92 protein-coding genes and 1 pseudogene are annotated in these 97,180 nt (G+C 60.1%); 50 read left to right on the top strand and 43 right to left on the bottom strand.

The genetic code is table 11. The annotated features are described in order from the left end of the window. On the top strand, nt 1–645 hold a 645-nt coding region (locus tag J5M72_RS23120; protein WP_207867205.1), incomplete at its 5' end, for a polyphosphate kinase 2. 87 nt (nt 646–732) lie between these two features. Here J5M72_RS23120 and J5M72_RS23115 read toward each other — a convergent pair. Continuing rightward, nucleotides 733–924, bottom strand: coding sequence for a DUF1508 domain-containing protein (locus J5M72_RS23115; protein WP_064383113.1), 192 nt, complete (start codon nt 922–924; stop codon nt 733–735). 280 nt (nt 925–1,204) lie between these two features. Between J5M72_RS23115 and J5M72_RS23110 the strand changes: the two genes are divergently transcribed. The 6 genes from J5M72_RS23110 to J5M72_RS23085 all read left to right on the top strand — a co-directional run bounded on the left by J5M72_RS23110 (nt 1,205) and on the right by J5M72_RS23085 (nt 6,777). Beyond that, nucleotides 1,205–2,173 carry a glycosyltransferase family 2 protein gene (locus J5M72_RS23110; RefSeq protein ID WP_207867204.1) on the top strand — a complete coding sequence of 323 codons (969 nt, stop codon included), beginning with the start codon at nt 1,205–1,207 and terminating at the stop codon, nt 2,171–2,173. Nucleotides 2,174–2,176: 3 nt separating this feature from the next. Then, the gene (locus tag J5M72_RS23105) at nt 2,177–2,878 is read left to right on the top strand and encodes a methyltransferase domain-containing protein (RefSeq protein WP_207867203.1); all 702 of its coding nucleotides are present in this window, start codon (nt 2,177–2,179) and stop codon (nt 2,876–2,878) included. Continuing rightward, on the top strand, nt 2,875–3,261 hold the full coding sequence (locus J5M72_RS23100; protein ID WP_207867202.1) for a GtrA family protein: 387 nt from the start codon (nt 2,875–2,877) through the stop codon (nt 3,259–3,261). Before J5M72_RS23105 ends, J5M72_RS23100 begins: the two co-directional genes overlap by 4 nt. Further along, nucleotides 3,258–5,354, top strand: coding sequence for a DUF6311 domain-containing protein (locus J5M72_RS23095; RefSeq protein ID WP_207867201.1), 2,097 nt, complete (start codon nt 3,258–3,260; stop codon nt 5,352–5,354). The genes J5M72_RS23100 and J5M72_RS23095 overlap by 4 nt, the downstream gene beginning before the upstream one ends. A 73-nt stretch (nt 5,355–5,427) precedes the next feature. Further along, nucleotides 5,428–6,354 carry a LysR substrate-binding domain-containing protein gene (locus J5M72_RS23090; protein WP_207867200.1) on the top strand — a complete coding sequence of 309 codons (927 nt, stop codon included), beginning with the start codon at nt 5,428–5,430 and terminating at the stop codon, nt 6,352–6,354. A gap of 57 nt (nt 6,355–6,411) precedes the next feature. Next, on the top strand, nt 6,412–6,777 hold the full coding sequence (locus J5M72_RS23085; RefSeq protein ID WP_169429268.1) for a 5-carboxymethyl-2-hydroxymuconate Delta-isomerase: 366 nt from the start codon (nt 6,412–6,414) through the stop codon (nt 6,775–6,777). A 3-nt stretch (nt 6,778–6,780) separates the two neighbouring features. On the opposite strand, the gene J5M72_RS23080 is transcribed toward J5M72_RS23085, so the two are convergent. Beyond that, a complete protein-coding gene (locus tag J5M72_RS23080) occupies nt 6,781–7,716 on the bottom strand; it encodes a LysR family transcriptional regulator (RefSeq protein ID WP_207867199.1) in 936 nt (311 codons plus the stop codon). A 213-nt stretch (nt 7,717–7,929) separates the two neighbouring features. After that, nucleotides 7,930–9,114, bottom strand: coding sequence for a cyanate transporter (locus J5M72_RS23075; protein ID WP_207867198.1), 1,185 nt, complete (start codon nt 9,112–9,114; stop codon nt 7,930–7,932). Nucleotides 9,115–9,423: 309 nt separating this feature from the next. On the opposite strand from J5M72_RS23075, the gene J5M72_RS23070 reads away from it, so the two are divergent. The 4 genes from J5M72_RS23070 (at nt 9,424) to J5M72_RS23055 (ending at nt 13,667) form a co-directional block, all read left to right on the top strand. Continuing rightward, nucleotides 9,424–11,073, top strand: a complete 1,650-nt coding sequence (locus J5M72_RS23070; RefSeq protein WP_169429271.1) for a phosphoethanolamine--lipid A transferase — start codon at nt 9,424–9,426, stop codon at nt 11,071–11,073. 131 nt (nt 11,074–11,204) lie between these two features. Then, nucleotides 11,205–12,338: a ribonuclease D gene (rnd, locus tag J5M72_RS23065; protein WP_169429272.1), complete on the top strand. Its 1,134-nt coding sequence runs from the start codon at nt 11,205–11,207 to the stop codon at nt 12,336–12,338. Beyond that, nucleotides 12,335–12,628 (top strand): YcgL domain-containing protein, encoded by a 294-nt coding sequence (locus J5M72_RS23060; RefSeq protein ID WP_085703814.1) that lies wholly within the window; start codon nt 12,335–12,337, stop codon nt 12,626–12,628. The genes rnd and J5M72_RS23060 overlap by 4 nt, the downstream gene beginning before the upstream one ends. A gap of 106 nt (nt 12,629–12,734) precedes the next feature. Then, nucleotides 12,735–13,667 (top strand): D-2-hydroxyacid dehydrogenase, encoded by a 933-nt coding sequence (locus J5M72_RS23055; RefSeq protein ID WP_169429273.1) that lies wholly within the window; start codon nt 12,735–12,737, stop codon nt 13,665–13,667. Between the two features lie 126 nt (nt 13,668–13,793). Here J5M72_RS23055 and J5M72_RS23050 read toward each other — a convergent pair whose 3' ends face one another. Continuing rightward, nucleotides 13,794–14,387: a nitroreductase family protein gene (locus J5M72_RS23050; RefSeq protein WP_102717527.1), complete on the bottom strand. Its 594-nt coding sequence runs from the start codon at nt 14,385–14,387 to the stop codon at nt 13,794–13,796. Between the two features lie 282 nt (nt 14,388–14,669). Here J5M72_RS23050 and J5M72_RS23045 point away from each other — a divergent pair, with 282 nt between their 5' ends. Together J5M72_RS23045 and J5M72_RS23040 are read left to right on the top strand one after the other, a co-directional pair. Next, on the top strand, nt 14,670–15,119 hold the full coding sequence (locus J5M72_RS23045) for a YcgN family cysteine cluster protein (RefSeq protein WP_169429274.1): 450 nt from the start codon (nt 14,670–14,672) through the stop codon (nt 15,117–15,119). Nucleotides 15,120–15,139: 20 nt separating this feature from the next. Next, nucleotides 15,140–16,369, top strand: coding sequence for a hypothetical protein (locus J5M72_RS23040; RefSeq protein WP_207867197.1), 1,230 nt, complete (start codon nt 15,140–15,142; stop codon nt 16,367–16,369). A 134-nt stretch (nt 16,370–16,503) separates the two neighbouring features. On the opposite strand, the gene J5M72_RS23035 is transcribed toward J5M72_RS23040, so the two are convergent. The 4 genes from J5M72_RS23035 to J5M72_RS23020 form a co-directional block, all read right to left on the bottom strand. Next, the gene (locus J5M72_RS23035; RefSeq protein ID WP_169429276.1) at nt 16,504–16,881 is read right to left on the bottom strand and encodes a DUF2892 domain-containing protein; all 378 of its coding nucleotides are present in this window, start codon (nt 16,879–16,881) and stop codon (nt 16,504–16,506) included. Between the two features lie 81 nt (nt 16,882–16,962). After that, a complete protein-coding gene (locus J5M72_RS23030; RefSeq protein WP_007958066.1) occupies nt 16,963–17,433 on the bottom strand; it encodes an RNA methyltransferase in 471 nt (156 codons plus the stop codon). A 192-nt stretch (nt 17,434–17,625) separates the two neighbouring features. Next, nucleotides 17,626–17,997, bottom strand: coding sequence for a YajD family HNH nuclease (locus J5M72_RS23025; protein ID WP_007944009.1), 372 nt, complete (start codon nt 17,995–17,997; stop codon nt 17,626–17,628). Between the two features lie 49 nt (nt 17,998–18,046). Further along, nucleotides 18,047–18,733 carry a hypothetical protein gene (locus J5M72_RS23020; RefSeq protein ID WP_207867196.1) on the bottom strand — a complete coding sequence of 229 codons (687 nt, stop codon included), beginning with the start codon at nt 18,731–18,733 and terminating at the stop codon, nt 18,047–18,049. Nucleotides 18,734–18,812: 79 nt separating this feature from the next. On the opposite strand from J5M72_RS23020, the gene J5M72_RS23015 reads away from it, so the two are divergent. Continuing rightward, nucleotides 18,813–19,097 carry a hypothetical protein gene (locus J5M72_RS23015; RefSeq protein ID WP_039772629.1) on the top strand — a complete coding sequence of 95 codons (285 nt, stop codon included), beginning with the start codon at nt 18,813–18,815 and terminating at the stop codon, nt 19,095–19,097. Here the strand turns inward: J5M72_RS23015 and J5M72_RS23010 are convergent. Further along, a complete protein-coding gene (locus J5M72_RS23010) occupies nt 19,094–19,567 on the bottom strand; it encodes a cyclic nucleotide-binding domain-containing protein (RefSeq protein ID WP_169429279.1) in 474 nt (157 codons plus the stop codon). The genes J5M72_RS23015 and J5M72_RS23010 overlap by 4 nt on opposite strands. A 108-nt stretch (nt 19,568–19,675) precedes the next feature. Continuing rightward, nucleotides 19,676–21,730, bottom strand: coding sequence for a S9 family peptidase (locus J5M72_RS23005; RefSeq protein WP_207867195.1), 2,055 nt, complete (start codon nt 21,728–21,730; stop codon nt 19,676–19,678). Nucleotides 21,731–21,829: 99 nt separating this feature from the next. Here J5M72_RS23005 and J5M72_RS23000 point away from each other — a divergent pair, with 99 nt between their 5' ends. From J5M72_RS23000 to J5M72_RS22990, 3 genes are read left to right on the top strand one after another with little or no spacing between them, the layout of a single operon-like run. Beyond that, nucleotides 21,830–22,330: an MFS transporter gene (locus tag J5M72_RS23000; RefSeq protein ID WP_169429281.1), complete on the top strand. Its 501-nt coding sequence runs from the start codon at nt 21,830–21,832 to the stop codon at nt 22,328–22,330. Between the two features lie 16 nt (nt 22,331–22,346). Further along, complete coding sequence (locus tag J5M72_RS22995; RefSeq protein WP_207867194.1) at nt 22,347–23,123, top strand: class II glutamine amidotransferase; 777 nt, start codon at nt 22,347–22,349, stop codon at nt 23,121–23,123. 14 nt (nt 23,124–23,137) lie between these two features. Next, complete coding sequence (locus tag J5M72_RS22990; protein WP_207867193.1) at nt 23,138–23,680, top strand: DUF2937 family protein; 543 nt, start codon at nt 23,138–23,140, stop codon at nt 23,678–23,680. Nucleotides 23,681–23,714: 34 nt separating this feature from the next. On the opposite strand, the gene J5M72_RS22985 is transcribed toward J5M72_RS22990, so the two are convergent. Next, nucleotides 23,715–24,626 carry a LysR family transcriptional regulator gene (locus J5M72_RS22985; protein ID WP_169429282.1) on the bottom strand — a complete coding sequence of 304 codons (912 nt, stop codon included), beginning with the start codon at nt 24,624–24,626 and terminating at the stop codon, nt 23,715–23,717. 146 nt (nt 24,627–24,772) lie between these two features. On the opposite strand from J5M72_RS22985, the gene J5M72_RS22980 reads away from it, so the two are divergent. The 4 genes from J5M72_RS22980 to J5M72_RS22965 are packed head-to-tail and all read left to right on the top strand — an operon-like array spanning nt 24,773 to nt 28,484. Continuing rightward, entirely contained in the window at nt 24,773–26,059 is a 1,287-nt protein-coding gene (locus J5M72_RS22980) for an MFS transporter (protein ID WP_207867192.1), read from the top strand. A gap of 60 nt (nt 26,060–26,119) precedes the next feature. Beyond that, nucleotides 26,120–26,872 carry a 5-oxoprolinase subunit PxpA gene (locus tag J5M72_RS22975; protein ID WP_207867191.1) on the top strand — a complete coding sequence of 251 codons (753 nt, stop codon included), beginning with the start codon at nt 26,120–26,122 and terminating at the stop codon, nt 26,870–26,872. Further along, complete coding sequence (locus J5M72_RS22970; RefSeq protein WP_207867190.1) at nt 26,869–27,573, top strand: allophanate hydrolase subunit 1; 705 nt, start codon at nt 26,869–26,871, stop codon at nt 27,571–27,573. Before J5M72_RS22975 ends, J5M72_RS22970 begins: the two co-directional genes overlap by 4 nt. Beyond that, entirely contained in the window at nt 27,570–28,484 is a 915-nt protein-coding gene (locus J5M72_RS22965; RefSeq protein WP_207867189.1) for a biotin-dependent carboxyltransferase family protein, read from the top strand. Before J5M72_RS22970 ends, J5M72_RS22965 begins: the two co-directional genes overlap by 4 nt. Before the next feature lie 37 nt (nt 28,485–28,521). Here the strand turns inward: J5M72_RS22965 and J5M72_RS22960 are convergent, their stop codons facing one another. Continuing rightward, complete coding sequence (locus J5M72_RS22960; RefSeq protein ID WP_007956512.1) at nt 28,522–29,700, bottom strand: VWA domain-containing protein; 1,179 nt, start codon at nt 29,698–29,700, stop codon at nt 28,522–28,524. A gap of 12 nt (nt 29,701–29,712) precedes the next feature. Then, on the bottom strand, nt 29,713–30,558 hold the full coding sequence (locus tag J5M72_RS22955; RefSeq protein ID WP_007911294.1) for a MoxR family ATPase: 846 nt from the start codon (nt 30,556–30,558) through the stop codon (nt 29,713–29,715). A gap of 200 nt (nt 30,559–30,758) precedes the next feature. Here J5M72_RS22955 and J5M72_RS22950 point away from each other — a divergent pair, with 200 nt between their 5' ends. Next, entirely contained in the window at nt 30,759–30,989 is a 231-nt protein-coding gene (locus J5M72_RS22950; RefSeq protein WP_169429289.1) for a DUF4160 domain-containing protein, read from the top strand. Next, nucleotides 30,977–31,477 carry a helix-turn-helix domain-containing protein gene (locus J5M72_RS22945; protein WP_169429290.1) on the top strand — a complete coding sequence of 167 codons (501 nt, stop codon included), beginning with the start codon at nt 30,977–30,979 and terminating at the stop codon, nt 31,475–31,477. The genes J5M72_RS22950 and J5M72_RS22945 overlap by 13 nt, the downstream gene beginning before the upstream one ends. On the opposite strand, the gene J5M72_RS22940 is transcribed toward J5M72_RS22945, so the two are convergent. Next, nucleotides 31,474–32,550: a DUF748 domain-containing protein gene (locus J5M72_RS22940; RefSeq protein ID WP_207867188.1), complete on the bottom strand. Its 1,077-nt coding sequence runs from the start codon at nt 32,548–32,550 to the stop codon at nt 31,474–31,476. The genes J5M72_RS22945 and J5M72_RS22940 overlap by 4 nt on opposite strands. Nucleotides 32,551–32,678: 128 nt before the next feature. On the opposite strand from J5M72_RS22940, the gene cysK reads away from it, so the two are divergent. The 3 genes from cysK to J5M72_RS22925 all read left to right on the top strand — a co-directional run bounded on the left by cysK (nt 32,679) and on the right by J5M72_RS22925 (nt 36,278). After that, a complete protein-coding gene (gene cysK / locus J5M72_RS22935; RefSeq protein ID WP_207867187.1) occupies nt 32,679–33,653 on the top strand; it encodes a cysteine synthase A in 975 nt (324 codons plus the stop codon). A 187-nt stretch (nt 33,654–33,840) separates the two neighbouring features. Then, nucleotides 33,841–34,779 (top strand): aspartyl/asparaginyl beta-hydroxylase domain-containing protein, encoded by a 939-nt coding sequence (locus J5M72_RS22930; RefSeq protein WP_169429293.1) that lies wholly within the window; start codon nt 33,841–33,843, stop codon nt 34,777–34,779. A 635-nt stretch (nt 34,780–35,414) separates the two neighbouring features. Then, entirely contained in the window at nt 35,415–36,278 is an 864-nt protein-coding gene (locus J5M72_RS22925) for a DMT family transporter (RefSeq protein ID WP_207867186.1), read from the top strand. Between the two features lie 57 nt (nt 36,279–36,335). Here the strand turns inward: J5M72_RS22925 and J5M72_RS22920 are convergent, their stop codons facing one another. Together J5M72_RS22920 and J5M72_RS22915 are read right to left on the bottom strand one after the other, a co-directional pair. After that, on the bottom strand, nt 36,336–37,244 hold the full coding sequence (locus J5M72_RS22920; RefSeq protein WP_169429296.1) for a DMT family transporter: 909 nt from the start codon (nt 37,242–37,244) through the stop codon (nt 36,336–36,338). 84 nt (nt 37,245–37,328) lie between these two features. Next, complete coding sequence (locus tag J5M72_RS22915; RefSeq protein WP_207867185.1) at nt 37,329–38,954, bottom strand: methyl-accepting chemotaxis protein; 1,626 nt, start codon at nt 38,952–38,954, stop codon at nt 37,329–37,331. 420 nt (nt 38,955–39,374) lie between these two features. Here J5M72_RS22915 and aceK point away from each other — a divergent pair, with 420 nt between their 5' ends. From aceK to J5M72_RS22890, 5 genes are all read left to right on the top strand, one after another. After that, nucleotides 39,375–41,096 (top strand): bifunctional isocitrate dehydrogenase kinase/phosphatase, encoded by a 1,722-nt coding sequence (aceK, locus tag J5M72_RS22910; RefSeq protein ID WP_169429298.1) that lies wholly within the window; start codon nt 39,375–39,377, stop codon nt 41,094–41,096. A gap of 188 nt (nt 41,097–41,284) precedes the next feature. After that, a complete protein-coding gene (hrpA, locus tag J5M72_RS22905) occupies nt 41,285–45,196 on the top strand; it encodes an ATP-dependent RNA helicase HrpA (RefSeq protein WP_207867184.1) in 3,912 nt (1,303 codons plus the stop codon). A 213-nt stretch (nt 45,197–45,409) separates the two neighbouring features. Continuing rightward, nucleotides 45,410–46,531, top strand: coding sequence for a beta-ketoacyl-ACP synthase III (locus tag J5M72_RS22900; RefSeq protein ID WP_207867183.1), 1,122 nt, complete (start codon nt 45,410–45,412; stop codon nt 46,529–46,531). Between the two features lie 149 nt (nt 46,532–46,680). Next, complete coding sequence (locus J5M72_RS22895) at nt 46,681–47,292, top strand: sigma-70 family RNA polymerase sigma factor (protein ID WP_169429301.1); 612 nt, start codon at nt 46,681–46,683, stop codon at nt 47,290–47,292. Then, nucleotides 47,286–47,522, top strand: a complete 237-nt coding sequence (locus J5M72_RS22890) for a zf-HC2 domain-containing protein (RefSeq protein WP_169429302.1) — start codon at nt 47,286–47,288, stop codon at nt 47,520–47,522. The genes J5M72_RS22895 and J5M72_RS22890 overlap by 7 nt, the downstream gene beginning before the upstream one ends. A gap of 132 nt (nt 47,523–47,654) precedes the next feature. On the opposite strand, the gene J5M72_RS22885 is transcribed toward J5M72_RS22890, so the two are convergent. Then, on the bottom strand, nt 47,655–48,986 hold the full coding sequence (locus tag J5M72_RS22885; protein WP_207867182.1) for a putative porin: 1,332 nt from the start codon (nt 48,984–48,986) through the stop codon (nt 47,655–47,657). A 280-nt stretch (nt 48,987–49,266) separates the two neighbouring features. Between J5M72_RS22885 and J5M72_RS22880 the strand changes: the two genes are divergently transcribed. Beyond that, nucleotides 49,267–50,391, top strand: coding sequence for a GNAT family N-acetyltransferase (locus J5M72_RS22880; protein WP_207867181.1), 1,125 nt, complete (start codon nt 49,267–49,269; stop codon nt 50,389–50,391). Between the two features lie 15 nt (nt 50,392–50,406). On the opposite strand, the gene aqpZ is transcribed toward J5M72_RS22880, so the two are convergent. From aqpZ to J5M72_RS22855, 5 genes are all read right to left on the bottom strand, one after another. Continuing rightward, nucleotides 50,407–51,102 (bottom strand): aquaporin Z, encoded by a 696-nt coding sequence (gene aqpZ, locus J5M72_RS22875; RefSeq protein ID WP_207867180.1) that lies wholly within the window; start codon nt 51,100–51,102, stop codon nt 50,407–50,409. Nucleotides 51,103–51,287: 185 nt separating this feature from the next. Further along, a complete protein-coding gene (locus tag J5M72_RS22870) occupies nt 51,288–53,120 on the bottom strand; it encodes an ABC transporter ATP-binding protein (RefSeq protein WP_207867179.1) in 1,833 nt (610 codons plus the stop codon). A gap of 88 nt (nt 53,121–53,208) precedes the next feature. After that, nucleotides 53,209–53,772, bottom strand: coding sequence for a peptidylprolyl isomerase A (locus tag J5M72_RS22865; RefSeq protein ID WP_007956541.1), 564 nt, complete (start codon nt 53,770–53,772; stop codon nt 53,209–53,211). Between the two features lie 3 nt (nt 53,773–53,775). Then, nucleotides 53,776–54,579 carry an alpha/beta hydrolase gene (locus J5M72_RS22860; protein ID WP_207867178.1) on the bottom strand — a complete coding sequence of 268 codons (804 nt, stop codon included), beginning with the start codon at nt 54,577–54,579 and terminating at the stop codon, nt 53,776–53,778. Nucleotides 54,580–54,593: 14 nt separating this feature from the next. Further along, nucleotides 54,594–55,517, bottom strand: a complete 924-nt coding sequence (locus J5M72_RS22855) for a LysR family transcriptional regulator (protein ID WP_169429308.1) — start codon at nt 55,515–55,517, stop codon at nt 54,594–54,596. A gap of 49 nt (nt 55,518–55,566) precedes the next feature. On the opposite strand from J5M72_RS22855, the gene J5M72_RS22850 reads away from it, so the two are divergent. The 3 genes from J5M72_RS22850 (at nt 55,567) to J5M72_RS22840 (ending at nt 57,740) form a co-directional block, all read left to right on the top strand. Further along, a complete protein-coding gene (locus J5M72_RS22850; RefSeq protein WP_169429309.1) occupies nt 55,567–55,881 on the top strand; it encodes a 3-phosphoglycerate kinase in 315 nt (104 codons plus the stop codon). Nucleotides 55,882–56,046: 165 nt separating this feature from the next. Next, a complete protein-coding gene (locus tag J5M72_RS22845; RefSeq protein WP_169429310.1) occupies nt 56,047–56,646 on the top strand; it encodes an FMN-dependent NADH-azoreductase in 600 nt (199 codons plus the stop codon). A 212-nt stretch (nt 56,647–56,858) separates the two neighbouring features. Continuing rightward, complete coding sequence (locus J5M72_RS22840; RefSeq protein ID WP_207867177.1) at nt 56,859–57,740, top strand: carboxylate/amino acid/amine transporter; 882 nt, start codon at nt 56,859–56,861, stop codon at nt 57,738–57,740. Here J5M72_RS22840 and J5M72_RS22835 read toward each other — a convergent pair. Beyond that, entirely contained in the window at nt 57,685–58,590 is a 906-nt protein-coding gene (locus tag J5M72_RS22835; protein WP_207867176.1) for a LysR family transcriptional regulator, read from the bottom strand. The genes J5M72_RS22840 and J5M72_RS22835 overlap by 56 nt on opposite strands. Nucleotides 58,591–58,759: 169 nt before the next feature. Here J5M72_RS22835 and J5M72_RS22830 point away from each other — a divergent pair, with 169 nt between their 5' ends. Beyond that, nucleotides 58,760–59,404, top strand: a complete 645-nt coding sequence (locus J5M72_RS22830; protein ID WP_085648570.1) for a hydrolase — start codon at nt 58,760–58,762, stop codon at nt 59,402–59,404. Between the two features lie 125 nt (nt 59,405–59,529). Here J5M72_RS22830 and J5M72_RS22825 read toward each other — a convergent pair. Continuing rightward, a pseudogene (locus J5M72_RS22825) lies at nt 59,530–60,063 on the bottom strand (mechanosensitive ion channel family protein); the annotation flags it as partial. Nucleotides 60,064–60,258: 195 nt separating this feature from the next. Between J5M72_RS22825 and J5M72_RS22820 the strand changes: the two are divergent. Beyond that, complete coding sequence (locus J5M72_RS22820) at nt 60,259–61,689, top strand: hypothetical protein (protein WP_207867175.1); 1,431 nt, start codon at nt 60,259–60,261, stop codon at nt 61,687–61,689. Nucleotides 61,690–61,769: 80 nt separating this feature from the next. On the opposite strand, the gene J5M72_RS22815 is transcribed toward J5M72_RS22820, so the two are convergent. After that, nucleotides 61,770–62,759 carry a TauD/TfdA family dioxygenase gene (locus tag J5M72_RS22815; protein WP_207867174.1) on the bottom strand — a complete coding sequence of 330 codons (990 nt, stop codon included), beginning with the start codon at nt 62,757–62,759 and terminating at the stop codon, nt 61,770–61,772. 141 nt (nt 62,760–62,900) lie between these two features. Here J5M72_RS22815 and J5M72_RS22810 point away from each other — a divergent pair, with 141 nt between their 5' ends. The 3 genes from J5M72_RS22810 to J5M72_RS22800 all read left to right on the top strand — a co-directional run bounded on the left by J5M72_RS22810 (nt 62,901) and on the right by J5M72_RS22800 (nt 68,942). After that, entirely contained in the window at nt 62,901–64,121 is a 1,221-nt protein-coding gene (locus J5M72_RS22810; RefSeq protein ID WP_207867173.1) for a hypothetical protein, read from the top strand. A gap of 1 nt (nt 64,122) precedes the next feature. After that, complete coding sequence (locus tag J5M72_RS22805) at nt 64,123–67,437, top strand: UvrD-helicase domain-containing protein (RefSeq protein WP_207867172.1); 3,315 nt, start codon at nt 64,123–64,125, stop codon at nt 67,435–67,437. Nucleotides 67,438–68,108: 671 nt separating this feature from the next. Then, complete coding sequence (locus tag J5M72_RS22800; protein ID WP_207867171.1) at nt 68,109–68,942, top strand: hypothetical protein; 834 nt, start codon at nt 68,109–68,111, stop codon at nt 68,940–68,942. A gap of 91 nt (nt 68,943–69,033) precedes the next feature. Here J5M72_RS22800 and J5M72_RS22795 read toward each other — a convergent pair whose 3' ends face one another. Beyond that, complete coding sequence (locus tag J5M72_RS22795) at nt 69,034–70,332, bottom strand: mechanosensitive ion channel family protein (RefSeq protein WP_207867170.1); 1,299 nt, start codon at nt 70,330–70,332, stop codon at nt 69,034–69,036. A gap of 191 nt (nt 70,333–70,523) precedes the next feature. Between J5M72_RS22795 and J5M72_RS22790 the strand changes: the two genes are divergently transcribed. Then, nucleotides 70,524–71,864: a DEAD/DEAH box helicase gene (locus J5M72_RS22790; RefSeq protein ID WP_115076934.1), complete on the top strand. Its 1,341-nt coding sequence runs from the start codon at nt 70,524–70,526 to the stop codon at nt 71,862–71,864. Between the two features lie 114 nt (nt 71,865–71,978). Here J5M72_RS22790 and J5M72_RS22785 read toward each other — a convergent pair whose 3' ends face one another. The 4 genes from J5M72_RS22785 to J5M72_RS22770 form a co-directional block, all read right to left on the bottom strand. Beyond that, nucleotides 71,979–72,578, bottom strand: coding sequence for a hypothetical protein (locus tag J5M72_RS22785; protein ID WP_207867169.1), 600 nt, complete (start codon nt 72,576–72,578; stop codon nt 71,979–71,981). A gap of 12 nt (nt 72,579–72,590) precedes the next feature. After that, nucleotides 72,591–73,175: a papain-like cysteine protease family protein gene (locus tag J5M72_RS22780; protein WP_207867168.1), complete on the bottom strand. Its 585-nt coding sequence runs from the start codon at nt 73,173–73,175 to the stop codon at nt 72,591–72,593. Between the two features lie 233 nt (nt 73,176–73,408). Continuing rightward, the gene (locus J5M72_RS22775; RefSeq protein WP_207867167.1) at nt 73,409–73,684 is read right to left on the bottom strand and encodes a hypothetical protein; all 276 of its coding nucleotides are present in this window, start codon (nt 73,682–73,684) and stop codon (nt 73,409–73,411) included. A gap of 81 nt (nt 73,685–73,765) precedes the next feature. Then, nucleotides 73,766–74,500, bottom strand: a complete 735-nt coding sequence (locus J5M72_RS22770) for a thioredoxin family protein (RefSeq protein WP_207867166.1) — start codon at nt 74,498–74,500, stop codon at nt 73,766–73,768. A gap of 176 nt (nt 74,501–74,676) precedes the next feature. On the opposite strand from J5M72_RS22770, the gene J5M72_RS22765 reads away from it, so the two are divergent. Beyond that, nucleotides 74,677–75,069: a transcriptional regulator gene (locus J5M72_RS22765; protein ID WP_207867165.1), complete on the top strand. Its 393-nt coding sequence runs from the start codon at nt 74,677–74,679 to the stop codon at nt 75,067–75,069. Nucleotides 75,070–75,117: 48 nt separating this feature from the next. Here J5M72_RS22765 and J5M72_RS22760 read toward each other — a convergent pair whose 3' ends face one another. The 3 genes from J5M72_RS22760 to J5M72_RS22750 all read right to left on the bottom strand — a co-directional run bounded on the left by J5M72_RS22760 (nt 75,118) and on the right by J5M72_RS22750 (nt 77,181). Then, entirely contained in the window at nt 75,118–75,987 is an 870-nt protein-coding gene (locus J5M72_RS22760; RefSeq protein WP_169429319.1) for a DUF6279 family lipoprotein, read from the bottom strand. Nucleotides 75,988–76,058: 71 nt separating this feature from the next. Beyond that, nucleotides 76,059–76,775, bottom strand: a complete 717-nt coding sequence (locus J5M72_RS22755) for a TorF family putative porin (RefSeq protein WP_169429320.1) — start codon at nt 76,773–76,775, stop codon at nt 76,059–76,061. 217 nt (nt 76,776–76,992) lie between these two features. Next, a complete protein-coding gene (locus tag J5M72_RS22750; RefSeq protein WP_016985943.1) occupies nt 76,993–77,181 on the bottom strand; it encodes a hypothetical protein in 189 nt (62 codons plus the stop codon). 351 nt (nt 77,182–77,532) lie between these two features. Between J5M72_RS22750 and J5M72_RS22745 the strand changes: the two genes are divergently transcribed. The 3 genes from J5M72_RS22745 to J5M72_RS22735 all read left to right on the top strand — a co-directional run bounded on the left by J5M72_RS22745 (nt 77,533) and on the right by J5M72_RS22735 (nt 79,910). Next, entirely contained in the window at nt 77,533–78,369 is an 837-nt protein-coding gene (locus J5M72_RS22745) for a S1-like domain-containing RNA-binding protein (RefSeq protein WP_169429321.1), read from the top strand. 45 nt (nt 78,370–78,414) lie between these two features. Then, nucleotides 78,415–78,825, top strand: coding sequence for a DUF2177 family protein (locus J5M72_RS22740; RefSeq protein ID WP_207867164.1), 411 nt, complete (start codon nt 78,415–78,417; stop codon nt 78,823–78,825). Between the two features lie 152 nt (nt 78,826–78,977). Further along, nucleotides 78,978–79,910, top strand: a complete 933-nt coding sequence (locus tag J5M72_RS22735) for a DMT family transporter (RefSeq protein WP_207867163.1) — start codon at nt 78,978–78,980, stop codon at nt 79,908–79,910. Here J5M72_RS22735 and J5M72_RS22730 read toward each other — a convergent pair. After that, nucleotides 79,855–81,036, bottom strand: a complete 1,182-nt coding sequence (locus tag J5M72_RS22730; RefSeq protein ID WP_207867162.1) for an MFS transporter — start codon at nt 81,034–81,036, stop codon at nt 79,855–79,857. The genes J5M72_RS22735 and J5M72_RS22730 overlap by 56 nt on opposite strands. A gap of 104 nt (nt 81,037–81,140) precedes the next feature. On the opposite strand from J5M72_RS22730, the gene J5M72_RS22725 reads away from it, so the two are divergent. Further along, nucleotides 81,141–82,034, top strand: a complete 894-nt coding sequence (locus J5M72_RS22725) for a LysR family transcriptional regulator (RefSeq protein WP_207867161.1) — start codon at nt 81,141–81,143, stop codon at nt 82,032–82,034. 142 nt (nt 82,035–82,176) lie between these two features. After that, entirely contained in the window at nt 82,177–82,305 is a 129-nt protein-coding gene (locus J5M72_RS29190; RefSeq protein WP_007914492.1) for a PA1414 family protein, read from the top strand. A gap of 106 nt (nt 82,306–82,411) precedes the next feature. Here J5M72_RS29190 and J5M72_RS22720 read toward each other — a convergent pair whose 3' ends face one another. The 6 genes from J5M72_RS22720 to speB all read right to left on the bottom strand — a co-directional run bounded on the left by J5M72_RS22720 (nt 82,412) and on the right by speB (nt 88,000). Continuing rightward, nucleotides 82,412–82,660, bottom strand: a complete 249-nt coding sequence (locus J5M72_RS22720; RefSeq protein WP_207867160.1) for an acyl carrier protein — start codon at nt 82,658–82,660, stop codon at nt 82,412–82,414. Nucleotides 82,661–82,703: 43 nt separating this feature from the next. Next, nucleotides 82,704–83,429 carry an MBL fold metallo-hydrolase gene (locus tag J5M72_RS22715; protein ID WP_207867159.1) on the bottom strand — a complete coding sequence of 242 codons (726 nt, stop codon included), beginning with the start codon at nt 83,427–83,429 and terminating at the stop codon, nt 82,704–82,706. Between the two features lie 82 nt (nt 83,430–83,511). Continuing rightward, nucleotides 83,512–84,891 (bottom strand): sodium:solute symporter, encoded by a 1,380-nt coding sequence (locus J5M72_RS22710; protein ID WP_169429328.1) that lies wholly within the window; start codon nt 84,889–84,891, stop codon nt 83,512–83,514. A 158-nt stretch (nt 84,892–85,049) separates the two neighbouring features. Beyond that, entirely contained in the window at nt 85,050–86,561 is a 1,512-nt protein-coding gene (locus J5M72_RS22705) for a cytosine permease (protein ID WP_207867158.1), read from the bottom strand. A gap of 55 nt (nt 86,562–86,616) precedes the next feature. Continuing rightward, on the bottom strand, nt 86,617–87,039 hold the full coding sequence (locus J5M72_RS22700; protein ID WP_085683062.1) for a nuclear transport factor 2 family protein: 423 nt from the start codon (nt 87,037–87,039) through the stop codon (nt 86,617–86,619). Between the two features lie 10 nt (nt 87,040–87,049). After that, nucleotides 87,050–88,000 (bottom strand): agmatinase, encoded by a 951-nt coding sequence (gene speB / locus J5M72_RS22695; RefSeq protein WP_003222717.1) that lies wholly within the window; start codon nt 87,998–88,000, stop codon nt 87,050–87,052. Between the two features lie 428 nt (nt 88,001–88,428). On the opposite strand from speB, the gene J5M72_RS22690 reads away from it, so the two are divergent. Both J5M72_RS22690 and J5M72_RS22685 read left to right on the top strand, forming a co-directional pair. Continuing rightward, nucleotides 88,429–89,322, top strand: coding sequence for a LysR family transcriptional regulator (locus J5M72_RS22690; RefSeq protein WP_169429331.1), 894 nt, complete (start codon nt 88,429–88,431; stop codon nt 89,320–89,322). Nucleotides 89,323–89,326: 4 nt separating this feature from the next. Continuing rightward, a complete protein-coding gene (locus tag J5M72_RS22685) occupies nt 89,327–89,923 on the top strand; it encodes a DTW domain-containing protein (RefSeq protein ID WP_207867157.1) in 597 nt (198 codons plus the stop codon). Between the two features lie 120 nt (nt 89,924–90,043). Here J5M72_RS22685 and J5M72_RS22680 read toward each other — a convergent pair whose 3' ends face one another. Genes J5M72_RS22680 through J5M72_RS22670 form a run of 3 tightly spaced genes read right to left on the bottom strand, consistent with a single transcriptional unit; the run spans nt 90,044 to nt 94,963 of the window. Next, on the bottom strand, nt 90,044–91,405 hold the full coding sequence (locus tag J5M72_RS22680; RefSeq protein WP_207867156.1) for an HlyD family type I secretion periplasmic adaptor subunit: 1,362 nt from the start codon (nt 91,403–91,405) through the stop codon (nt 90,044–90,046). 9 nt (nt 91,406–91,414) lie between these two features. Further along, nucleotides 91,415–93,574: a type I secretion system permease/ATPase gene (locus J5M72_RS22675; protein ID WP_207867155.1), complete on the bottom strand. Its 2,160-nt coding sequence runs from the start codon at nt 93,572–93,574 to the stop codon at nt 91,415–91,417. A 30-nt stretch (nt 93,575–93,604) separates the two neighbouring features. Then, on the bottom strand, nt 93,605–94,963 hold the full coding sequence (locus J5M72_RS22670) for a TolC family outer membrane protein (RefSeq protein ID WP_169429335.1): 1,359 nt from the start codon (nt 94,961–94,963) through the stop codon (nt 93,605–93,607). A gap of 533 nt (nt 94,964–95,496) precedes the next feature. Between J5M72_RS22670 and J5M72_RS29020 the strand changes: the two genes are divergently transcribed. Then, a partial coding sequence (locus J5M72_RS29020; protein ID WP_243433449.1) for a retention module-containing protein occupies nt 95,497–97,180 on the top strand: 1,684 nt, incomplete at its 3' end.

The raw sequence follows: 97,180 nt of genomic DNA, 5'->3' as shown, positions 1-97,180 counted from the left end.
GGCAAGGGCGGGACGATCAAGGCACTTACCGATCGGGTCAGCCCGCGGGTCTTTCGGGTGGTTGCATTACCGGCCCCGAGCGAGCGAGAGAAGAGCCAGATGTATCTGCAGCGCTACCTACCTTATCTGCCGGCAGCCGGCGAGGTGGTGATCTTCGATCGCAGTTGGTACAACCGAGCCGGTGTCGAGCGGGTGATGGGGTTCTGTACCGAGAATCAGGTCGAAAAGTTCCTCAATACGGTGCCCCTGGTGGAGCATGCCATCGTCAATTCCGGAGTGATTCTGCTCAAGTACTGGTTGAACGTCAGTCAGGAAGAGCAGACGCGCCGGCTGGAAGAGCGCATCAAGGACGGTCGAAAGATCTGGAAACTGTCTCCCATGGATCTCAAGTCCTACAGTCGCTGGTATGACTATTCGCGGGCGCGTGACGACATGATCAGGGCGACCGATACCGAATATGCGCCCTGGCTGGTAGCCGACTCGAATGACAAGCGGCGAGCGCGCCTGAATATCATCTCAGATCTCCTCAGCCGCATTCCGTACAAGAGTGTTTCGCGCGAGAAGGTTGAGCTACCCAAGCGGCAGAAGCCTGGGGGCTACAAGGAATCGGATTATCCCTTCCGGCACATCCCCGAGAAATTCTGAAGACAGGTGTTTACGTCGGTCTCGGAAAAGCCCCGTTGATGAAAATCAGCGGGGCTTTTTCTTTTTTGCGGCCTTACCGGATGCCCCTCAAATCTCCTTGACCGGCGTATCCCCCTGCACACCCTTGATCAATTCGATCACGTGCAGACAATCCGCCTTGTTCACATACGACTCCCCGCTGGCAACCGTTTCATGGTTTCCCGCCCTTAACCGCCAGCGCCATTGGCCCTTGCCGGTGCTCGGGGTGCCCTTGGATTGCCTGTAAATCTCGAAATACATTCAGTTCGCTCCATGCGATGGGGATATTGCGACAACCTGTTTGACGCATGTTCGCAAGCCTAGCCGAGCCCTGTTATTTGGCTATCGGGGATTTGTTTCCAATCGTTCGATAATGTTTCCGCAATGGGCGGGGCAGAGCGTCTGGATCAGCCTTCGGATTGGCCGGTACGTCCTCGTGGCACACTTGCATGACCTTCAGTGGTGCTGCTTAATACGGTGCGGCTCATGGCGTCGAATCCGCTTCGGCGACCGATAGACACTATAAGAAAAGAGCACTCCATTGACCCAATCGCACGGAACGCCAAACGCGGGGCCGGTGAAATTGTCGCTGGTGGTTCCCGTCTTCAATGAAGAGGACAGCCTCGACGGCTTTCTCCTGCGCATCCATCAGGTATTCAAGTCTGAAGAGCTGATCCGCCTCGAACTGGTGTTCGTCAATGACGGCAGCAGCGATGCGACGCTGGAGCGTTTGCTGCACCGCCAACAACGTGATCCGCGGATCCGTATCGTCGATCTGAGCCGTAACTTTGGCAAGGAGGCGGCGCTTTCCGCCGGTTTGCAGATCTGTACCGGAGAGATCGTGGTGCCGATCGACGTCGATCTGCAGGACCCGCCCGAGGTGATTCTGCAGATGATCGAGCGCTGGCGCGAGGGTTATGAAGTGGTGCTGGGGCATCGCCTCAGTCGCTGCAATGATTCGTGGGCCAAGCAGATCTCGGCCAGCTGGTTTTATCGTTTGCACAACAAGATCGCCGATCAGGCACTGCCCGAGAATGTCGGCGATTTCCGTTTGATGGATCGTTGTGTGGTAGACGCTCTGCTGACACTGCCGGAGTCCCGGCGATTCATGAAGGGGTTGTTCGCCTGGGTCGGTTTTCGCACCACTCAGGTCGAATACGATCGCCCGGAGCGTGCGGTGGGCGAGAGCCGGTTCAATGGCTGGAGGCTGTGGAATTTCGCGCTGGAGGGCATTACCAGTTTCAGCACCGAGCCATTGCGGATCTGGACGTACCTGGGGGCGATGGTGTCTCTGGTGTCGTTTGCCTTTGCCATGTTCATCGTGGTGCGCACGCTGATCCACGGCGTCGACATGCCCGGTTACGCCTCGCTGATGGTCGCGGTGACCTTTCTCGGCGGCTTGCAACTGATCGGCATTGGCGTGCTTGGCGAGTATCTTGGCCGCACCTATATCGAAGCGAAACGCCGACCGGTTTTCCTGGTGCGCCGCATCTATGACCCCAAGGACTGAAGCATGGATCTCAAGGAAACCGACATCCTCGGCGACAGCATCGGCGAGCATTGGTATTACTGCTCGAAGGCGGCGGCGACGCGCCGCATGCTGGGGGAGGCACCGATCAAGCGCATTCTTGATGTCGGTGCCGGCTCAGGGTTCTTTTCTCATCATTTGCTGATGCGCACGGCTGCCCGCGAAGCCTGGTGCGTGGACATCAGCTACCCGGCCGATTTCAGCGCCACCACCGCCGGCAAACCGGTGCATTACCGCCGTGCGATCGACAGCGTGGACGCCGATCTGGTGTTGCTGATGGATGTGCTGGAGCACGTTGATGATGACCTCGGATTGCTCAAGTCCTACGTCGACAAAGTGCCGTCCGGCAGCCGGTTCCTGATGACGGTGCCGGCGTTCCGGTTCCTGTGGAGCGGGCACGATGATTTTCTTGAGCACAAACGTCGCTATACGCTCGGGCAGTTCGAAGCCTTGACCGAAAAGGCTGGGTTGACGGTCGAGCGGGGCGCCTACTACTTCGGCGCGGTGTTCCCGATGGCTGTTGCTTCGCGCCTGATTCCCGGCAGTTCGACACCCCGTTCGCAACTGAAAAAACATCACCCGCTGGTTAATGCGCTGCTGAAGACCCTGTGCCGCCTCGAGCTGCCCTTGATGAACCTGAACCGCGTGGCCGGTCTGAGTGTTTTTGTGCTGGCGCGCAAACCGTGATGCCCGCCGAGAAAGACGCGCTTGTCAGGCGCGGCCTGCGCTTTGCCGTGACGGGACTGTTCGTCACCGCGTTGCATGCGTTGGTGGCGATGTCGTTCATCAATTATGTGAGCCCTGATCCTCCACTGGCCAACGGTGTGGCGTTTGTCGTCGCGACCGTGGTGTCCTATGTGATCAACACGACCTGGAGCTTTTCAGCCCGCTTGCACGGCAAGACGCTGCTGCGATTCCTGCTGGTTTCGGCGGGAGGCTTTTTCCTGGCGATGTTTGTCGCCTGGGCCGCACAGATGGCAGGGCTGCATTACCTGCTGGGCATCGCGGCGGTCGCGCTGACCATTCCGGCATTCACGTTCGTGTTACACAATTTCTGGACCTATCGATGAAGGATTTGCGCAGGCACCCGGCACTCTCCTTACTGCCGTTGTTAATGGGGACGCTGGTGTTTTTCCTGGCGATCGGGCCGCAAGCGCTGAATCCGCAAAACATTGCCTGGCTGGAACAGGGTGATCCGGCGACGCATTATCTGGGCTGGGAATTCTTCCGGCGTTCGCCCTGGACATTTCCACTCGGCCTCAATCCGTTCTACGGTCTGGAACTGAGCAATTCGATCATCTTTTCCGACTCCAACCCCCTGTTGGCGCTGTTGTTCAAACCCTTCAGCGCGTGGTTGCCGGACACCTTCCAGTATTTCGGGTTGTGGCTACTGGTGTGTTGTGTCCTGCAGGCCTGGTTTGGCTGGAAACTGCTCGGGCTGATGACCGGCAATCCCTTGATTCGCCTGCTGGGGGCCGGGCTGCTGGTGTTCTCGCCGCCGATGTTTCTGCGTATGGGCGGGCACCTTTCCCTGGCCGGGCATTTCCTGATTCTGGCAGCGTTGTATCTGGCGCTGGTGCTGGACCTGCGTCGACGGCGCTGGGCCTGGGGGGCGTTGCTGGCGGTGACCTCATGGGTGCACGCCTACTTGCTGGCCATGGTGGCCCTGATCTGGCTGGCGGATCTGCTGGGCAAGACATTCAGCCGGCAATTGACCCGGCGTCAGGGGCTGGTCGAAGGCGGATTGCTGTTTGCGCTGGTGAGTGTGTGCTGCTGGCAGGCGGGTTATTTCAGCATTGCCGACGGTGCGGTCTCGGGCGGTTTCGGTTTGTACCGGATGAATGTGCTGTCTCCGGTCGATCCGGCGGGCTGGTCGTGGATCCTGCCCAATTTGCCAAAACGCGAGGGCGACTTTGAAGGTTTCAACTACATGGGGCTGGGCGTTCTCTTGCTGGTGCCGCTGGCGCTGATTGCCTGGCATGGCAATCGGCAACCCTTGAGGGAGGCGTTGCGCGCCGGTCCTTGGCTGTTGACGGCCCTGTTCGGCCTGTGGCTTTTCGCGCTGTCGAATCAGATCGGTATCGGCTCAATCACCGTCGGCTATCCACTGCCGGAGGTAATCCTCAGGCTGGCCAACGTCTTCCGTGCGTCGGGGCGGATGTTCTGGCCGGTGCTGTATGCTTTCATGTTGGGCCTGATTTTTCTGGTGGTGCGCGGTTATCGACCGCGCGTTGTCATTTTTCTGCTCGCTACCGCGCTGCTGGTCCAGGTTGCCGATACCTGCAGTGGCTGGCTTGGCGTGAGACAGGGGAAAATGGTCGCGCCATCGGCAACCTGGAACAGCCCGATGCGCGATCCTTTCTGGGCAAGCGCTGCCGGGCATTACACGAATGTTCGCAGTCTGATGCCGCAGAATCAGAACGATCGCTGGCAGATGATTGCCGAGTTTGCCGCGGTTCACGGCATGAACACCGATGCCGTCTACCTGGCGCGCGTGAGTTCTTCGGCGCTGGCGCTGGCACAGCAGAAAGCGCGGCGCATGCTCGACTCGGGTCAATACGAGGCAGATTCGTTGTACATCCTCAGCGACGATGTCCTGGCGGATGCCGCCAAAGGCATCAACAGTGAAACCGATCTGCTGACCCGGGTGGACGGTCTCATCGTGCTCGCTCCGGGGTGGAAGCGCTGTACCCGATGTCTGCCCATGAAGGATGAGGGACAGCAGATATCCGTGATTCCCCTCTCGGGGCCAGGGCAAACGCTGACGTTCAATTACCGAAACCGACAACTGGCCAACGGCTGGTCGACACCGGAAAGCTGGGGCACGTGGACGGAGGGGCAACAGGCGAAAATCGAAATGCGGGTGTTGCCGCAGGCGCGTTCAATCGTGCTCGACGCATTGGCCTTCGTTCAGCCACAGCATCCCGCCCAGCGAGTGATCGTGAAGCTCAATGGCGAGCAGGTGCTGACCACAAGTCTGACCCGGTTCCATGGCAATCACCTGGAAATTCCAATCAGCGCCGCGCTCAGTCGCAGCCTTGCGAGCGATGACCGACTCACTATCGAACTGCAATTGCCGGATGCAATCAGCCCTCGGCAATTGGGGATCAACGATGATTCGCGGGTCATGGGCCTGGGGCTGAAGTCCCTGACGGTGCAATGACGCACCGTTTTGATGGACGCTACCCCTGCTGCCTTTCTACACTGCCCGCAATCCGGGGACAGGGGGGCAATGGATGAACCGCAATGAACTTCGCAAGGCCGACATCAACCTGATGGTGGTGTTCGAGACCTTGATGCTCGAACGCAACGTGACACGAGCGGCGGAAAAGCTGTTTCTCGGCCAGCCGACCATCAGCTCGGCGCTCAATCGCTTGCGCACCATGCTCAACGATCCACTGTTCATTCGCGTCGGTCATCGCATGGAGCCGACGGCTCGCGCCGAAGACATCTATCGCCATCTCAAGCCTGCCCTGGACTCGCTGTCGGTGGCGCTGAGCCTGACCCGTGATTTCGACCCGGCCGTCAGCACCATGACGTTTCGCATCGGCCTGTCGGACGACGTCGAATTCGGTCTGTTGCCACCATTGCTGCGTGTCTTGCGCCAGGAAGCACCGAACGTGGCATTCGTGGTGCAGCATGTCGATTACTGGCGCATTCCCGATCTGCTGGCGGCTGGCGACATCACCGTCGGTATCAGCCAGACCCGTGGCCTGCCGGCCAACGCCAAGCGCAAACTGCTGCGGCATATCCAGCCGAGTATCCTGCGCGCCGACAAGTCCGACACCCCGCTGACCCTCGACGAATATTGCGCACGGCCCCATGTGCTGGTTTCCCACACGGCCAATGTCAGCGGTTACGCCGATGAGTGGCTGGCGGACCTCGGTCGAACCCGTCAGGTGGTGTTGTCGGTACCGCAATACAGCGCGCTGCCGGCGCTGCTTGCGGGCACCGACCTGATCGCCAGCCTGCCGGACTACACCGCCGAGGCGATGGCCGCCTCGGGGCTGCTGTTCAAGGAAGCGTTCCCGTTCAAGACCCCGACGCTCGACCTGTCGATGGTCTGGCTCAGCCATGTCGACAGCGATCCGGCCGAGCGCTGGCTGCGTTTGCGGCTGGAGCAGTTCATGAGCGAGCGGCCGGTGATGGCGTCGTTGGCGTGAGTCAGGCGTCGCTGTGTTATATGTACGACCTTTTTGCCGAACCTCTGGAGCACCGACATGCCACATCTGCACATGGAATACACCGCCAACCTGCCGCAACTGAACGCCGACGTGGCGTTGATCCGGCTCAACAACACCCTGGTGGGTTCCGGTCAGTTTGCGGCCGAGTTCGATATCAAGAGCCGTGCGCTCAAGGTGGAAACCTTCAAGGTCGGCACCGCCATGAGCGAGCGGGCCTTTGTTTCAGTGAGGCTGGCGCTGCTCAGCGGCCGATCCCCGGAGATCAAGAAACAACTCTCGCAAAACCTGTTGGCGGTGTTGCAGGACCTGTGCGAATGGCCGGCGGGTGTCGAAGTGCAATTGAGTGTGGAACTGCTTGATATCGACCGCGAGTCCTACAGTAAAGTCGCCATCGGCGTGTAAGACTCAGGCCGCCTCCAGCTCCGCGCAGGTCTTGATGACCTGCTCGCGCAGCCAGAGGTTGGCGCTGTCCTGATCGACGTTGTGGCTCCACTGCATGTCGAGGGTGAAACCCGGCAGGCCGTTGGGTGCCTCGCAGTGATTGAATATCGCGTCGTTGGTCAGCAAACGCTGGATCCGCCGGGGCAGGGTGAGGATGAAATCGGTGCCGGTGATCATCTTCAACGCTGCGCTGTAGCTGTTGGAACGCGCGACGATCTGGCGCTTCTGTGCCTGCCGCGCGAGCCAGCCATCGACCATGTTGGTGGTCGAGGTCCAGGGCGTGGGGAACACATGCCGACGCTCGGTGAAGGCTTGCAGGCTGAGGCGCGGTTCCAGCGGCGTCGCACGTTTATCGAAGACGCAGACCAGATCATCTTCCAGCAACATCCGGGATTTCAGGTCGGTATGGCTGCGGTGAAAGTGCGGGCCGAAACAGATCACCAGATCGAGGCTCCCGTCTCGCAGCTCCTGCGCCGGCACGTCCGTCTCGAACTTGTGCATGTTGACCATCACCGGCAGATCGTCGAAGTCGAAACGCTTCAGCATGCGCGGCAGGATCAGTTGCTCGAAGTATTCCGGGGCGCAGATGTTGAAGGTCACCGGCTGCGCCGTCGGGTCGAAGGTCGGGGCGCCGGCGTGGCACAGGTTGATGCTTTCGAGGATTTTCTGCACATGGCCATACATGCTGCTGGCCTTGTAGGTCGGGCGCATGCCCGTGCGGGTATTGACGAACAACTCGTCTTCAAAACTGGTGCGCAGTTTCTTCAGGCAGTAACTGACGGTGGACTGACTGACGAACAGCGCCTCCGACACATCGGTGACGCTGCTTTGCTCATACACGGCGACAAACACCATGAGATCCTGCATGTCGAGCTTTCTAAGCAAGTTACTGTTCAGCATCCGTTCTGTCTCGCTGTGCTCCTTGCGCCGAATCCGCGCAAACGTGTGCGCATGATCGTAACGGAACGATGGTGCCAGGAGAAACCCCTGTAGGATTTTTCACGGACAGTTGTGGGACAGAAAGTTTTAGTAATACGACGTGCCAAAACGATCCTGCAAAAGATGGCCAGAAGCCTTTATCCAGAGGGATGAAGCACCGTGCACAACGCCCGATCAGCGAACGTGTCGGGCGTATTGTCGAGGGTCGAAACGCAGCCCGATCAGCAGCATGACCACCATCACCGCGGTCAGCGACCACCAGGCCCATTCGAAGCTGCCCAGTCGATCGCGGATCACCCCGGCCAGCAGCGGCGAGAGGCCGGCAATCAGGTAACCGACCCCTTGCACGAAGGCCGTCAGCCCGCCGGCGCGCTGCGGGTTGTCGAGGTGATCGAGGGAGACGATCAGGCTCATCGGGAACAATCCGCCAATGCCCAGCCCCAAAAGGCCTGGCCACAGCAGGCTCAGATGTTGCGGGCTGAGGATCAAGCCGCAGAAGCCACCAATGATCAGCACCAACAGGGCGCTCAGTACCAGGCGCCGGTCACGGCTGCGGTTGGCGATCGCCGGAACCACCAGGCCGGAAATCACCTCCATGGCCGTCAGAAATCCCAACAGCAGACCGGCGTTCTGTTCGCTCCAGCCGTTTTCCACGTAGTACGGCGCCAGCCACGCGAGTACACAAGTGTAGGAAGCGGTCCCCAGACCAAAGAAGATTGCGAGCAGCCAGGCGCGGGAATGGGTGAAAAAGGCCTCCCTTTTCACGGCAGTGGTCGTGATGGGTGGTGCGTCATCGCGTTGTGCCAACCAGAACACCAAGGCGAGCAGCGCCAGTGCCGCCCAGATCGCCAGCCCTGCACGCCAGCTGCCCGTGTCGAGCATCACCCTTGGTGCGAACGAGGCCGCGAGCGCGGCACCGCCCATGATCGACGTGACATACAACCCCATGCACAGCGCCACGTTGTCGGGGAAGCGCGATTTGATCAGTGCCGGCATCAAGGCCTGAATCAACGCGATGCCGATCCCTGCCAGGACGGCGCTGACGATCAGTTGCGCCGCCGAATCGAGAAACAGCCGCGCCAGGGTCGCCCCACCAATGATCAACAACGACAGTACCACCGTGCGCCGCTCCCCCAGACGCTGGCTGATGCCGATCCCGAAGAACATCGCCAGTCCCATGGCCATTACCGGCAGCATGGTCAGCAGCGATGCCACGCTGAAGCTCAGCGGGATATCGCCGCGAATCGCCGACAGCAAAGGCCCGACGGCGGCCATCGATGGGCGCAGATTGAGGGCGACCAGAATGATACCGAGCATCAGCCAGACAGCGGGGCGGGTGGTGGCGCGGACGTTTTCCATGTTCAGACCTTTGAATCAGAGGCTGTCGATTAGGCGGGCGCGATACCGGTGCCGGCAAATCAGAAAATCCCGCGGGATATTTAAAAAATCGATACGCCTTCCGTGAGCTCTGCCTGAACGGGCTGTGATTTTTTACTGAATCAGGCCTGATGCACTTGCAGATTTCATGGTTATTTCATGAGCCAACTAATCGTTGGCTTCTTTTTCACAAAAAATTGATGAGGGGCTACGTAGAGTTTTCATCGCTCGGGTCAATGAATTTTTCACAATTGGCCACGGCGCTTCTTTTCAGGAAATAGCCCCCCGCCTATGTTGAAGTTAAAAGCCGTGCGCCCGGAATGGGTGACGTTGTTTGCCAGTGCCTTTTTTTTGGCCGGATTCAATTTCGTACTCTGGGAACACCTCTTCGAGATCACCGCTGCCGATGGCAAGGGTATCGCCATGCGCATTGCGTTCGGGGTGATGATCTTCGCGGCGTACAACATCGTGCTGACCTTTCTGGCGTTTCGCCCGGTATTGAAACCGGTGTTGACGGCGCTGTTTCTGATCAGTGCCGGTGTGGCTTATTTCATGAGCCAGTATGGGGTGATGATCGATGCGGGGATGTTTCGAAACTTCGCTGAAACCAATGCCACGGAAGTTCGCGATCTGCTGTCTTTGAAGTTGTTCGCTTATCTATTGTTTCTGGGCTTATTGCCTTCGTGGTTGGTGTGGAAGTTACCCGTCGCTTATCGTCGATGGCACCGAGAGTTATTAAGCAAAGTTGTGGTGTGTGCAGCATCGGTCGCGGTCATTGGCGGCGTCGCATTGGCCAACTATCAGGGCTTGTCTTCGCTGTTTCGCAACCACCACGAATTGCGCCTGATGCTGGTGCCGAGCAACTACATCGGCGCATCTGCCGGCTATCTGCGCGAACAGGTTGTTTCTGTGCAGCAACCGTTCGTCAAGATCGGTGAAGACGCCCAGCGTAACCCTGCACTGCAAAACCGTCCGCGCAAGTCGCTGACCGTGCTGGTGGTGGGTGAAAGTGCCCGGGCGGAGAACTTCGGCATCCTGGGCTACAACCGCGACACCACGCCGAAACTGGACAAGGAAGCCGGCCTGATCGCGTTCACCGATGTGCATTCCTGCGGTACGGAAACAGCCGTCTCGGTGCCGTGCATGTTCTCAAACATGGGCCGCAAGGATTACGACGCCAGCAAGGCGAAGAATGAAGAAGGGCTTTTGGATGTGCTCAAACGTGCCGGCATCGATGTGATCTGGCGCGACAACCAGTCGGGCTGCAAAGGCACCTGCGATCGCGTCACCCTGCAGGATGTCAGCAATCTGAAAGACCCGGCGCTGTGCGCCAACAGCGAGTGCCGCGACGAAATCCTCCTGCAAGGGTTGCAGAATTTCATCGAGCACCTGGACAAGGACACCGTGCTGGTACTGCACCAGATGGGCAGCCACGGCCCGGAATACTTCAAGCGTTATCCCAAGGAATACGAGCACTTCACACCGGTGTGTGAAAGCAACGCGCTGAACAATTGCAGCCGCGAAAGCATCGTCAACGGTTACGACAACACGCTGGTGTACACCGACCATGTGCTGTCGAGTCTGATCGATGTGCTGCGCAGCAATCAGGAAAAAGTCGATACCGCCATGCTGTACCTCTCCGATCACGGCGAGTCCCTGGGCGAGTACAACCTGTTTCTGCATGGCACGCCGTACATGCTCGCGCCGGAACAACAGAAACATGTGGCGATGCTGGCGTGGTTCTCCGACAGTTACCAGAAGTCGTACTCGGTCGACACCCATTGCCTGCAAATGAGCCGCGACAAACCGTTGAGCCAGGACAACCTGTTCCATTCGATGCTCGGTCTGCTGGAAGTGCAGAGCAAGGTCTATCAGCACGATCTGGACCTGTTCGCCGGTTGCCGCGGTGCCGTCATCGACGGCGTCCTGGCCAGGGACTGAACCCTCGGAATTGTTCTGTAAGACTATTCTTGCTGGCGGGCAGGAGATTTCATCAACGCTCTTGCCCTGCGAAGGCGCGTAAAGCGCCGGTGGCGATATATACTGCGCGCCATTCTTGAAGGGAGAGCCGTGTGGCCATCGATATTCACTGGATTCGCGACAACGATAGCCTCGCGCAGTTTTGCGCCGAGTGGCAGCAGCTGCCTTTCGTTGCCCTCGACACCGAATTCATGCGGGTCGACACCTTCTACCCGATTGCCGGCCTGCTGCAGGTCGGCGACGGCAAACGCGCCTATCTGATCGACCCGCTGACCATTGACGCCTGGCAACCGCTGGCGGCGTTGCTGGAAAACCCGGCGGTGCTCAAAGTCCTGCACGCGTGCAGCGAAGACCTCGAAGTCCTGCTGCGCCTGACCGGCAGCCTGCCAGCGCCGTTGTTCGACACGCAACTGGCTGCGGCCTACCTGAACCTCGGGTTCTCGATGGGCTATTCGCGTCTGGTGCAGGAGGTGCTCGGCATCGAACTGCCGAAGGGCGAAACCCGATCCGACTGGTTGCAGCGTCCGTTGTCCGACACGCAAATCAGCTATGCCGCCGAAGATGCCGTGCATCTGGCGGAGGTTTTCGTACAACTGCGTCCGAAACTGTCCGATGACAAATTCGCCTGGGTACTGGAGGACGGCGCCGAACTGGTCGCCAACCTGCGTCGCGAAACCGATCCGTACGAGGTGTATCGCGAGGCGAAGCTGGCGTGGAAACTGTCCCGCGCCCAACTCGCCGTTCTGCGCGAACTGTGCGCCTGGCGTGAGCGCGAAGCCCGTGCCCGCGACCTGCCGCGCAACCGTATTATCCGTGAGCATTCGTTGTGGCCGCTGGCCCGCACGCAACCGGACAACCTCAGCGCGCTGGGCAAGATTGAAGACATGCATCCGCGTACCGTGCGTCAGGACGGCGAGTTTCTGCTTGATCTGATCAAGCGCTCTGGCAGTGTGGGGCCTGATCAATGGCCGCCAGCCGTGCCGGAGCCGTTGCCGATCGAAGCTGCCGCGCTGATCAAACAGCTGCGGGCGCTCGGTCAGGCCGAAGCTGAGCGTCTGGGCATCGCGCCGGAATTGATGCTGCGCAAGAAAACCCTCGAAGCCCTGGTCAAAAGCGGCTTCCCCGAGGGCCCTTACCAATTGCCTGATTCGCTGCGTGGCTGGCGCCGCGAATTGATGGGCCAGAAGCTGCTCGACAGCCTGGCCACCGCCGGAGAACAGCCTTGAAACGTATTTGCTCCATTTATCAAAGTTCGAAGAAAAGCGGCATGTACCTCTACGTGCTCAAGAGCGATGCGCTGGAACGCGTGCCGGAAGGCCTGATGGCGGCGTTCGGCAAGGCGAAGCATTCCTTCGATCTGGTACTGACCCCCGAGCGCAAGCTCGCCAGCGAAGACATCGCCGTGGTCCTGGAGAACCTCGACAAGCAGGGCTACCACCTGCAGATGCCACCGGCCGAGGAAGAGTACATCGAGCACTTGCCCGAAGAGTTGCTGCGACGCAACGACCCGGTCTGATCCGCGAGGCCCTGTCCTGGGCCTCTTGTAACCCCTGGAACGGTTTTTACGGCGACGGCTGCCACGAAGTGGGCGGCCGCCTGCACGGTTTGCGAAAGGTTTGAACATGCGCGTTCTGATTGCTGAACACGACCACGCGATATACGCCCGGCTGCTGCGTCAGGCGGCCCCGGAGCTTGAAGTGCTGACCAGTGGCGACTCCGCCGAGCTGGCCCGCCAGGCTGCTGATTGCCCGGTGTGGCTGGGCCAGCCGGATCTGTTGGCGACCCTGTTGCGTCAGGGCCACCAGCCACAATGGCTGCAATCGACCTGGGCCGGCATCACGCCGCTGCTGGCCGACGGTTTGCGCCGCGATTACCGCCTGACCCGGGCGGTCGGCATTTTCGGCCAGGTGATGGCTGAATACGTGCTGACCTACATGCTCGGCCACGAGCGCGAAGTGCTGGCGCGACTGGTCAGCCAGGTCGAGCGCAAGTGGGACAGTCGCACCGGCCAGAGTCTGGTCGGGCGCAAGGTGCTGATCGTCGGCACCGGCGACATCGGCCAGAGCGTGGCGCAGTTCCTGCGGCCATTCGGCGTTGAGTTGTACGGCATCGCCAGCAGTGCCCGGGAGCAGGCGCCATTTGTCGAAGTCGGCTCGATGGCGGACCTGCCACGGCTGGTGGGGGAAGTGGATTACGTGGTCAATCTGCTGCCCAACACCGAGCACACCCACGACATCTACGACGCGGCGCTGTTCAAGCAATTCAAGCCGACCGGGTTGTTCATCAACGCCGGGCGCGGTGTGGCGGTGGTCGATGCGGATCTGGTCGAAGCGCTGAAGGAAGGCCATCTGGCCGGCGCGGTGATCGACGTCTGCCGTCAGGAACCGCTGCCGCAACGGCATCCGTTCTGGACCGCGTGGGGCTTGCTGTTGACCGGGCACAGCTCTGCGCCGACGTCGCCGCCGATGATGGTGCAGTTGTTTCTGGACAACTTGCGGGCGTATCAGGCGGGAGAGGCGTTGCGTGGGGAAGTGGATTTCGCACGCGGTTACTGATTCACCGCAGTGAAAAATGTGGGAGCGGGCTTGCTCGCGAAAGCGGTTTATCAGTCAGCCAAGTCGTCGACTGGTAAGCCCTCTTCGCGAGCAAGCCCGCTCCCACATTTCATTATGCGCCATGGCTTAGAGGGTGAAGTCGCCTTCAGCCGCCAGTTCGCTCAGCGGACGACGCGGGCTCGGCGTTTCCCGTGCTTGCAGATAATCCGCCAGGGTTGCCTTGTCACCCAGCTTGCCCACCGCCACGGCGGCGTGCAGTGCATAACCTTGCGGAATGTTCAGCTCCTTGCGAGTCAGCTCCTGATCGAAGCCGGCCATGCCGTGGGTGTGCCAGCCGCTCAGGCTCGCTTGCAGTGCCAAGTGGCCCCACGCGGAACCGGTGTCGAAGGTGTGCCACAGCGCCGGTGTTTCTTCAGTTGCGCCCGGTGCGGTGAAGGTGGTTTTCGAAATCACGATCACCAGCGCCGACGCGTGCTGCGCCCAGCTGCGGTTGAATTCGTTGAGCAGGCCCAGGTAACGCTCCCAGTTCGGCGTATCGCGACGGGCGTAGAGAAAACGCCACGGCTGCGAGTTGTACGCCGATGGCGCCCAGCGCGCGGCTTCGAAGAAGCTCAGCAAGGTTTCTTCCGGAATCGCTTCGCCGGTGAAGGCGCGGGGCGACCAGCGATCGGTGAACTGCGGGTGAATGGCATATTCGGCAACGCGAGGGTTGGCACTCATCGAGAGATTCCTTGCTACGTTTGAGGACAGGTTTGAAGCAAAACCCGGCGGGATCAGTTGGGCTGAACGATGGGGGCTGTATCTGAAGCCGTGCAGTTCACCGGAATGCAACGCGGTCGAGCGTTAATGGCACCCAGCCAGGGCTTCTTGAGACTGGCAAAACTACTTGGCCGCGCAAAAACTGACAAGCCCTGCACAACCGACAGTCGCCAGCGCTTGGCCCACGGGGCCTTGGGCACTAGACTGGCGGCCTTTTCACCACCTGATGTTGATGCTTGAGCCATGGCCGCCAAAGTCGAACCGTTCTGGAAACGCAAAACCCTCGATCAACTGGATCATGAGGAATGGGAATCGCTGTGCGACGGTTGCGGCCTGTGCTGCCTGCAGAAGCTCGAGGATGAAGAAGACAACAGCGTCTATTACACACGCATCGCCTGCAAACTGCTGGACCTGAAAAGCTGCCAGTGCAGCGATTACCCGAACCGCATCAAGTTTGTTCCGGACTGCATCCAGCTCACCCCGGGCCAGGCCGAAGCATTCAAATGGCTGCCGCCGACCTGCGGCTATCGGCTGGTCAGCGAAGGCAAGGATCTGCCGTTGTGGCATCACCTGGTCTGCGGGGATCGGGACGCCGTGCACCACGAACGGATTTCCCAGTCCGGGCGCATGCTCGCCGAAGGCAGCGTGCCGGAAGACGACTGGGAAGATCACCTGATTTTCCGCGCAGGTTAACGATTGACCAAGGAGCAGGTATGGCGACGGGATTGCGCCGGGCGCTGATCGTCACGCTGCTGGCGCTGAGTGCGCCGGTGTGGGCGGCGAAGAAGGTCGATCTGGATTTTCAGGTACGCCTGCTGCCGCAGAGCGATCAGGCCGAGGTGCGCCTGACCCTCGCCAAAGGCGAGGCCGTGCGCAGTCTGGATTTCGACCTCGGCGACGGCAGCCACTACAGCGACTTCAAGGCCGACGGCCAATGGCAATTGACGCCGGGCCAACAGGCACGCGGCGTATGGCGCCCGACGGCGGACAAGGCCAGCCTGACCTACCGCGTGCGTATCAGTCACGGCCGCAAGAACGGCAGCTTCGACACGCGCATGACCCCGACCTGGGCGCTGATGCGCGGCGATGAACTGGTGCCCCCTGCAAAGCTTGATCAGCAGGACGGCATCGAACTGGTCTCACGGCTGCAATTCGAACTGCCCGATGGCTGGAAAAGCGTCGAAACCGCCTGGCCGCGCATCGGCAAGAACAAATTCCGCATCGACAATCCGGCCCGTCTGTTCGACCGGCCTACGGGCTGGATGCTCGCCGGGCACCTCGGCAGCCGCCGCACACGATTGGGGGAGACCGAAGTCACCGTGGCGTCGCCACAGGGGCAGGGCATGCGCCGGATGGACGTTCTGACGCTGTTGACGTTCGTCTGGCCGCAGGTGCAAGCGGTGTTTCCCCGACATCCGAGCAAGCTGCTGATCGTCGGCGCCAACGACCCGATGTGGCGCGGCAGCCTGGCGGCGCGGGAGTCGATCTACCTCAACACGCGTTTGCCTCTGGTCAGCGAGAGCGGCAGCAGCCCCTTGGTCCGGGAGCTGGCGCAGGTGTTCGGGCGCATCAACGACGAGCAGCGCAGTGACTGGATCAAGGAAGGGTTCGCCGAGTATTACGCCGTCGAACTGGTGCGCCGTGCTGGCGGTATGAGCGATGAACGTTATCAGGCCTTGCAGGTGAAACTGGCCAAGGACAGCCAGAAGGTGATGACGTTGCGCGGCGAGCAGATCAGCCCGGCGCAGGTGTCCAAAGCGGTTTTACTGTTACAGGAACTGGATCGCGAGATCCGTCTGAAGACTCGCAACAAGCGCTCGCTGGATGATGTGCTGCGCGGGGCGATGCATTTGGGGACGGTGGACACCAAAGAGTTCGTGCAACTGGCCGAAAGCATTCTCGGCGAGTCGTCCAAAGTCCTCGATACCGCGTTATTGCAGTAATACCGCCTTCGCGAGCAAGCCCGCTCCCGCATGTGATCGCATTACAACTGACGTAGAGCGGTTCAATGTGGGAGCGGGCTTGCTCCGGGCGGCGATCCGACGAAGAGGCCAGAAGCCTCACCGCAAGTTCAGGCTCAACCCCCGGCTTTGGGCGACTTCACCGAATCATTGCCGGTCACGGTGGCGGTTTTGGTCGCCGCCTCGGCATTGGCTTTGAGCTTGCTCAGCTCTTCACCGGCGCGCTCGATCTTTGTGCGCACGTTGTTCATGTCCTGACGGCTTTTCTCCAGCAGGCTTTTCACCGAACTGTGGCCGGTGATGCCACGGGCCATGGCTACGCCGCCAATCGCCACCTGAATCAGCCCGAACACGCCGCCACGGCGCAGACCCTTGCCGACCATGATCACGCCGCCGGCCAGCGAGCCGATGCGCTCCCAGCCTTCGACGTTCTGCTCGGAGCGGGTCTGGAACGGGGTGGATTCGATACGCTCGACGCGTTTGAGCTCGGTCATGATCTTTCTCCAGGCAATGAGTAATGGATAAACAAGCTGACTGCACTGGCGGTCAGCTCGTTCCATCGGATGTGCGGCGTTTCAGCGGAATTTCGGCCCGGAACGGGTATTCAGACCTTTGGCCATGCGGTCGTAAAGCACGACGTTGACCGTGGCGGCGAGGTTCATGCAACCGGTGGTCGGGATGTACACGACGTCTTCGCACCAGTCGCGGATCTCTTGATCCAGCGAGCCGTCTTCGGGGCCGAAGATGTACAGGGCGCGATCCGGGTGAGTGTATTCGGGCAGCGGGCGGGCGCCGTCGACCAGTTCCACGGCGACCGGGACGCAGTTGAGCGGCAGGATTTTTTTCAGGTCGTCGATGCCGATCAGCGGGATGTCGTAGTGCACGCGCTTGGTGTCGGTGACGAAATCGGCAGCGCGCTCATAGCGTTTGCCGGTGTAGAACACGGTCGACACGCCATAGCAGCCTGCGGCGCGCATCACCGAACCGACGTTTTCCGGTGATTTGGGGTTATACAAACCAATGCAGCTGTACCGTTTGTCTGCCACGAGCGGGGTGCCTTCGGGAAAAAGAGGGCGATTATACGGGGATTGGGTGAGGGGTGTTCAGTTTGAGATTGGCGGTGCCCGCCAGGCCGCCTTCGCGAGCAGGCTCGCTCCCACAGTTGATCGGTGTCGTACACAAAACCAATGTGGGAGCGAGCCTGCTCGCGAATGGGCCGGGTCAGCCACTGAAGATCTTCAGTCTTCTTTCTTCATGAGGCCGGCCAGGGCAGCAAACGGATTGTGCGTGGCCTTGGCGATTTTCGGCGTGCTCAGCGAGCCTTCGCCGAAATACTGCTGGTCGGTGTAGCGCGAGTGTTCGTTGTCGTGGCAGTACAGGCACAGCAGTTCCCAGTTGGAACCGTCCTGCGGGTTGTTGTCGTGGTTGTGGTCGCGGTGGTGCACGGTCAGCTCGCTCAGGCGCTTGCCGGAAAACTCACGGGCGCAGCGGCCGCACACGTGCGGGTACATCTTCAGGGCCTTGTCGCGGTAGCCCATTTCCTTGTCGCGCTGGTTGTCGGCGAGGATGCGATCCAGCTTCGAAGTGTTGGTCGGGGTGGACGAACTCATGGGTTCACCTTTGCAGAAAGACTAATGACGGTTATGACGCCAGTTTAGCTCAGCCCTTGAGCTTCTCGGCAATCCAGATCGTGTGGCGCGTGCCCTTGTTGCCGTGGGCGAATACCTGGACTTCCTCGGCTTTGAAACCGGCCTTCTTCAATTTGTCGGAAAACTGCCGGTCGGCGCTGGCCGACCACACCGCCAGCACGCCTTTGGGCCGCATTGCCCTGGCGCACGCGGCAAGACCGGCGGTGGAATACAGCCAGCTGTTGGCCTTCTGGGTCAGGCCTTCGGGGCCGTTGTCGACATCGAGCATGATCGCGTCGAAGCCGTTGGGCTCGCTTTGCAGCACTTTGGCCACGTCTTCCTGACGGATCACCGTGCGCGGGTCGAGCAGCGGGCGCCCGGACTTTTCACCGAGCGGGCCACGGTTCCACTCGACCACGCCGGGTACCAGTTCGGCGACCACCACTTCGGCGCTCTTGCCCAGGTGCTTGAGCGCGGAGGCGAGGGTGAAGCCCATGCCCAGGCCGCCGATCAGCACTCGCGAATCCGGCCGGCCGGCGACCTTGCGGCAGGGGATTTCGGCCAGTGCATCTTCGGAGCCGTGCATGCGGGTGTTCATCAATTGCCCGCCGTCGCCGCCCTGGATCTTGATGACGAAATCCTCGCCATACTCGAACAGGCACAGGGCGCCGCCGTTGTCAGGGATCGGCGTGGTGTCGAGCAGAACGAAACGTTTCATGGAAATCTCTACAGGGGGGAAGGCAAGCCGGCGCGTTGGGAGTAGCCTGAAGGCAGACTTCAGGCCAACGGAGCCCTTGATGAAGCGCACCATTCTAACGGTCATTACCCTGGCCGCGCTCTCGATAACTGCCGTACAGGCGCAACAGACGATTCCCGTCAGCCCGACACCGCAACCGGGCTCGCCCGGCACGGCGACGCCAACCCCATATCCGCAGATCAGTCCGGTGCCGATTCCCAAGGCCGGCCCCGGCAGTGGCGGCCCACCGCTGGTGCCGATCGAAATGCCCAGCCCGCCGACCAAGGATCAGCCATTGCCGGGCCTGGAACAGAACGACAGTAAACCCAAATCCCCGGGGGGCTAGATCTGCTGGGCGGCGAGCTGGCCGTCGGCCATGCGCAGGCGTTTGGACAGGGAGACGGCGAGGGCGCGGATGATCTTGGCGGCGATCTTCGGCGCATCGTTGAGCATTTTTTCCAGCGAATCCTTGCCGAGGTTGAGCAACTGACAGTTGCTCGCCGCCACGCAAGTTGCCGAACGGCGTTCACCGTCGAGCACGGCCATTTCACCGAACGCCCGACCGCTGCGCAGGGTGGCCATGGTCACGATCTGGCCGTCGCCACCGGTTTTCTGCACGGCCACCTGGCCGGTGTGGATGATGCACATGAAACTGCCGGCATCGCCTTCGCGAAAGATCGCTTCGCCTTCAGCCACGGTGCTGATGCTGAAGTAGCCCGAAGCGGCGGCGAAATCCGCCAGTTGCAATTGATCGAACAGGCCGCAGTCCATCAGCCAGTCGCGGATTTCGTTGTTCAGTAGAGTGGGTTCTGACATGTCGTGCGGTCTTTTTGTTGTGTCGGGTGGCAGGCTCGCCACCGGGGGCCGATCTGCTTATCGGCTCCCGGTGCCCGGAATTAAGACCTGACTGACCGGCGGAGTTCCTCAGGCGATGCCCAGAACCTTGAAAACAAATGCATATTCGAGCGCTACGTCACGTAATCCCTGATAACGCCCGCTCATGCCGCCGTGGCCGGCGCCCAGTTCGGTCTTGAGCAGCAATGGATTGTCATCGGTCTTGGTCGCGCGCAATTTCGCCACCCACTTGGCCGCTTCCCAATACTGCACGCGGCTGTCGTTGTAGCCGGCGATTACCAGCGTCGCAGGATAGGCCTGCGCAGTGACGTTTTCGTACGGCGCGTAGGCCTTGATCCGCTCGTAGACCTCTGGCTCTTCAGGATTGCCCCACTCGTCGTATTCGGTGACGGTCAGCGGCAGATCCGGGTCGAGCATGGTGTTGAGCACATCGACGAACGGCACTTCGGCAATCGCCACACCGAACAGCTCCGGGCGCTGGTTGAGCACCGCGCCGATCAGCAGGCCACCGGCGCTGCCACCGCTGATCGCCAGTTGTGGCGCGGTGGTGATGCCGTTGAGGATCAGGAATTCGGCGCAGGCAATGAAGTCGCTGAAGGTGTTGTGCTTGTGCTCCTGCTTGCCGGCGCGATACCAGCCTTCCCCCAGTTCACCGCCGCCACGCACGTGGGCGATGGCGAATGCCATGCCGCGATCCAGCAGGCTCAGGCGGGCGTGGGAGAACCACGGATCGAGGCTCGAACCGTAGGCACCATAACCGTAGAGATACAGCGGCACTGGTTTACCGACCATTTCGCGTTTCATCACCAGACTGATCGGCACCAGCGTGCCGTCCGGGGCAGTGGCCCAAAGGCGCTGGCTGACGTAGGCGTCGGCATCGAACGGGCCGAGCACCGGGGTTTCCTTGAGGACAGTCTGCTCGCCAGTGGAGAGGATCAGTTGCCGGACCTGAGCCGGACGATTCAGCGCCTCATAGCGCAGGCGAATGCGGTCGCTTTCGAACTCCAGGCTGTTTTGCACGTAGAGGCTGTAAGCCGCGTCCGGCAATTGCACGCGATAAGGCGCCAGGCCGTGTGGGCGGACTTCGATGATCGGCAATCCGCCTTCGCGCAGGCTCAGGGTCAGGGCTTCGGCGTTGAGGGTCACGCCATCGAGCATCACCGAATCGCTATGGGGAATCAGGTTCTGCCAGTCGGCTTCGCTCGGTGCGATGCCGGTGTCCGGGGCCTGATAGAGGGCGAAATTGATGCCGTCGCGGTTGGTGCGGATGAACCAGGTCCATTCGCCATCAAGCTTGCCGTGGTCGACGTCGTACTCGTGATCCTCGACCCGTGGCGCCAGGCAGGTGAACGGCTGGTGCGGCTGATTGGCGTCCAGCGCCCAGACTTCGCTGGTGGTCTTGCTGCCCAGGGACAGCAGCAATTGCTGTTCGGAACTGGCGCGATAGCAATGCAGGAAGAAACGCCCGTCCGGCTCGTGGAACACCTCTTCGGCGGCAGTGCCGTCGAGGCGATAGCGGAACAGTTTGTGCGGGCGATGGGTGTCGTCAAGCACGCCGAAGAACAAGGTCAGGCTGTCGTTTGCCCAGGTCATGCTGCCGTCGCAGTCCTGGAATTCCAGTTCGCTGACACGTTCGCTGGATAATTCCTTCACGAACAGCGTGTAAATCTCGTCGCCCGAGGCATCGACGCTGTAGGCCAGGCGCTGGTGATCCGGGCTGATGCTGAACGCGCCGAGGGAGAAAAAGCCGCCATTGGCCAGAGCATTCGGGTCGAGCAGCAGCTGTTCGCGGCTTTCGTCGAGGGTCAGGCTGTCGTCGGCAGGGCGCGGGCAGCGATAGTGGCGGGGGTATTCGTCACCCGCGGTGGTGCGGGTGTAATACAGATACGGGCCCCACGGCGACGGCAGGGACAGGTCGGTTTCGAGGATCCGGCCCTTGATCTCCTCGAACAGGGTTTCGCGCAATTCGGCCTGATCGGCGGTCTGCGCCTGCTGGTAGTCGTTTTCGGCCTTGAGGTAGTCGAGCACCGCGTCGGTGTCGCGTTCCTGCAGCCAGGCATACGGGTCGTGACCGGCATCCTTGCGGGCAATCGGGGCGCTGGTGACGTTGGCGGATACGGGCATGGAAAGCTCTCGGACATGACAAATAAGGGCTGCACGGACGGCGGGGGAGCCTGACGTGCGAAAAGTCGTTACTATAAGCGCCTCTTTGCCTGCCTTGCCATGGACACCATGACCGAGAACGACTATCTGATCGCCTGGGGGCTTTACGCCTTTGCCGCTGTTGGCTGCCTGCTGGTGTGGATGCGCATGACCCGCTGGATGTGGCGCTGGCTGCGCGAACCGCTGCGTGTGCTGATGGCGGTGTTGCTGTTCAGTCCGACCATCATCGATCCGGTGAAGGAAAAATTCGCCCCGGCCGTCGCCATTACGGCGCTGGATCTGGCGTTCAAGGTGGGCAACAACGCCTGGCGCGCGATTTCCGAACTGCTCATGTACGCGATGATCGCGTTCGGCCTGTACCTGGTTTTCGTGCTGATCCGCTTCCCGATCGAACGCGCTTCGAAAGCTCGCAAGGAGCAGGCTGAAGCAGCCCGCGCAGCAGCCCGTGCCGATGACGAGCGCGACGGCGATCAACCGTTCGGCGGTGCCGGCGATGATCGTTACGGCCGTCCACCTCTGCCGAGCAATCCGCAGCGCGGGCGCGTCGAGCCGCGTCTGTAATCACGAGAGCCCGCACATGTGTGAACTACTGGGCATGAGCGCCAACGTGCCGACCGATATCGTGTTCAGCTTCACCGGGCTGATGCAGCGCGGTGGTCGAACCGGGCCGCACCGCGATGGCTGGGGCATTGCCTTCTACGAAGGGCGCGGCTTGCGTCTGTTCCAAGACCCGGCGGCCAGCAGCGAGTCGGAAGTGGCGAATCTGGTGCAGCGCTATCCGATCAAGAGCGAAGTGGTGATCGGTCATATCCGTCAGGCCAACGTCGGCAAAGTCTGTCTGTCCAACACCCACCCGTTCGTCCGCGAACTGTGGGGGCGCAACTGGTGCTTTGCGCACAATGGCCAACTTACCGATTTCACCCCGATCAAGAGTTTCTACCGCCCGGTCGGCGATACCGACAGCGAAGCGGCGTTCTGCGATTTGCTCAACCGCGTACGTGCAGCGTTTCCGGAACCGGTCGATATAGAGGTGCTGCTGCCGGATCTGGTCGCCGCGTGCGCCGAATACCGCAGCAAAGGCGTGTTCAACTGCCTGCTCAGCGACGGCGACTGGCTGTTCTGCTATTGCTCGACCAAACTGGCACAGATCACCCGTCGCGCACCGTTCGGCCCGGCGCGGCTCAAGGACGTCGATGTGATCGTCGATTTCCAGGCCGAAACCACGCCCAACGATGTGGTCACGGTGATTGCCACCGAACCTCTGACCGAAAATGAAACCTGGACCCGCTACGAACCGGGCCAATGGAGCCTGTGGCGACGCGGCGAATGCGTCAGCCAGGGCACGACCGAATAAAGGATCTCTCCTCGATGTTGCTCAGTTATCTACGGCTGGTGTTGTTTGCGGCGGGCCTGTTGATCGGTGTCCAGGTGCCTGGCTTCATCAACGATTACGCCAAGCGGGTCGAAGCGCACCTGATCGAGGCGCAGACCGGCCTGCGTGGCTTCCAGGGCACCGCCGAGCAGTTTTTCAAAGGTGATCTGCAGGCGCTGGTCGCTCACTATCGCGCCAGCGAAGACCCGGTGTTTCGCAGTGATGCCGACAGCCTGAGCACCTTGCTCAACCGTCAGCAGGCGCTGGACAAGCAATTCCAGGCGATGCAGGGCCCGTGGTACATCCGCTTCCTGCAAGTGGTGCTGGCCGCCGACCCGGACATCCGCAAGGAAACCTGGAACGGCTACAGCTACCAGATCCTGCTGACGCCGGAAGCGATGATCTGGGGCATGAGCGGCGCGCTGCTGCTGTCGTTCGGCCTTGAATGCCTGTTCCGTCTGATCGACTGGGTGGTGCTGGGCGGCAAGCGCCTGCGCCAGAGCCGGCCGATCGAAGACCGGGATGTGCGCGGGCTGTAAGCTTCGATGCATCGTTCCCACGCAGTGGGAACGATCAACTTAAAGCGATGTAATCCTTGCCCACCTTGCGCGCATACCCCTCCAGCACCTGCTGACACAACGTCACAATCTCTTCGACCCATTCCACACCGACCCGCCACGACACCACCACCTGCAGATTCGGCGGACGCTGTTCGATGTCGAGCAGGGTCAGTTCGCCCCGCGCCAGTTCCTCGGCCACCAGCACCGGCGGCAACGCGCCAATGCCGAATCCGTCGCGCAACAGCCGGGTGATCGCCGACACCGAATTCACACAGTTCAACCGTGGCGCCAGCACGCCCTGGGCCTGCATCAGCGCCAGAATGTCCTGATGCGGCCGGGAGTTTTTCGAGTAGGTGATGATCCGTTCCTGCGCCAGGTCGGCGAGGCTTTGATAGTCGCGGTTGTAAATCGAATGGCTGGCGACGATCCAGCCGATGGGGTGACTGGCCAGCTCCAGGCTGCGCACGCTTTCCTGGCGCACCAGATCGGTTTGCAGGATCAGATCGAGAAAGCCTTTTTGCAGCTGATCGCAGAGGTTCAGCGAGGTATCCGCCACCAGCTCGATTTCCACTCGCGGGTACAGATCGGTCATCTGCGCCACCAACGGGCTGAGCCAGGTGTGGATCACGGTATCCATCACCCCGATGCGCACCCGGCCGACCTTGCTCGATCGGGTCTCGATCGACTGTTTCAGCGCCTGCATCGTGTCGAGCATCTGCTCGGCATAGTCCAGCACTTTCAAACCTTCGGGCGTCAGGCTGACGCCGCGTGAATCGCGCAGAAACAGCTTCACCCCGAGCTCGCCTTCGAGCACCGCGATCCGGCTGGAAATCGAGGCCTGGGTGGTGAACAGCTTGTCGGCGGTCAGGCGAAAACTTTTCAGCCGGGCGACCCAGACGAAGGTTTCGAGAAACTTCAGGTTCATGGCAACAAATTTTTCTTATGTCTTGGGCGGGTTTTTATTCGTTGGACGCGACCGGGTGACGCACCCAAGAATCGACGCATCCGGTTCCCACGATAGGCGTCGTAGGAGCTTCGAACAAGACCAATAAAAGCCTGCGGAGACATGCCATGAGTGCGCCCGACACCCTCGACCTCCCCAAGACTGCGGCCCGTCCCGGCCCGTTCGACTGGTATCGCAACATCAATCAGCAGGAGCGCCGGACCTTCTGGAGCTGCAAGATCGGCTACGGTCTGGACGGCATGGACACCCAGATGCTCAGCTTCGTGGTGCCGACCCTGATCGCGATGTGGGGCATCACCACCGGCGAAGCCGGCCTGATCCACACCAGCACCCTGATCGCTTCGGCCATCGGCGGTTGGGTGGCGGGAATTCTCTCCGACCGCATCGGCCGCGTCCGCACCCTGCAGCTGACGGTGCTGTGGTTCGCCTTCTTCACTTTCCTTTGCGGCTTCGCCCAGAACTACGAACAGCTGTTGATCGCCCGCACTCTGATGGGCTTCGGTTTCGGCGGTGAATGGACTGCCGGCGCGGTGCTGATCGGCGAAGTGATCCGCGCCAAGGACCGCGGCAAGGCGGTGGGCATGGTGCAATCCGGCTGGGCCCTGGGCTGGGGGCTGACGGCGATTCTGTACGCGCTGCTGTTCTCGGTACTGCCGCCGGAAGATGCCTGGCGCGCACTGTTCATCCTCGGCATCGTGCCGGCGGTGTTCGTGATTTTCGTCCGCCGTCTGGTGAAAGATCCTGAGATCTACCGCGAAGCCAAGGCCAAACAAACCCCGCAAAGCCCGTCGAAGTTTTACGAGATCTTCGCCCCCGGCATGCTCTTCACCACGTTCCGCGCCTCGCTGCTCACCACGGGCGCCCTCGGCGGTTACTACGCGATCACCTCCTGGCTGCCGACTTTTCTGAAGAACGAGCGCGGCTTGAGCGTACTCGGCACCGGCGGTTATCTGGCGATGGTGATCATCGGTTCCTACGTCGGTTATGTGATCAGCGCCTATTTGACCGACCTGTTGGGGCGCAAGAAGAACTTCATCCTGTTCGCGGTCGGCTCGTTCACCATCGTTCTGCTCTATACGCAATTGCCGGTCAGCAACGGCGTGATGCTGTGGCTGGGCTTTCCGCTGGGCTTCTTTGCCTCGGGAATTTTCAGTGGCATGGGGGCGTTTCTCACCGAGTTGTTTCCAACGCGGATTCGCGGCTCGGGGCAGGGCTTCTGCTACAACATCGGCCGGGCGCTGGCGGCGTTGTTCCCGCTGCTGATCGGGCTGCTCAGCCAGAAAGTACCGCTGAGTGTAGGCATCGGTGCCTTTGCGGCAGTGTCCTACGGCGTGGTGATCCTTGCGGCATTGAGCCTGCCGGAAACCCGTGGCAAGCAACTGGACGCGCAGTAACTGATAACCTGCGACAACGTCCTACGATAAAAAAAGACCAAAGCTACAGGAGTGTTCACCGTGAGCCGCCTGCTATTGAACTGTGACATCGGCGAGAGCTTCGGCAGCTGGACCATGGGTCTGGACGCGGAAGTCATGCCCTTCATCGATTGCGCCAACATTGCCTGCGGTTTCCATGCCGGCGACCCGGGCATCATGCGCAAGACCGTCAGCCTGGCCCTGAGCCATGGCGTGCAGATCGGCGCGCATCCGGCCTATCAGGATCTGGTGGGGTTCGGCCGACGTTCCATGGCCTACACCGCCCAGGAACTGCAAGATATCCTGCATTACCAGATCGGCGCCCTCGACGGCATCTGTCGTGCCCAGGGCGGGCGGGTAAGTTACGTCAAACCCCACGGCGCGATGTACAACGACATGATGGCCAACCCGGCGCAGTTGCGAGCGGTGATTCAGGCCGTCGCGGCTTACGACAGGACCTTGCCGCTGATGCTGATGGCCACCCGCGACAACACGGCGGCGCAACAGCTCGGCGACGAATACGGCGTGACCCTCTGGTTTGAAGCCTTCGCCGACCGTGCCTACGACAGCGCCGGCCGGCTGGTCTCGCGACAACTGCCCGGCGCAGTGCACCACGACTCCGAAACCATCATCGGGCAAGCGCTGACCATCGCCCGTGGCGACAATCTCACCGCCAGCGACGGCAGCGCGCTGCACCTGCAAGCCAACACCTTGTGCGTGCATGGTGACAACGCCAGTTCAGTGGCCGCCGTGCAACGCATTCGTCAGGCCCTGAACGAGCAGAGCGCGCCATGAATCCGCGGGTGGAAGTGGTGGCGCTGGATTGCCTGATGCTGCGGCTGTTCGATGAAATCGCCGAAGCCAACATGCCGTGGATGCTCGCCGCCAGTGAGCGGTTGCGCACGGTGTTCGGCGCACATCTGATCGATCTGGTGCCGTCGTACACCACGTTGATGGTGCATTACGATCTGACCGCGTTGAGCCCGAATCAGGCGCGGGAGTTGATCGCCGAAGCGCTGATCGACCTGTCGCCGAATGCGCGGACCGGCGGCCAGTGTCATGTGCTGCCGGTGTGGTACGACCTGAGTGTCGGCCCGGAACTGAGCCTGCTGTCGCAACGCAGCGGGTTGTCGGTAGACGAAGTGATCCGCCGTCACAGTGCTCGCGAATATCAGGTGTTCGCCCTTGGTTTTGCGCCGGGTTTTGCCTTCATGGGGCTGGTGGAAGAAGTCCTCGCGGCACCGCGTCTGAATACCCCGCGCAAGAAAGTCGCTGCCGGCAGTGTCGGTATCGCCGAGCGCCAGACCGCGGCGTATCCGGTGGTGTCTCCCGGCGGCTGGAACCTGATCGGTCGCACGCCGGCAAAACTGTTCGACCGTGAACGCGATGGCTACAGCCTCATGCAGCCCGGCGATACCGTACGTTTCGAAGCGGTGAGCCATGCCGAATTCATCCGCCTCGGCGGTGACGACACGCCTCTGGAGGCCCTCGCATGAGCCGACTGACGATTGAAGCGAGTACGCCGTTGTGCCTGTTGCAGGATGCCGGACGGTTTGGCGTGCGCCATCTGGGCGTGACCCAGGGCGGCGCGGCGGACTGGCGGTCGCTGGCCTGGGCCAACTGGCTGCTGGGCAATGGACTGGATGTGCCGGTGATCGAAATTACCCTCGGTGGGTTTGCGGTGGTGGCGGAGGAGGATTGTCTGCTCGCGCTGGCCGGTGCCGATCTGGGTGCGCAGATTGACGGTGAGGCGTTGGCGCCGTGGCGCAGTTTCAAACTGCGCAAAGGGCAGACCTTGAAGTTCACCCAGCCGGTGCTGGGGGCGCGGGCCTATGTGGCGGCGCCCGGTGGTTTCAGTGCGCCGAAAGTGCTGGGTAGCAGCGCCACGGTGGTACGTGAGGCGCTTGGCGGTCTTGATGGTTTTGGCTTGCCGCTGGCCAAGGGCACTTCGCTGAGTTATCAGGGCGAAACCCTATTGGTGCGTGAGGTTCCGGCGGAGCATCGACCGGACCTGCGTCTCGACGCGCCGCTCGATCTGGTGCTCGGCGCGCAGATCGGTCAGTTCAGCGGGCAGAGCCTGTTCGATGCCTTCAACCGTGCATGGACGCTGGACAGTCGTGCCGACCGAATGGGTATTCGGTTGCTGGGGACGGCGTTGCAGTATCAGGGTAAACCGATGATTTCCGAGGGCATTCCGCTGGGTGCGGTGCAGGTGCCGCCGGACGGGCAGCCGATCGTGTTGCTCAATGACCGGCAGACGATTGGCGGCTATCCGCGATTGGGAGCGTTGACGCCGTTGGCACTGGCGCGCCTGGCGCAGTGTCTGCCGGGGGCGAAGGTCAGATTGCGCCCGGTGGTACAGGACGTCGCGCACCGGGAGCATATCGAGTATCTGAAGCGCTTCTGATCATTTCCCCCGCCGCTGGCGGGGGAGCCATTGCGGATTACTTGGACAGAAACCGCATCCCTTCTTCCAGCCCGCGCAACGTCAGCGGATACATCTGGTCCTCGATCAAATCCCGCACGATGTTGGTCGACGAGGTGTAGCCCCACGTATCTTTCGGGTACGGATTGATCCAGATGAGCTTCTTGTACTTCTCCATGAAGCGCTGCATCCACACGTAACCCGGCTCTTCGTTCCAGTGCTCGACGCTGCCGCCGGCCTGGGTGATTTCATAAGGCGCCATGGCCGCGTCGCCGATGAAGATCACTTTGTAGTCGGCGCCGTACTTGTGCAGCAAGTCCTGGGTCGAGGTGCGCTCGGAGGTGCGGCGCATGTTGTTCTTCCACACCGATTCATAAATGAAGTTGTGGAAGTAGAAGTACTCCAGATGCTTGAACTCGGTCTTGCAGGCCGAGAACAGTTCCTCGCAGATCTTCACGTGGGCGTCCATCGAGCCGCCGATGTCGAACAGCAGCAACAGCTTCACCGTGTTGCGCCGTTCCGGGCGCATCTGGATGTTCAGCAGCCCGGCGTCCTTGGCGGTGTGGTCGATGGTGCCATCGATGTCCAGTTCTTCCGCCGCACCCTGGCGCGCGAATTTGCGCAGGCGGCGCAGGGCGACCTTGATGTTGCGGGTGCCCAGCTCCACGGAGTCGTCGAGGTTCTTGTACTCGCGCTGATCCCAGACTTTCACCGCTTTGCCCTGGCGCTTGCCGGCGTCGCCGACCCGGATGCCTTCCGGGTTGAAACCGCCGGAGCCGAACGGGCTGGTGCCGCCGGTGCCGATCCATTTGTTGCCGCCGGCGTGGCGCTCCTTCTGTTCTTCCAGACGTTTCTTGAACTCTTCGATCAGCTTGTCCAGGCCGCCGAGGGACTGGATCTGTGCGCGTTCCTCGTCGGTCAGCGAGCGCTCGAATTCCTTGCGCAACCAGTCTTCGGGAATCAGCGCCTGCAGGTGATCGTCGAGCTTTTCCAGGCCGTTGAAGTAGGCGCCGAACGCACGGTCGAACTTGTCGAAATGCCGTTCGTCCTTGACCAGGATCGCCCGGGACAAGTAGTAGAACTCGTCCATGTCGGCGAAGGTCACGCGCTGTTTCAGCGCGTTGATCAGGTCGAGCAGCTCGCGCACCGACACCGGTACCTTGGCTGCACGCATTTCATTGAACAGGTTGAGCAACATGGCATCAGCCTCTTAGCGGGTGCCGCGACGGCTCATGAACGCCAGGCGCTCAAGCAGTTGCACGTCCTGTTCGTTCTTCACCAGCGCACCGGCCAGCGGCGGGATGGCTTTGGTCGGATCGCGTTCGCGCAGCACCGCTTCGCCGATGTTGTCGGCCATCAGCAGTTTCAGCCAGTCGACCAGTTCAGAGGTCGACGGCTTCTTCTTCAGGCCCGGCACCTTGCGCACGTCGAAGAACACGTCCAGCGCTTCGCTGACCAGGTCTTTCTTGATGTCCGGGTAGTGAACATCGACGATTTTCTGCAGGGTGGTGCGGTCGGGAAAGGCGATGTAGTGGAAGAAGCAGCGGCGCAGGAAGGCGTCCGGCAGCTCTTTCTCGTTGTTGGAGGTAATGATGATGATCGGACGTTTCTTGGCCTTGATGGTCTCGTCGATCTCGTAAACGTAGAACTCCATCTTGTCGAGTTCTTGCAGCAGGTCGTTGGGGAACTCGATGTCGGCCTTGTCGATTTCGTCGATCAGCAGGATGACCCGCTCTTCGGACTCGAACGCTTCCCAGAGCTTGCCTTTCTTCAGGTAGTTGCGCACGTCGTGGACTTTTTCATTGCCCAGTTGCGAGTCGCGCAGACGGCTGACCGCATCGTACTCGTACAGGCCCTGATGGGCCTTGGTGGTGGACTTGATGTGCCAGGTGATCAGCTTGGCGCCGAACGATTCGGCCAGTTGCTCGGCGAGCATGGTCTTGCCGGTGCCCGGTTCGCCCTTGACCAGCAGCGGCCGCTCCAGGGTGATGGCGGCGTTGACCGCCAGCTTCAGGTCATCGGTGGCGACGTAGGCCTGGGTGCCTTCGAACTTCATCTGCTAATCCTCGAACGGTAACGCCGACCTGAACGGGCAGGGCGGGGGCGAAATAATCGGATGCCCGACTATAACGCGCAGCCCGGTCGACTGTGAACGCAGACGGCTTATTCAGTCTCTGAATGGGGCGTCACATGTTGACTCAGTTTCGGCACGAGGCCAGTATTCAGATATCGCCAATTTGGCGATAGCCTTCGGGCATGACTACCAAATACCGATTTCGCGAAAAATATCGCATTCAGTTGCGCGAGAAGGATCACCCGCCACCCCATGTTCACCTGACCGGTGGCGGAGTGGATGTGATGCTGAGCCTGGAAACCGTCGAGGTCATGATGGGCAAGGCACCGCCACTGATCGTCAAGGAAGCGTTGGAGTGGGTTTCGGCCCATCAGACGCAATTGCTGGAGGACTGGAAACGATGTTACTCATGAAGCGGCCGCGGCTGGCGGCAGTGCAGGCTCTTGGCGATGCTTGTCTGTCGCTGACCTTTATCGACGGACAACAGATGAACCTGGACTTGAGCCGCGATCTGCAAACCTATCCGGGGCTCGCTCCGCTACTGGACGCTGAAGTCTTCGCAACCGCTGAGTTGGGTGACGACGGCTGGAGCGTGGAGTGGCTGGAACCGGATATCCAGATTGGTGCCGATACCTTGTACCGGGACGCGCTCGCGCAAAATGCGCCGGACGAAAACACACGGATTTTCATGGATTGGCGCGCTCGAACCGGTTTACCGTTGAATGAGGCAGCCGAAGCGTTGGGTGTCAGCGCTCGCAGCATCAGTCGCTACAGTAATGGCCGGGAAGCCGTGCCCAGGTCATTGGCCCTGGCCTGTCTGGGTTGGGATTCGCTGCAGGAAAAACCTGCACTGATCGCGGCAGAGGATACCGGGCGCTACATCGTCAACCGAAAAACTTAGCCCGCATCCGGCTTCGGCCGTTCATACCGGGCATTGAAGGCCTGAATGAATCCGTTGCGCAAAATCTGCAAAAACGCTTCGAACGCGCTGATATCTTGCTGGTGCACGCTGCCACTGAGTTCGACGCGGGTGGCGAACTGGTTCTTGCCCTGGTTTTTCAGCACGGTTTCGGTGCCGCCGACCAGTGCTTCCCAGATCGAGCGGAAGATGCCCTTGTTCTTGTTCTCGACATCCTGCTGCCAGTTGAACACGTCGACGTCGCGCAGCAGCGGTTTGATGTAGCCCTTGAGCTGACCCTTGTTGGCGGCGGCTTCGATGACCACGTCGCCGTGGCCGGCGTTGAAGTCGAATTTGCCGTAGGCCGAGGCGAAGTCGTTCATGCGCTTGAGTTCGAGGTCACGGGCACGCAGGCGGAACTCGAAATCCTCGAAGTTGCTTAACGGATCGAACGTGGCGGAGGTCTCCAGAGGTGCCTGACCGAGCAGCAGGGCCTTGCCCTCGAAGCGGGCATCGCGCTTGCCCTTGTTGTCCACGACGTTGGTCAGGTTGTAGATGCTCGCCTCAACGTTGGTGGCGTTCATGTTCACCGGTGGTTTGGAGTTGAAGTTGCGAAAAGTGATGCGCCCATCGTTGATCTGCACCTCGTCGAGGGTGATCGGCAGCAACTTGCCCAGTTGGGCACGCCAGTCGGTGCCTTTACCGGTCTGGGAATTTTGCTTGTTGGCACCACCATCGACGAAGTTCACTTGTGGCTTGAAGAACTTCACCTGCGCCACCACCGCATGGTCGTACCACAGCGAGTGCCAGCTGACGGACAGGTCGATCAGCGGCGCATCGACGAACGGCACCGGCACTTTGCCGTCGACCTTGACGATTTTCAGGCCGTTGATCTTGTAGGCCCCGCGCCAGAGCGCCAGATCGACGTCGGTGATCTGGCCGCGGTAGTCGCCCATGTTGGCCAGTTTCTCATTCAGGTAGTCGCGCACGAGGTAGGGCAGGGCGATGTGCAGGGCGACCAGCAACACCACGATGGTGGCGACAATCCATAACGGCCAGCGGTAGCGACGCTTCATGGCAACAAATCCCGAACGGTGTAAAGCGATTGACTGCCGCCTGCAGCAGACGTTCGGCCCGACTGGACTGAGGAGGTCAACAGGCTTACCTTGGAGCGCTGAATTCAACGCTGCACAAGGACCCAGCCATGAGCCGTATTTTTGCTGACAACGCCCATTCCATCGGCAACACGCCGCTGGTGCAGATCAACCGCATCGCGCCCCGTGGCGTGACCATTCTGGCCAAGATCGAAGGTCGCAACCCGGGCTACTCGGTCAAGTGCCGGATCGGCGCCAACATGATCTGGGACGCCGAAAGCAGCGGCAAACTCAAGCCGGGCATGACCATCGTCGAGCCGACTTCGGGCAATACCGGCATCGGCCTGGCCTTCGTGGCGGCCGCTCGCGGTTACAAATTGCTGCTGACCATGCCGGCCTCGATGAGCATCGAACGGCGCAAAGTACTCAAGGCATTGGGCGCCGAACTGGTGCTGACCGAACCCGCCAAGGGCATGAAAGGCGCGATCGAAAAGGCCGCGGAGATCGTTGCCAGTGATGCGGGCAAATATTTCATGCCGGCCCAGTTCGATAACCCGGCCAACCCGGCCATCCACGAAAAGACCACCGGCCCGGAAATCTGGAACGACACCGACGGCGCCATCGACGTGCTGGTGGCGGGCGTCGGCACTGGCGGAACCATCACCGGTGTATCGCGGTATATCAAGAATACGGCGGGCAAGCCGATCATCTCGGTGGCTGTGGAGCCGGTGTCTTCGCCGGTGATCACCCAAGCCCTGGCCGGTGAGGAGATCAAGCCAAGCCCCCACAAGATTCAGGGTATCGGTGCCGGTTTTGTGCCGAAGAACCTGGACCTGTCGATGGTCGACCGGGTCGAGCGCGTCACCGACGAAGAATCCAAGGTCATGGCGCTGCGTCTGATGCAGGAAGAGGGGATTCTGTGCGGCATCTCCTGCGGAGCGGCGATGGCTGTGGCGGTGCGCCTGGCGGAAACCCCGGAAATGCAGGGCAAGACCATCGTGGTGGTACTGCCGGACTCCGGTGAACGTTATCTGTCGAGCATGTTGTTCAGCGATCTGTTCACCGATCAGGAGAACCAGCAGTAAGCGGTCCGTTGATTCAGGTCAGCCCTGGTTCAGGAGCGCTATGCTAATTAGTGCTTTGTTGCGCAATTCTTAACACTGAATCTTGGGTTGGGCGGGTTTTTCCCGGAGCCGGTAGTGTTTATCATGGCCGGCCGCCATGTCGGGTAAATGACAGGGCGTGGCGTTGTTTTTTTTCAAGGAGTCGTTGATGACCTTTTCGTTGGCCGCCAAGGTATCGGTGTTGCTGCTTTTCGTGAGCAGCATCCTCTACGTGCATTTGCGCGGCAAGGCGCGTTTGCCGGTGCTGCGCCAGTTCGTCAACCATTCGGCGCTGTTCGCTCCGTACAACGCCTTGATGTACCTGTTTTCCGGTGTGCCGTCCAAACCGTACCTGGACCGCAGCAAGTTCCCGGAACTGGACGTGCTGCGCGACAATTGGGAAACCATCCGCGACGAAGCGATGCATCTGTTCGACGAGGGCTACATTCGCGCCGCCGAGAAGAACAACGACGCCGGTTTCGGCTCTTTCTTCAAGAAGGGCTGGAAGCGTTTCTACCTCAAGTGGTACGACAAACCGCTGCCCTCGGCCGAAACCCTGTGCCCGAAAACCGTGGCACTGGTGAGCGCCATTCCCAACGTCAAGGGTGCGATGTTCGCGTTGTTGCCGGGCGGCAGCCACTTGAACCCGCACCGTGATCCGTTCGCCGGTTCCCTGCGTTATCACCTGGGGTTGTCGACGCCCAACTCCGACGATTGCCGGATCTTCGTTGACGGTCAGGTCTACGCCTGGCGTGACGGTGAAGACGTGATGTTCGACGAGACTTATGTGCACTGGGTCAAGAACGAAACCGAACAGACCCGCGTCATCCTGTTCTGCGACGTCGAGCGTCCGCTGAGCAACCGCCTCATGACCCGCATCAACCGCGCCATCAGCGCCTGGCTGGGCCGTGCCACCGCCCCGCAGAACCTCGACGACGAGCGCGTCGGCGGGATCAACCGGGCCTATGCCTGGACCAAGAACTTCAGCGACCGGTTCAGCGGTGTGGTCAAACAGTGGAAACGCCGCAATCCAAAGGCCTACCGCGTAATGCGGCCGGTGCTGGCGGTGGTGGTGTTGACGTTGCTGGGGTATTGGCTGTTTGGTTGAGGCTGGATGCAGACGTGTAAAAAAAACCGCTCCTTGTGAGCGGTTTTTTATGCGGGGAAGATAAAGGATGCGCCGGCGAGAACACCTCCCGGCTCTTCCGCTGCTGGATTAGCAAATGCCTCTCTGATTCGGAGTAACTCCCTTTCAGATAATTCTCCAGCAGAGAGCTTTCCTTTGGCCCTGATCGATTTGGCGCCTGGCGCTTTGTTCTCAGCGACAGCTTTCATGGCGTCTTCACTATGGTCGTTGCAATTGCAAACGAGCCTATGCGCCTGCCTCTCCAAGTCATTGCAATCCATGTCGCAGGCTGGTTATAGTCGGCGCTCGTGAGTTCCACTAGTCACCTTCCATCCCTTCAAAAAAGATCAGCCCAGATGCCTGCATCCCTCATCAACGCGGTAGTCGATTCAGCGGTCAACGCTGGCGTCGTGCCGTGCGGGAATCAGCAGCCTGTGCAGATCAGTCATTTCCCTCCACCTGTCAGTAGCACGCCGGTGTGCGCAATCGTATCACCGCCGGGCGTTGGTGTTTCGGGCTGATCAGCGTTTTCTGCTGACCCCTGTGCCCGCCTGAAAAAACCTACTGAATTTCAGCTTCGGCTGAGTTGGCTATTTGCCTGACTACAGGTGGTATTCATGTTTGTCCTTTCGAAAAAGTCCGCGCTCGCGGCGGCGTCCACGAGCCTGTTCGTTCTGCTGTGGAGCAGCGGGGCGATCTTCTCCAAGTGGGGGCTGGCCCACGCCTCGCCCTTTGCCTTTCTGCTGATCCGTTTTGTGATCGCCCTGTGCGGGCTGGTGCTGCTGGCGCCGTTGCTCAAGCTGAAATTGCCCAAGGGCGGCCAGCCGATGCTGTATGCGATGGCTACCGGGGTGGTGCTGTTGGGCGCTTATCAGATCTTTTATCTGCTGGCGCTGGACCTGAAAGTCACGCCCGGGGTGATGGCGACCATCATGGGCGTGCAGCCGATTCTCACGGTGGTGATCATGGAGCGGCAGCGCTCGGCGAGCCGGATGTTTGGTCTGGCGCTGGGGCTGGCGGGTCTGATCATGGTGGTTTACCAGGGCATCGGTCTGGCCGGAATGTCGCTGGCGGGGATGTTGTTCGGGCTGCTGGCGTTGGCGAGCATGACCTTCGGTTCGATCATGCAGAAGCGCATCACCGACAATCCCCTCGGCACGCTGCCGGTGCAGTACCTGGCCGGTCTGTTGCTGTGCGGGATTGTCGTGCCGTTCCAGCCGTTCCACTTCGAGCACAGCGCCGGTTTCATCGTGCCGGTGTTGTGGATGGGACTGGTGGTTTCCGTGCTGGCGACGTTGCTACTGTATCGACTGATCGCCCGGGGCAATCTGGTGAATGTCACCAGTCTGTTCTATCTGGTGCCTGCCGTGACCGCGGTGATGGACTACCTGATCTTCGGCAATCGCCTGGCGGCGTTGAGCGTGCTGGGGATGCTGTTGATCATTGTCGGACTGGTATTCGTGTTCCGTAAATCGGCGTAACAGCCACAAATGAAAAAGGCCCGGGAGGAAACTCCCGGGCCTTTTTGCATCTGTCGATCAGCGAGTCGCGGCTTCTACCGGTTTCACTGTCGCCGGCTTCAGTACCAGCCATAGCGCAATCGCGATCAACACTCCGCCGTACACGTGGGCCATCGACAGCGGTTCATCCAGAAACAGTGCGCCCCACAACACGCCGAATGGCGGGATCATGAAGGTCACGGTCATCGATTTCACCGGCCCGATGGAACTCAGCAGGCGGAAATAAATGATGTAGGCAAACGCAGTGCAGCCCAGACCCAGGCCCAACAGCGACAGCCAGACATTCCAGCCACCCCAGCTCACCGGTGGCTGGGTGATGACGCTGTAGCCGAACAGCGGCAGCAGGAACAGCGTCGCACCGAGCATGCTGCCCAACGCCGACAGACGGCTGTCGAGCCCGCCGGCCTGATCCAGCCAGCGCCGGGCGAGGAAGCCGGCGAAGCCGTAGCAGGTCGTTGCGAGCAGGCAGGCGACAGCGCCCATCAACAGCGGCAGATCGAACGCGACCGGGCCGGCGCGGGTCAGCACACCCACGCCGAGCAGACCAAGGAAAACTCCGGCCAGCTTGGCCGCCGTTAGTTTTTCACTGAAGAACAGCCCGCCGATCAATACGCCCATCAGTGGCGTGGTGGCATTGAAGATCGCGGAGTACCCGGCGGGCAGTACCTGGGCTGCGACGGAATACAGGGTGGCCGGAACGCCGGAGTTGATCACGCCCAGCATCATCACGGTCTTGAGCTTGCCTTTGAAATCCCAGTTGATGCGCATCAGACCAAGGATCACCAGCAAACCGACGGCCGCGATCGAGACCCGGAAAAAACCGGTAGGAACGGTGCCGATCGCGGGGGCGATGATGCGCATGAACAGGAAGCTGGCACCCCAGATCGCAGCCAGCGACAACATGCGGAAAATATCGACAGGGCTCACGGGCAACTCCTTCCTTGATGGGGACGAGAGTGTTGCCGAGCGCCCTGACGATGGCAACCGCCAAACGGGCATTTAATTGTCCCGTCAGAGCACGAAGCGTGTCACCAGCCCGTTGAGGTCGACAGCGAGGCGCGACAGTTCCTGACTGGCGGCAGACGTCTGGGTGGCGCCAGCGGCAGTCTGCGTCGACAGGTCGCGGATGGTCACCAGGTTTTCATCGACTTCCCGGGCCACCAGTGCCTGTTGCTCGGCGGCACTGGCGATCACCAGATTGCGCTGGTTGATCTGCGAGATCGACGCGGTGATTTTCTCCAGAGCCTGGCCAGCGCTGTTGGCCCGGCGCAGGGTGTGGCTGGCTTGCTCGGCGCTGCTTTGCAACGCGCCGACAGTGGCGCCGGTGCCTTGCTGGATGCTGCTGATCATCAGCTCGATTTCTTCGGTGGAGTTTTGCGTGCGCTGGGCCAGCGAGCGGACCTCGTCGGCAACCACTGCAAACCCACGTCCGGCCTCGCCGGCTCGCGCCGCTTCAATGGCGGCGTTAAGCGCCAGCAGGTTGGTCTGCCCGGCGATGCCGCGAATCACTTCCAGCACCTTGCTGATGTCCTGGGCCTGAGTCGCGAGGCCCTCGGCCTGTTCGGAGGCACCGAGCACGGCACTGACCAGTTCCTGAATCGAACTGATGGTCTCACTGACCTGCACATGCCCGTGCCTGCTGTCCTCGTTCGACGCTTGGGACGCCTCGGCGCTGGATACCGCATTGGCGGCCACTTCATCCACTGCCGTGCTCATCTCGGTGACCGCGGTGGCGGCCTGTTCGATCTGATCGTTCTGCTGTTGCAGGCCGCGGGTGCTCTGTTCCATCACCGAACTCATTTCTTCGGCGGCGGAGGCAAGCTGTTGGGCCGATTCACTGATGCCGCGAATGGTCGAGCGCAGATTGCCCTGCATCTCGGCCAGCGCCGTGAGCAACTGTGCCGCTTCATCATGACCCTCGCTGTCGATGCGGCCGCTGAGATCACCGGAGGCAATCCGTCGTGCCACGTTCAGCGCCTGATTGATCGGCGCTGTGATGCTGCGGGTCAGCCGCCAGGCCAGCAGCAACGTGGCAATCAAAGCGATGACGATAGTCGTGGCGACGATCCATAGCGCCTGCTGGTACATCGCCGCCGCGGATTTGGCCGCGGCATCCGCGCCTTGTTGATTGAGAGCGATCATTTGCTCCAGGGTCTTGTCGAGCACGCTGCCCTGGGGGGCCAGTTCATTGGTCAGACGCATGTAGGCCTGGTCATTTTGACCGGCGTCGATCTGTTTGAGGATCTGGTCGAGGATCGCCAGGTACTTGGCCGTATCTGCACCCAGGCCTTCCAGCATTGCCCGTTCCTGATCGTTGGCAATCAAGGCCTTGTGATCGTCGAGGCGCTTGAGCAGCTCCTGTCGCTGCGCCGTGAGAATACCTTTGCTTCGCTCGCGCACGGCAGCCTGGGTGCTGGTGATCAGGCGCAGGGATTCAAGGCGGATGCTGGCGATGTTCGCCGCTGTGTCATGAATGCTTTCGATGCTGGGCATCCATGATTCTTCGATCACGGCTGCGCTTTCGCGAAGGCCTTTCATCTGGCTCAGACCGAACAGGCCAACCACCACCAGCAGACTGGCCAGAACGGCAAAACACAAACTGGCGCGCAAACCGATGCGCAGATTCCGGATAGACATCAATGTGCTCCTTGGGCTTTGGGGGAGAGAGGTCGTCCTCGTGGGCCGAGGATCTTGTTGTGAGGCGGGGTAATGGCGGGCTGTATATCAAAGTGCCATCATCTTGGTAAGGGCAGACACCCGCCAACGTCGCAGACAATGGAAAGGAATGGACAAGTCTGGAAAAGCCGCGGGCTAGAGATGTCGCTGCTTGATTGGATCCGAAACCCAGTGAAATCGCGGGCTGGCGCGTTATCACGAAAAGAGCGCGGATGCCGCTTTGCTGACCGAACGGTCGATTAAAAAAACTTTGATAAAAACTGTGTCGTTGTACAACCCGGTCGCGGATTTGGCAGAAATTACGCTTCTCCTGTCCCCGGTTCCGTGGCTAAGCTCAGGCCTTCGAGCACAGATTCTTCAATTCCCGCAGAGGTCTCATCTATGCCGCAGCAATGGCCAGCCACCGACATCGCCCGCATGATCCTCGATGGCTTTGACGATTACCGCGAGCATTTTCGGCGGATCACCGATGGCGCCCGTGAGCGCTTCGAGCAGGCGCGCTGGCAGGAGACGCAAACCGCGTCGGCGGCGCGGATCAACCTCTACGAAGACAAGGTCGGCGAAACCGTCGCGCGCCTGCGCGAGTATTTCGAGGCGGACACGCTGATGGATGTCAGCTGCTGGCCGCTGGTGAAAAGCGCCTACATCAGCATCATCGACCTGCGTTTTGACGATGAGCTCTCCGAGACCTGGTACAACTCGATCTTCTGCGGACTGTTCAGCCACGACCTGATCAGCGACGGCTGCATGTTCATCCATACCACCCGGCCGAGCCTGCGCCGTGCCCGGGCCGCACAGACCCGCACCTACAAACCCCATGGGCAGTTGTCGGGCATGCTCGCGAGCATTTTTGCCGATTACCGTTTCAGCGAGGATTACGCCGATCTGCCCCGGGATCTGCAGCGTCTGGAAGCGCAACTGCGCGAGAACCTGCCGGACTGGGTGTGCAAGGATCCGGAGCTGAGCGTCGAACTGTTTTCCTCGGTGCTGTACCGCAACAAGGGCGCCTATCTGGTCGGACGCATCTACACCAACGACGATCAGTGGCCGCTGGTGATTCCGCTGCTGCACCGCGAGGGGCGGGGGATTCAGATCGACGCGCTGATCACTGACGAAGCCGATGTATCGATCATCTTCTCGTTCACCCGTTCGTATTTCATGGTGGATGTGCCGGTGCCGGCGGAGTTCATCGGCTTTCTCAAGCGCATCCTGCCGGGCAAGCACATCGCCGAGCTGTACACCTCGATCGGCTTCTACAAGCACGGTAAATCCGAGTTCTACCGCGCCCTGATCAATCACCTGGCCAACACCGACGACCAGTTCATCATGGCTCCGGGCGTGCGCGGCATGGTCATGAGCGTGTTCACGCTGCCGGGTTTCAACACGGTGTTCAAGATCATCAAGGACCGCTTCTCGCCATCGAAAAACGTCGATCGCGCCACGGTGATCGAGAAGTACCGACTGGTGAAAAGCGTCGACCGTGTCGGGCGCATGGCCGATACCCAGGAGTTCGCTGATTTCCGCTTTCCGTTGAGCAAGTTCGATCCGGCGTGCCTGGCCGAGTTGCTGGAAGTCGCGCCGTCCACGGTGTCGCTGGAAGGCGAAACCGTGCTGATCCGCCACTGTTGGACCGAACGCCGGATGACCCCGCTCAACCTCTATCTGGAAAACGCCAACGAAGCCCAGGTGCGCGAGGCGCTGGAGGATTACGGGCTGGCGATCAAGCAACTGGCGGCGGCCAACATCTTCCCCGGCGACATGCTGCTGAAGAACTTTGGCGTCACCCGTCATGGCCGGGTGGTGTTCTACGACTACGACGAGATTTGCTTCCTCACCGAAGCCAACTTCCGCCACATCCCGCCACCGCGCACGCCGGAGGACGAAATGGCTTCCGAGCCGTGGTATTCGATTGGACCGCTGGACGTGTTCCCCGAGGAGTTTCCGCCGTTTCTGTTTGCCGATGCCAAGCAGCGCAAGTTGTTCGATCAGTTGCATGGTGAGCTGTACAACGCCGATTACTGGAAGGGCCTGCAGGAGGCGATCCGGGCCGGAAAAGTCATCGACGTCTTCCCGTATCGGCGCAAGGGCCTCGATAACGAGTGACTTTCTGGAATTGCTGCGCAATTCATCGCGAGCAGGCTCGCTCCCACATTTGATCGCGCTGTGCACCGGTTTTATGGTCGCTGGTAATCCAGGGTGGGAGCGAGCCTGCTCGCGATCGGCCGCGCAGCGGTCGTAAAATCTGCGACAATCGCGTCCTTGCGCCACTAGACGACCGAATTGCGTACCCGATGACCGACGAATCGCCCTCCATCGACAAACTGCTGAAAAACCTCGATCACGCCATGCTCGCCGACCGCCACCGGCTGCGGCGGCAGTTGCTTGAGCTGCGCAAGAAACCCGACGAGGCCAAGCTGGCCCAGTGGGTGGCGCGCATGCAGGCGTCCTGCGATCAGGTGCTGGCGCGCAAGGCCAGCCTGCCGGTGATCCGTTACGACGACAGCCTGCCGATTGCGGCCAAGCGCGACGAAATCAAGAAGGCCCTGGAAAAGCATCAGGTGTTGATCATCGCCGGCGAAACCGGCTCGGGCAAAACCACCCAGTTGCCGAAAATCTGTCTGGAGATCGGTCGCGGCCAGCATGGTCTGATAGGCCATACCCAGCCCCGTCGAATCGCAGCACGCAGTGTGGCCAGTCGGGTCGCTGAAGAACTCGGCACGCCGCTCGGCGCACTGGTCGGCTATCAGGTGCGATTCGAGGATCAGAGCGATTCCAATACGCTGATCAAACTGATGACCGACGGCATCCTGCTGGCGGAAACCCAGAACGATCGCTACCTCGAACGCTACGACACGATCATTGTCGACGAAGCCCACGAACGCAGCCTCAACATCGATTTTCTGCTCGGTTACCTGAAAACCCTGCTGCCGCGTCGTCCGGACCTGAAGGTCATCATCACTTCGGCGACCATCGATCTGGAGCGCTTCTCCAAGCATTTCGATGATGCGCCGATTGTCGAAGTGTCCGGACGCACCTTCCCGGTTGAAACCTGGTATCGCCCGCTGACGCTTGAGCAGGACGAAGAGGGCAACCGCGTCGAAGACGACCTGACCGTGGATCAGGCGATCCTCGCCACCCTCGACGAAATCGCCGCGTACGAGCGCAGCGAGCGCCGCAGCCCCGGCGATGTGCTGGTGTTCCTGCCCGGCGAGCGTGAGATCCGCGACGCCGCCGACATGCTGCGCAAGGCCCAGCTCAAACACACCGAAATCCTGCCGTTGTACGCGCGCCTGTCGCCGGCCGAGCAGCAGCGGATTTTCCAGTCGCATCCGGGGCGTCGTGTGGTGCTGGCGACCAACGTCGCCGAAACCTCGCTGACCGTGCCGGGCATCCGTTACGTGATCGACAGCGGCACCGCGCGCATCAGCCGCTACAGCTACCGCGCCAAGGTCCAGCGACTGCCGATCGAAGCGATTTCCCAGGCCAGCGCCAACCAGCGTAAAGGTCGCTGCGGCCGGGTCGAGCCGGGTATCTGCGTGCGCTTGTACAGCGAAGAGGATTTCCTTGGTCGCCCGGAATTTACCGACCCGGAAATTCTGCGTACCAACCTTGCGGCGGTTATTTTGCAGATGCTCCATCTGCGCCTCGGCGAGATCACGGATTTTCCGTTCATCGAACCGCCGGACGGCAAGGCGATCAGCGACGGTTTCAACCTGCTGCAAGAACTCTCGGCGGTGGATCGCAACAGTCAGCTGACCCCGCTCGGCCGCCAGCTGGCGCGCCTGCCGGTGGACCCGCGTATGGGCCGCATGTTGCTTGAAGCGGCAAAGCTCGGCAGCTTGCAGGAGGTGCTGATCGTGGCCAGCGCCATGTCGATTCAGGACCCGCGCGAGCGTCCGCCGGAACGCCAGCAAGCCGCCGATCAGGCCCACGCTCAGTGGAAAGACGTCGATTCGGACTTCGCCGGGCTGGTCAATCTGTGGCGCGGTTTTGAAGAGCAGCGCCAGGCACTGACCGCCAGCCCGCTGCGCAACTGGTGCCGCAAGAATTTCCTCAACTACCTGCGCCTGCGCGAGTGGCGTGATTCCCATCGCCAGTTGAGCCTGATCTGCCGCGATTTACAGTTGAGCGTCAATAAAGAGCCGGCGGATTACCCGAAACTGCACAAAGCGGTATTGGTCGGCCTGCTCAGCCAGATCGGGCAGAAAACCGAGGACGGCGACTATCTTGGCGCCCGTCAGCGGCGGTTCTGGATTCACCCCTCGTCGGGCATCGGCAAGAAGCGTCCGCAATGGGTGATGACCGCCGAACTGGTGGAAACCACCAAGCTCTACGCACGGATGGTGGCGAAGATCGACGCCGACTGGATCGAACCGCTGGCCGGGCATCTGATCAAGAAGAACCACTTCGAACCGCACTGGGAGAAGAAGCGCGGCCAAGTCGTTGCGTTCGAACAGATCACCCTGTTCGGCCTGATCGTGGTTGGCCGTCGACCGGTGCATTACGGCCCGGTGGATCCGGTGGTCTCGCGGGAGCTGTTCATCCGCGAAGGCCTGGTGCGGGGCGAGATCCAGTCCCGGGCCAAGTGCCTGACCGCCAACAAGCAATTGCTGGAACAACTCGACGAACTGGAAGCCAAGGCTCGCCGCCGGGACATTCTGGCGGACGAAGAAACGCTGTTCGCGTTCTACGATGCTCGACTGCCGGCGGAGATCCATCAGACCGCGACGTTCGACAGCTGGTATCGGGTCAACAGCCAGAAAGACCCGCAACTGCTGATCATGCGCGAGGAAGACGTGCTGGCTCGCGAGGCCAGCGAAGTCACCGCCCAGCATTACCCGGACACGCTGCACATCGGCGATCTGGAGCTGGCCCTGAGTTACCACTTCGAACCGAATCACCCGCGCGACGGCGTGACCTTGCGTGTGCCGGCGCCGCTGTTGCCGATGCTGCCACCGGAGCGTCTGGAGTGGCTGGTGCCGGGGCTGATCGAGGCCAAGTGCATTGCGCTGGTGCGCAACCTGCCAAAAGCCTTGCGCAAGAACTTCGTGCCGGTGCCGGACTTCATCAAGGCCGCGCTGCAACGCATGACCTTTGCCGAAGGTTCGTTGCCGCAAGCGTTGGGTCGTGAGCTGCTGCGCATGACCGGTGCGCGGGTCAGCGACGAAGCCTGGGCCGAAGCGGCGCAACAGGTCGAAAGCCATCTGCGGATGAACCTGGAAATCGTCGACGGCCAGGGCAAGTTCCTTGGCGAAGGACGGGATCTGGCGGAGCTGACCGCACGTTTCGCCGAAGCCAGCCAGGCCGCATTGGCCGTGCCGCAGAGTGCGAAAAGTCAGCAACCGGTGGAGGCCAAGGTCTTCGCGCCGGTGGCGCAAAAGACTCAGCAGAAGATCGCCGGACTGTCGATGACGGTCTATCCGGCGCTGGTGGAAGAGGGCGGCACCGTCAAGGAAGGTCGCTTCTCGACGCCGGCCGAGGCCGAGTTCCAGCATCGCCGCGCCTTGCAGCGCCTGTTGATGCAGCAACTGGCCGAACCGGCCAAGTTCCTGCGCGGCAAGTTGCCGGGCCTGACCGAACTGGGTTTGCTGTACCGCGAGCTGGGTCGGGTCGATGCGCTGGTGGAAGACATTCTGCTGGCCAGCCTCGACAGCTGCATTCTCGACGGCGAAGACCCGTTACCTCGCGACGGCGCAGGCCTGGCGGCACTGGCCGAGCGCAAGCGTGGCAGCTGGACCGAGCACGCCGAGCGGGTGGCACGTTTGACCCTGGAAATTCTCAAGCTCTGGCACGGTCTGCAAAAGCGCTTCAAGGGCAAGATCGATCTGGCTCAGGCGGTGGCGTTGAACGACATCAAGCAGCAGCTCGGTCATCTGGTGTATCCGGGCTTCGTCCGGGAAACGCCGATGGTGTGGCTCAAGGAGTTGCCGCGTTACCTGAAAGCGGTCGAACAGCGTTTCGAGAAGCTGGGCGCGCAGGTTCAGAAGGATCGGGTCTGGAGCGGCGAACTCGCCGGCCTCTGGACGCAATACCAGACCCGCGCCGCCAAGCATGCCCAGGAAGGTAAACGCGATCCGCAGCTTGAGCTGTATCGCTGGTGGCTGGAGGAGTACCGGGTTTCGCTGTTCGCTCAGCAGTTGGGGACGAAAGTGCCGATCTCCGACAAGCGTCTGAACAAACAGTGGACGCAGGTCGAGGCCTGACCTCCGATCCTGCAAAAGGCGCCAAAAGCCAAGGTTTATGGCAAACTTCGCGCCTATAAACGCCGGCCCCGCGGTTTTGAGCCTTCTCTACTGCGGGCGAGGTCGGAATAAAGCGATGCCAGGTTTTTGCGTCCCTTGATACGGGAATGGACCCTTTGCGTGTTGGCACGTCGGTGCCAGCACTTTCTGCCTGAACAGATTAGAGAAACGACCATGCATAACGTCGTCATCAGCGGCACCGGCCTGTACACCCCGGCCAACAGCATTTCCAACGAAGAGCTGGTGCAGTCTTTCAATACCTACGTCGCCCGGTTCAACGCGGACAATGCTGACGCCATCGCCAGCGGCGAGATTCAGGCTCTGACCGAATCCAGCGCCGCGTTCATCGAAAAAGCCTCGGGCATCAAGAGCCGCTTTGTCATGGACAAGGACGGCATCCTTGATCCGCAGCGCATGGCGCCACGCTTGCCGGAACGTTCCAACGACGAATGGTCGGTGCTCTGCCAGATGGCCATCGGTGCTGCCGAGCAAGCCTTGCAGCGCGCCGGCAAGACCGCCGCAGACATCGACGGTGTGATCGTCGCCTGCTCCAACCTGCAGCGCGCCTATCCGGCCATCGCCATCGAAGTCCAGGAAGCACTGGGCATCCAGGGTTTCGGTTTCGACATGAACGTTGCCTGCTCGTCGGCGACCTTCGGCATCCAGCAGGCGGCCAACACCGTGCAACTGGGCCAGGCCCGGGCGATCCTGATGGTCAACCCGGAAGTCTGCACCGGTCACCTGAATTTCCGTGACCGCGACAGCCACTTCATCTTCGGAGACGCGGCAACCGCCGTCGTCATCGAGCGTGCCGATACGGCGACGTCGAAACACCAGTTCGACGTGGTCAGCACCAAACTGCTGACCAAATTCTCCAACAACATCCGCAACAACTTCGGCTTCCTCAACCGTGCAGCGGAAGAGGGCATCGGTGCCCGCGACAAGCTGTTCGTGCAGGAAGGCCGCAAGGTATTCAAGGATGTCTGCCCGATGGTGGCCGAACTGATCGGCGAGCATCTGGAAGAGAACAAGCTCAACGTCGGTGACGTGAAGCGCTTCTGGCTGCACCAGGCCAACCTGAGCATGAACCACCTGATCGTGCGCAAGTTGCTGGGCCGCGAAGCGACTGAAGAAGAAGCCCCGGTGATTCTCGACACCTACGCCAATACCAGCTCCGCCGGTTCCGTGATCGCATTTCACAAGTATCAGGACGATCTGGCGGCTGGTTCGCTGGCGGTGCTGAGTTCGTTCGGCGCCGGCTACTCGATTGGTAGTGTGATTCTGCGCAAGCGTTGAAATTAAGGTTAATTTCCTCTTAATCGTGTTGATCTTTCCTACAGCCGGATCAACTGCAACGCTGTAATTTTCGAGGGTGACGGCAGGGTGGTGCGTTGAGCGCCATCCTGCCGTTATCATTTTCGAAGTCAGGACAAGGGGATTGAGGGATGGCGGCTGACGACACCCAACTGCTGGCACGTTTGCTGGCTGGTGAGCAGAAGGCTTTCAAGGAACTGGTCACGACCTATCAAAGCGCCATGCGCGCGGTAGCCTATGCGATTGTCGGCCAGCGCCACGTCGAGGAAGTGGTGCAGGACGCCTGGCTGTCGGTGGTGCGCCATATCGGCAGTTTCGAGGGGCGCTCCAGTCTCAAGACCTGGCTGCTGACCATCACCGCCAACTCGGCCAAGGGTCGTTACAAGCAGAACCGCCGCGAAGTGCTGATGGATGATCTGCCGTCGCCCCACGGCACCATCGACGACGACCGTTTTTCCACCGGCGACGGCCATTGGCTGATCGCCCCGTTCGCCTGGCATCAGGACACCCCCGAAGCGCTGCTCACCGAGGGTGAGTTGCGCGAATGTCTGGAGCACACGCTGCTGAGCCTGTCGGAACTGCAAAGCAGTGTGCTGGTGTTGCGCGAGCGCCAGGGCCTTGAACTGGAAGACATCTGTAATCTTCTGGAAATCTCGCTCTCCAATGTCCGTGTGCTGCTGCATCGGGCACGTTTGAAGGTCTTCGCGACCGTGGAACATTTTGAGGAGACAGGCGAATGTTGACCTGCAAGGAGCAAGTGGCACGTTCCAGCGATTATCTCGATGGCCAGTTGAGCTTTCGCGAGAAGTTGTTGGTGCGTCATCACCTGATGTTCTGCCCCAATTGCCGGCGTTTCATTCGTCAGATGCGTCTGATGCAGGCGACATTGCGGGTGATGCCGGAGAAACCGGATGAGGGTGTGGATGCGTTGGCCGAGCGTTTGGCGGCACAGCGGCGAAAAGACAGTCCCTGAGGCAAAAAACAGCCCGGCGTAACAGCGGCGAACGGATGATGGGGGTCGCTGCTGCACCGGGCTGTAGGAGAAAAGCAGCTTCAAGCGACAAGTGAGGCATTCACTCGCGGCTTGAAACCTGGCATTGCTGTTTTAGAACTTGGCTTCGGCATCCAGTTGCAGCGTGTTGATGTCGGAGTCGGTCTTCTTGAGGCTGGCGTTGGTGTAGTCCGAGTTAGCCATGAAATACGTGGCGCCCAGGGTGAAGTTCTTGTCCAGCTCGTAGCTCACTTTCAGCTTGCTGCCGCGCGAACCGGTGTAGCCGTTGGCGAAGTCGGAGTCGGTGAAGGCACCCACCACCGCGTTACGCTGTACGTCGCGATAGTTGTAGTCGACGCCGAAGCCGTAAACCTTGGTCTTCACGCCGGCCAGCCAGCCAGTGTCCTGGTCGTTGCTGGCGTCTTTGTTGTTCACGTACTGACCGTAGATCGACAACGGAACCGGCAGGTTGGCGATGTCCAGTTGACCGAAGCCTTCATACAGTTTGAAGGTTTCGTTCGGGCTGTTGCCGTTGACGGCCAGGGCGCATGGCGCGGTCACGGTGCCGCTGGTAGGGCAGGCGCTGTTCTTGTCGTTGTCGTAGGAATAGATGCTGCCGCCCAGGGTCAGTTTCAGGCTGTCGGTCAGTGCGAAACGACCGCCCAACTGGCCAGCGTACAGACGCAGGTCGTGCTTGAACTGCACGCCTTCGCCGTCGACGTTGTCCTTGAGGGTGTAGTGACCGGCGCTACCGAACAGCTCGGTGCTGCCGCTCACTGGGTACTTGTAGGTAACGGCCAGGCCTTCCGGGTTGATGTCGCTGTCCCAGATGATGTCGCCCATGCTCACCCATGGCTGGTTCATTTTACCGGCGATCAGGTGCAGGTTCTTGATCGCGTCAGGGTGGTAGTCGACGTAGCCCAGGTCGAGCCAGATCTGCTTCTTGTCGAAGTAGTTGTTCAGGTCCTGGTTGGTGGAGCGGGCGTCGTCGCTGCTGCCGGTGGCGATACGGATACCGGTATCAACCTGCGGGTTGATTTCGGTGTAGGCACCCAGACGGGCACGAATGCGCTGACGGTCCTGGTCCTTGGCGTTCGGTACGCCGTCGTTCTTCACGGTTTCCTGGCGGAAACGTACGTCGCCCTTGAACTGGGTCTTGGCAGCCCAGGCGAGTTTCTGGTCGAAGCTGCTCAGCTCGTTGGTTTTCTTCGCGGTTGCCGCGATTTGCTCGTTGGTCTCTTGCTGCGCCTGCTGCGCGATTTGCTGGGCCTTCTGATCCTGGGCCAGTTCGGTTTGCAGTTCTACGTACTGCGCCTGGGTGATGGAACCGTTAGCCTTGAGCATGTCGAGCAGTTTGGCGTCGACTGCGGCACTGGCCGGAACACTCATGGCCAGCAACAGGCCACCGCACAGGGCCGCCGCAGTTTTCGTGGAAGCAAGACGCATAGCATTCTCCGAAGATGAGAGGGATGGCTGAACCATCCTGGGCACAACCGACAATTTGAAGGTCGGAAAACTGTGTCCGGGTAGAACCCGGCGCTCTAAAAACAGGCGCCAGTATCGCGATGGTTTATGACAGAGCAGTGGCACGGTGATGGCAGGTTGATGACGATACAAAACCTCCGTGAACTATTGATCCAGAGCGCTGTCGCGCAATCGGACGTGGGCAAGACGGGGGCGATCAGCGATACTCGCGAGGCTTTCAGGGCCAAAAGTGGAGAGGAAAATGCCGTTGCAGCGCCTGCAAAAACTGTCGGAAATCGAACCGGTGTTCTGGGATGCACTGGTGCCGGAAAACCAACCGTTTCTGCGCCATGCCTTCCTCGGTGCACTGGAGGACAGCGGCAGCGTCGGCCCGCACACCGGCTGGCAGCCGGAACATTTGCTGCATGTGGAAAATGGTCGTCTGATCGCGGCGCTGCCCGCGTATCGAAAGTGGCATTCCTACGGCGAATACGTCTTTGATCACGGTTGGGCCGACGCCTGCGCCCGCGCCGGCATCGATTACTACCCCAAGTTTTTGAGTGCGGTGCCGTTCAGCCCGGTCACCGGGCCACGCCTGTTGGCGGCGAACGTCGAGGATGGGTTTGAACTGCTCAAGAGCCTGCCGGGTTATCTGGAAATCGAAGAACTCTCCGGCGCCCACATCAACTTCACCGATGCCTTTACCGATGCCGCCATGGCCGAGCAGCCGGGCTGGCTGCAACGCATCGGCTGTCAGTACCACTGGCAGAATCGCGGCTATCGCGACTTTCAGGACTTTCTCGACGTGCTCAGTTCGCGCAAGCGCAAACAGATGCGCAAAGAGCGCGAGCAAGTGGCGGGGCAGGGGTTCGAATTCGAATGGCTTGAGGGCAGAGAGCTGGACGAAGCACAGTGGGATTTTGTCTACGCCTGTTACGCCAACACCTACGCGGTACGCCGGCAGGCGCCGTACCTGACCCGGGAGTTCTTCAGCCTGCTGGCAGAGCGCATGCCGGAATCGATCCGCGTCGTGCTGGCCCGGCAGGGTTCAAGGCCTGTGGCGATGGCATTCAGCCTGGTGGGCGGCGACAGTTTTTACGGGCGCTACTGGGGATGCCTGGCCGAGTACGACCGGCTGCATTTCGAAACCTGTTTCTACCAGGGCATGGACTACGCGATTGCCCAGGGTTTTCAGCGTTTCGACGCCGGCGCCCAGGGCGAACACAAACTGATTCGCGGGTTTGAACCGGTGATCACTCACTCCTGGCATTACCTTCGCCATCCCGGTTTGAAAGCCGCGGTCAAAGACTTCCTGCACCAGGAGCGCGCCGGTGTACTGGCCTATGCCGAAGAGGCGAGGAGCGCCTTGCCGTATCGGCAAGCCTGATCCTCGCCACTGCCCTCAACTGTCGTCCTTGCCCAGCCAGCGATAGACCACACCGCCCACCACCGCGCCCAGCAGCGGCGCGACCCAGAACATCCACAGTTGCGCGATCGCCCAGCCGCCGACCATCAGCGCCGGGCCCGTGCTGCGGGCCGGGTTGACCGAGGTGTTGGTCACGGGAATCGAGATCAGGTGGATCAGCGTCAGGGCCAGACCGATGGCGATCGGTGCCAGTCCCGCCGGGGCGCGTTTGTCAGTGGCGCCGAGGATGATGACCACTAACATGGCGGTCATGACCAGTTCGGTGACGAACCCCGATGCCATGGAGTATTTGCCCGGCGAGTGTTCGCCATAACCGTTGGAGGCCAGGCCTGCGGCGATGTCAAAACCCTCCTTGCCGCTGGCAATGTGATACAGCAGCGCCGCTGCCAGAATCCCGCCGATCACCTGGGCGATGATGTAGGCGGGCAGTTCTTTGGCCGGGAACCGGCCGCCGACGACCAGACCAACCGACACGGCCGGGTTGAGGTGACAGCCGCTGATATGGCCGATGGCAAACGCCATGGTCAGCACCGTCAGACCAAATGCCAGGGCGACCCCCAGCACGCCGATACCCAAGGGTGAGGACGCAGCGATCACCGCGCTGCCACACCCGCCTAACACTAACCAGAACGTACCCAACAACTCCGTGGCCGAACGTTTTAACAGAGACATGAGAGTGTCCTTGATAGACGCGCTATCGAGACTGTATCGAATTGTGCTTCCTTGCAATTACGACAGGTTCATCTCCAGAACCTTCGCTGAGTACAGCAGGGAATGCGGGGATTTCCAGCAGGCATGAAAAAACCGCCAGAGCCCGTGGTGGAAGGGCTGTGGCGGTTTTTTTGTTGGTCGCAGGATCAATCGATGCCGACAAACCCTCCGGTCTGGTGCGCCCATAGCCGTGCGTACAATCCACCGTGGGCCAGCAGTTCGGCATGGTTGCCGGTTTCGGCGATCCTGCCGTTCTCCAGCACCACCAGCCGATCCATGCGGGCAATGGTCGAGAGGCGGTGGGCGATGGCAATTACGGTCTTGCCCTGCATCAGGGTTTCCAGGCTTTCCTGGATCGCCGCTTCGACTTCCGAGTCCAGTGCCGAGGTCGCTTCGTCCATGATCAGGATCGGCGCGTCCTTGAGCAGCACCCGGGCAATCGCGATCCGCTGGCGCTGGCCGCCGGACAGCTTGACGCCGCGCTCACCGACATGGGCATCGAATCCGGTGCGTCCTTCGGCATCCGACAGCAGGGGAATGAACTCGTCGGCGCGGGCCTTGTGCACCGCTTCCCAGAGTTCGGCGTCGGTGGCGTCAGGCTTGCCGTACAGCAAGTTGTCGCGGATCGAACGGTGCAGCAACGACGTGTCCTGAGTGATCATGCCGATCCGCGCACGCAGGCTCTCCTGGCCGACTTCAGCGATATTCTGGCCATCGATCAGGATCCGCCCGCCCTCGACGTCGTACAGACGCAACAGCAGGTTGACCAGGGTCGACTTGCCGGCGCCGGACGGGCCGATCAGACCGATTTTCTCGCCGGGTTTGATGGTCAGGTTGAGGTCGCTGATGATGCCTTTCTTCTTGCCGTAGTGAAAATCCACGTGCTCGAAACGCACTTCGCCACGGGCCACGGCCAGCGGTTTGGCCTGTTCGTGATCGGTGACGCTGACCGGTTGCGAGATGGTCTGCAGACCGTCCTGGACCATGCCGATGTTTTCGAAGATCCCGGTGACCACCCACATGATCCAGCCGGACATGTTGACGATGCGGATCACCAGGCCGGTGGCCAGGGCGATGGCGCCGACGGTGATCAGCGACTGCGACCACAGCCACAGCGCCAGCGCGGTGGTGCCGACGATCAGCAGACCGTTCATGGTGGTGATCGCCACGTCCATGCTGGTGACCACACGGCCGGCCATCTGGGCCTTTTCGGTCTGCTCCTGCATCGCTTCGCGGGCGTAATGCTGTTCGAAATTGGTGTGGGCGAACAGCTTCAGGGTGGCGATGTTGGTGTAGCCATCGACGATCCTGCCCATCAGTTTCGAACGCGCGTCAGACGCTGCGACGGAGCGGTCCTTGACCCGTGGCACGAAGTAGTAGAGCGCGCCGATGTAGGCGGCGATCCAGGTCAGCAGGGGGACCATCAGGCGCCAGTCGGCTTCGGCGAACAGCACCAGCGAACTGACCGCATAGATCAGCACGTGCCACAACGCATCCACTGCCTGCACGGCGGAGTCGCGCAGCGAGTTGCCGGTCTGCATGATGCGCTGGGCGATGCGCCCGGCGAAATCGTTCTGGAAGAAGTTCAGGCTCTGCTTGAGCACGTAGCTGTGGTTCTGCCAGCGAATCATGCTGGTCATGCCCGGGCTCAGCGTCTGGTGCACCAGCAGGTCGTGCAGGCCGAAGAAGATCGGACGCAGCACCAGCGCAACCACTACCATCCAGGTCAGTTCCAGGGCGTGGTCGCTGAAGAAGTTCGGGTTGGGGGTGCCTTGGGCCAGGTCGATGATGCGGCTCAGGTAACTGAACAGCGCCACTTCGATCAGGGCGGCGAACAGGCCGACCACCAGCAGGGCGGCGAAACTCGGCCAGACCTGCTTCAGGTAATAGGTATAGAAGGGCAGAACACGGTTCGGCGGAGCCGCCGTAGGAGCGTCACGGAATATGTCGATCAGTTGTTCGAAACGGCGATAGAGCATCAGATAACCGCCCGGAGCACGGGCTCTCCTTTTATCAGTGTGAGCGGCGCGATGGGTGATCGGCGCCGCTCGATATGCCCTGTAAAGCTTAGTCGATGCGCTTGGCCGACTTGATGATCACAGGGTCGACAGGCACGTTTTGCATGCCCTGTTTGGTGGTGGTCTGGGAGTTGACGATGATGTCGACCACGTCCATGCCCTTGACCACTTTGGCGAACACCGCGTAACCGGCGTCGCGGCCCGGATCGAGGAAGGCATTGTCGGCCACGTTGATGAAGAACTGGCTGGTGGCCGAATCCGGGTTGGAAGTACGGGCCATCGACAGGGTGCCACGAACGTTGTGCAGACCGTTGCTGGCTTCGTTCTTGATCGGTGCCTTGGTTTCTTTCTGTTGCATCTGCTGGGTGAAGCCGCCGCCCTGAGCCATGAAGCCCGGGATCACGCGGTGGAAAATGGTGTTGGTGTAGAAACCGCTGTCGACGTACTCGAGGAAGTTCTTGGTACTGATCGGCGCCTTGACCGGGTCCAGTTCGATTTCGATCTGGCCGTTGGTGGTGTCCAGCAGCACGTGCGGCGCTTTTGCCGGCGTGGCAGCCATCAGGTTGGCGGCGAACAGCACGGTGCCGGCGGCGAGGGCGAGTTTTTTCAGCATGGGTCAGTGATCCTGAGGGTGATTATCGGCTGTGGCGAGGAACTCCAGCAGCGTTTGATTGAAGCGTTCGGGCTGATCGAGCGGGGTGGCATGGCGAGAATCGGCGATCACCACCAGCCGCGCATCGGGCAGCAGTCTGACATAGGTTTCTTTCAGCGAAACGGGGGTGTAGTCCCGGTCGGCGCTGACGACGAGGGTTGGACAGGTGACCCGGCAAAGGCGTTCCTGAACCCCCCAGCCAACAATCGCATCGAAGCTGGCGAGATAAGCACGTTTGTCGTTTTTTGCCCAGCGTTCGGCCATCTTCTGTCGCAAATCCGCCTGTTCCGGTTTGGGGAACAGCTTGGCACCCAACGCCTTGCCAATGGTCGTTAGGCTGAGCAGGCGCATCAGGCTCCAGCGCTTGAACCACTGCCAGTAATCGTCGCGGCTGCGCACCTTGACCTCGGGCGCGCTGTTGACGATGGTCAGGCTCTTGAGCATCTGTGGCTGATCGACGGCGAACTGGAAGCCGATCATGCCGCCCATGGACAGCCCGACGTAATGCACCGGGCCGAGCTTCAGGTGCTCGATCAGGGCGAGCATGTCAGCGCTGAACCCGGCGATGCTGTAGCGTTCGCGGGGCTTGTCGGAGCGGCCGTGACCGCGCACATCCGGGACGATCACCCGGTAATGCGCGGCGAGTGCCGGAATCTGCATTTCCCAGTCCAGGGTGCTGGAACCGAGCCCGTGAACCAGCAGCAACGGATCGCCGTGGCCATATTCCTCGTAGTGCAGGTTGCAACCTTCATGCTCGAAATACGCCATGGGTGAACTCCGTGTCAGGCTTGTTCAGGGGCGGCGAACGGTGCGTCCAGCGGCAGGGTGTCGAAAGTGCGCAGCAGTTCGATAAGGATTTGCGTGGCTGGACCCAAGGGTTTGTCCTTGTTCGAATACAGATAGAAACTGGAGTTGCGATTGCCGCCCCTGTCCAACGGTAGCAGCTTGAGTGAGCCGTCTTTCAGTTCCCGCTCGATCATGTGTCGGGGCAGCCAGGCGAATCCCAGGCCACTGCTGACAAACGTCGCCGCCGTGGCGAGACTGCCGACGGTCCAGCGCTGTTCGGCGCCGAGCCAGCCAACGTCCCGGGGTTGCTGGCGGCCGGAGTCGCGGATCACCACTTGCATCTGGGTTTCCAGGTCCTGGAAATTCAGCTCGCGGTTCAGCCGGTGCAGGGCGTGTTCGGGGTGGGCAACGGCGACGAACTCCACGTCGCTCAATTCCGCGCCGAGGTAACCGGGAATGCTCAGTCCGGTGATGGCCAGATCGGCCACACCTTCGAGCAGCACTTCTTCGACGCCTGACAGCACTTCCTCACGCAGACGCACGCGGCAGCCGCGGCTTTGGGGCATGAACGCGGTCAGCGCGCGAACGAGGCGGGCAGTCGGGTAGGCGGCATCGACCACCAGCCGCACCTCGGCCTCCCAGCCTTGCTCCATATGATGGGCGAGGTCTTCCAGTTGGCTGGCCTGTTTCACCAGTTGCCGAGAGCGTCGCAGCAACACGCCGCCGGCCTCGGTCAGCACCGCCTTGCGGCCGTCGATGCGCAGCAACGGCACACCGAGCTGATCCTGCATGCGGGCGACGGTGTAGCTCACCGACGATTGCGAACGGTGCAACGCTTCGGCGGCCTGGGCGAATCCGCCATGGTCGACCACCGCCTGCAACGTTCGCCATTGATCAAGGGTCACGCGGGGCGCTTTCATCGATAGCTCCTCTTGTCCTAAGCTGGCCGTCCCTCATGGAGACTGCCGAATGAAAAAATTCTGTTGTGTGGTGCTGGCGCTGCTGCCGCTGACCGCGTTTGCGTATCCGATCGATGTGCAGAAGAATCTCAATGGCCTGAAGATCGACTACGAGTCTTATGACACCGATAAAGACATCGGCTCCATCCGGGTCGCCAACTACGGCGAGGTCGACGCGGTCTGCAAAGTCGTGTTCAGCAATGGCCCGGAAGCGCCGCGAACCCGCAATATTGAAGTGCCGGCCGGCAAACACACCAATGCCACCGCCAAGTTCTCCCGCGAGATCATCAAGCTGCGCGTCGAACTGAGCTGCAAACCGAAATAACCGGCCCCAATCCTGTGGGAGCAGGCTCGCTCCCACAGGGCACAGGTTGCATATAAACGAATATTTCGATGGTTTGCAGCAATTATTTGCGCTTTTTGATCGATATGACTCTGTTTAACCTTCACTCCATCGACTTACAACATTCTCGGATGGAGGCTACACAACATGTCCCGCGTTCTGATCATCGAAAGCAGCGCCCGCCAGCAAGACTCGGTTTCCCGTCAACTGACCCAGACCTTCATCAGTCAGTGGAAAGCAGCGCATCCGGACGATCAGATCACCGTTCGTGACCTCGCCGTGAACCCGGTGCCACACCTGGACATCAACCTGCTGGGCGGCTGGATGAAATCCGCCGAGCAGCGCAACGACAGCGAGCAGTCCTCGCTGGACCGTTCCAACGAATTGACCGATGAATTGCTCGCCGCCGACGTGCTGGTGATGGCTGCGCCGATGTACAACTTCGCCATCCCGAGCACCCTGAAAGCCTGGCTCGACCACGTACTGCGTGCCGGTGTGACCTTCAAGTACACCGAAACCGGCCCGCAAGGCCTGCTCAGCGGCAAGCGTGCCTACGTGCTGACCGCCCGTGGCGGCATCTACGCCGGTGGCCCGGCGGATCATCAGGAACCGTACCTGCGTCAGGTGATGGGGTTCATCGGCATCCACGACGTGACCTTCATCCACGCCGAAGGTATGAACCTGGGCGGCGACTTCCAGGAGAAAGGCCTCAACCAGGCCAACGCCAAACTGTCCCAGGTCGCTTGAAATGTTAATCGCCAGATAATCGCCGATTGTTCTAGTGACCTGGCGCAACCCCTTCAAGGCTCTACGCGCATCGAACCTCCCTTTGCACTTGTTGCTCCTGAGTGCTGCAGCCCGATTGAACGCTTTAGCGAGATCGGGCTTTTTTTTGCCCGGAATTTAGCGATGGCCGGCAAAAAACGCTATCGTCGCCGCCATTCGAAATCGAGGCGAGCATGGGCTATCTACTTTTTGTCACGCTGATCCAGGCGTTTTCCTTCAGTCTGATCGGCGAATACCTGGCCGGTCATGTCGACAGCTACTTCGCGGTGCTGGTGCGTGTGGTGCTGGCCGGGCTGGTGTTCATTCCGCTGACCCGCTGGCGCTCGGTGGAGCCGGCGTTCATGCGCGGCATGCTGCTGATTGGCGCGTTGCAGTTCGGCGTGACCTACGTTTGCCTGTACTTGAGCTTCCGGGTACTGACGGTGCCGGAAGTGTTGCTGTTCACCATCCTCACGCCGTTGCACGTGACGTTGATCGAAGATGCACTGAACCGCCGCTTCAACCCGTGGGCGCTGATCGCCGCACTGGTGGCGGTCGCAGGCGCGGCGGTGATCCGCTACGACCGGATCAACCCGGACTTCTTCATGGGCTTTTTGCTGCTGCAACTGGCCAACTTCACCTACGCCGCCGGGCAGGTGCTGTACAAGCATCTGGTGGCAAAACACCCGAGCGATCTGCCGCACTACCGACGTTTCGGTTTCTTCTACCTCGGCGCACTGGCGGTGGCGTTGCCGGCGTTCCTGCTGTTCGGCAAATCCAACTTCCTGCCGGAAGCTCCGCTGCAATGGGGCGTGCTGGTGTTCCTCGGTCTGGTCTCGACCGCGCTCGGTTTGTACTGGTGGAACAAGGGCGCCTGCCTGGTCAACGGCGGCACCCTGGCGGTGATGAACAACCTGCATGTGCCGGTGGGGTTGCTGCTGAACCTGCTGATCTGGAATCAGCACGAAGAACTGGGGCGGTTGTTCATTGGTGGCAGCGTGATTCTGGCGGCGGTGTGGATCAGCCGGTTGGGGATTCGCCAGTCGGCGCCAGTTGCTCCACCAGAAACTCGATAAACGCCCGGGTCTTCTGCGGCACCCGTCGCGCTGACGAATACACCGCGTTGATGGTGATCGCCGGGGCCTGCCATTCGCACAGTACCGGCACCAGTCGTCCCGCTGCCAATGACTCTTCGACGATGAAGTCTGGCAGCAGCGCAATGCCCATGCCGGCCTCGGCCGCTTGCGCCAGCAGGTCGCCGTTGTTGGCGTGCAGCGGCCCGGTCACGTTGACCCGCTGCGTTTCTTTGCCGTTGCACAGTTGCAGGCTGACCCCGCTCTGCAGATAGCCGTAGTTCAAGCATTGATGTGAGCGCAGATCCTGCGGGGTCTGCGGCGTGCCTGCGCGTTCGAGGTAAGCGGGGGAGGCGACCATGATTCGTGGGGCGGGCGCCAGTTGCCGGGCGATCATGGTCGAGTCGGGCAGGCTGGCGATGCGGATGGTCACGTCGAAGCCGCCGCGCACCGGATCGACCTGCTGGTCGCTGAGCACCAGTTGCAGTTCGATGTTCGGGTGTTGCTCATGGAACAGCGGAATCAGCTTGCCCAGCCGTCGCAGGCCGAACGACATCGGTGCGTTCACCCGCAACACCCCGCGCAATTCGCCAACTCCGTCCCGAGCTCGCTGCTCGGCCTCGTCCAGCGCCGCAATCACTTCCCGCGCCGCTTCGAAATACTCCGCTCCGGCCTCGGTCAGGTGCAGGCTGCGGGTGGTGCGTTGCAGTAGTTGCACACCGATGGCTTCTTCCAGCGCCTGAATCTGTTTGCTGACTTTCGAGCGTGGCACGTCCATGGCACGGGCGGCGGCCGCGAAGCCGTTCTCGCCGACCGTCACCACGAAGGCGCGCATGCATTCGATGCGATCCATGATTATCCCTATTTTAGAATCAATGATTCTCGATTTTAGGGAATTGTCCCTTTATCGGCTAGCCCCTAAAGTGACATCCAAGCCGAGACAACAACGCCGAAGACGGCCAGACACTCGACTCACCCATTACCCGATCGAAACTCTGAATCGACATCAAAAGGAACGCGCCATGTCTATCCGTGAACTGCTGAACCCTACCAATTCCGCCCTGATCCTGATCGACCACCAGCCACAAATGGCTTTCGGCGTACAGTCGATCGACCGTCAGACCCTGAAGAACAACACCGTCGGCCTGGCCAAGGCAGCGAAGATCTTCAACGTGCCGACCATCTACACCTCTGTCGAAACCGAAAGCTTCAGCGGCTACATCTGGCCGGAACTGCTGGCGGTGCACCCGGAGCAGAAACCGATCGAGCGCACCTCGATGAACTCCTGGGAAGACAAGGCGCTGGTTGACGCAGTGAAGGCCACCGGTCGCAAGAAACTGATCATCGCCGCACTGTGGACCGAGGTCTGCCTGACCTTCCCGGCCCTGGAAGCCCTGGCCGAAGGCTACGAGGTGTATATCGTCACCGACGCGTCCGGCGGCACCACCAAGGAAGCCCATGACATGTCGGTACAGCGGATGATTCAGGCCGGCGCAGTACCGGTGACCTGGCAGCAAGTGCTGCTCGAGTACCAGCGTGACTGGGCGCACAAAGACACTTATCAGGCGGTGATGGACCTGGTGCTGGAACACAGCGGCGCTTACGGCATGGGTGTCGATTACGCCTACACCATGGTGCACAAGGCGCCGCAACGGCAGGCCAAGTAATTTAGGGAAACGATGCAAAACCTGTGGGAGCCAGCCTGCTGGCGATTGCAGTGGATCAGACCGATCAATGTCTGATGACACTCCGCAATCGCCAGCAGGCTGGCTCCCACATTTGATCGGCGGTGTTACATGAGGTGTTTTTCAGCTTCAGGTATGTGCGCCGAACCCAACACCGCCGGCAATAGCCCCGACCGCAAATCCCCACCACTCGGCTGCTGATACAGGCTCAACCCGAACTCTGGCAACACCGCCAGCAGGTAATCGAAAATATCCCCCTGGATCCGCTCGTAATCGGCCCACACCGTGGTGGTGGTAAAGCAGTAGATTTCCAGCGGAATGCCCTGGGCCGTGGTCTGCATCTGGCGGACCATGCAGGTCATGTTCGGCTGGATCTCCGGGTGACTCTTCAGATAGGCCAGCGCATAAGCGCGGAAGGTGCCGATGTTGGTCATGCGCCGACGGTTGGCCGACATCGCCGCGACGTTGCCCTGCGCTTCGTTCTAGGCCTTGAGCTCGGCTTTCTTGCGGGCCATGTAGGCGGTCAGCAGGTGCACCTGGGAGAGTTTCTCTTCTTCATCGTCGCGGATGAAACGCACACCGCTGGCGTCGATGAACAGACTGCGCTTGATCCGTCGCCCGCCGGATTGCTGCATGCCGCGCCGTACAACCGGTAATTTTTCATACTATCTAGACCCTTCCTACAGCCACGGCCCTCCCCCGAAATGCCCAAAAACCACCAACCCTCTCATCAACTCGGATTTCCGACCGAGGATGTCCCCATGGGCCTTGACCCGATCTTCACAAACTATGTACTAAGTACTAAGTCCAAAAATCCCTACAAGGAGCTACCCCGAATGGAATCACCCAGCACCCTTCCGGCCCTGCTGCCAAAGCAGAACCTGAAACCCCTAGAGCCAATGCCAGCCTCCACTGAGCTCACCCCAACCCCACCAGAGCCTCACCAGACTCTGGAGCTCCACCAAGCCCCGCACCCTCAGCCTGAAGGCGCGTCAGCTCTATCACTGGCTCTTCACGAAGGTCTCATGTACCAGCGCACTCTTCCGCGAGAAGAACGCACCACCCACTTGGGCGTGTTTGCTTACGAAACACTCGATGCCATTACGCGAGTGATAGAACAGCATTTGCCATCCTTCAAGCCAGACCTAAGCGCGCTACTCAATCTTCTAACTGTCGCGTCCCAATCAACTCTCACACCTGAGCAAGCGACTGAGTTAAGAGAAACTTATAATCGAACCCATGAAAAGGTCTTTCCCGTAAACGAGATGTATCTCTACTGGTGCCACCAGTTCCATGGGCTTTCGGAAGATCACAGCCTGAGATCTATTTCTTGGGATCATCTGAAAAGGCTGGAAGAAGAATCATATGCGGATGATGAGCTAAAGGCCCTTGTCCACGAACTCAAGTTGTCCTTTGGACGTGTGAAGGATGTGTCTGATAGCCAGGGCTTCAGGCAGGTGTTTGAGTACTACGGCGAGGCGCTTGTATATTCAAAGCTCAGCAAGCACTTCAAGACTAAGCGGATCGCGGCGAAAAAAGATTCGATGCCTGACTTTGTTTGCGCTCTGCCGAACGGGAAGGAATTCTATGTTGAATTGAAGTCCTTGGATCTCGTACAGGCTCCGCTTCGATCAAATCAGATGCATGAAGATGCTATGAATCAGAATATCGCAATCGAAGACCAACTTCGGCAAGGTAATAAAGTCGCAATGGCGGAAAGGGAAATTGCTCCGTTCAAGCCACCGTTTGATGATGGATCATACGACCCGCGTTCTTTGTTGCTAGTGATTAATACGCTGATGAAGAAGGCGAGATCTGCCTTCAAGGAGTCTCAATTTGCCCAGGGGCCTACATTCGCTTTCATGCTCTGTGATCGATTGATGATTCCTGGTGGCAACCATAGCGTTGCCCCTCAGTACTTCGAGCGAGGAGGTGATGCAGTAGTGTCTGGTGCACTCTGGAACGCTTGTTTTGCCAAGATGGGCTGGCCAATTTTCAGGATGCCAGACTTTGAGGGGGCTCCGGGGCTGGAGGGCCATATGTCAGAACATGGGTTGTTTGTGGATGAGTACGTCAAGTTTCCAACTGGTGCGGTGGTTTTTTCTAAGTTTGGATGGCAAGAGGATACCTTGATGGGTCTCTATGACTCCAAATGGCAGCCGAATCCAGAGTGGAGTGTGGATGACACTACTGAAGTGATTCACGTGCTATGCACGGCGTACAACGATGAGCGAAACTCTTATGGTCAGTCTGTCGCCATGACCTGATATTACTGAGTGCCTTAAAAGCCAACTGGTCAGCGCCAGGAAATGGAGCGGGATGACACACACAACATCCCGCACCCAATTCATGGGTAGAGCTTGAACGCACTGTCGGGATAGCGCTGGTCGGCCCGTAGTTCCCGGGTATCCAGCCCATAGGTACGCAGTAGCCACCGTGAGTCGCCACCGGCCTCGCCGCCCACTACGCCGCGGCCATGCAGTCCCACGCGATTGTTGACGAGCAGGATATCGCCGGGTGCAATGACGACAGACGCGGAGCATTCCTGACAGGCCTGCTCGAAGCGCGTTATCGCTTGGCTCGCAAGCTCAGAGTCAAAATCGGTTTCCGACGCACTGTGGCTGTAGCGAATCCAATACCCATCCTCGGTTTCGAACAGCAGTTGGATGCCGGCCATTACCTCCAGCAGCGAACTGTCCTTGCCGAAGAGTTTGCGCAGCCCACGCTTGAAGGTTTTTTGAGGGCGGAGGATGTACTGAGGCTTCGTCAGCTCATTGATCTCCTCGCTGGTCAGTTTCTGCAGGACAGCAGAGAGTGGCATGACCGTGGTGGTAGTGCCGTCAGGATTACGAAGGCCGCTCAGGCAGACAAAGTCAGGGGAAGGGGCTACGCGCTCGTCAAACTCATGCGGTAGACCGCGAACCGGGAACGAAACCCCGTCGGTATGGCCGCGCATATCGCTCTTGGACTTTTCCGCAAAGTCATCATCGCCCGGAAGCACCACTAGGTTCACGAACAGGTGGCCGTCATTCTCGGAGCCATAGGAAATGGTGTCCGAATTGAGCGCGGCGAGGCAAACCACCGCGCTGGCCCTGGCGGCGACGGTAGTGGCAACGTCAGGCACGGGGACGAAAGCGATTGGCGTTTCTGGCAGATCGTGAATGTCAAAGACACCGCGCAGATGAATCAACGGATTCGCCCAAGCGCTGCGCTGGAGGTTGTAGAGGTCGACGTTGACCTCAGTGAGAGCGGCAACGACTTGGGGTAAGAGATACGCACCAAGCTCCACCGGATTGCCGAGCGCTGCGAGGCAGGATTCGAGCGAGTTATCGTGCATCCACTGGCTCACTGAACCTCGGATAGCCTTGGAAAAATGAGCGTCGATCAATTGTGTCCCTACCATCGCGAGTGATATAAAGATGATATACAAGCGCCTTTTGGCGCACCACTGCTTCCGTCCAGATGCCCAGAGTTTACCATGAAACGTAATGTCAATTTGCCGTCGCCATCCCTCAGCGCTCCGCTCAGGGCGTGGTCGGATTACCTGGGATGGGTGTCTGCGACGGCGGATTTTAAGATGGTAGGGGACGTTTGTCAGTGTACGGTTGCTACATCGGAGGGACAGATCCTAGAGGTGCAGGCGGCAACCCCAGATCTTCTTGCCAAGCAGGTCATGGCCGACCTGACTGCAAACATGGTGGTTCCGCCGACCATTGATGGCTCAGCACTCTCATCCCTTCAAGATGCAGGGAAGCAACAGAAACTGCAGCAAGGTGAGCTAGGGCAAGGTGAACCCAAGCCCGTGACTCCCGAAGGTCTACAAACTCAAGCGTCGCCACAGGAGGTGTCTATGCGCAGTCATTACGAACCCGCTTTGCCTCGTGCATCGCAAGCGCCGCGATCAACATCCGTGACCATCACCAAGGGCACATTGCAGACGGTAGGCGTATATGTGCCGGTAGCTATGCATGAAGCGCTTAAGGCAGTTGCGGAGAAGCAGAGCAAGAAATTCTCTGTGCTCGTTCGAGAGATGGTCGAGAGTGGCTACGAGCGTTTTGAGGATGCGATCGAAGAGCGTAACGGGAGAAAGGTGCTCGAGGGCTATGAGCGGAAGGTGGCGAGCTATGATGGCCAGTCCGAACAGTGGATGGCCCGACTTGATCGCAAGCTCAGTCTGGAGCTCAGGTTGACCGCGAAGGAATACGGACGGTCGGCTTCTCAAATCGTGGGTGGGCTATTGGCTGAGGAGCTTTCTCATTGCCCACAAGCCCAAGCGGTTGCTTCATCCATCTCTGCCACTGGCCACGCAGTTTCTACTACCGCTGCCCGAGTAATCGCTGATCCAGCTGAAGTGGCACGTGCTCAAGCCGAGATTGCAGGTCTTGTCGGCCCTAAAGCCAACGAGCTGGCCATTCACCTGGGCCTTCCCGGCAAGCGCAAATTGGTCAACGAGGTGCTGGTTGGGATGGTTCGTGCACCTGGCGTCTTGATGAGAAATGTCGCCGAGTATTTCCAGGTTTCGCCAGAAGCGGTGAATGAAGCGGTGAGTTTGAATTTCCGTCAGTTAGCGGCACCTTCCTTTAAAGCTTCCAACGGCCAGCCGAGGGTGCTAACAGAACCTGTTTCTTGGGAAGAGGCTGTAAAAGCGCTCAAGTTACCTCATGATGAAGAGGCGCAACTGTTGGCTTTAGGGGACTGATATGAATCCGTTCGACCGCGCACGAATCCAGGCTATCAATGCACGGGCGAAACTCATCGCTGCGTGCGGTCAACAGTATCCGACCAGCACGCAATTGCTTGACGTTGCTGAAGCGACGTTAGGCATTGCGATCGAGTGGGTGACTCCCGATGACTATGCGTTGGGTGGAGCCGATGCGCTTCTACAGCGGTCGATACACACGATCCTGATTCGTGATGACGTTCGACAGGAGGCGAAAGCTTACCTATTGGCTCACGAACTGGGCCATTGGTATCTCGACTCACCCCAACCCGCTCCTGGCACTTCTACAGTGTCTTTTATCGCCGACCCCGACGATGAAGTTGATACCACCACCCGCACCACCAGCCCCGGCAGTGCAGTGGTGGAGGGGTATGGTGCATGGGAGCGCAACGAGCTCCAGGCAAACGTCTTTGCGCGAGAGCTGTTGCTACCTAGGACAGTAGCAAGAGCATTGTGGTCAGCAGGATGGCGTTCTCGATTGATAGCGACGCGTTTTCTGTTGCCGCTAGAAGTCGTAAGGCAGCAATTGGCAGACGCGCTGCTGCTCCCTGATGTCCCCCCAGTTCCTCCGGCTCCCGCACATCCCCCGAGCGATGCCCAGCGTCTTGCGGCTGAGGCTCAAGAGAAATTCGTCAATGTGGTTGCAGGCCCAGGAACGGGTAAGACCACGACGTTGATACACCGAGTGGCTCATTTGATCTCCAGCGGGGTTCCCGCCAATAGAATTTTGGTGATGACCTTTACCAACCGCGCCGCCCAAGAGCTTGTCGAGCGGTTGACGGCAGCCAATGTTCCGAATGCTTCACAGGTATGGGCTGGCACCTTCCATTCGTTCGGGCTTGAGCTCCTGCGAAAGCACCACCTTCTTTTCGGTCTCACACCTCAGATCAAGATCGCTGATGCGCTGCAGCAAGTCAGGATGATGGTCGAAGAACTGCCCACCCTGCAGCTCGAATATTTCTTCAGGTTGAGCAACCCGTATGACTGGTTGCCTGATGTGTTGAGGATCATCCATCGTCTGAAAGAAGAATTGGTCACCCCGGACGAATACGCTGCGATCGTTCGAGCATTACCGACGGTTGAGCCCGATGTTGAGCGAGAGCGTAACGACATAGTGACACTCTACAGGGCCTACGAAGCCGTACTGCGGCGAGAAGGGTGGGTGGACTATCCAGACCTTCTGGTTCGACCCACTGTACAAGCGCGTGATGATCGTCCGTCCTTGGCGGCTTTCCTAGAACAGTACGATCACGTCCTGGTGGATGAGTACCAGGACGTCAACCATGTGATGATCGAGTTCGTCAAAAAGATCGGATCGCCGCAACGTTGCCTGTGGGTGGTCGGTGATATTCGTCAGGCTATTCATCACTGGCGTGGTGCGTCGATCCAAAGTCTGCTCAAGCTTGATGAGGCGTACATTGCCAGAGGACAGGCTGCCTCTATCAAACGATACAGCTTGGACATCAACCGGCGCAGCTCTCCAGAGATTCTTCGTCTGGTCGAACGGGCTGGAACCGAGCATGTGTTACAGCCACTCGTGCCGCTGGATCCTGTATCACCCTCTCGCTCCATGAGCGGGGTTATGCCAGCTTTATTCCACACCCAAAGGGATACTCAGAGCAGTGTCATCGTCACCGAGATTACTCAGTGTCGAGCGGCAGGGCACTCGTACGGCAGTCAGGGCATCATTAGCTCAACGAATGCTCAAGTAGACAAGCTTGCCCAAGACATTGAGGCAGCTGGCATTCCTGTGTTGCACCTGGGTGAGTTGAACCAGAGGCCTGAAGTCAAAGAGTTAATGTGCCTGATGCAACTGCTGGCGCAGCGTTCGCCTGGAGCGCTCCTCGGCTTGTTCGGACGTGCAAACTTGAGAATGCCGGCGGCAGACATAGAGGTGCTGACGAACCAGTCCAAGTTAGGTTTCAACCACCAGCGTGGTCGTTGGCTGAGCCGCCCCGCTCCAGGGCTGTCGGCGCAAGGGCAACAGGTTGTCCAGGTGTTGAGTGATTTATTGGAAGGGGCCACGCGAAGCTCCCGCCCTTGGGTGTTTGTCTGTGACCTCCTGTTTGAAAAAGGCTTTGGGTTGGAGTCGCTGGCTGATCAGTCTGCCACTGCGCAGATCAATCGCCTGGCGTTATGGCAATTCCTCTACGGGGTTCGCAATAGTGATGGAGTTGGTAGCCAAGCGACGTTATCGAAGTTTTTGGTCAGAGAAGATTTTCGGCGGTATATCGGGCAACGATCAGGGGAGCGCGCGCTTCCACCCGAGGCGGCTGCGATCGAGGCTGTGAGGCTCATGACCGTCCATGGCAGCAAAGGGCTTGAGTTTGACGTGGTGCACATGGCCAATGTCGAAAAGACCAAGTTTGGAGCAGAGGCACCGCCACGTTTTGATGAGCGCCAGGCGTTGCTACTGCCCCCTGAAGCGCTGCACAGCACGCAAGCGCTGCGCCTCCAAGGTGAGGCCATCGAGCGGAACAATCTGTTGTACGTTGGCCTGTCCAGGGCGAGAGATCGGTTAAAGGTCTACGGCGGCACTGATGCCACAACGATCCCCGATCCCCTGCGTGATCCTTCAGTAATACCTGCTAGCGTCGCGAGGGCCTCAGTTCCAGTAGCGGCGACTTTCACGCGTATACCCATGACACCACCCGTGGCTATGACCTTCGCTGCCCTGAATGGGTTCATGACCTGCTCCCTGCAATATCACTATGCCCAAGAATTGAATCTTCCCATCGAACAGGAGTTGGATGTCTCAATTCGGGCTCGTCGAGCAGTGCTGGCAGGGCTTGAATACTTCTACCGAGATGGAATGAAGACCGATGACGCCTTCCTTAGAGCCTGGGGTGAAAAACCGTTGCCGTCAGAGGCAGAGGACAAAATGCTGATGGAGCACGCTAGGATCGCCTTTGATCGAGGTGCTTCATGGCAGCCGGGTAGCGCGTCTTATGTACCTGAAACGACCGCCAGCGTGAATGGCCAGGCCATTACCATGCCCTGGATGCTTCGCGAGGCGAGTGGTGATGTGATCTGGCTGCGCACGGGGGTAGGCCTGAGTGCCGTAGCGCGAAATGTTCGACCTATCTTGGAGAATCTGGGAGGTAGGCGTTGCAACCGAATATCTATTCATTCGCTCGTCACGGGGCTTTCTGAAGACGCAGTTCCGTCTGCAAGAGCTAGCAGTACCAGTGTGTTTAAGGCGATCGGGGCATTGCATGCTGGTGAGCGTAAAGCAACCCGAGGTAAACACTGCAATCGATGCGCCTATTCGACGATTTGTGCTCAGAGGCACTGATCGTCTTGGTTGCGGGTCTTGATCCATCCCGATCATTGACGTTGACCAAGTCGCCGCCTTGTACAGGTTGACCGGAGGAGTGGATGAAGGCTGTAGATAAGGAAAGAAGTAGCTATGACCTACATAAGCTTGCCGCAAGATCAGCAGAGAGTGATCGGCGCTATGGACAGGCAGGCTTTTGAGTCGGCAATTGACCGATGTGTGACGGACGAGAGGGGCTCTCCACTGGACGGACTTGGCCTCAGAGAGAGTTGGAAATATATGGGTCAATGCTTGGGGCGTTCGAGCGTGTTATAGCCGAATACAATAAAGCCAATTCTTTTTGCAAAGCGCGAGCAACTAGGGACGACGTGTTGTACGCCGGTCGAGATCCTGCCCATGCTCTAGCAGCGATGAAGGCTCGAGTTGAAATGGAGTAGAAAGAAAGGTAGCTGTTTCAAGTCGATAATCAGATCAGGCCACCCTTGCACTTAAACAAGCGGTTAAGCGTAAGCGCTATTAATAGTTAGCGAGCTTTCTCGGTATCGAATTGGGTGATGGGTCATATAACGTTTATCTGGTGCGGTGTGATCCTCGCAGCGGTGTGGATAAGCTCGCTGGGGATTCGCAAGCCGCAGGTTGCACGTGAGCTTTTGCATTGGGTTTCACCGTTTTTTTTTCTGGAAAAATAAATGAATATGCATGACGCTAATAGGTCTCTCGAGGAAATTAGAGCACAGCAACGATCGATTTTTGGTGTCGCGATCTGTTCACTCCTCGCACTTGTCGTAGCACTTTTTCTGGGAGGTGCTGACGATCCTTATCCTAATGCAGCGTTGTTAATGGCTTGTGTTTCTTTGTTTGCTGGGTTGTTTGTCTTTTTCTCATACATGGAAATGACATTGGCCAAACATCTGGTTAACTTCAGAGCGACCGTGATTATCTGGGTCGTTCTGCTGACATTGCTGGGGTATATCGGAAAAATCAGGGCCGGAAACGATATTAACCACATATTTCATACAGATTCAGGCGTATTTCCCCTGACCCTGTTTGCAGCCACGGTGCTGCATGTGGCCGACTTGTTAAAGTGGTTGGTTGGCGGGGTAATGCTAATTTTGATTCTTGTTACTTGGTTGGCGCGCAGGGAAGTTCTTGCGAGGCAGAATGGGATTATTATTTTTTGCACACATGTTGTAATTATTGTGACATTGTTTTTGGCTTCGGTGCTTATCTGGGGTAGGGTGTCTAGCGAAGATCGTCGATTGCAGTTCGTCTATCGATTGGCACACATTGCAGATTTCAACTCGTCGTTTCGTTGCAAGGGAATCAGTGACGAACGATTCAGTGTTGTTTTTCTGGACGGAAACAAAACGCGTGTACTGGTAGCGGAAAAAATTGAATCTGATTTGTATTATTATAAGAAAGCCGAAATATTTCAGCCGGTGAGCGTGCCTGAAGAGTTTCCTCAAATGGATTGTGTTTATGAGTCTAACAATCCAACGTGGGATTTGAGGTTGCAGCGGTAATAACTTTCATTGAGTGTGTTAACAATCTAAGAGTTAGGCTCGCGAGAGCTTGTTGAGTTGAGTTTTTCTAGAACTCTCGCGGGCTTAGCTTTTAAAGCAAATGTTTCTCAGCCTCGGATATATACGCCGAGCCCAACACAGCCGGCAATATCCCGGAACGCAAATCCCCACCGCTCGGCTGCTGATACAGGCTCAACCCGAACTCCGGCAGCACCGCTAGCAGGTAATCGAAAATATCCCCCTGGATCCGCTCGTAATCGGCCCACACCGTGGTGGTGGTAAAGCAGTAGATTTCCAGCGGAATGCCCTGGGCCGTGGTCTGCATCTGACGGACCATGCAGGTCATGTTCGGCTGGATCTCCGGGTGACTCTTCAGATAGGCCAGCGCATAAGCGCGGAAGGTGCCGATGTTGGTCATGCGCCGGCGGTTGGCCGACATCGCCGCGACGTTGCCCTGCGCCTCGTTCCAGGCCTTGAGCTCGGCTTTCTTGCGGCCCATGTAGGCGGTCAGCAGATGCACCTGGGAGAGTTTTTCTTCTTCATCGTCGCGGATGAAGCGCACACCGCTGGCGTCGATGAACAGACTGCGCTTGATCCGTCGCCCGCCGGACTGCTGCATGCCGCGCCAGTTTCTGAATGATTCGGACATCAGGCGCCAGGTCGGGATCGAGACGATGGTCTTGTCGAAGTTCTGCACCTTGACCGTGTGCAGGGTGATGTCGACCACGTCACCATCGGCGCCGACCTGCGGCATTTCGATCCAGTCGCCGACCCGCAGCATGTCGTTGCTGGTCAGTTGCACGCTGGCGACGAACGACAGCAAGGTGTCCTTGTAGACCAACAGGATCACCGCCGACATCGCACCCAGACCCGACAGCAGCAACAGTGGTGAACGGTCGATCAGGGTGGCGACGATGATGATCGCGCCGAACACGTAAAGGACCATTTTCGCCAGTTGCACATAGCCCTTGATCGAGCGGGTGCGGGCGTGTTCGGTGCGGGCGTAGATGTCCAGCAGTGCATTGAGCAGGGCGCTGACCGACAACAGCAGGAACAGAATGGTGAACGCCAGCGCCACATTGCCGAGGAACACCATGGCGGTCTTGCTCAGTTCCGGCACCAGGTGCAGGCCGAACTGGATCACCAGCGATGGCGTCATCTGCGCCAGACGCTGAAACACCTTGTTATGCCGAAAATCGTTGAGCCAGTGCAGCGCCGGTTGGCGACCGAGCATGCGGCTGGCATGCAGGATCAGGTAGCGCGCCACTCGTCCGAGGACCAGCGCGATCACCAGCAGCAGGACCAGAGCCAGGCCGGCGTGCAGGAGCGGGTGCTGATCAAGGGCACCCCAGAGGTCTTGGGCGTTGAGCCAGAGCTGTTTGAAATCCATGAGTGAGACGATTCTTCTGTTGGACGCGACGGGCGATTAGAGCATTTAAGACGCTGTGTATTACCGTTGGAGACAAATCGAGCAACAAAAAAGCCACTGATTACCGCGGATTTCACAAAGAAACTCGGCCTGAGCGCTCGAAACCGGTAACCTATGCAGCTGATTTTTTGCATATCTTCGAGGTAGCACCCGTGTTTTCCCAATTCGCCCTGCACGAACGCCTGCTCAAAGCCGTGGCCGAGCTGAAATTTGTCGAGCCAACGCCTGTGCAAGCCGCGGCCATTCCGCTGGCGCTTCAGGGGCGTGACCTGCGGGTGACGGCGCAAACCGGTAGCGGCAAGACCGCCGCTTTCGTCCTGCCGATCCTCAACCGCCTGATCGGCCCGGCCAAGATCCGCGTCAGCATCAAGACCCTGATCCTGCTGCCGACCCGCGAGCTGGCCCAGCAGACCCTGAAGGAAGTCGAGCGCTTTTCGCAGTTCACTTTCATCAAGTCCGGCCTGATCACCGGTGGTGAAGATTTCAAGGTCCAGGCCGCCATGCTGCGCAAGGTGCCGGACATCCTGATCGGCACCCCGGGCCGGATGATCGAGCAACTGAACGCCGGCAACCTCGACCTGAAAGAAGTCGAAGTGCTGGTGCTCGACGAAGCCGACCGCATGCTCGACATGGGTTTCGCCGAAGACGTGCAGCGTCTGGTCGACGAATGCCCGAACCGTCAGCAGACCATGCTGTTCTCCGCCACCACCGGCGGTTCCGGCCTGCGCGAGATGATCGCCAAAGTGCTGAACAATCCTGAGCACTTGCAGCTCAACGCGGTCAGTCAGCTGAACGACACCACCCGTCAGCAGATCATCACCGCCGACCACAACCAGCACAAAGAACAGATCGTCAACTGGCTGCTGGCCAACGAGACCTACCAGAAGGCCATCGTCTTCACCAACACCCGGGCCATGGCCGACCGCATCTACGGCCGCCTCGTCGCCCAGGAATACAAGGCGTTCGTGCTGCACGGCGAGAAAGACCAGAAAGATCGCAAACTGGCGATCGACCGTCTGAAGCAGGGCGGTGTGAAGATCCTGGTAGCCACCGACGTGGCGGCCCGTGGTCTGGACGTAGACGGTCTGGATCTGGTGATCAACTTCGACATGCCACGCAGCGGCGACGAATACGTACACCGCATCGGTCGTACCGGCCGTGCCGGCAACGACGGTCTGGCGATCTCACTGATCTGCCACGGCGACTGGAACCTGATGTCGAGCATCGAGCGTTATCTGAAGCAGAGCTTCGAGCGCCGCACCATCAAGGAAGTCAAAGGCACCTACGGCGGACCGAAAAAAGTCAAGGCCTCGGGTAAAGCTGTCGGCGTGAAGAAGAAAAAGACCGACGCCAAGGGCGACAAGAAGAAAACCGCCGCCAAGACCCCGACCAAGCGCAAGAGCGCCAACCGTCCGAAACCGGATTCTCTGGTGAGCAGCGACGGCATGGCCCCGCTCAAGCGCCGCAAGCCGGCAGCGCCTGCGGCTGAATAAGCCGTTCCAGACGCCGAAAAAAACCCGGACAGTGTCCGGGTTTAATGAGATGGTCAGCCTGACCGAGAAGCCCTGCAGGTTTACGCTTGCAGGGCTTTTTATTGCCGGCGTTTGTCAACTGCCCAGCTGTCCACGGGTGTCGGCATCAAAGCGCTGCTTGGTCTGATCCGCCTTCGGTTTGAGCTGCGCGAGCAGGGCGGCCTCGCTGTACAGCCCGGGCAGCGCCAGCTCCTTGGGCGTTGGCTCGATCGGGATCAGCACATCTTCACCGACCGCATGCAGCCAGATGGCCACGACCTGCAGCGCCGAAACGAACAACACCCGCAGCTCAACGGTTTTGCCCTGCAGCTGTGGCGATTGCTCCGCCAGCTTCAGCGCATCGACCGTGGCGCTCGCCAGGTTGCCGTGGTTCAACGAGGCGAACTCGACGTGACCGCGGACCTCAGCCAATTGCGCATCGGCAATTGACACGCCGTCGGCAAACACCAGGTAATGCCAGTCACCGAGCCGGGCATCCTTCAGGCCTTTGCCTTGGCTCAGATCCTCCAGGCTCAACGAATAACCGCGATAGGCCTCGCTCAGGCTGATTTTCGCCGGCACCGCACTGGCGAACTGGCGATTGATGCCAAACCCCTGGGTTTGAAGCGCCGCTTGCAATACTGGACGCAAGGTCTGCACGCCGTTGGAAGGCGCCTTTGGATAAGTCAGTTGCATGATGTCGCCCTCCTAGTTTCTCGCCGTGAAGTAAGTGTGAGTCCAGTTGCCGCCACCGTTGTAGGAACCGGGGAATGAATTCAGTGCGCGGGTCGAGTAGCCATAGATCGAATCCGCGACCAGCACATAGTTGCCGTTGGTGCCGTAGATCGTAAGGAAGTGCGCACCGCCGCCGTACCAGGCACAGCGCAGACCGACGGGGCGGCCCATGTTGATCTGGTTCTGAATGGCCGACATCTGCAACGACCCCTGATTCATCCCGTTGTAGCTGCGGGTGGTTTGCAGGGCCGAATCCAGGTAGCCGTAGACGTTACACGGCCCCGGCTGGCTGCAGCAGTTGCGGTTCAGTTGGGTGCTGGCAACGCCGCACTGGGTCCAGGACCCGGTGCCGTAATAGTTGCCGATCGAAGCGGAAACCGCGGCCCAGCACCAGTTGGTCTGGGTCTGTTGCTGCATCGTGAAGTTGAGGCTTGGGGCCGCCAGAGCCTCGGCCTGTGGAGCTGCTTCGACCTCGACCAGATGCGCGTCGAGCAGATGGCCGGTCAGGCACCCGGGCAGGGTGTTGCCGGTGAACTGCGTTGTTTCAGTGGTTAACATTTTTCAATCCTCCATGAATGAAAACAAATGTCCTGCATAGATGTGCGAGCCGTCGGCGGTTAAGGGGTGCCACTTCTGCGGCGGGTTCCGAACAGGCTCGAGGTAACCCTAGGTCTGTATATGCATTTGTGCAAATAAATAAATGCACAAATGCAATTTTGCGGGCGAAAGGACACTGCGTTCAGCATGTCCTTTGTGGTGGAAGTTGAAGCGCGAGGCCTTTGCCCACGTCGTTACCCTTCGGTTTTATGCTCGGCCGAATCCAGCTCCTTCAAGCGCTGATCGATCAGCTGGCATTTGTCCGGCAGATCGGCAGAGGCGGTGCCCAGATCCATTTTTTGCAGCTCGGCATTGATTTCCCTGGCCTTGGTCGGGTTTTGCTCGGTGAGTTTTGCCACTTCCTGGGCCAGTTGCTCGCGCTTGGCGGTGGCTTCTTCCGGGGTGCAGGCCCAGACGGGCAGGGCGCAGGCGAAGGTGGTGGCAAGAGTGAGTTGGAGCAGGGTTTTCATGGGGGCAGGCCTCGGATCCGGTTAAGGCGGGTTAATCGGTTGAGGGCTGTGTCCAGTGAAAAGTTCAGTGTCTTTGCCGGCTCAGTCGCCGTGGCAGCAACTGGATTTTTGCTCTGTGTCATACCGATCATGATGCCGCACCCACTCCATGATCTCGTCCTCGTTCCGGCCTTTGGGCGTGAGGTCGAGAAAGTTGTAGGCGCCGACCAGCATGTCCAGACCTCGGGCGTACGTTGAGTAGGTATGGAATATCTCGCCGTTATTGGCGTGATAAAACACGCTCAGCCCCGGCATCTCTTCCTCGGCACTGTCAGTCTTTTCATAGTTGTAGGTAACCTTTGCGGCTTCGGCGTCTTCTGCGTGGGCGCAAACACCAAAGTCGTAGTTAAAGTCGGAACCGTCTGACGACACCCAGTCGAACTTCCAGCCCATCCGCCGCTTGAACGCCTGGAATTCGGCAAATGGTGCGTGGGATACCGCCACCAACGCGATGTCGTGATGGGCGAGGTGCAAATTGGCGCCGTCGAAGTGGTCTGCGAGGAAGGAACAGCCCTGGCAGCCTTCTTCCCAGCCTTTGGCGAACATGAAGTGGTAAACGATGAGCTGGCTGTGGTCGCCGAACAGATCGGCCAGTTTCATTTCGCCGTCCGGCCCCATGAAACGATAGTCCTTGTCTACCTTCACCCATGGCAGAGCGCGGCGTTTGGCGCTGAGGCGGTCGCGCTCCCGGGTGAAGGCCTTTTCATCGGCCAGATGCTGCTTGCGGGCGGTGAGCCACTCTTCGCGCGACACCACCGGATGATTCTCAACGTTCATGCTGATTTCTCCTGCGGGGGTTGAAAACGTCTGTCTCAGACTAGTCGCTCGACACCTGCAAGATTCGACAGACCGCCGGTCGGTCAGGGTGGTAAACGAAGCTGAACGGCTACTGCCCGCTCGGGTCACAACCTAAGACAGCGCCATTAATCACGCGCACCGGAGGTTGAATCAGGATGACGACTTATAACTGGGATTTGATTGAACGCCTGCTGCATGAAGTGCAGAACGGCGCAGGCCACAGCTTTGCGCCGCGGTCCTACGCAGAAGACTATGCGGCGGAAAAAGCGGCGGCAGGCGAGCCGATCGAGAATCTGGATCATTTGAAAACGATCGCCTGTGAATACGAGCAGAAGCTGTTGCTGCGCGGTTTTATCGAACCCCGTGGCGACGATGAGGGCAGCACCGGCAACAATTTCAGTCTGACTCCTCGTGGCTCGAGCCTGTTGAGCCTGATCGACAGCAGCATTCCCGGTAACGATCATCCGCGTCAGGTGCTGGATGAACAGGAGGATGCGCTGGATGAGGCGACGTTCGATCGTGTGGCGTCGAACGCGCAGATTGCCTGAACCCTCTGCGGGAGCCGGGTTTTCCGGCTGCCGAAGATTCAATGAATCTCAGCCAGCCTTCGCAGCTTGCAAACATTTGAGATCATTGAAGTCCTTGCGCACCCCGTCGATTTTCTTCAACAACCGCTGTCGTTGTTGTGGCGTACTCTCAGCCATCAGATCCACCGCCAGTGAACGCGCCTGCGCCTCGGTGTCGGCGTAGGCCTTGCGGTAATCCGCTGTCCATAAGCGCTCGCGGTAGACCAGAAGTGTCTCTATCCGCTGTGGGAAATCCGCACTTTTACGCTGGGCCACGGCGGCGCTGAACTGCTGTTGCCAGTGCGCTCGGTTGGCGATCCATTGAGTGTTCTGATCGCCCAGGGCTCTTGACCACGCCATTATGCGTTGCTCTTGCGTGGTGCTCAAAGGCCCGAGCCAGTCGTTGAGGCGCTTGTCCATCCGAGCGCCACGTTCGGCGATCTGCTGGGCCAGTGGTGGCTTCACATATTCCTGCTGGCGTTTGCGCAGATCCTTGGCAAACGCATCGTTCATTTCTGCGACCTGTTTGTCGTCCAGCCCTTGCAGCAACTCAATCGCCGACGGGGTAATCTGCCGGGCAGTTTCGGCAATTGCCTGCTTGGCCTCCAATGTGCGGGCCTGGAGCGCGGCGTCGGTGACCTGGTTGGTTTCGACCATGGTTTGCAGGCGATCCAGCCAGTCCAGATAACCCGGCAATTGGGTGGTGCAGTGCCAGCTCAGGTGTTCCTTGAGGCGCTCGTTGAACCAGCCTTTCTGTTCGCCTGTCATGTCCAGGTAGTCGCTGAGCGTCCATGGAATGATCACATCGAGATTGCGATAGGCGAGGCCGACGCGGCTGCACGCGCCGAGGGCGAGGGTGAAGATCAACAGGGTGGCGCAGTGTTTGAACCAGCGAGACATGAGCGAGTCCTTGCGAAAGCCAGGCGTCTGATTCTTATGTGAACGCAGGATGCTCCCGGCAGTTCAGCCAATCAATAGAACGCGCGTTCGGCCTTGAGCGTGACCAGCCCGTCGCACTGGCTGTTGTGCCCGGAATAGGCGGAGCAATCGCTGCCGCTGAGGCTGGAATTGCTGTAAGTCAGGTCCAGGTCAATGCCCATCACCGGCCGGGAAAACTTCACCGACCAATCGGTAAAACTGCTGACATACCCACCGTCCACCGAGACAGGAGTATTGAGCTGATGGGTGGTGTATTTCATGCTGATCCCGATGCCGAACGGCTGGTTGCCGCCCAGATCGGCGAACAAGGTGTTGTTCTGTTTGTCCGGGTCGTTGCTCAGTGCGATACCGAAACGGCTGCCGAGAAGGGTCAGGCCGCCGAACAGCTCCTGGCTGTCGAGGGTCTCGACCTTCGGATAGCTGTAATGGATCATCCCGACTTCGTAGCCGAGGGTTTGATCGAAAGGTTGCTTAAAGCCTACGTAGGAGTCGATCTCCAGATTCTTGCCCGGCGTCAGCCCCATGCTCGGCGCGTACTGGCCAATGTAGAGGCCGCTGTCGTGGCTCAGGTCGAGGCCGCCGTGGAACGAGCCGGCTGCCGAGGGCTTGACCAGACCCTGGGCCATGCTGCGGCTGGGCGTGGTGCCGAGTTTCAGGTCGAAGTCGCCGAGTTCGCGCTGGAAAATCTGCGCGTGCGCCACCGGGCTCGCCAGCAGTCCTGCAAGAATTAAACAGAGGGGTTTGAGCATGCGTCACTCCTTGAACAGCGAGCGCAGGGCGACGTACCTGCTGAAACGCTTGATCCAGACGCGTGCAAGGATACCGGCGAATGTGCGGCTTCGGAGGCCGTTCGTCGATTTCTGTTGTTTTGTTGAGTTTGATTAAACGCGACAGAGGCGGTGAGAGGGTTCCGGTCCAGACGCTTCGAAGCTCAAAGCGTCTTGGGACTGGTGTGTTGCGGGGGGATTACTTCTTGCCCAGGCTGATCTGCTTGGACGGGCCGAACGTCTGGCCGCTGACGCCCTTGGCAATTTGCTGGATCTCGCCGCCGGACTTGAGGAATGCCGCGATCTGATCGTTGATCGATTCGCTGGTCTCAACGGCTGGAGCTGGCTTTGCTTTGCTGGTGGATGCTTTTACACGCATGGCGGCCATTAACCTGTAGAAAAGTAACTCGGCCAGGCATCGTACAGGAATAACTTGACAATTGCTTGGTAAATATCCCCCGAAATAACCAACCTTGTTCGTGGATTATTCTTCGCTCAATAATTGAAATACCTCGCTAACCTGCTGTTTTAAATAAAAACATCGCTCGAGATCGGCATGATTTTCAACGGTCGGGAGCGGAGGAAAATCGCTGGGCCGGTCTGACGAATGGTGCCCGCTCGGCGGCAAACCTAGAAAAAATCAAGGCTTCGCGCAGATTTCCGTCGAGGTCAGGATCTGGCGCCCGACGAAGCCGGCAAAAACGGGTAGAATGCCGCCCACGCAATGAGGGTATTGGAAATGGCTTTAGTCGGGCGTTACAACAGTTTGCAAGTGGTGAAACACACTAACTTCGGTTTATATCTGGACGGCGGTGCCGACGGCGAAATTCTTTTGCCCAACCGTTATATTCCTAAAGATATTCCCAGCGAAGATGAAGACTGGCTCAATGTTTTCATTTATCTGGACAGCGATGACAAACTAATTGCCACCACTGAAAAACCGAAAGTTCAGGTCGGTGAATTTGCCAGTTTGAAAGTTGTTGAAATCAACAGTATCGGTGTGTTCCTCGATTGGGGGTTGCCAAAGGATCTGTTGCTGCCTTACTCCGAAGAAAAACGTCAGATGACCGCTGGCGAATACTGCGTGGTGCACGTCTACCTCGACAAACACACCCGCCGCATCACCGCCACTGCGCGACTGGATCGCTACCTCGACAAGACCCCGGCCAACTACAGCGCCGGCCAGGAAGTCGATCTGCTGGTGGCCGAAGCCACCGACATGGGCTTCAAGGCAATCATCAACAACAAGCACTGGGGCCTGATTCACAAGAACGAAATCTTCAAGTTCATGCGTTCCGGCATGCGCGAGAAAGGCTTCATCAAGGAAGTGCGCGCCGACGGTAAGATCAGCCTGAGCCTGCAACCGGTGGGGCAGGAGGCGGCCAGCAGTCTGAGTTCGAAGATCCTCGCCAGGCTGCGCGAAAGCAACGGCACCCTGGCCGTCAGCGACAAGAGCGATCCGGCCCTGATCAGCAGCCTGTTCGGTGTCAGCAAGGGCAACTTCAAGAAGGCCATCGGTTCCTTGTACAAGGAAGGCAAGATCGTCATTCATGCCGATCGCATTGAACTAACCTGAGTCTCCCGTGGCCCATGTTGCATGGGCTTACTTGAGGTCGGGCAGATGAAAAAAGCGCTGATTGCCTATGTCGCCACGTTACTGACGTTTCTACTGCTGGACGGCATCTGGCTCGGCGTGTTGATGGCGCCGACCTATCGCGAACTGCTCGGTTCGCTGATGCTCGAAAAACCGTTGCTGGTGCCGGCAGCGGTTTTTTATTGCCTGTACGTGTTTGGCTGTGTGGTGTTCGTGGTGTTGCCGGCGATGACCTGGCAACGCGCTGCCCGCTTGGGTGCGCTGCTCGGGCTGGTCGCTTACGGCACCTATGACCTGACCAACTGGGCGACGTTGCGCGGCTGGTCGGTGCAGGTGACATTGATGGATTGGGCCTGGGGAACGTTTGCCACGGCGCTGGCCTGTACGGTCGGATTTGTCGTGACCTCCCGGTATGGCGGGTCAGCCCGTCACCGCTGACGTTTCAGGAGAATGAAGTGTCTCTTCCAGACGGCTTTTTCTGGCCAACTGGTTAATAATCCCCGAGACCATTTTTCGCCCCGGACGAAGAGCCGGGGCTTTGTTTTGATCTTTGGAAAAACTGCCATGTGGTGTGTATTCGAGGTGCTGCGGTGAGCGTCAGTCGGCGCAGTGCCGACGGCTTTGCCCTGCAAGTGATGATCGGCCTGTGCCTGATCTGGGGCGTGCAGCAGGTGATGATCAAGTGGGCGGCGACCGACATTGCGCCGGTGATGCAGGCGGCGGGGCGGTCGGGGATTTCCGCGTTGCTCGTGGGCTTGCTGATTTGCTGGAAGGGCGGCTGGGATCAGGTCGGCACGACCTGGCGCGGCGGTTTACTGGCCGGTGCCTGGTTCGGGCTGGAGTTCTTCTTCATCTCCGAAGGCTTGCAGATGACCACTGCAGCGCACATGTCGGTGTTCCTCTATACCGCGCCGATCTTCACTGCGCTGGGCGTGCATTTTCTGTTGCCCAGCGAGCGTCTGCGGCCGGTGCAATGGCTGGGGATCCTCATGGCATTCGTCGGGATTGCCGTGGCGTTTGCCGGCGGCGTGTCGTGGGACAACCTCGATCACCGCATGCTGCTGGGCGATGCCCTCGGCGTGCTGGCCGGCGCCAGTTGGGGGGCGACCACCGTAGTGGTGCGCGCCTCGCGCCTGTCGGAAGCGCCGGTGACGCTGACTCTGTTTTATCAGCTGATCGTCGGTTTCGTCGGCCTACTGTTGATCGCACTGCTCAGCGGCCAGATCACCCACGTCAGCCTGACCGCCGTGGCCGTGGGCAGCGTGCTGTTCCAGGGGCTGGTGGTGTCGTTCTTCAGTTACCTGACCTGGTTCTGGCTGCTGCGCCGTTATCTGGCGGCCAACCTCGCCGTGTTTTCCTTCATGACGCCGTTGTTCGGCGTCACGTTCGGCGTGGTGTTGCTCGGCGAAGAGTTGAGCCTGAACTTCATCATCGGCGCCGTGCTGGTGTTGCTCGGCATCACCTTCGTCAGCGCGGAACAGTGGGTGCGTCGGCGTTTGCGCAAGGCACTCGGTCAGCCGTAACCGATTTGCACGCCAGCCCGCCGGCGATCAGCAAGCCGCTGCCGGCGATCACCAACGCCGGTTGCAGACCGCCGCTGAAATGACTGCTGACCGCCGCCAGCAACGGCCCGCTGAGCTGGCCGACGGCGAAGCACGCAGTCAGCAGGCCGGCGTTACGCTGGGTGGCGTGGGGCGCCAGTTCCCGGGAGCGTTGCATCACCAGTTGCATGCAGGCCAGGAACGGCGTGCCGCACAGGATCACGCCCAAAGCCAGACCGAGGCCGCTGCCCAACAGGCAGGCAAACACCCCGGCAGCCTGCAACCATAGCGTCGCCATCAACCAGTGCCGGGTGGTGTCCGGATCGTGCCGACGCAGACTCACCAGCAACACCCCGATCGAGGCGCCGAGGCCGAAGCACGGCCAGAACAGATCGGCCTGCCATTGCCCGTGAAACTGCGCGTTGGCCATTTGCGACAGAAACGTGGCCGGAATGATGTAGCCCACGCCGTACAAGGCATACACCACCGCCAGACGCCCAATTCCACGATCCGACGAACTTGCGGCAGTCGGTGCGGCCGGCACACCGATGCCCGGTTGCGGCAGAATCCGCACGATCCCCAGCAACATCACCAGCGCCACGGCGGCATAGATCAGCCACAAAGTGGCGGAAGTTTGCTGCGCCAGATGTGAGAACAGCGCCAGCAACCCGGTCAGAAAAATCCCCAGCCCCGGCCCGGCAAACACCAACGCCCCCAACCGTGGATGACCGGCCGCCGCAGCCAGTGGCTGACTCAGTGCCGTAATCATCACCAGCACCCAGGCGCTCGCCACACCGGTGCCGAAACGCAGCAGCAGATGCGACCAGAAACCGTTGGCCCAGAACGACGCCAGCGTCAGCAGCACACACAACCACAGGCCGCCGTGCAGGCGCCGCTGCACTTGATCCGGCCGCCGGGAAAACATCGCATTCAGCGCCCCGAGCAGGTAACCGAGGTAGTTGGCCGCCGCAATCAGACCGGCGGCCGTCAGGTCGATCTGGCCTTCACTGAGCAGGTGCGGCAGTTGCGGGGTGAGGGCGAAACGCCCGATGCCCATGGCCATCATCAGGGCAATGAAACAGGCGGATAAGCGAATCAGGGGTGACATGGTCTGAATTCCGTTGGAGGTTCAATGACCGTCAGGCTAGGACTGATTGACTTTCTTTAAAATTGAATAATAGTGAGTAACTTGTTCTGTTCAGGAGAAAGCTTGTGGAGTTCAGCCAGCTGCGAATCTTCCAGGCCGTGGCGGAGGAGGGCTCGATCACCCGTGCCGCCGAACGTTTGCACCGCGTGCCGTCGAACCTGTCGACCCGGCTCAAACAGCTCGAAGAGCAACTGGGCGTCGAACTGTTCGTCCGTGAGCGTCAGCGTTTGCAGTTGTCGCCTGCGGGAAAAGTCCTGCTGGACTACACCGGCAAACTGTTCGCCCTGCGCGATCAGGCCAGTGCGGCGGTGATGGGCGGGCAACCGGCGGGGGATTTCGTGCTCGGCACCCTGTACAGCACCGCGGCGATCCATTTACCGGCGCTGCTGGCGCGGTATCACAAGCAGTATCCGGCGGTAAATCTTCAGGTGCAGTCCGGACCCAGCGGCGAATTGCTGGAAGGTTTGCTCACCGGGCGGCTTGACGCGGCACTGGTGGATGGCCCGCCGCAGCTGGCCGGGTTCGACGGCGTGCCGCTGTGCAATGAGCGGCTGGTGCTGATCAGCGAGCCGGATCACCCACCGGTGCGCAGTGCCAAGGATGTCGAGGGGCGGGCGGTGTTTACCTTTCGTCATGGTTGCGCCTACCGGGCGCGGCTGGAGTCGTGGTTCGCTCACTATCACGCGGCGATGGGCCGGGCGATGGAGATCGAGTCCTATCAGGGCATGCTCGCCTGTGTGATTGCCGGCAGCGGGGTGGCACTGATGTCGGAGTCGATGCTCGCCAGCCTGCCGGGGCGTGAAAGTGTCGCGGTGCACTCGCTGGCCGAGCCTTTTGCCAGTGCGACAACCTGGCTCATGTGGCGTCGGGGGATGGTCGGCGCCAATCTCAATGCCTGGATTGAACAGCAGCAGGCGCTCTATCCCGTGGTTGGCGAGGACGTGCGGGAAACGGCTTGAACGAACGGTCAGGGATTTGGATCAATTCAGTAACAGATCATTGCGGATTTCGCCGAGCATTGCGTAGGACTTCGGACTATTATCAGTGCGAAGCGGCCTCAGAATTCCGGACGCTCAGCACCACCCTGAAGGGGGCATGACGATGAAAGAGAAAATTCAAAACTGGCTGCACGATTTGGGTGTTGCCCTCGGCTTGATCGAACCGCCTCTGCAACCGGTCCCGATTCGCACTGACGACGAACAGCGTCGGCGTCAGCAGCGTCGGCGCTAATGCCCCGATCTGAATAACAACGATTTGAAGTTAAAGAGATCGCAGCCTTCGTCAACGCCTGCATGAAACCGTGCAGGCGCTGACGAAGACTGCGATCTTTTGCTTTTCAGTGTCGCCCGATCTCGATCAGAAAGCGGCTCAAGTCGTTCGCGGTTTTCGCGTTCTTGAGCATGTAATCTTCTTCGGCGGTGAATGCCGTCAGTCCGAATTCGTCTTCCAGATGGAAGATCAGGTCTTCGATATCTGCCTTCTCCAGACCCAACTCCGCCAGGCTGGTGCGGTCATTGAAGTCTTGGTTTTCCAGCAGACGCTTGATGAACCTGTGGACGGCGGCACGCACGGCAGCTCTTCTCATGGCAGATCTTTTTTGGGTAGGTCTGACTGGAGTACAGCAGGCCTCAGGCGTGTCGGCGCAACCATTCGTCAATCATCGAACGTAAATGCGCTCCTGAGAAACTGCCGAAATGCCCGCCATGCACGGTACGGATCGGCAACGCCTGCAAGCGTCGCAGGCTGGCGGCGTAGTCCTCGAGATTCGAGTGGTAGGCGTCTTCAATCAGCGGCCCGTCGTAGATGATGTCGCCGCTGAACAAGGTTTCGCTGGCCACTTCGTAGAGGCTGATCCCGCCCGGCGAATGCCCCGGCGTGTGCAGCACCTGCAGCGTGCGGTTGCCCAGGTCCAGCACATCGCCGTCCTCGACAAAACCCGTGGCCGGCGCCGCCTTGACCCGGTATTCGGCGTAGCACAACGGGCAATCCGGGTGCGCCTCGAACATGTCGTCGCCGACGAAGGCCCGGCTCAAGTCATTCTCGCCATCCGGTGCTGCCAGAATGTCCGCCTCGGCGGGATGTACCAGCCGTTCGGCGAACTCGTGATGCCCGGCGATATGATCGAAATGGCAATGACTGGCCACCGCCACCAGCGGCCGTTCGGTCAGCCAAGGCAGTTGCTCGCGCAGGCTGACCAGCCCGGAACCGCTGTCGAGCAGCAAATCCTTGTCACGCCCCTGAACATGCCACAGGTTGCAGCGGTAGAAGGGGCGGATGTACGGCTCGTGAATCAGGCGAATTCCATCGCTCAGGTTTTGCACTTCGAACCACTGATCGCGAGAAACAATCTTCATAAGCACTTTCCTTGAGACGAAAAAAACGGGTGTGGCAACCGACGCCACACCCGCCGAAGAAAGTTGTTGCTACGGCTTCAGCTTAGATCGCGCTCGCCACGGTCGCCGGGCGACGGGAAAACAGGCTGACCACCACAAAACTCACCAGCCCCACAGCCAGGCTGTAGTAGATCGGCGTGTTGGCATCCAGACCGTCCTTGACCATGAACAGCAAGGCGGTGGCGAAGCCCAGGCCCATGCTGGCGATGGCGCCGGCGGTGGTCGCGCGCTTCCAGAAGATCGCGCCGATCAGCGGTATCAGCATGCCGCCCACCAGCAGGTTGTAAGCGAGGGTCAGGGCGCTGATCACGTCATTGACCACCAGCGCGATACCCAGCACCACGACACCGGTCAGGAGGGTGAACAGACGGTTCACACCCAGGCTCGATTGCTTGCCACCCCGCAGTTTCGGCAGCAGGTCTTCGGTCAGGGTGGTGGCAGCGGCGAGCAGACCGGCGCTGGCGGTGGACATCATGGCGGCCAGGGCTGCGGCGATCACCAGACCCCGGATGCCATCCGGGAGCGACAGTTTGACGATCGCGGCGAAGGCGTTGTTGACGTTGTCCAGATCCGGAATCAGTACGTGCGCCGCCATGCCGATCAGGGCACAGGCCAGACCGTAAAGGATGCAGTAGATGCCCGCGAAGCTACCGGCGTACTGAGCCACTTTTTCGTTCTTGACGGTGAACACCCGTTGCCAGATGTCCTGACCGATCAGGATGCCGAAGAAGTAGATCATGAAGTAGGTGATGATCGTGTCCCAGCCGATGGTGGTGAAGTTGAATGCCGCAGCCGGCAGCTTCAGCACCAGTTCGTCCCAGCCGCCGACGCGGTACAGGCAGATCGGCAACAGGATGAACATCAGGCCGACGGTCTTGATGATGAACTGGACGATGTCGGTCAGGGTCAGCGACCACATGCCGCCGATGGCCGAGTAGACCACCACGACGCCACCGCCGAGCAGTACCGAGACCCAGAACGGCAGGCCGAACAGCACTTGCAGCACGGTGCCGATGGCGAGGATCGAGGTCACGCCGATCATCAGCGCATAGGCCAGCATGATCGCCGCGCTCGCCGAGCGGGCCATCGGGTTGTAGCGTTTTTCCAGGACCTGGGTAACGGTGTAGATCTTCAGTTTCAGCAGCGGCTTGGCCAGGAACAGGTTCAGCGCCACGATGCCGCAACCCAGTGCCGCGCACAGCCAGAAGCCGGAAATGCCGTGCACGTAGCCCAGACGCACGGTGCCGACGGTAGACGCGCCACCCAGAACGGTCGCCGCCATGGTGCCCATGTACAGGCTCGGGCCGAGGTTACGTCCGGCGACGAGAAAGTCCTCGTTGGTCTTGGCTTTGCGCATGCCGAAATAGCCGAGCAACAGCATGCCGGCCGCGTAGATGAGGACGACGAATAAATCCAAAGCCATGATGGCGTGTCTCCGATTGTCTTTTTTATGGTGAAACAAAATTGGTTCTATGAGGCTGCCCTTGTGGGAGCGGGCTTGCTCGCGAAGGCGTCGGCACATTCAAAAGTGATATGACTGACAGATCGCATTCGCGGGCAAGCCCGCTCCCACAGGGTTAATCAGGCAGCCTGGCGCAGCGCCGCTTCAGCCGGCGCATGCGCGCCTTTGCTCCGTGGATCCTTCGGGCCGTAGACCAGCGCCGGTTCCGGGAACAGGCTCAGCAACATCAAGTACATCACCGAGGCCAGGCCGAGGGTCACCAGCAGGCTGATGTCGATGCCGCCGGCCAGTTCACCCAGCGGACCCACGAACTGCCCCGGCAGGTTGACGAAGCACAGGCCGACCGCCGCGCTCGGGATCCAGGCACCCAGGCCGCGCCAGTTCCAGCCGTGGCTGAACCAGTAGCGTCCGCCTTGCTCACCACGCGTGAACACTTGCAGGTCGTCCGGGCAGTAGAAGCCGCGACGCACCACCAGGCCGATGATCATGATCACCATCCACGGGGTGGTGCAGGTGATGATCAGCACGGCGAAGGTCGACACGCTCTGCACCAGGTTCGCCGCAAAGCGCCCGATGAAGATGAAGGCAATCGACAGCACGCCAATCAGCAGCGTCGCCTTCACTCGCGACAGCAGACGCGGGAACACGCTCGACATGTCCAGCCCTGTGCCATACAGCGACGTGGTGCCGGTGGACATGCCGCCGATCACCGCAATCAGGCACACCGGCAGGAAGAACCAGCTCGGCGACACCGCCAGCAGACCGCCGACGTAGTTGTTGGCCGCAATGTAGTCCGGTGCCTGAATCGCCACGATGGTCGCGGTGGTCAGGCCGAACAGGAACGGGATGAACGTAGCAATCTGCGACAGAATCACCGCCGCCATGATCCGCTTGCGCGAAGTTTCACGCGGGATGTAGCGGGCCCAGTCGCCGAGGAACGCGCCGAAGGAAATCGGGTTGCTCATCGCTACCAGAGCAGCGCCGATGAACGCGGCCCAGAAACCCGGCTGGCCGAGGCTGACGGTGCCGGCGTAGTGCGAATCGAAAGGACCGGCGAAGGCGAAGATGCCCAGCAGAAACAGCAGGCTCGCGCTCCACACGGCAACTTTGTTTACCCACAGCAGGAAGCGGAAGCCGTAGATGCACACGGTCAGGACGAGAATCGCGAACAGACCGTAGGCCAGGCCCAGGGTCAGGTCGGTTTCCGGCAGGCCGATCAGGCGTTTGGCACCACCGATCAGCGCATCTCCCGAACTCCACACCGAGAGCGAGAAGAAGGCGATGGCGGTCAGCAACGACAGGAACGAACCGACGATCCGCCCGTGCACGCCGAAGTGCGCACCGGACGACACGGCATTGTTGGTGCCGTTGAGCGGGCCGAACAGGCCCATCGGTGCGAGGATCAGCGAGCCAAGCAGCACACCCGCGACAATCGCCCAGACGCCCGCCTGAAAGGACAGGCCGAACAGCACCGGGAAACTGCCGAGCACGGCGGTGGCAAAGGTATTCGCGCCGCCAAAGATCATGCGGAACAAGTCCACGGGACCGGCGGTGCGTTCGTTGTCCGGGATCTGTTCGACCCCGTGGGTTTCAATCTGCGTAAGGCTTTGGTCTTTGTTGTTGTTATTCATGATCTGCTCCGATCATAAAGGCGCGCTCATCGTGCGTGAGGCGTCACCTGTTTGGCTAAGGGGGTGGCAGCCCTTCCGGCATTGCGGACAAATGTTCGTGGCAGGCCAGCCAATGGCCTTGTTGTTCTAGGCTCGACGCTTGTTTCCTGAAAACAATCGTCTCGCGCTCCTGGCTGAAGTGTTGCTCCCCTTGCATGCGCAGCTCGGTGGCCACGTCATGGATGAAAATCGCCACGTCACCCTGCAGGCTGACGAAGGCGTTGCTCGAGGTGCAGGACAGCACCTCGAAGCCATCCTCGGCGCGCCAGCTGTCCCACAACGCCTGATAGGCATCGCGCGACAGCAGGGGCTGTTCGAGGGTGTAGAACACGAAGCTGGCATCGGCGCTGAACGCGCCGAAGTAGGCTTCGCGATCGTTGCGGGCGAAGGCGGACACCAGATCGGCGGCCGCTTTCAGAACCTGATCACGTTCGTTCATGACCCGACCCTCAGCGGTGGACCACACCCGGCAGTACGCAGAGCATTTCGTACAGCAGGTTGGCGGCCAGCAGCGAGGTGTTGCCGGTGGTGTCATAAGCGGGCGAGACTTCTACCAGATCGCAGCCGATCAGGTCGAGGCCTTGGCAGCCGCGAACGATTTCAATTGCCTGAATGGTCGTCAGACCACCGATTTCCGGGGTACCGGTGCCAGGCGCCCAGGCCGGGTCGATGCCGTCGATGTCAAAGCTCAGGTACACCGGGCCGCCACCGACTTTCTCGCGCACTTCGGCCATCAGCGGTGCCAGCGACTTGTGCCAGCACTCTTCGGCTTGAACAACGCGAAAGCCCTGATCGCGGCTCCAGTTGAAGTCGTCAGCGGTGTAGCCCTGCGCCCGCAGACCAATCTGCACCACGCGGTCGCAGTCCAGAAGACCTTCCTCGACGGCGCGACGGAAGGTCGTGCCGTGGGCGATCTTCTCGCCGAACATGTGATCGTTGACGTCAGCGTGGGCGTCGATGTGCACCAGACCGACCTTGCCGTGCTTTTTGTGGATCGCACGCAGGATCGGCAGGGTGATGGTGTGGTCGCCACCCAGGGTCATCGGGATGACGTTGTGCTCGAGGATGTTGTCGTAGGCTTCTTCGATGATGCGCACGGCGTCGAGCAGGTTGAAGGTGTTGATCGCCACGTCACCGATGTCGGCAACCGACAGCGAGTCGAACGGCGCAGCGCCGGTGGCCATGTTGTACGGGCGGATCATCACCGATTCGGTGCGGATGTCGCGCGGCCCGAAGCGGGTGCCGGGGCGCAGCGAAGTACCGATGTCCAGCGGCACGCCAACGAAGGCGGCGTCCAGGCCGGCAGCGGTCGGTACATGGGGGAGTCGGAGCATGGTGGCGATGCCGCCGAAGCGCGGCATTTCGTTGCCGCCCAGTGGTTGGTGAAGAATCTTGTCCACGGGTAGGGCCTCATCGTCTTTGTTTTATTTATGTCGGCGCGCCGCATTCGCAAGGTCACGGGCACCGCTGTGGGCCGATTCTGCGAAATGTAGTGAGGCGGAAGAATCGCTACGGGCAAATACTTAGTTCAGAATTTTCTAAACTAATGATGTGGGTAGAGATAGACTTTGTGCGCCTTGGGGTTTGTGATCGGCTGAACATCGCCGCCCTCACCCCAGCCCTCTCCCGGAGGGAGAGGGAGCCGATAGAGTTGTTCTCAGGAGCTTCATCGACCTGAAATATCGAGTTGAATTTAATAGAATCTGGGACAGACGCAGAATTTGAAGGCCATGGAGATCGGCTCCCTTTCCCCCTCTCCCCCTTGGGGAGAGGGCTGGGGTGAGGGGTGGTTCCAACAGACGACACAGTTCCCAGCCCCGGAGTAGATATGGCCAACGCTTTACCCGACCTGAAACTGTTGCGCATCTTCGTCAGCGTCGTGCGTCATCAGGGGTTTGCCAACGCGCAGCAGGAACTCAACCTGTCGACCTCGGCGATCAGCACCTACATGAGTCAGCTCGAAACCGCGTTGGGTCTGGTGCTGTGTCATCGCGGGCGCGGCGGTTTCAGCCTGACCAGCAAGGGCGAGCTGTTCCATCAGGAAACCCTGCGCCTGCTGGCCGAACTCGAAGGTTTCGAGCAATACGCCGCCGCGCTCAAGGGCGAATTGCGCGGCACGCTCAACCTCGGGGTGATCGACTCGACGGTCAGCGACAAGGCCTTGCCATTCGCCGAAGCCATTGGCGCCTACAGTCAGGAACACCCGGCAGTGCATTTGCATCTGTCGGTGATGAGCCCTTACGAACTGCAACTCGGCGTGCAGGACAACCGCCTCGATCTGGCCATCGGCGCGTTTTCCACACGCATGAGCGGTCTGGTGTACATGCCGCTGTACCGCGAGCAGCACTGGCTGTATTGCAGCAACCGTCACCCGTTGTTCAACGAGCGGCGGATTCCCGAGCAGGTCATTACCCAGCAACGCATGGTCGGTCGTGGCTACTGGAGCCAGGCGGAACTGGCGCGCCACGGTTTCAAACACAGCGCCGCAACCGTGGAAAGTATGGAGGCGCAGCTGATTCTGGTGCTGTCCGGCGCCTACATCGGTTACCTGCCGGAGCACTACGCCCAGGCCTGGGCCGACAAGGGCGATTTGCGGGTTTTGCTGCCGGCGACCTTCGGTTATCAGGCGCCGTTTTCGATGATCATGCGCCGTGGCCGCAGCCGCGAGCCGCTGATCCAGACCTTCCGCGACCTGCTCAAAGCGCAGCTCAATCAGGCATAAGAACATGTCCAGACCCCAATGCCCGCGCTGCCTGCGCCCACAAACCCATTGCCTGTGCCCGTTGATCCCGAGCCTCGACAGCCGCACCCGAGTGTTGCTGTTGCAGCACCCGAGCGAGGTCAATCACGCGCTCAACACGGCACGACTGGCGGCGCTCGGTTTGAAAAATGCCGAACTGATCGTCGGCGAAGTGTTCGAGGAACTGCCCGCGCTGTTGAGTCGGCCAGGCTATCGGGCGCGGTTGCTGTTTCCGGCGGACGATGCACAGCCGATGCAGGCTTACACCGCATCGGATGAGCCGTTACTGCTGGTGGTGCCCGATGGCACGTGGCGCAAGGCGCGCAAGATGTTGCATCTGAATCCGCTGCTGGCGGCGTTGCCCCGGGTGACGCTGGCGCAGGGCGGGGTTTCCCGGTATCGGTTGCGCAAGGCACCGGGGCCGGGGGCGTTGTCGACCGTCGAGGCGATTGTTCAGGCGTTGCAGACGCTGGAAGCACCGACGTCGTTCGAGCCGTTGCTCAAGCCGTTCGAGGCGTTGATCGAAGGGCAGATTGCAGCGATGGGGGAAGAGGTTTTTCAGCGTAATCATGGCGACAGATAGTCGTTGTCTGAGCTGGCCTCTTCGCGAGCAAGCCCGCTCCCACAGGGAACGCATTTCAAATGTGGGAGCGGGCTTGCCCGCGAAGAGGCCAGATGATTCACCCCAAATTCCGGATCATCACTAGCGCTCGCGCATCGCCTCGGTCCGCGCCTTCAACACCGGTTTGAGCAGGTAATCCAGCACGCTTTTCTCCCCGGTAATGATGTCCACCGTCGCCACCATCCCCGGAATGATCAGCAGCGGTTTCACATCCCCGCCCAAGTGATTTTTATCGGTGCGCACCTGGATCAGGTAGAAGCTGTTGCCCTTGTCGTCGGTGATGGTGTCGGCACCGATCAGTTCAAGTTTGGCACTCAGCCCGCCGTAGATCGTGTAGTCGTAGGCGCTGAACTTGACCATGGCTTTCTGGCCCGGATGCAGGAACGCCACGTCCTGCGGCCGGACTTTGGCTTCGATCAGCAGGTTGTCTTCCAGCGGCACGATTTCCACCATGTCGCTGCCCGGCTGGACCACGCCGCCGATGGTGTTGACCTTCATCTGCTTGATCACCCCACGCACCGGCGAGGTCACGGTGGTGCGGCTGACACGGTCGTCGATGGCGATGCTCGAGGCGGTGATTTTCGACAGGTCGGTGCGTTTCTCGTTGAGCTCCTTGGCCGCCTCGGAACGGAAGGTCTGCTCCGATTCGTCGATCTTGCTTTTGATCTCGTTGATCGCCGATTCGGCCCGGGGAATGGCGAGCGTCGTGGCATTCAACGAGCCCCGAATTTCCACTGCGCTACGACGTAGACGGAGGATCTCCACGGGCGAAACCGCACCGGTTTTCACCAGCGGTTCCGACATGTTCATTTCCTGTTGCAGCAGCGCCAGGCTCGAACTGTATTGCCCCTGTTTCGACCGAAACTCGGCCAGCTCCTGCGCCTTCTGCCGCAGTTGTTCGCTGAGGGTGCGTTGCTCGCTGGCCAGCCGCCGTTGCCGCTGCTCGTACAGCGAGCGCTCGTCCTCGGCCACTTGCGGAGCCTTGGCAATCACCTCGTCAGAGAGCTTGAACGGCCGGCCCTCGGCTTCGGCGGACAAGCGTTCGACCTGCGCGGTCAGGGCATAACGATCGGCCTCGCTCTCTCCCTTGTTCGACAGAAACCGCGTGTCATCCAGCCGCAGCAAGGTGTCGCCCTTGCTGACCATCTGCCCTTCACGCACGAAGATCTCGGTGACGATCCCACCCTCGAGGTTCTGGATCACCTGAACCTTGCTCGACGGAATCGCCTTGCCTTCGCCCATTGTCACTTCCTGGAGCACGGCGAACTTGGCCCAGACCAGCGCACTGATCAGCAGCGCCGCGGCCAGCCACACGGTAATGCGCGACCAGCGCGGCGAATCCTGCAATGAGGCGCCGGCGGTTTCCGGCATGAATTCAGCCTCGGCGCTTTTGCCGAAACTGTCGAAATAACCGCGCTGTTTTGGAGAGGAGGAAGCAGACATGGGCAACTCCTAGACCGCCGCCGAGCCGACCCGGCCCTTGCGCAGTGCATCGATGACTGCTTCTTTCGGACCGTCGGCGACGATCCGGCCGTTGTCCAGCACCAGCAACCGGTCCACCAGGCTCAGCATCGAGGTGCGGTGGGTGACCAGCAGCAAGGTTTTGCCCTGCACCCAGCCGTGCAGCTTCTGGCGCAGGACGTCTTCGCTGCTGTTGTCCATGGCGCTGGTGGGTTCGTCGAGCAGCATGATCGGCGGGTCGAGCAACAGCGCTCGCGCCAGCAGGACTGCCTGGCGTTGCCCGCCGGAGAGCAATTGCCCGCGCTCGCCCACCGGCCGGTCGAAGCCTTGCGGGTGCTGCCGTGCAAGCTCGGTGACGCCGGTCAGTTCGGCCACTTCAAGCATGCGCGAATCGCTGATGTAGCGGGCGCCAAGGGTCAGGTTGTCGCGCAGGCTGCCGGCCAGCAGCGGCAGGTCGTGGGCGACATAACCGATCTGCTGGCGCAGGTCGGCGACATCCAGTTGCCGCAGGTCGAGGCCGTCGAGCAGCAGTTGGCCTTCTTCCGGTTCGTAGAACCCCATCACCAGCCTTGCGAGGGTGCTTTTGCCGGAACCGCTGCGGCCAATGATGCCGATCCGCTCGCCCGGTCTGACGCTGAAACTGACGTTGCTCAGGGCCGGTGCATTCTGGCCGTTGTAGTGGAAAGTCACCGCATTGGCGTCCAGCGCACCTTGCAATTGTGTGCGCTCCAGCGGCCGCTGTTTGCCGTCGCGCTCCTGGGGCAGGGCCATCAGCGCGTCGGTGCTTTTCATGGTCAGTTGCGCTTGCTGGTAGCGGGTGATCAGCCCGGCGATCTGGCCCAGTGGCGCGAGCACGCGGCTGCCGAGCATGTAACTGGCAACCAGTGCGCCGACGCTGAGGTTGCCGGCGATGATGCTGTAGACCCCGGCGACGATGGTCGCCATCCCCGAGAACTGCTGGATGAACAACGTGCCGTTGGTGGCCAGCGCCGAGAGATTACGGGCGTGGCTGTCGAGGCGGGTGAGGGCGCCGTGGGTGCTCTCCCATTTGTGCTGGCGCTCGCTTTCGGCGCTGCAGGCCTTGAGGGTTTCCAGACCGCCGAGGGTTTCGATCAGCAATGCCTGACGCTCGGCGCCGAGGCTCAGGCTTTTTTGCACGGTGTCGCGCAGGCGAACCTGAATGATCATCGCGAACACGATCGTGATCGGAAACGCCAGCAGCGGAATCACCACCAGCCAGCCACCGAGCAGGCCGATCACCACCAGCATCAACACCACGAAGGGCAGGTCGATCAGGCTGGTCAGGGTGACGGCGGTGAGAAATTCCCGCAGCCCCTGAAAATCGTGAATGCTCTGGGCAAATCCGCCGATGGTCGCCGGCCGGGCCTTCATCGCCATGCCGGTGATGCGCTCGAATAAAGTCGCGGAAAGGATCACGTCGGTTTTCTTGCCGGCGGTGTCCAGCAGGTGCGCACGCACCACCCGCAGCACCAGTTCGAAACCGGTACCGATCAGCAACCCGATGGCCAGCACCCACAGGGTAGACGTGGCCTGGTTCGGCACCACCCGGTCGTAGGTCTGCATCACGAACAGCGGCACCATCAGGCCCAGCAGGTTGATCAGGAAACTGGCGAGGATCGCGTCGCTGTACAGCCATTTCGACAGCTTCAGGGTATCGCGAAACCACGCCTGCACCCGTGGCACCAGCGGTGAACGCAGGTCTTCCAGTTCATGCCGTGGCCGGGCGAACAGGGCCTGCCCCGTATAGTGTTCAGCGAGTTCTTCGCGGCTGACCCACTGCTCGCCGCCGTCGGCCTCACTGGGCAGGATCAGCGCCTTGCCATCATCGGCAAAACGCCGCAGCACCGCCGTGCGCCCGTTGCCCAGCAGCAACAGCACCGGCAGGTTCAGCGGTGAAATGTCTTTGAGTTCCCGGCGCAGCAAGCGCGCCTGCAACCCGGCCCGGGCGGCGGCGCGGGGCAGCAGGTCCAGGCTCAGGCGTTGTTTGTCCAGGGGCAGCCCGGCACTCAGGCTGGCGCGACTGACCGTCGCGCCATGGAGTTTGCAGAGGATCAACAGACCGTCGAGTAACGGGTCATCGAAGCTCAGCCGCGGATCGATCCCGGATGTTCCGGGTTCCATGCTGGTCATATTGATCGCTCCCTGGCTACATCATCGGGACTACTTCAGTTCAGGCAAGCGCGCCTCGTTCTTCACCTCGGTAGCGGCAATCGCATCGGCGGGCAGTACCACCCGTTGTTTGCTCAGCAACTGACCCATGTTCGCCAGTACGCGGTACATCGAAAACTCCTCGGTGTAGCGGATTTCGGTGTAGCGGCGGTTGGCGTTGTACAGCTCGTTTTCACTGTCGAGCAGGTCAAGCAGGGTGCGTTGGCCGAGGCCGAACTGATCCTGATAGGCCGCGCGCACGCGCTTGGTGGTCTCGGCGTATTCGCGGGCGGTCGGGGTCTGTTTCTTGGCGTTGACCATGGCGTTCCAGGCCAGGTGAATGTTTTCGTTGAGCTGGCGCAGGGCGTTGTTGCGGATGTCCATGGCCTGGTTGATCTGGTGCGCGTCGGAGGCCAGGCGCGCCTTGTCGCTGCCCCCGCGGAACAGGTTGTAATTCATCACCACGCCGACCCGCCATTCGTTGTCGTGGCCCTCGTCACCCTGCACGTTGTTGTTGGCGCCGACCGCCGCTTCGGCATCGAAACGCGGGTAGAACGGCGACTTGGCGACTTCGTACTGGCTCTCGGCCGATTGCACGTCGGCCTGGGCGGATTTCAGATACGGGTTGTTCTCGACCATGCTCTGCTGGGCTTCGGGCAGGCTGGCGGGCAATTCACCACGGGTCGAGGCCGGTGCTTCCAGTTCATCGGGCATGCGCCCGACCACGGCGTAGAAATTCGATTCGGCGTCCGCCAGATCGACCTCGGCGGTGTCGAGGTTGTTCTGCGCCAACGCCTTACGGGCCACCGACTGGTCGGAGTCGGCAGTGCTGCCGATGCCGCGCTGGGTGCGCAGGCCGATCTGGTCATTGACCCGCAGGTGCGCCTGCAGATTGTTCCTGGCCAGGGTTACCAGTTCGCGGCGCTTGAGCACTTCGAGGTAAACCTCGATGGTACGCAGGGCCAGGTCCTGGGCGGTACCTTGCGCGTAATACGCGCGCGAATTGGACACGCCCTTGGTGCGCTCGACTTCGTTGGCGGTGTTGAAACCGTCGAACAGCATCTGCCGCAGACGCAGCTCGGACTGGGTGTAGTTGAGGATTGCGGTGTGGTGGTTGCCGAGGGCCCGGGTGTTGGTGTTGTCGCTGTAGCCGCGCCCATAAGCAGCGTTCAGATCCACCGACGGATAGAAGCCACCCTTGGCGACTTTTACCTGTTCGTCGGCCGACAGTTTGGCGTCAACCCGCGACGCCAGTTCCGGGTGGGTCGCGATGGTGCTCTGAATGGCTTCGGTGAGGTTCATGGCCTGAGCTTGGGATGTGCAAGCCATGGCCAGCAAAACCGCACTGCAGAGGGGGGTTAGAACGCGCATGGGTGCATCTCCCTGAGTCCTGATGGTATTTCGCTGTCGCCAATTTATTGACGATATTTTTAGTGTTTAGCGTCTCATCGCTGTTACAACAGAGCTAAGAACATCCTGAAGCGTAGCTAAGAAAAATTTTTCATATGGCTTATGCCAAAAAAAACTTATGCGCTTCGCCGAATCCGGCACATTGTTCCATTCGAAAGCCTTTGTTTTATGCGCTTTAGGGAGTGCATGAAGGCTTGAGGAAAGTTCCATTCACTTTGCGACATACGGGCGAAGTACTGCTAAAGGGGAGGGACGCGTAGCGGTCAATGAGTGACAGTTTTTTGTCACTCGGGTGATTCACCACCGTTACGTAGCGCTAGTGGGCGTGCTGCATCGATCAGGGATTCCAAGTGCCTGAGGGCGCTGGAGTTTCTGAATGTGCACAACCTGCGAAACGAACTGTCGAGGTGCGAGCGTCGCCCCGACAACCCGCTTGAGCCATGGGCTGCTTCGCGAACCAGTGCCGACGGTGGTCGGCAGCGGAGGAAATGCACATGGCAACGCTCATCGGGATCGTCACCAAAGTCATTGGTCAGGTTTTCGCTCAATCGGCAGACGGAAGTCGGCGCCCATTGGTGGAAGGCGATCGGCTGTTTGCCGGGGATCAATTGATCACCGGGGCGGAGGGGGCGGTTGCCGTCCATCTGCAAAACGGCCAGGAACTGACCCTGGGCCGGGACAGCAGCCTGACCCTGACCGGACAATTGCTGGCCAACCACGCACCCCATGTGGATGCCCCGGAAGCGCTGACCCCGAGCGATGCCCAACTCACCGACGTGGCCCAGATCCAGAAAGCCATTGCCGCCGGTGAGGACCCGACCAAATCCGCTGAAGCCACCGCCGCAGGCCCCGATGCCCCTGGTGATACCAATGGCGGCAAGGGTGGCGGCCACAGTTTTGTGCTGCTGACCGAAGTGGGTGGCCGGGTCGATCCGGTCATCGGTTTCCCCACGGCCGGTTTCGGTGGCATTCCCGAGTTTCCGGAAGAACGCCACAACGCGGTCATCGACAACGGCGACAACACGCCGGCGCCGGTCATCCCGCCACCGGTCAACAACCTTGTGACCCTCACAGGCCTCGATGTGCTCGGGGGCGAACTGACGCTCAACGAAGCCAATCTGCCGGATGGCTCCGCCGCCAATCCCGGCGCGCTGACCCAGGCCGGCAGCTTCAGCATCTCGGCGCCCGATGGTCTGACGAGCCTGAGCATCGGCGGCATTAGCGTGATCGTCGGCGGTGTCCCTGTCGGTTTCCCGCAATCGATCACCACGCAACTGGGCAACACCCTGACCATCACCGGTTACAACCCGGCGAACGGCACGGTCAGCTACAGCTACACCCTCAACGGAAACGACGCCCATCCTGCGGGCGACGGTGCCAACAGCCTCAGCGAACATTTCACGGTGATTGCGGGCGACAGCAACGGCGACACGGCGACCGGCTCGCTGGACGTCAACATCACCGATGACGTGCCCAAAGCCGTCGATGACAGCAATGCGAGCACGGCTTCGGAAACCCTGCTGACCCTGACCGGCAGCGTCCTGACCAACGACGTGCAAGGCGCCGACCGCATTCCTGCCGGCCCCAACAGTGGCCCGGTGGTCGCCGGTACGTTCACCGGGACCTATGGCACGCTGGTGCTGAATGCCAACGGCACCTACACCTACACGCTGAACACCAGCGACGCGGATTTCAAGGCGTTGCATGGTGGCGGCAATGGCACCGAAACCTTCACCTACACCCTGCATGACTCCGATGGTGATACCAGCACCGCGAACCTCGTGCTGCAGATTCACAACAACGACGATCCGGTGATCATCAACGGGTTGAACGTCGAAGGTAGCGAGCTGACGGTATTCGAGAAAAACCTCAGTACCGGCAGTGCGCCAGATGCCACTGCGCTGACCCAGAGCGGCACGTTTACCATCACTGCTTTGGATGGCGTTACCACGCTGACTGTCGGCGGAATCGCCGTGGTCACCAACGGCGTGGCCGCTGGCTTCCCGCAATCGGTCACGACTCCGCTGGGCAGTACGCTGACCATCACCGGGTTCAATGCCACGACCGGCGTCGTCAGTTACAGCTACACCCTGGTCGACAACGAAGCGCACCCGACTGCCAACGGCGCCAACGTACTGAATGAGCAGTTCGCTGTCACCGTGGTGGATGACAATGGCA

Origin of the sequence: Pseudomonas sp. 58(2021) (genome assembly GCF_017491585.1) — a bacterium.
Classification (GTDB): Bacteria; Pseudomonadota; Gammaproteobacteria; order Pseudomonadales; family Pseudomonadaceae; genus Aquipseudomonas; species Aquipseudomonas fluorescens_BT.
The sequence above is the reverse complement of the archived record's forward strand: the minus strand, read 5'-3'. Positions and strand labels throughout refer to the sequence as shown.

What these genes read in the sequence shown, in the direction of transcription:
- J5M72_RS22775 (WP_207867167.1), bottom strand. Translation starts at nt 73,684, where the DNA reads ATGAAAACCCTGCTCCAACTCACTCTTGCCACCACCTTCGCCTGCGCC.
- J5M72_RS22845 (WP_169429310.1), top strand. Translation starts at nt 56,047, where the DNA reads ATGTCCCGCGTTCTGATCATCGAAAGCAGCGCCCGCCAGCAAGACTCG.
- J5M72_RS22980 (WP_207867192.1), top strand. Translation starts at nt 24,773, where the DNA reads ATGAGTGCGCCCGACACCCTCGACCTCCCCAAGACTGCGGCCCGTCCC.
- J5M72_RS22755 (WP_169429320.1), bottom strand. Translation starts at nt 76,775, where the DNA reads ATGCTCAAACCCCTCTGTTTAATTCTTGCAGGACTGCTGGCGAGCCCG.
- J5M72_RS22675 (WP_207867155.1), bottom strand. Translation starts at nt 93,574, where the DNA reads ATGACCAGCATGGAACCCGGAACATCCGGGATCGATCCGCGGCTGAGC.
- J5M72_RS22780 (WP_207867168.1), bottom strand. Translation starts at nt 73,175, where the DNA reads ATGTTAACCACTGAAACAACGCAGTTCACCGGCAACACCCTGCCCGGG.
- J5M72_RS22840 (WP_207867177.1), top strand. Translation starts at nt 56,859, where the DNA reads ATGGGCTATCTACTTTTTGTCACGCTGATCCAGGCGTTTTCCTTCAGT.
- J5M72_RS22805 (WP_207867172.1), top strand. Translation starts at nt 64,123, where the DNA reads ATGAATCCGTTCGACCGCGCACGAATCCAGGCTATCAATGCACGGGCG.
- J5M72_RS22860 (WP_207867178.1), bottom strand. Translation starts at nt 54,579, where the DNA reads ATGGCGTATTTCGAGCATGAAGGTTGCAACCTGCACTACGAGGAATAT.
- J5M72_RS22670 (WP_169429335.1), bottom strand. Translation starts at nt 94,963, where the DNA reads ATGCGCGTTCTAACCCCCCTCTGCAGTGCGGTTTTGCTGGCCATGGCT.
- J5M72_RS29190 (WP_007914492.1), top strand. Translation starts at nt 82,177, where the DNA reads ATGAAAGAGAAAATTCAAAACTGGCTGCACGATTTGGGTGTTGCCCTC.
- J5M72_RS22995 (WP_207867194.1), top strand. Translation starts at nt 22,347, where the DNA reads ATGTGTGAACTACTGGGCATGAGCGCCAACGTGCCGACCGATATCGTG.
- J5M72_RS22760 (WP_169429319.1), bottom strand. Translation starts at nt 75,987, where the DNA reads ATGTCTCGCTGGTTCAAACACTGCGCCACCCTGTTGATCTTCACCCTC.
- aqpZ (WP_207867180.1), bottom strand. Translation starts at nt 51,102, where the DNA reads ATGTCTCTGTTAAAACGTTCGGCCACGGAGTTGTTGGGTACGTTCTGG.
- J5M72_RS22990 (WP_207867193.1), top strand. Translation starts at nt 23,138, where the DNA reads ATGTTGCTCAGTTATCTACGGCTGGTGTTGTTTGCGGCGGGCCTGTTG.
- J5M72_RS23015 (WP_039772629.1), top strand. Translation starts at nt 18,813, where the DNA reads ATGAAGCGCACCATTCTAACGGTCATTACCCTGGCCGCGCTCTCGATA.
- J5M72_RS22940 (WP_207867188.1), bottom strand. Translation starts at nt 32,550, where the DNA reads ATGAAGCGTCGCTACCGCTGGCCGTTATGGATTGTCGCCACCATCGTG.
- J5M72_RS23090 (WP_207867200.1), top strand. Translation starts at nt 5,428, where the DNA reads ATGAACCGCAATGAACTTCGCAAGGCCGACATCAACCTGATGGTGGTG.
- J5M72_RS22705 (WP_207867158.1), bottom strand. Translation starts at nt 86,561, where the DNA reads ATGAATAACAACAACAAAGACCAAAGCCTTACGCAGATTGAAACCCAC.
- J5M72_RS22965 (WP_207867189.1), top strand. Translation starts at nt 27,570, where the DNA reads ATGAGCCGACTGACGATTGAAGCGAGTACGCCGTTGTGCCTGTTGCAG.
- J5M72_RS22835 (WP_207867176.1), bottom strand. Translation starts at nt 58,590, where the DNA reads ATGGATCGCATCGAATGCATGCGCGCCTTCGTGGTGACGGTCGGCGAG.
- J5M72_RS22715 (WP_207867159.1), bottom strand. Translation starts at nt 83,429, where the DNA reads ATGAAGATTGTTTCTCGCGATCAGTGGTTCGAAGTGCAAAACCTGAGC.
- J5M72_RS23115 (WP_064383113.1), bottom strand. Translation starts at nt 924, where the DNA reads ATGTATTTCGAGATTTACAGGCAATCCAAGGGCACCCCGAGCACCGGC.
- J5M72_RS22750 (WP_016985943.1), bottom strand. Translation starts at nt 77,181, where the DNA reads ATGGCCGCCATGCGTGTAAAAGCATCCACCAGCAAAGCAAAGCCAGCT.
- J5M72_RS22820 (WP_207867175.1), top strand. Translation starts at nt 60,259, where the DNA reads ATGGAATCACCCAGCACCCTTCCGGCCCTGCTGCCAAAGCAGAACCTG.
- J5M72_RS23010 (WP_169429279.1), bottom strand. Translation starts at nt 19,567, where the DNA reads ATGTCAGAACCCACTCTACTGAACAACGAAATCCGCGACTGGCTGATG.
- J5M72_RS22685 (WP_207867157.1), top strand. Translation starts at nt 89,327, where the DNA reads ATGTCCAGACCCCAATGCCCGCGCTGCCTGCGCCCACAAACCCATTGC.
- J5M72_RS22955 (WP_007911294.1), bottom strand. Translation starts at nt 30,558, where the DNA reads ATGAAGTTCGAAGGCACCCAGGCCTACGTCGCCACCGATGACCTGAAG.
- J5M72_RS23055 (WP_169429273.1), top strand. Translation starts at nt 12,735, where the DNA reads ATGCGCGTTCTGATTGCTGAACACGACCACGCGATATACGCCCGGCTG.
- J5M72_RS23025 (WP_007944009.1), bottom strand. Translation starts at nt 17,997, where the DNA reads ATGAGTTCGTCCACCCCGACCAACACTTCGAAGCTGGATCGCATCCTC.
- J5M72_RS22770 (WP_207867166.1), bottom strand. Translation starts at nt 74,500, where the DNA reads ATGAACGTTGAGAATCATCCGGTGGTGTCGCGCGAAGAGTGGCTCACC.
- J5M72_RS23095 (WP_207867201.1), top strand. Translation starts at nt 3,258, where the DNA reads ATGAAGGATTTGCGCAGGCACCCGGCACTCTCCTTACTGCCGTTGTTA.
- J5M72_RS23080 (WP_207867199.1), bottom strand. Translation starts at nt 7,716, where the DNA reads ATGCTGAACAGTAACTTGCTTAGAAAGCTCGACATGCAGGATCTCATG.
- J5M72_RS22810 (WP_207867173.1), top strand. Translation starts at nt 62,901, where the DNA reads ATGAAACGTAATGTCAATTTGCCGTCGCCATCCCTCAGCGCTCCGCTC.
- J5M72_RS22885 (WP_207867182.1), bottom strand. Translation starts at nt 48,986, where the DNA reads ATGCGTCTTGCTTCCACGAAAACTGCGGCGGCCCTGTGCGGTGGCCTG.
- J5M72_RS22785 (WP_207867169.1), bottom strand. Translation starts at nt 72,578, where the DNA reads ATGCAACTGACTTATCCAAAGGCGCCTTCCAACGGCGTGCAGACCTTG.
- J5M72_RS22740 (WP_207867164.1), top strand. Translation starts at nt 78,415, where the DNA reads ATGAAAAAAGCGCTGATTGCCTATGTCGCCACGTTACTGACGTTTCTA.
- J5M72_RS22730 (WP_207867162.1), bottom strand. Translation starts at nt 81,036, where the DNA reads ATGTCACCCCTGATTCGCTTATCCGCCTGTTTCATTGCCCTGATGATG.
- J5M72_RS22870 (WP_207867179.1), bottom strand. Translation starts at nt 53,120, where the DNA reads ATGCTCTATCGCCGTTTCGAACAACTGATCGACATATTCCGTGACGCT.
- J5M72_RS23020 (WP_207867196.1), bottom strand. Translation starts at nt 18,733, where the DNA reads ATGAAACGTTTCGTTCTGCTCGACACCACGCCGATCCCTGACAACGGC.
- J5M72_RS23040 (WP_207867197.1), top strand. Translation starts at nt 15,140, where the DNA reads ATGGCGACGGGATTGCGCCGGGCGCTGATCGTCACGCTGCTGGCGCTG.
- J5M72_RS23085 (WP_169429268.1), top strand. Translation starts at nt 6,412, where the DNA reads ATGCCACATCTGCACATGGAATACACCGCCAACCTGCCGCAACTGAAC.
- J5M72_RS22830 (WP_085648570.1), top strand. Translation starts at nt 58,760, where the DNA reads ATGTCTATCCGTGAACTGCTGAACCCTACCAATTCCGCCCTGATCCTG.
- J5M72_RS22680 (WP_207867156.1), bottom strand. Translation starts at nt 91,405, where the DNA reads ATGTCTGCTTCCTCCTCTCCAAAACAGCGCGGTTATTTCGACAGTTTC.
- cysK (WP_207867187.1), top strand. Translation starts at nt 32,679, where the DNA reads ATGAGCCGTATTTTTGCTGACAACGCCCATTCCATCGGCAACACGCCG.
- J5M72_RS22765 (WP_207867165.1), top strand. Translation starts at nt 74,677, where the DNA reads ATGACGACTTATAACTGGGATTTGATTGAACGCCTGCTGCATGAAGTG.
- J5M72_RS22930 (WP_169429293.1), top strand. Translation starts at nt 33,841, where the DNA reads ATGACCTTTTCGTTGGCCGCCAAGGTATCGGTGTTGCTGCTTTTCGTG.
- J5M72_RS22795 (WP_207867170.1), bottom strand. Translation starts at nt 70,332, where the DNA reads ATGGATTTCAAACAGCTCTGGCTCAACGCCCAAGACCTCTGGGGTGCC.
- J5M72_RS22815 (WP_207867174.1), bottom strand. Translation starts at nt 62,759, where the DNA reads ATGCACGATAACTCGCTCGAATCCTGCCTCGCAGCGCTCGGCAATCCG.
- J5M72_RS22985 (WP_169429282.1), bottom strand. Translation starts at nt 24,626, where the DNA reads ATGAACCTGAAGTTTCTCGAAACCTTCGTCTGGGTCGCCCGGCTGAAA.
- J5M72_RS23075 (WP_207867198.1), bottom strand. Translation starts at nt 9,114, where the DNA reads ATGGAAAACGTCCGCGCCACCACCCGCCCCGCTGTCTGGCTGATGCTC.
- J5M72_RS22895 (WP_169429301.1), top strand. Translation starts at nt 46,681, where the DNA reads ATGGCGGCTGACGACACCCAACTGCTGGCACGTTTGCTGGCTGGTGAG.
- J5M72_RS23070 (WP_169429271.1), top strand. Translation starts at nt 9,424, where the DNA reads ATGTTGAAGTTAAAAGCCGTGCGCCCGGAATGGGTGACGTTGTTTGCC.
- hrpA (WP_207867184.1), top strand. Translation starts at nt 41,285, where the DNA reads ATGACCGACGAATCGCCCTCCATCGACAAACTGCTGAAAAACCTCGAT.
- J5M72_RS22700 (WP_085683062.1), bottom strand. Translation starts at nt 87,039, where the DNA reads ATGAACGAACGTGATCAGGTTCTGAAAGCGGCCGCCGATCTGGTGTCC.
- J5M72_RS22720 (WP_207867160.1), bottom strand. Translation starts at nt 82,660, where the DNA reads ATGAGAAGAGCTGCCGTGCGTGCCGCCGTCCACAGGTTCATCAAGCGT.
- J5M72_RS22950 (WP_169429289.1), top strand. Translation starts at nt 30,759, where the DNA reads ATGACTACCAAATACCGATTTCGCGAAAAATATCGCATTCAGTTGCGC.
- J5M72_RS23005 (WP_207867195.1), bottom strand. Translation starts at nt 21,730, where the DNA reads ATGCCCGTATCCGCCAACGTCACCAGCGCCCCGATTGCCCGCAAGGAT.
- J5M72_RS22865 (WP_007956541.1), bottom strand. Translation starts at nt 53,772, where the DNA reads ATGCTGAAAAAACTCGCCCTCGCCGCCGGCACCGTGCTGTTCGCCGCC.
- aceK (WP_169429298.1), top strand. Translation starts at nt 39,375, where the DNA reads ATGCCGCAGCAATGGCCAGCCACCGACATCGCCCGCATGATCCTCGAT.
- J5M72_RS22890 (WP_169429302.1), top strand. Translation starts at nt 47,286, where the DNA reads ATGTTGACCTGCAAGGAGCAAGTGGCACGTTCCAGCGATTATCTCGAT.
- J5M72_RS22690 (WP_169429331.1), top strand. Translation starts at nt 88,429, where the DNA reads ATGGCCAACGCTTTACCCGACCTGAAACTGTTGCGCATCTTCGTCAGC.
- J5M72_RS23105 (WP_207867203.1), top strand. Translation starts at nt 2,177, where the DNA reads ATGGATCTCAAGGAAACCGACATCCTCGGCGACAGCATCGGCGAGCAT.
- J5M72_RS22850 (WP_169429309.1), top strand. Translation starts at nt 55,567, where the DNA reads ATGAAAAAATTCTGTTGTGTGGTGCTGGCGCTGCTGCCGCTGACCGCG.
- J5M72_RS22800 (WP_207867171.1), top strand. Translation starts at nt 68,109, where the DNA reads ATGAATATGCATGACGCTAATAGGTCTCTCGAGGAAATTAGAGCACAG.
- J5M72_RS22970 (WP_207867190.1), top strand. Translation starts at nt 26,869, where the DNA reads ATGAATCCGCGGGTGGAAGTGGTGGCGCTGGATTGCCTGATGCTGCGG.
- J5M72_RS22880 (WP_207867181.1), top strand. Translation starts at nt 49,267, where the DNA reads ATGCCGTTGCAGCGCCTGCAAAAACTGTCGGAAATCGAACCGGTGTTC.
- J5M72_RS23035 (WP_169429276.1), bottom strand. Translation starts at nt 16,881, where the DNA reads ATGACCGAGCTCAAACGCGTCGAGCGTATCGAATCCACCCCGTTCCAG.
- J5M72_RS23045 (WP_169429274.1), top strand. Translation starts at nt 14,670, where the DNA reads ATGGCCGCCAAAGTCGAACCGTTCTGGAAACGCAAAACCCTCGATCAA.
- J5M72_RS22745 (WP_169429321.1), top strand. Translation starts at nt 77,533, where the DNA reads ATGGCTTTAGTCGGGCGTTACAACAGTTTGCAAGTGGTGAAACACACT.
- J5M72_RS23000 (WP_169429281.1), top strand. Translation starts at nt 21,830, where the DNA reads ATGGACACCATGACCGAGAACGACTATCTGATCGCCTGGGGGCTTTAC.
- J5M72_RS22915 (WP_207867185.1), bottom strand. Translation starts at nt 38,954, where the DNA reads ATGTCTATCCGGAATCTGCGCATCGGTTTGCGCGCCAGTTTGTGTTTT.
- J5M72_RS22960 (WP_007956512.1), bottom strand. Translation starts at nt 29,700, where the DNA reads ATGTTGCTCAACCTGTTCAATGAAATGCGTGCAGCCAAGGTACCGGTG.
- J5M72_RS22855 (WP_169429308.1), bottom strand. Translation starts at nt 55,517, where the DNA reads ATGAAAGCGCCCCGCGTGACCCTTGATCAATGGCGAACGTTGCAGGCG.
- J5M72_RS22925 (WP_207867186.1), top strand. Translation starts at nt 35,415, where the DNA reads ATGTTTGTCCTTTCGAAAAAGTCCGCGCTCGCGGCGGCGTCCACGAGC.
- J5M72_RS23050 (WP_102717527.1), bottom strand. Translation starts at nt 14,387, where the DNA reads ATGAGTGCCAACCCTCGCGTTGCCGAATATGCCATTCACCCGCAGTTC.
- J5M72_RS22945 (WP_169429290.1), top strand. Translation starts at nt 30,977, where the DNA reads ATGTTACTCATGAAGCGGCCGCGGCTGGCGGCAGTGCAGGCTCTTGGC.
- J5M72_RS22900 (WP_207867183.1), top strand. Translation starts at nt 45,410, where the DNA reads ATGCATAACGTCGTCATCAGCGGCACCGGCCTGTACACCCCGGCCAAC.
- J5M72_RS22710 (WP_169429328.1), bottom strand. Translation starts at nt 84,891, where the DNA reads ATGGCTTTGGATTTATTCGTCGTCCTCATCTACGCGGCCGGCATGCTG.